Source organism: Streptomyces venetus, assembly GCF_039540295.1.
Classification (GTDB): Bacteria; Actinomycetota; Actinomycetes; order Streptomycetales; family Streptomycetaceae; genus Streptomyces; species Streptomyces venetus.
This window is the reverse complement of the sequence record NZ_BAABET010000004.1, coordinates 634,380-749,722: the sequence shown is the minus strand read 5'-3', so window position 1 is coordinate 749,722 and position 115,343 is coordinate 634,380. Positions and strand designations below refer to the sequence as shown.

The window sequence follows — 115,343 nt, the reverse complement described above, 5'->3', positions numbered from 1 at the left end:
AGGTCGTCAGGCCCAGGGTGATCGGGTATTTACGGTCGTCCGACAGCATGACCAGCGGCAGGAAGTAGTTGTTCCAGATGCCGACGAACTGGAAGAGGAAGACGGTCACGAGCGCGGGTGTCATGGTGCGCAGCACGAGGGTGCCGAAGATCCGCCACTCGCCGGCACCGTCGACGCGGGCCGCCTCCAGCATCTCGGCCGGTACCGCGGCCTCCGCGTAGATCCGGCACAGATACACCCCGAACGGGCTGACGACGCTGGGAATCAGCACCGCCCAGTAGGTGTTGGCCAGGCCCACCTTGCTGAACAGCAGGTACAGCGGCAGAGCGAGCGCGGTACTGGGCAGCAGCACACCGGCGAGTACGACCTTGAAGACCGCCTCCCGACCGCGGAACCGGTACACGGCGAGGGCGTAGCCGGCGGCGCCGGCGAGCAGGGTGGCCAGCACACCGCCCACCCCCGCGTACAGGATGCTGTTGAAGGTCCAGCTCCAGAAGACGCCGTCGGCGTAGGAGAAGACCTTCGAGAGGTTGTCCAGCCACCGCGGGTCGGAGAACCACAGTCCGAAGGTGCCGAAGAGGTCGGCGCTGCTCTTGGTGGAGGCCACCACCAGCCAGTAGACGGGCAGCAGGAAGTAGAGCGCCGCGACGGTCAGCAGGGCGACCAGCAGGATCCGTGAGGGCTTCGGACCACGCCGTCGCGGGCCTCCGGCACGGCGCGCCCCGGCAGCCCAGGGGGCCCGAGCCGAGTCGGCCACCGGCTTCTTGGCGGGGGGAGTGGACACGCTCACCGTGCATCCCTTCTTTCCTTGCGGTTCACCAGGCTGAGGAAGCCGAAGGACAGCACGCTCGCCACCAGGGCGAGGAGCACCGACTCGGCCGCGGCGAGGTAGATGTTGTTGTTGGCGAACGCCTCGTTGTACGCGCTCAGGTTGGGTGTGTACGAGTTGGTGACCGCCGGGGTCAGCGGTTTGATGACCAACGGTTCGGCGAACAACTGCAGCGTTCCGATGATGGAGAACACGCCGGTGAGCACCAGGGCCGGCCGGGCGAGCGGCAGCTTGATCCGCATCGCCGTCTGCCACGCACCGGCCCCGTCGATGCGGGCGGCCTCGTAGAGCTCCTGGGGGATCGCCTTGAGCTGGGCGACGATCACCAGCATGTTGTAGCCGGCGAACTCCCAGATCACGATGTTGGCGATGGACCACAGCGCGGTGTCGTAGCCGAGGAAGTCGGGCGTGAGCCCGACCCTGCCGAGCAGGTCGGTGATCGGGCTCACGCCGGGCACGTACAGGAAGCCCCACAGGATCGAGGCGATGACGCCGGGGACGCCGTACGGCAGGAAGCAGGCGGCACGCAGGATCCCCGCCCAGCGGTGGGAGAGCGTGTCGAGCGCCAGTGCCAGCGCGGTGGACAGCAGCAGCATCACCGGGATCTGCACCACGCCGAAGAGCAGCACCCGCGCGAAGCTCTCCAGGAACGCCGACTGCTGAAGGGCGAGGCCGTAGTTGTCGAGTCCGGCGAAGCCGATCGTGGCCCGGCCCAAGCCCAGCGGACCGGAGCGGACCGGTGTGAGCAGGCTCTGGTAGACCGCGTAGCCGAGGGGGAGGACGAAGGTGAACAGGAAGAGGGCGACGAAGGGAAACAGGAACCCCCAGGCCGCCCGGTCGGGGCGGGCGGAGCGCCGGGTGCCGCCCGGTGCGGACTTCCTCGTCCGGCTGATCGTGGTGCTCATCGCGCGCTCCTTGCCTTCAGGCCCTTCGCCCGCAGGTTGTCCACAGTGCTCTTCTGGGCGTCGGCCAGCGCACCGGCGAGGCTGCCGCCTCCGTCGATGGCGGCGCCGAAGGCGTCCTGGAGCTGGGCGAAGTCGGCGTCCGTGGTGGGGGACCACTTCCAGGAGGTGTCGATCGCCCGGTCGGACACCGTGAACACGTCGTTGTAGCGCTGCCCCCCGAAGAACGGGTCGGGCTTGTCGAGTGCCGATCCGCGGAAGACGCCTGCTGCCGCGGGCCAGCCGTAGCCCACGGAGACGTTCAGGTCGACGGCCCGCCGGTCGGTGTTGATCCAGTGCGCGAAGCGCAGCGCCTCGCGCGGATGCCGGGTGCCCTGGAGGATCGCGGTGGACGATCCGCCCCAGTTGGCGGAGGCCTTCTGTCCCTCCTTCCACTGGGGCAGCAGGGCGACCCGCCACTTTCCCGCGGTGCCCGGCGCGTTGCCGCGCAGCAGGGCGTCGCCCCACTGCGGACCGATCCAGGCGGAGATCTGCCCGGTCTGGATGTGCTTGTACCAGGCGTTGGACATGTCGGGTTCGACGAAGACGAGGTCGTCGCGGACCATCCTCTCCCAGTACTCCGCCACCTCGCGGGAGAGAGCGTCGTCCATGTCGACGGCCCAGGTGTCGCCTTCGGTACGCACCCACCGCGCGCCGCGCTGCCAGCACATCGCGGCGAACCAGCTGGGCTGGTTGGGCGCGAACGCGCACAGCCTCGCCCCGTTGCCGCGGGCCTTGACGACGCGGGCGGCCTGTTCGAACTCGGCCCAGGTCGTGGGCGTTTCGATGCCCCACTTCGCGAACAGGTCGCGGCGGTGGAAGAGTCCCATCGGGCCGGACGCCTGAGGGATGGTGTACACCTTGCCGTCGAAGACGCCCTGCTTCCACTGCCACGGCACATAGCGGTCGCGCAGTTCGTCGGCGCCGTACTCGCTCAGGTTCGTCAGACCGTTGACCAGCATGAACCCGGGAAGCTCGTGGTACTCGACCTGCGCCAGGTCCGGGGGGTTCCCGGCCGTCAGCGAGGCGTGCATCTTCTGATAGCCGCCCGTCACGTTCTGGGGGATGGTCTGCATCTCGACCTGGATGTCGGGGTGCGTGCGGTTCCACAGGTCGACGGTCTTCTGCATCGGCACCCAGGTCCAGAAGACCAGCTTGACCTTCTGGCCGCGGCGCGTGGGTGCCTGCCGGGTGGCGCGGGCGGCTCCGACGGTCTGGCCGCAGGCGGTGAGGGCCGGGACCGAGGCGAGTGCCCCGGCCGCCCCGGCGCCCCATCGCAGCACGGATCTGCGCGAGGGCGGTGAGCTGTTCATGTGCGTCCCTTGTCCGGTGTTCGGTTGTCTACGGCTCGACGAGCACGGCCACTCCGGCTGCTGGCAGCGTGAGGCGGCCGGTGGGACCGGCCTCACGGGCCAGGGCGTCGGTCATCGGCTCGGGCAGTGCGATGTCGGCTTCTTCCCGGCCGTGGTTGAGCAGGAAGACGAACCGTCCGCCGTCGCCCTCGCGCACGGTCGCCTGGACGTGCTCGGGAAGTCCGGGAAGCACGGGCGCGACGGACGCGGTACGGCACACCTCCTCCGTCAGGGCGCGCATGGCCTGCGGTGCGAGACGCGTCGCGACGTACCACGCTTCTCCCGCTCCGAAGGAGTGGCGGGTGACGGCCGGCTGCCCGGTCAGCGGCCCGGAGCCGAACTCGGCCACCGCCCGCGCCCCTTCGGGCAGGACGGTCTCCGACCACAGGTCGGCCCGGCTGACCGTGCCGTCCGCGTGCCGGACGTCCACCGTGTCCTGCTCAGCCAGCGGCCAGAACTCCTCGACGCGCAGGCCCAGCACCTCGCGCAGCGGCGCGGGATAGCCGCCCAGATGCACGCGGTCGCAGTCGTCGACGATGCCGGAGAAGAACGACACCAGCAGACGGCCGCCGCCGCGCACGAACTCGGTGAGGCGCTCGGCGTCCGGCTCCTTCAGCAGGTACAGGTTGGGCACGACGACCAGGCGGTAGCCGGACAGGTCACGGTCCGGCGGTACGACGTCGCACGGGATGCCGGCTTCGAACAGCGGCCGGTAGTGGGCGAGCGCGATGTCCATCTGGTTCAGCGCGGTGGACGGATGCGAGTCCAGCTCCAGCGCCCACCAGCTGTTCCAGTCCAGCACGAGGGCGACATCGGCGGTGGACCGGGTGCCGGCGATCCGGGGCAGCGAGGCGAGCTCGCGGCCCAGCTCGCTCACCTCACGGAAGGTGCGGGTGCCGGTGCCGCCGTGCGGGACCATCGCCGAGTGGTACTTCTCGGCGCCGCCCCGGGACTGGCGCCACTGGAAGTAGAGCACCGCGTCGGCGCCCTGGGCGACCGCCTGCCAGCTCCACAGCCGCATCCGCCCGGGAGGCTTGGGCCCGTTGCGGTCGCGCCAGTTCACCGCGCTGGGCGCCTGCTCCAGCAGCAGCCACGGCTGACCGCCCCGGGCGGACCGGGTGACGTCGAAGATGAAGCCCGCCGAGACGTGCGTGTTCTCGTCGTGCGGGTCCTGGTAGACGTCGACCGAGACGACGTCCTCCTCGGCGGCCCAGCGGAAGGCGTCGACGGGCTTGTGCACGCCGATGAAGTTCGTCGTGACGGGCACGTCCGGGGTGATACGCCGCAGGACCTCCTTCTCCGCCAGATAGCACCGCAGCAGCGCGTCGTCGGAGAACCGGGCGAAGTCCAGCTGCTGGGCGGGGTTGGGGAACGTCGGCGCGAGCCGGGGCGGCAGCACCTCCTCGAAGCTGTCGTAGCGCTGCGCCCAGAAGGCCGTCGACCAGGCGTCGTTGAGGGCCTCGACATCGCCGTACCGCTCGGCCAGCCAGCGCCGGAAGTCGGCCGCCGACTCGTCGCACCAGCACATCGGGGTGTGGCAGCCGTACTCGTTGCCGATGTGCCACATCTCCAGCGCCGGGTGGTCGGCGTACCGGGCGGCCAGCCGCTCGACCAGGCGCACGGCGTGCTCGCGGTAGACGGGGCTGGAGGGGCAGTAGTGCTGGCGTCCGCCGGGCCACAGCCTGCGGCCGTCGGCGGTCTCGGGGAGGATCTCGGGATGCAGCCGGGACAGCCACGGCGGCGGGGACGCCGTCATCGTGGCCAGGCACACGGCCACACCCGCCCCGGCCAGATGGTCCATCACCCGGTCGAACCAGTCGAAGTCGTACTCGCCGGGCCTCGGCTCCACCCTGGCCCAGGAGAAGATCCCGGCCGTCACCAGGGAGACGCCCGCCTCCTTCATCAGCGCGACGTCTTCGGCCCACACCTCCTCGGGCCACTGCTCGGGGTTGTAGTCGCCGCCGAAGGCGATTCCGGCCGGGCGCAGGCGTCGCCGGGAGTCGATCGCTACTGAGTCTGCCTTTCGCATGGCGGTCAGTCTTGGAGTGCCATCGCCGCCTCGTCAAGATATATTCATTATTAATTGAAACAGCTAGGATGGGTGCGGGCGCCACGAAGGTGTGGCAGCAGAAGGATGCAGGCGGCGAAGGAAGAGGCGCGCGATGACGGAATGCCGCAGGTTGGCGGGGCGGGTGGCGGTGATCACCGGCGCGGCGCACGGAATCGGCGCGGCCACGGCCCGCAGACTCGCCGCCGAGGGCGCGACGGTCGTGGTCACGGACGTGGACGACGCGACCGGCAAGGCGCTCGCGGCGGACATCGAGGCCGGGGGAGGACGCGCGGAGTACGTGCGCTGCGACGTGACCTCGGCCGCCGACTGGGAGAACCTGGCCCGGCGTGTCGAGGAGCGCCACGGGCGGCTGGACGTCCTGCACAGCAACGCGTTCGCCCAGCTCAACAAGCCCGCCGACGAACTGAGCGAGGCCGAGTGGGACGGCCAGATGGCCGTGCTGCTCAAGCCGGCCTGGCGGGCCATGAAGACCTTCGCGGCCATGCTGCGCGAGGCCAGGGGGGCCGTGGTCCTCACCTCCTCGGTGCACGCGGTCATCGGTCTGCCCGGCCACGCCGCCTACGCCGCCGCGAAAGGCGCTCTGTGCTCGCTGGGCCGTCAACTGGCCGTCGAGTACGGGCCCGACATCCGCGTCAACACGGTGCTCCCCGGCCCCATCCTCACCGCCGCCTGGGACGGGATCGCGGAGTCCGACCGGGCGCGCAGCGTGGCGGCCACGGCGGCCAGGAGGTTCGGACAGCCGGAGGAGGTGGCCGCCGCCGTCGCCTTCCTGGCATCGCAGGACGCCTCCTACGTGACCGGTGCCAGTCTGGTGGTCGACGGAGGATGGAGCGTCATGAAGGAGTCCTCGTGAGCGGCGCGTACTGTGCCAGGGGCCGTGCGCGGCACCGTCGAACAGGACCGGAGCGGAAGTGGAGAACGTGGTGACCCATCCCGGTAAGGGGCTGCACGGCCAGGCCGTGGAGGAGCTGGGCCGGCGCATCATCCGCGGTGACTACCCCCCGGGTTCCGTGGTGGACCCGGTCAAGTTCGAGACGGAGCTCGGCGTCAGCAAGACCGTGGTCCGCGAGGCGATGCGGGTGCTGGCGTCCAAGGGGCTGCTCGAGTCGAAGCAGAAGCGCGGTACGACCATCCGGCCCCGCGCCGACTGGAACCTCCTGGACAGTGACCTGCTGCGCTGGCAGGGCAGCAGCGCGCCGACCGACGCCTTTCTGGAGGACCTCGCCGAGGTCCGCGCGATAGTCGAGCCCGCCGGGGCCCGGTTCGCCGCGACCCGCCGCACCCCGTCCGACCTGGACGCGATGCGGCAGGCGCTCGACGCGATGGCGGCGGCGGGCACGGACGCGGAGGCGATGGTCGAGGCCGATCTGGCCTTCCACCGCGCCCTGCTGGACGCCGCCCACAACGAACTGCTCAGCCGCATGGAGGTCGTCATCGAGGCCGGTCTGCGCGTGCGCGACCGGATCGTGCACGGCGCCCGGCACCACTCCGACTCGATCCCCGTGCACCAGGAACTGCTGAGAGCGGTCGAAGCGGGTGATCCCGACGCCGCCTCGGCGGCCGTCGAGTCACTGCTGGCCCAGGCTTCCGACGACCTCGCGGCCATACGTGCCCGGGAAGACCCCGACCACGCCGCGAACGACACGCTTCCGGAGGAAGCCCCTTGAAGATAACCGGACTTGAGACGTTCCTGGTGGCTCCGCGCTGGCTGTTCCTGCGCATCGCCACCGACGAGGGCATCACCGGCTGGGGCGAGCCCGTGATCGAGGGCCGCGCCGAGACCGTGCGCGCGGCGGTCCACGAACTGGCCGACTATCTCGTGGGCCGGGACCCGCTGCGCATCGAGGACCACTGGCAGGTGCTCACCAAGGGTGGCTTCTACCGCGGCGGTCCCATCCTCTCCAGCGCCGTCGCCGGTATCGACCAGGCCCTGTGGGACATCGCCGGCAAGACCTACGGAGTCCCGGTGCACCGCCTCCTCGGCGGCCCGGTACGCGACCGGGTCCGCATGTACGCCTGGATCGGCGGCGACCGGCCGAGCGACGTGGCGGAGCTCGCCGAGGAACAGATGAAGGCGGGCTTCACCGCCGTGAAGATGAACGCCTCCGCCGAACTCGCCCCGATCGACACCCCGGCCCGCACCGCCGAGGTCGTCGAACGTGTCGCGGCCGTCCGCGAGGTGCTCGGCGACGAGCGGGACATCGCCGTCGACTTCCACGGCCGGGCCTCCACGGCGATGTCCCGCCGTCTGCTGCCCCTGCTGGAACCCCTGCACCCGCTGTTCGTCGAGGAACCCGTCGCGCCGGAGCACTCGGGCCACCTGCGCAGCCTGGTCCAGTCCACGAGCGTTCCGCTCGCCACCGGCGAACGCCTCTACTCCCGCTGGGACTTCCGCGAGGTACTGGCCGGCGGCATCGCCGTCGCCCAGCCCGACATCTCGCACGCCGGGGGCATCTCCGAGGTCCGCCGCATCTCGGCCATGGCCGAGACGTACGACGTCGCCATGGCCCCGCACTGCCCGCTCGGCCCGATCGCCCTGGCCGCCAGCCTCCAGATCGCCTTCGCCGTGCCGAACTTCCTCATCCAGGAACAGAGCATGGGCATCCACTACAACCAGCAGTGCGACCTGCTGGAGTACGTGATGGACCCCGAGCCCTTCCGCTTCGAGAGCGGCTACGCCGCCCGCGGGTCCCGCCCGGGCCTCGGCGTCGACATCGACGAGAAGGCCGTACGCCGCGCCGCCGAGACCGGCCACCGCTGGCGCAACCCCGTATGGCGGGGCGCCGACGGGGCGTTCACCGAATGGTGACCACCCACCGGACCCCCGCACCCCACGCCCAAGGAGAGCCCGCCCCCATGAACCTGGTGGAATCGCTCCGAGCCCACCGCCTGCTGGCGATCGTACGCGGCAAGGATCCCGCCGCCGCCCTGCGCACCGTACGCACCCTCGCCGAGGAGGGCATCGCGGCCGTCGAGATCTCGCTGACCACCACCGACGCCCTGACCGTGATCACACGGGCCCGGGCGGAACTCGGCCCCGACGCGCTCCTCGGCGCCGGCACCGTGCGCTCGGCCGCCGACGCCGCCCGCGCCGTGGAGGCCGGTGCCTCCTACCTCGTCACCCCCGCGCTCGTCGACGGGCTGGCGCCCTACGGCGTACCCGTGCTGATGGGCGCCCTGACCCCGAGTGAGATCGAAGTCGCCCTCGCGCGGGGCGCCGACGCGATCAAGCTCTTCCCCGGCTCCCTGGGCGGCCCCGGCTATCTGAAGGCCCTGCGCGACCCGTTCCCCGAGGTGCCCTTCGTGCCCGTCGGCGGGGTGGACGCCCAGGCCGCCCGTGACTACCTCGAGCGGGGGGCCGTCGCCGTCGGGGTCGGCTCACCCCTGGTCGGGGACGCGGCCGACGGCGGCGACCTCGACCGGCTCCGGGCCCGCGCGGCCGAGTTCCGCGAGGTGGCAGCGGGGGAGACGCCGTGACGGCAGTGGACCGCCCCGCCCCGCCCGACGTGGTCACCTTCGGCGAGACCATGGCGGCGCTCCGGGCGCAGGGCGCGCTGCGGCTGGGCGGCAGCCTCGGCCTGTCCGTGGCCGGAGCCGAGTCCAACGTCGCCATCGGCCTCGCCCGACTCGGGCACCGGGTGCGCTGGGCGGGCCGGCTCGGCGCGGACGAACTCGGGGCGCTCGTCCTGCGCACGCTGCGCGCCGAGGGCGTCGACACCGGCCACGCGGTCACCGACGACTCCGGCCGCCCCACGGGCCTGCTCCTCACCGAACCCCGCCTGGGCACGCTGACCAGGGTCAGCTACTACCGTGCCGGTTCGGCGGGTTCGGCCCTCTCACCCGCCGACGTGCTGCCCGCCCTGGCCGCCGGAACCCGCGTCCTGCATCTCACCGGCATCACCCCGGCGCTCGGTCCGTCGGCGGCCGAGGCGGTCCTGGCCGCCGCCACCACCGCGCGCGAGGCCGGCATCACCGTCTGCCTCGACGTCAACCACCGCTCCCGGCTGTGGTCCGCCGACCGGGCCCGCACGGTCCTGATCCCGATGCTGGCCCCGGTCGACCTGCTCATAGCGTCCGAGGACGAACTGCCGCTGGTCCAGGAGAGCCCCGATGCGGACGAGCCGGAGGCCGTGGCCGGCCTGCTGGCCGCGGGCGTCGGCGAGGTCGTCGTCAAACGCGGCGCACGCGGCGCGACGAGCCACACCGCCGACGGGGCGATCGACCGTGCCGCCCGGAAGGTCGACGCGGTCGATCTGGTCGGCGCCGGTGACGCCTTCGTGGCCGGTTACCTGTCCGCACTCCTCGACGGCGCGGACGTCCCCGCCCGCCTGGACCGGGCCGTCACCACCGCGGCCTTCGCCGTCGCCACCCGGGGCGACTGGGAGGGGCTTCCGACGCGGGACGAACTCGGCCTGTTCGACCAGCCCGACGGCACCACCATCCGCTGAGCCAGGAGACCGGACATGACAGCAACGGCAGCGCCGGCGGCGACGGTCGTCGTGGACGGCGGCTACGAACTCGCCGAAGGCGGCCGCTGGGCCGACGGCCGCTATGTGTACGTCGACATCCTCAGCGGCCGGCTCTTCGGACTGGATGCCGCCGGACCGGCTCGACTGGCCTGCCTGGATGTGCCCTTGGGTGCCGTCGCGCCGGTGGAGGGCCGGCCGGGCACGTGGATCGCCGCGGCGGGCACGGGGATCGCGCTGCTCTCGGCCGGCGGCACAGTGGAATGGCTGGACCGCCCGGAGGACCGCACCCCGCTCCCCAGCAGGATGAACGACGGCGTCGCGGACCCCGCGGGCCGCTTCTGGGCCGGCAGCATGGCCTACGACGGCACCCACCGCGCGGGCTCGCTCTACCGGACGGACCACGACGGCACGGTGGTACGAGTCCTCGACGGCCTGACCATCGTCAACGGCCCCGCCTTCAGCGCCGACGGCACGATCATGTACTTCGCCGACACGGCCGCGGGCACGATCTTCCGCTGCCGGGTCGACCCCGGCTCGGGCGACCTCTCCGGCGACCCGGAGACCTTCGCCCGCCCCGCCGAGGGCGAGGGCGGCCCGGACGGCATGACCGTCGACGTGGAGGGCTGCCTGTGGGTCGCGATGTGGGGCGCCGGCACCGTCCACCGCTACCACCCCGACGGCCGCCTGCTCCGGGTCACCACCGTGCCCGCCCCGCACCCCACCTCGGTGTGCCTGCACCCCACCGAGAACCGTCTCCTCGTCACCACGGCCAGGTACGGGGTGAAGGACCCGACCCGCACCTCCGGCGCGGTGCTCGGCATCCCCGTACCGGCCCGGGGAACGGCGGCCTGCTCCTGGCACGACCGCTGAGCGCACGGGCGTCACCCTCAGTGACGGAGGGTGCCTGCTCACCGGGTGCGCCGGTCACTCAGCGGCTTCCTCGGCTCGGGTTCGAACCGAGGAAACCTGGCGATGGCAAGCTCCCGGGAACTCACCGCCGCGTGTGCTCCACGTTACCCGTCACCGAAGCCGCCGACCGGGGCGCGGTCCTGCCTCGCCCGGGCCGGCTCCGACCTACCGGCCGGTCCCCTCCTCGGCACGACCCGGCGGCATGTCCTCGGTGATCACGGAGCGGGCCGGGTGCATGCCGCCGCCCGGCTCCCCGCCTGGCCGGAGCATCTGGCTCGCGGCCAGCTCGCGATAGAGGGCACTGCCGGAGAGCAGCTCCTCGTGGCGTCCGCCCGCGACGGTGCGGCCGTCCTGCAGCACCACGATGTGGTCCGCGTGCTGCACCGTGGACAGCCGGTGGGCGATGACCAGCAGGGCGCACTCCTGGGCGATGTCCTTCATGACGGTGGTGAGCGCCGCCTCGTTGATCGCGTCGAGGTGGGAGGTGGGTTCGTCCAGCAGGAGCAACGAGGGGCGGGCCAGCAGCGCCCGGGCCAGGGCGACGCGCTGTCGTTCGCCGCCGGACAGGGTGCTGCCCCGTTCACCGATGACGGCGGACAGGCCGCCGGGGAGCCGGTCGACGACTTCCGCGAGGCCGGCCAGTTCGATGACGCGCCCGATCTCCGCCTCCGAGGCGTCGGGCACGGCGTACGCGATGTTGTCCCGCAGGGTGCCGTGGACGACATGCGTGTTCTGGTCGACGACGGCCACGCCTCGGCGGCATGCCGCACGGGTGAGCTCGGCCGCCGGCCGCCCGTCGAAGAACACGGCGCCCGCGTCCGGCTCGTAGAACCTCGCCACCAGGGCGAACACCGTGCTCTTGCCGGCCCCGGACCGGCCCACCAGCGCCACGAACCGCCGGTGCGGCACAGCGAACGAGACACCGTGGAGGACCGGCTGCCGCGGATCGTAGGCGAAATGGACGTCCCGCAGGGCGAGGGCGGGGTGCTCGTGGAGGGGGGAGGGCGCGGCCGGTCGTGCCGCGGGGGAGGCGCGATCCCCTGGGATCCGGGGTGCCACCGGCTCGACGGGCAGGTGGAGCGCCTCGTCGATGCGCTGGTAGGCGCCCATCCCGCGCTGGACGAGTCCCACGGCACGGAAGACGGAGGACAGGGGCAGGACGAGGTACGAGGCGTACAGCAGGAAGGCCACGAGGTCGCCGAGGGAGCCGGCGTGGCTGCTCACCCGCAGGCCGCCGATGACCAGCACGATGAGGAACGAGCCCTGGACGGCGAGTTCCACGGCGGAGCTCATGACGGAGGCGAGCTTCGCGGTGCGGACCCCCGCGCCGTAGGCGGCGTCGACGCGGGCACCGATGCCGGCCGCCTCGCGTTCCTCGGCGCGGTGCACACGGACCATCGGCAGGGAGACGAGGGCCCGTTCCAGGTCGGCGGCGATGGCACCGACCGAGTTCTGCATGTGCTCGGACGCGCATCTGATACCCGTGAGCAGCGAGGCGACGATGACGGCCGCCGCTGCCACGGTGACGGCGACCAGGAGCAGCAGCAGGGGGTCGAGCCACGCCATGAGGATGATCGCCCCGGCGGCGACGAGGCTTCCCGTCACCAGATCCACCAAGGCCTGCGACACGACCTCCCGGAGCAAGGTGGTGTCGGCCGTCACCCGGGAGATGAGGTCGCCGCCCCGGTGCCGGTCGTACTCCCTCATCTCCAGCCGGAGCAGCCGTCCCACCAGCCCGTGACGCAGTTGCCGCACGACTCCTTCGCCCATCCGCTCCAGCAGGAAGCACCCCACGGCTCCCGCCGCCGCCTCCACGAGGAACAGCGCGCCGAGCAGCACCAGCGGCGGCCAGACGAGCTGGCCGCGGCCGGTCGTGTCCACGACGTGCTTGGCGACGAGGGGCTGGGCCAGGCCCAGCGCGGAGCCCACGAGGGTCAGTCCCGTGGCGACGGCGACGGCGCTCCGGTGCCCGGCGGTGAGCCGGTACATCGTGGCCACCGCCGCCCGGGCGGACCTGTCGCCCTCGGCGATCTCGGCCCGGCCGCCCAGCGGGACGGTCGTGCCGGTCACCGGTCCGTCGGCCGGGGCAGCGGGCCGACGGTCACCAGGCGGGCGAAGTAGCCCTCCGGCACGCCCTCCCCGACGGGGTGGCCTCCGGCCTCGATCCAGGCATGTGCGGTGAAGGGAGGGACGACGCGTACGCCGGTGCACCAGGTCGGCCACGTTCCGCCGAGCCGGCACAGCAGCGCCGCCCCGAGAGAGCGCGGCAGACACCCCTTCGGGCCGGCGCAGTACAGGCTGGCGGCGCACAGGGCGTCGCGTGCCTTTCGGGCCTGCGCCGGTGTCGCGGGCGCGGCACCGCGCCGCAGAACGCCGAGTACGGCGCGGATGCGGCGGGGCGGCAGCAGAGCGAGGAGGAAGGCGGGCAGCAGGACGAGGCGGGCGGCCAGGCGCCGGGACAGGGGCACGTCACGGGGCCGCTCCAGCGCGCTGGGCGTCGTCATGAGGCGAGCCCCGAGCCGCGCAGCTCCCGCACGAGCGCCTCGACGTCCCGCAGGGCCTGTGCCCGGTCGATGTCGAACTCCCTGACCAGTGCGGCGGCGGCGTCCGCCTCCTCGCCCCCGTCCAGCAGCGTCCGCACCACCAGAGTGGCTGTGGGGTTCAACTCCCAGTAGGCACCGGCCCGTTCGTCCAGCAGGACCGTGCCGTAGTCGGTCTCGGCCGTGGAGACGTTCTCGCCGAACCGCAGGGGCATGTGAGGGCCTTTCTGACGTGTCTGACGTATCTGGCGTGTCTGAGTGTCCGACGGTGGATGGCGGTGGAGTCCGGCGGACGGCGGTCAGGGTCGCGGGACGGCAGGGGTACGGCCACGGGTGAGTCCCCGCAGCCACACCTCGGCGGCGATCGTGGAGTAGAGGATGGCGTCGGAGAGCCCACGGGATGCGGGGCGCACGGCCAGGCGGCGGAGTTCGGCGGCGTCCACCAGGCCCAGCTCCGCCAGCCGGGACCCCTCCCACAGGGCCACCAGGTCGGCGCGGTGTTCGCGCAGTCCGTTGGCGGCGTCCATGGAGGCCGTGGCCTTGTTGCTCCGCCGCAGGCATTCCTCGGGCACGATCCCGCCCATGGCCGTGCTCAGGACGGGCTTGTAGCGCCAGGGCGAGACGCGTTCGCTGGGACGTACGGCGAGGCACGCCTCGATGACGCGGTCGTCGAGGAAGGGAGAGGCCATCGGCAGACCGGTCCGGGCCGCCATCCGGTCCCACTGCCGGATGATGCGGGTACAGGAGCGGATCTGCTCCAGGTCCGAGTGCATCCCACGGTCCGGGTGGAGCGGCGAGGCCGTCGCCGCGGCACCGAGCAGCGCCCGGCGGGCCAGCCGTTCCGCCTCCGGGGTCATCCAGTCGAACAGGCGCGGGGCCATGCCCCAGCCGAGACCCGTCGCGACGGTCGTGGGGGAAGGATCACGCAGTCGGCGGGCGGTGTCGGCAAGCCACTTCCCGTACGGACGGGAGTCGGCGAGAGCGCGCACCGTGCCGCCGAGCGGCCACTGCCACAACGCCCGGAACCCTCGCATCTGACGCAGCGCGAACAGCGGACGGGTACGCAGCAGCCGGTGGTAGTACGCCTCGGAGCACCACGCCACGTGATCGCCGCCGATGCCGGTCAGGTGCAACCGGCTGCCGCGTGCGGCGAGGCCGGGCAGGTGGTGCAGCACCCTTGAGCGGTCCATGACGCCGATGGTGGGTTCGTCGAGAAGGTCGTCGATGCCGAGCAGGTCCTCGTAGACCAGCGGCGAGGCGTCGGGGTCCCAGACGACGTGCTCGACGTCCGGGAGGTGCCCGATCGCTCGTTCGGCCCAGTGCAGGTCGGTGTCCGCCGGATCGCGTCCCGGCCAGGTACTGGCCACGACGTGGGCGGCGGAACGGTCGGCCAGGAAACAGACGGAGGTCGAGTCCAGGCCGCCGGACAGGTCGCAGCTCACGACCCCGCCCTGACGGGTGCGCGCGCCGACGGCCTCCTCCAGTGCCTCCCGGATGAGCGGCGCCGCTTCGGCGAGCGGCCGGTCCGGCTCCGGCGGCGTCCACCACCGGGTGTGCCGTACGGTCCGCCCGTCCGCCGCTACGAGCATCGCGTCGTGCGGAGCGACGGCGGTGATGTCGCGCCACATCGACGTCTCGAACAGCGGATACGGGGCCGGCCACAGCAGCCGCACGGCCAGTTCCGCCACGTCCGGTTCGAGGTTCAGGACGGTGGCGAGTGTGTCGGCCCGGCTCGCGGCCACCCGTACGCCGTCGATCTCCGCGTGGAAGACGAGGCGCAGTCCGGAGGCGGTGCCCTGCACCCTGACGCGTCCGTCGAGGGCGCCGACGAGATGGAAGCTGCCGGGCAGGGAGCGGGCCAGTGTGCCGAGTTCGGTGAGATCACGCAGTCGTGCGGTCCGGCGCAGCAGTTCGCCGGCGTCGACCGGGCAGCAGCCGACCAGGGCGACGGAGGCACCGCCGGCGTGCGCCACGAGGACCTCGTCGTCGTGCCAGTGGCCGACCAGCCAGGGGCGGCCCGACGGATGCGCGAGGGTACGGCTTCCGGGGCGGGCGAAGGAGCGGGCCACGGCGGCCGCGTCCGCACGGTCGGTGAAGACCGCGAAGTGCGCGTCGCCGGGGCCCGTCCCCGCACTTTCGTGCAGTTCAGTCATGACGTCGGGTCAAGGACCGTCGGGCGTCAGTTCTTGCTCAGGATCAGCCGGTCGTTGCCGTGGCGCCCGAGGAGCCCGGTCTCCTTCCGGAAGGTGCCGAGCCGGACGAGCGTCGGTGCCTCGTAGGCCTTCTTCATGACTACTCCTCACATGCGGGGTTCCGACCGCTCCCCTTGACGGTCCGGGCTCGTAGGGAGCCCGGGCCGGAAAGCGGCCGCAGCACATAGCTAGCTGCGGACAGTGAGGTTGAGGCAAGGGGGTTAGCGAAGGTCAGATCATGTGCTGAATCCGATTCGCCGGGGCCGTGCGCCCTGCGCGCCCCCGGCGGCTTCCGGTGCCGCACCGGTGCGCGGCCCGGGTATGCGCCTGCTCAAGAAACGTTTCGACGTGCCGCCCGACAGCTGACCGCCACGCCTTCCGGACGCGACTGCCGCCGGCAGCGAGCGGGCGACGCCGGGCGCACTCATCACTCTCGCGTGCTCCCTCGCCGTGGCCGGATCACATGTTGATCATGTGGCCGGCGAGGCCGTGCACGGCCTCCTTCACGGCCTCGCCCAGGGTGGGGTGGGCGTGGACGTTGCGCGCGACCTCGTGGACGGTGAGGTCCCACTGCTGGGCCAGGGTCAGCTCCGGCAGCAGCTCGGTCACATCCGGCCCGATCAGATGACCACCGATCAGCTCGCCGTACCTGGCGTCCGAGATGAGCTTGACGAAGCCGGTGGTGTCGCCGAGGCCGTGGGACTTGCCGTTGGCGGTGAAGGGGAACTTGGCGACCTTGACGTCGTAGCCGAGGTCGCGGGCCTGGGCCTCGGTGTAGCCGAAACTGGCGATCTGCGGCTGGCAGTAGGTGGCGCGCGGGATCATCGCGTAGTCCAGCTCCATGGTCTCCGCGTCGGCGAGGGTCTCGGCGGCGATCACGCCCATGGCCTCCGCGGCGTGCGCGAGCATCAGCTTCGCGGTGACGTCGCCGATGGCGTAGATGTGCGGGACGGAGGTGCGGCAGCGGCCGTCGACGTCGATCGCCCCGCGCTCGGTGACCCGCACGCCCGTGTTCTCCAGGCCGTAGCCGGTGACGTTCGGGGCGAAGCCGATCGCCTGGAGGACCTTGTCGGCCTCCAGGATCTGCTGGGCGCCGTCCTTGCCCGTGACGGTGACGCGGACCTGCGGGCCGGACTCGTCGATGGCGTCGACGCGGGTGGAGGTGAGCACGTCGATGCCGAGCTTGCGGTACTGGCGGGCGAGTTCGGCGGAGACCTCGGCGTCCTCCAGCGGGGCGACGCGGTCCAGGAACTCGACGATCGTGACCTTCACGCCGTAGTTGTGCAGGACGTAGGCGAATTCGATACCGATCGCACCGGCGCCCGCGATGACGACCGACCGCGGGAGGTCCTCGGCGAGGATCTGCTCCTCGTACGTCACCACGCGGGAGGTGCGCTTGGTACCGGGCAGCAGTTTCGGTGTCGCGCCGGTGGCGATGATGCAGTGGTCGAAACCGATGGTGCGGGTCTCGCCGTCGTAGCCGGCCACCTGGAGGGTGTGCGGGTCGAGGAAGGTGCCGCGGCCGTCGTACTCGGTGATCTTGTTCTTCTTCATCAGGTAGTGGACGCCCTTGACGCGGCCGTCCGCGACCTTGCGGCTGCGGCGGAACGCCTCGCCGTAGTCGAAGGAGACCTCGCCGTCGACCTTGATGCCGAAGGTCTTCGCCTCATGCGTGAAGATGTGGGCGAGTTCGGCGTTGCGCAGCAGGGCCTTGGTGGGAATGCAGCCGACGTTCAGGCAGACGCCACCCCAGTACTTCTCCTCGACGACCGCGACGCGTTGGCCCAGCTGGGCGGCGCGGACAGCGGCGACATAGCCACCAGGGCCAGAGCCGAGTACGACAACATCGAATCGCTCGTCCTGCTCGACCACGGGTCGTTCCTCCCATAGGTACAACTGCAACGGGCACGTCAAGTCAGACATTACTCGCCGACCCGGCGGGGGATCTTGCCGCAGGTCCGTTCGACCTGTCGGACATTGTTCGGAACCTCTTGACGCTGCCCCGGGCAGCGGCTGAAACTCTCGCCACACAGTTCACCTGCGTGTAACGGCAGGCCCACGGCAAGGACTTGCCGTCGCCTCGTCGGCTCCTCGTTCTCCTTCCGTCCTGTCCGTCATCAGCCATGCCTCAGCAGGGAATCTCGACATGACGCACGTCGCACGACTTCGCAGCCGCGCGAGACGTTGGGCGGGCCCTCTCGCCGGACTGACCGCCGCGTCGATGCTGCTCACCCTCGCCGGACCCACCGCCTCCGCGCAGGCGGCCCCGGCGGCACCGGCGGCCGAAGCCGCCGACATCACCGACGGCCTGGCCCTGTGGTACAAGCTCGACGCGGGCTCCGGCGGCACCGTGGCCGACGCCTCCGGCAGCGGCCGGAACGGCACGGTCAACGGCACCGCCGACTGGTCGGCAGCCGGTCAGGGGCTGGCCTTCAACGGCTCGGACACCTACATCAAGGTGCCGGACGACGTCATGAAGGGCATGGACGCGATCACCGTCTCCCTGGACGTGCTGATCGACTCCGCCCAGAGCACCCCCTACTTCCTCTACGGCTTCGGCAACACCAGCGCGGGCAGCGGCAACGGCTACCTGTTCACCACCGGCAACTCGTTCCGCACCTCCGTCGCGACGGGCAACTGGTCGACCGAGCAGACCACCAAGCCGTCCGACTCGCACAACCTGACCCGAGGGGTGTGGAAGCACATCACCTACGCCCAGAGCGGCTCCACGGGCGTGCTCTACGAGGACGGCGTCGAGGTCGGCCGCAACACCTCGGTCACCACCACGCCCGGCGCCATCGGCTCCGGCATCACCAAGGCCAACTACATCGGCAAGTCCGTCTATGACGGCGACAAGCTCTTCAAGGGCCGGATCCGCGACTTCCGCGTGTACGACCGGGCCCTGGACGGCTCGGAGGTCGAGCAGCTCTCCCTCCCCGTCGCCACACAGGGCGTCGCCGACGACAAGGAGGCCCTCAGCCTCGGTGACACCGGCGGCGTCACCACCGATCTGGACCTGCCGAAGACCGGCCCGGCGGGCGGCTCCGCCATCAGCTGGAAGAGCGACAACCCGTCCGTGGTGTCCGACACCGGCAAGGTGACCCGCCCCGAGGCCGGCTCGCCGGACGGCCGCGCCACGCTCACGGCGACCCTGAAGAAGGGCACCGTGACCGGCACCAAGACCTTCGACGTCACGGTCCGGCCCGCACTCGACGACGTCGCCGCCACCCGGGAGGCCGCCGAGGCGCTCACGGTCCACAACCTCGACGACGTGCGCGGCAACCTCACCCTGCCCAAGAGCGGCACGTACGCAACGGCCGTCACCTGGTCCTCCGCGAAGCCGGACGTCGTCTCCGCCGACGGCGAGGTACACCGCCCCGCCCACGGCGACGGCGCCACCACCGTCGAGCTGACCGCCACCGTCACCAAGGGCGAGGCGAAGGCGACCCGCGTCCTGACGGCCAAGGTCCCCGAACTCCCCGCCGCAGCGCCCCTCAAGGGCTACATGTTCAGCTACTTCACCGGCGAGGGCACCTCGGACGGCGAACAGCTCTACGCCGCCCTCAGCAAGGGCAACGACCCCCTGCGCTGGCGGGAGTTGAACGACGGCAAGCCGGTCCTCACCTCCACGCTCGGCGAGAAGGGACTGCGCGACCCCTTCATCATCCGCTCCCCGGAGGGCGACAAGTTCTACCAGATCGCCACCGACCTCAGGATCTACGGCAACGGCGACTGGGACGCCTCCCAGCGCACCGGCAGCAAGTCCATCATGATCTGGGAGTCCACCGACCTGGTGCACTGGACGAACCAGCGCCTGGTCAGGGTCTCACCCGACAGCGCCGGCAACACCTGGGCGCCGGAGGCGTTCTACGACGCCGAGCGTGGCGAGTACGTCGTCTTCTGGGCGTCGAAACTGTACGACAACGCCGACCACTCCGGCGACACGTACAACCGCATGATGTACGCCACCACCCGCGACTTCTACACCTTCAGTGAGCCCAAGGTCTGGATCGACCGCGGCTACTCGGTCATCGACTCCACGATGGTCCGCCACGACGGCACCTACTACCGCCTGTCCAAGGACGAGCGGAACAACAGCTCCTCCACCCCCAACAGCAAGTTCATCTTCGAGGAGAAGAGCGACTCCATCCTGAACCCGTCCTGGACCCCCGTCGCCGAGGGCATCGGCAAGGGCGCGATGAACGCCGCCGAGGGACCGCTGGTGTTCAAGTCCAACACCGAGGAGAAGTGGTATGCGTTCCTCGACGAGTTCGGCGGGCGCGGCTACATCCCGTTCGAGACGACCGACCTCGATTCGGGCACCTGGACCCCCTCCACCGGCTACGACCTGCCCGCCAAGCCGCGGCACGGCACCGTGCTCCCGGTCACCCAGGCCGAGTACGACCGGCTGCTGAGCGCGTACCAGCCGGACCAGATCGTGAAGAGCGTCGAGGAGGTGTCGGTGACGACCCGGGTCGGTGACGCCCCGGTGCTGCCGGCCACGGTGATCGCCGAGTACGCCGACGGCGTCAAGCGTCCCGTCGCGGTCACCTGGGAGGACGTGCCGGCGTCGAAGTACGCCCAGGCCGGCACCTTCACCATGACCGGCAGCCTGCCGGGCGGCGCCGCGATCCCGGTCCGCGCCGAGGTCACCGTGTCCGAGGAGGGACCGGACGTTCCCGCCGACCTGCTCCTGCACTACGACTTCGACGAGACGAACGGCAGCATCGCCCGTGACTCCAGCGGGCACGGCCACCACGGCACCTACGTTCGCACACCCGACTTCGGCACCGGTGTCGAGGGCGGCTCGTTCAAGATGTCCGGCGCATCGTCGACCTCGCCGTACGTGAAGATCCCGAACGGGGTGCTGAAGGACGCCGACAGTGTGACGGTGTCGACGTACGCCAAGTGGAAGGGCGGCAGCAGCTTCCAGTGGCTGTTCGGGCTCGGTCCCGACAGCGACACGTACCTGTTCGCCACTCCGTCCAACGGCGGCTCCAGCCTCTACTCGGCCATCACCAAGGCCAGTTGGTCGGCGGAGTCCAAGCTCACGGCCGGCTCGCAGCTCACCCCCGGCCAGTGGCGGCACGTCACGGTGACGCTGGACGGCGCCACCGGCACGATGGTCCTCTACGCCGACGGCATCGAGGCGGCCCGCACCACGACCACCATCAAGCCGTCCGAGCTGTACGACGCGGCCAAGGACTACAGCGGCTACATCGGCCGGTCCCTCTACGCGGCCGACCCGTACTTCGGCGGCGAGGTCGACGACTTCCGCATCTACGACCGTGCCCTCACCGGCACCGAGGTCATGCGCCTCAGCGGCAACACGGCGGGCATCGCCAGGGTGACGCACCCGGCGCTCAAGGTCGACGCGATCGTCGACAACGCCGACGGCACGATCACCCTGCCGATGAAGGCGGGCACCGATCTCACCGCGCTGGCACCGGAGTTCACGCTCGCCGAGGGCGCGACCATCAGCCCCGCCTCCGGCAGCATGCGCGACTTCACCAAGCCCGTGACCTACGAGGTCACCGGGTCGGACGGCAAGAAGCGCACCTGGAAGGTCTCGGCACTGATCACGAGGACCCCGGTCCTGCCGGGTCTGAACGCCGACCCCGACATCGTGCGCTTCGGCGACACCTTCTACATCTATCCGACGACCGACGGCTTCGAGGGCTGGAGCGGCACGCAGTTCAAGGCCTACTCCTCCACGGACCTGGTCCACTGGAAGGACCACGGCGTCATCCTCGACCTCGGGCCGGACGTCAGCTGGGCCGACAGCCGGGCCTGGGCGCCGACAACGACGGAGAAGGACGGGAAGTACTACTTCTACTTCTGCGCCGACGCGAACATCGGCGTCGCGGTGTCCGACTCGCCCACCGGACCGTTCAAGGACGCCCTGGGCAAGCCGCTGCTGAAGGCCGGTGACTTCCGAGGCCAGATGATCGACCCGGCGGTCTTCACCGACGACGACGGCAAGCGGTACCTCTACTGGGGCAACGGCCGCGCCTACGTCGTCCCCCTCGGCGACGACATGACCTCCGTCGACACCTCCAAGGTCACGGACATCACCCCGAGCGGCTACAACGAGGGCACCTTCGTCATCAAGCGCAAGGGCACCTACTACTTCATGTGGTCGGAGAACGACACCCGGGACGAGAACTACCGCGTCGCCTACGCGACCGGCCCCTCGCCCACCGGCCCCTGGACCAAGCAGGGCGTCATCCTGGAGAAGGACCTCTCGCTGGGCATCAAGGGCCCGGGCCACCACTCCGTCGTCCACGTCCCGAACACCGACGACTGGTACATCGCCTACCACCGCTTCGCCATCCCCGGCGGTGACGGCACCCACCGCGAAACCACCGTCGACCAGCTGGAGTTCGACTCCGACGGCCTGATCAAGAAGGTCGTCCCGACCCTCGGCGGCATCGACCCGGTCACCGTCGTCCACGCGGGCCCGGACGCTATTGGTGCCGAGGGCGAGGCGATCCAACTCGCCGGCACCGTCTCCGGCGCCGGTACTCCCCAGTGGACCGTGCGGGACGGCGCCCCGTGCGCCGTCAAGGACCCAGCGGCGGCCCGCACGACCCTCACCTGCACCGACGACGGCACCTTCGAGGTCACCCTGACCGGCGGACGCGGCACCGACACCGCGACGGTCAACGTCTCCAACACCGCCCCGACGATCACCTCCGCCAAGGGCCCCGGCTCACCCCTCCCGGTGGGCAGGGCCGCCGTCGTCACCGCGTCCTTCGACGACCCCGGCACGGCAGACCACCACACCTGCCGGGTCGACTGGAAGGACGGCAGCCGGCCGACGCCCGGCACGGTCACCGAATCGGGATGCCGCGCCACCCACGTCTACGACGACGCGGGCATCCACCGCCCGGTCGTCACGGTCACCGACGACGACGGGGGCACGGACAGCGCCACGCTCGCGGAGCTGATCGTCTACGACCGTGCCGCCGGGTCCGCTGCCGGCGCCGGCACGATCACCTCGCCGGCGGGTGCCTACCCGGCCGGGCCGGGGCTGACCGGCAAGGCGGCGTTCACCCTGGGGGCCCAGTACCGGAAGGGAGCCGCCGTCCCCACCGGCGAGGCCAGGTTCGTCTTCGGCCCCGCCCGGCTCACCTTCCGCTCGACCGGCTCCGACTGGCTCGTGGTGAACGGCTCCCAGGCCGTGTACCAGGGCACCGGCACGATCGGCGGCAAGGGCGGCTACGCCTTCAGAGTCACCGCCACCGACGGCCCGGACACCTTCCGCATCAGGATCTGGAAGAAGTCCACCGGCGACGTCGTCTACGACAACGGGACCGGCGCCAGAACCAAGGGCATCGTCACCATCGGAAACCACCGGCGTCAGGGTCCGGCATCGAGAGCAGCACGCGACTTCGCTCCTCGACGCTTGTCCGGCGTCGGGGAGTCCGTCGATCGCGGGATCAGCTCCGGACCGCGAAGTTGTAGTTGGGGTCCAGGAATTCGGCGCGGAAACCGACGTGGCCGTCGTGGACGAAGCTCTGGTTGGGCGTGAGCAACCCCCAGGGACCCCAGTTGCCGCCGAAGTCCCGCGTGCAGATGGAGGTGCCGAGGGATCCCAGCGGTTTGGTGCCCGAGTAGGCGGGCTGGAAGTTCTCCACGATGGGCCCCCAGTTACCGAAGGTGCTCATCGCTGTCTGCTGGGCCAGCGTCGCCGCGTAGTCGAACCGGTAGACGAGGTCATGGCGGTTCTGGACGGCGTTCCAGAGGTAGACGATGTTGCTCCAGGTCCCGGGGGACAGCTCGACGGTGGTGTTCGTGACACCGATGACCTGTCGCGACAGTCCGTGCGCATTGACCGTCCGGCGGTACTCGACCATGGACGACCAGGGCACGTCCAGCCGCAGTTGGTCGGGAGCGGGCTGTGCCCAGTCCCACACACAGAAGCTCGGCGCGTTCTGCGCGAAGTAGGCGACGAACGCTTCCGGCCCCCGGACCGCGCGGTTCGTGGCCGTCACGTACAGGAAGTTGTTGACGTTGCCTCCCGGGGTGTCGGGGCAGATGATGTCCCAGCCCACCGCGGTGCCTGTCGCGAAGTCCCGTTTGAACGTCGGGTAGTAGAGGAAGCCGTAGCCGAGACGCGTCGGCACCGGCTCTTCCGTGACGCCGAAGTCCTGCTCGAACCGCTCGGCCAGGGCGGACGCCATGCGGTCGCGGTCTTCGAGATCCATGTACGGGTCGGTGCGCGCCATGCGGAGCCTGCTCTGCAGAAACGCCCAACGGAGGGCTTCGGCCTTCTCGTCGGGGTAATCCGTGGTGATGCGCGCGAACTTCTCGCGCTCGTCCGCGGGCTCACCCGGCATGTCCGGTCCGATGATGCGGAACGGGGCGGAGACATCGACGTAGGTGGCGGTCATGGGAGGTTCACCTGCTCTCAGGACATGACACGGACGATGCGACGCGGGGCGACCCGCCCGGCCGCAAGAGTGGGCGATCCCGTCCCACTCACGCACGGTAGGGGCCGTGCGTCACCCCAGCGTCATCACTGCGCAGTCCGTCCCCCTGCGCCAGCATCCGGGTGAAGTGCGGTGAGGGCGCGATTCCCAGCTCCTCGCGCAGCACCCGGCGAAAGGCTCGGTAGTGCCGCACCGCCTCGCCCACATCGCCCCGGGCGAGATGCGCGGCGACCACGGCCCGGTGCGCGCTCTCCCGCAGTGGTGCGCCTCGTACGCTCGTCAGCGCGGTCTCCAGGGCGAGCGCGGGCCGCCCCTCCCCGGCCAGGCGGTAGGCCAACGCCTCGAGTGCGTGCAGGCGCAACTGCCGCAGCCGTTCCCGTTCGAACAACGCCCAGTCGTCGTCCCAGCCCGACAGGAGTTCCCCCTCACCGAACAGAACCGTCGGCACCGGCTCTGCGCCCGGCGCCCCGGACGGACCCACCAGGCGCAGCGCGGTCTCGGCGAGCTCACGGGCGTCGACCGCCACGGAGTCGGCGATCGAGATCGCGTTCCGGTCGCACGTCACCAACGCCCGGTCACCATGCGGCAGCTTGCACAGGGTGCTGCGCAGGCTGCCCCGTGCGTGCTCCTCGGTCGCCTCCGGCCACAGCGTCCCCGCGAGGAATGTCCGGCTGACGCTCGAGCGCAGTCCCACGAGGGCCAGCAGACGTCGCGCGTTCCCGCACAGCTCCACCGCTTCGCCGCCGTACACCAATCCGAACCGGCCGAGCAGCCGGAGGCGGGGAGCGGGGCAAGCTTCCGAGCGTTCCATCGTCTCCTCGTCAGAGCAGTGCGGGAGGGATCGTCCGCGTGAACCAGGGGGACGGCTCAGCCCCGAGTTCCGTGCGCAGCAGGCGCCGGAACGCCTCGTAGTGTCTGAGCGCCTCGATCATGTTTCCCTCGGCGAGATGCGCCGAGACCACCGCCCGATGCGGGTCCTCGCGGAGCGGTTCGATGCGGATGCTCGCCAGCGCGGCCTCCAACGCCAGGGCGGGCATGTCGTGCCGGGCAAGCCGCTCCGACAGGGTGTCGAGTGCTTGCAGGCGTAGTCGGCGCAGCCATTCCCGTTCCAGGACGACCCAGTCGTCGTCCCAGTCGGGCAGCAGATCGCCCCGGTCGAGAAGCCCTGTCAGCAGGGGGTCGGCGGAGAGCGAACCACGGCCCCGGACGATGTCGAGTGCGGTCCGGGCGAGGGCGCCGGCGTCCACTCCGACGCCCTCCCCGAGGGCGAGCGACTCCTTGGCGCAGTGGACGAGTTCGAGTGGATGGCCGTCGCCGCCGAGACGCCACAGCGCTGTCCGAAGGCTCCCGCGGGCGTGGGTCCCGGTCGCGTCCGGCCACAGGGTCCGCGCGACCACACAGCGGCGGACCCGCCGACGGAGCCCGACGAAGGCCAGAAGGCGCTGGGCGTCGCCGCACAGGGGTACGGGCTCGCCGTGGCACTCCAGCCGGAACCGGCCGAGGAGTTGCAGGCCGGCGTGGTGTGGAGGTGGGGGAGAGGGGTTCATTGCCGCCCCCGACGAGATCGTTGGTTGACGGGGCACATACCGCCCGGTCAATTGTCTACTGGCAGGCCCTTGATGGCGATGAAATACTAACAAAAAGGGATGAACTGCCCGATTGGGGTTCCACAGCTACGGGAGCTGGTGCCGATGTGCGCCGCGGTCTCGGGGACGCCCATGGACGGGACCACCGTCACCCTCCTCCGCCGCGAGGACATGCTCGTCCTGGACTTCACCTTCTCCAACATCTCTCGCTCGGGCACGGCGGGCGCCGTCGTCCTCGGCCCCACCACGCCCGGCACCGCGGGAACGATCACCGCCCACTTCCCCCCGCAGTCCGCCCTGGAGGAGGCCACATCCCTGGCGGTGGCGTCCACCTCCACCAAACGGGTGCGGTACTCCGGCGAGAGCACCGTGGCCCTGCGCGTACCCCCGGGGACGTCCGTGCCGTTCACCGCGGACGGGCTGCTGTCCTGGGCCGCGCTCCAGGCCGCCCAGGCGGGCACCGTCCTCGAATGCGTCTGGGGCCTCTTCTTCGGGCCCGCCTCCGCCGATTCGGTGTGGCGCCACGTGACCGCCCCCGTCACGGGCAGCTCCGGGGCCACCGCCATCTGGCACACCCGGATCGCCCCCGCGTCCGCGCCCCTGTGGGAGGACGGCCCGGTGGGCCTCGTGGGGGTCGCGTCCCCCCGAGGCGGGCAACCCTTCACCAGCTCGCTCTCCGCACCCCACCGGCAGCAGATCCACAACGCCACCGGCACCCGGCCGGTGACCGCCAACAGACTCGTGCTGTCCGCGCTCGGCGCCAACGCGGACCTCGCCGGGGACTGGAAGGACCTCCCGGCCCTCGGCATCACCGGTTACCGCCACCGTTCGGCAGGCGGCCGTGACATCGTCGTCCAGGTCGACGAACGGGGCTTCCTGCTGCCGTTCGGATTTCCCGTCCAGGTCACCACCCGCACCGAGCGACGGCTCGACTACGGGCTCGTGCAGTCGATCCGGCTCACCGTCCTGAAGCCCGAGATCACCTACGAAGGCGTCGCCGGCCTCCCCAACGGCGGCCGGGCCTTCCCCTTCGTCCGGATCCGGGTCGACCAGCCGGTCGACACCGAGATCTCCGTCGGGACCCCGCTCGAACGCGTCGGCTACTGGGTGCACCGCGCCGACGCGCCCGCCACGGCGCTGCCCTTCACCCTCAGCGCCGACGACCGCCTCGGCCACCGCGTCCACTTCACCGCCCCCCTGGTCTTCATCCGGGGCGACTTCGCCTACGGCGGTCTGAGCGGCCCCCTCGTTACGTACGAGAACATCACCAAGAACCTCCCGCTGCCCGCCACCGGCCGTCTCGAACTCGCCCCCGACGGCAACACGACCGACGAGAAATCCACGGTCGACATCGCCGAACTGCGGGTCGGAGCCGAACCGTCGCAGGCCACCTCCGCCCAGCTCATGGCCGCCGGACGGCTGGCCGCACACCCCCGGCTGCTCTCCGTCGGCGCCCGGATCCCGGCCCTGGACGCCCTCGCGTCCCCGCCCGCCGGTACCGGGGTCAGCACCGCCGCGCCGGCCGCCGTCACCGGCACCGTCCACCAGCTCAAGCTGTACGACAAGTACGTGACCGGCGGCCTGGCCGCCGCCCGCCAGGTCTACGCGGGCCTGCCGAATGCCCCCGACTTCGCACCACCGCCCGCCGCCTCCGGTGCCGTCGCCGCCCTCGGTCTGAAGGTGAGCGGGCTCTCCGCCACCACCGGTCTCGTCGGCGGGAAGCTGGACACCGTCGCCGCCGGACAGTTCGACCCGGGCGCGTACTTCAAACCGCCCGCGGGCGCCGGCGATCTGCCCACCCGGCTGCTCGGGGTGATCGACCTGACGCAGCTCGTCGAACCCGGCCCCGTCGGCGCGGGCGACGGCACCAGCACTCCGAAGATCGTCACCACCGTCGAACACGCGCAGGGGGCCACCAAGCCGCCCACCGCCGTCCGAACCGAGATGACCTGGCGTCCCAGGATCAAGGTCACCACCTTCGCGCCGCTGACGACCACCCGGCCCGACAGCCTCGACATCAGGTCCACCAGTCTCGCCCGGTTCGACGGCTCCCCGCCCGCCGCCGAGGTCCGCGGCGAACTCCGGGACTTCAGGCTCACCTTCGCGAACATCCTCTCCATCGAGTTCCGGCGCATGGCCTTCACCGGCAAACCGGGCACCAGCCCCGATCTCGACGTCAAGATCGGCGACGTCGGCTTCGACGGAGACCTCCGCTTCCTCGACAAGCTCCGCGAGTACCTGCCGACGCCCGCAGGCGGGCCCCGCGTCGACGTGGACCCCAAGGGAGTCGAGGTCGGCTACGGACTCGCCGTACCGACCGTGGGCGCCGGGGTGTTCCTGCTCCAGAACCTGGTCCTGTCCATCAGGGTTCGGCTTCCGTTCGACGGCACGCCCGTCCGCACCACCTTCGCCATCTCCTCCCGTGACCACCCCTTCCTCGTCACCGTCTCCCTCCTCGGCGGCGGCGGATCCTTCTCCGTCACCGTCGAATCCGGCAAGGTCACCGTCCTGGAGGCCCAACTGGAGTTCGGCGCGGCCGCCGCCCTCGACCTGGGCGTCGCCAGCGGCTCGGTCTCCATCACCGCCGGGGTGTATCTCAAGCTGGACAACGGCGCGAGCCGGCTGAAGGGCTTCCTGCGGGCCGTCGGCGCCCTCGACGTCCTCGGCATCATCAGCGTCTCCGTCGAGTTCTACCTCTCCCTCGAGACGATCGACGTCCCCAAGGACCCGGCGAATCCGGGAGGCCGGAAACGCAAGGAGATCGTCGGCCGTGCCGTGGTGACCGTCCGCGTACGCGTCGCCTTCTTCTCCCAGTCCGTCAGCCTGCCGATGGAGCGCCGGTTCGGCGGCGGGGGAGACCCCTCGTACAGCGATGCCTTCCCCACCCAGAACGCGTGGAGCAGGAGGTGCGCCGCCTTCGCCGCCCTGGAGGACGCGTCATGATCAAGCAGACCCTGGTGTGGACCCTGCTGCCCGACCCGGCGGCCCCCCAGACCCCCGCCGGGACCACCCAGCTGTCCCTCGTCCTCAGCATCCGGCTCTCGAACGACGAGGGCAGTCCACCCGGCACCGCCGTCCTCTCCCTCTCGCGCTACACCCAGATCGCCGCCTTCCCCTCCCTCGGCTTCCAGCCCCTGACGGTGATCGTCAAGAAGGCGAACAACACCTCCATCACCCCCGTCGCCACCCTCGTCGACGATCCGCCGGACCCCGCGCTCTGGCAGGCGCTCTTCCCCGGCTCGCTGCTCGTCGAACCCTTCGTCTTCGCCCAGCACGCGCTGACGGACCGCATCGAGTCCTATCCCGCCGCCAAGGTGGCGGCGGCCCTGTCCGACGTCTACGCCCGCATCCTCGCCGGTGCCCTCGATGCAGCCGTCCGGGACCAGGCCGAGGGCCCCTACGGCTCCGCCGACGGGCCCCGGCACGGTCCGGACTGGGCGACGGCCGAACGGCTCGTCCGGCGCGTCGGCGCCCCCGACTGCTCCGACCCCGACATCGAGGCGCTCCGCCGCGAACTGCTGCGTACCGGAGCCGTCGAGGACGACGACGCACGCGACGCCGAAGGCTGGGCCCGGCTCGCGGAGTTCCACCGCCCCATGGCGCCCACGACCCGCGAGCTCCCCCGCATGGGCCCCGGTACGCCGAGTCCGTACGAATTCCACGCCCTGCTCGCCGCGCTCGCCGACCACCCGACACTGATGGTCCCCCTCGGGCTGGTCCGCCGCCTCACCATCTCACTGCCCACGGACCTGAACGAGCAGGTCACCATCCAGGCCCTTCCGCACCAGCTCCAGTTCATCCAGAACTACCGGCCACGGACCCGGTGCTTCGCCCGCAACGGGAAACTCACCCTCGCCCGCCCCGACGGCACCTCGGGCTCCCTCTTCCTGCCGCTGCACGACAGCAGCGTCTACACCCCGATCGACGTCGACCTCGACGCGGGCGCACTCGCCCTCCAGAACTACGCCCAGGCCCTGAGGTCCCTGCCCCGCGACGAAGCCCCACCCGCGATCGAGCCACCCGCGCTGCGCTCCGCGGGCATCTTCGTCGCCGAGGCGAACCGCCAGGTCACGTTCCAGAACATCCTCGACGTCGTCGCCGGCATCGACGAGGACCTCAGGAACGGCGGTGAGGGCGACGCGAAGACCCTGGACGCCTCCACCGTCCAGCAGGGCATCCGGGTGGACGTCCACGACGCCGGCTCGAACCGCTGGTACCCCCTCTGCCGCCGCGAAGGGAAGTACACCGTCGACGGCTACGGCACCCTGCCCATCAAGGACGAGGGCTGTGTCACCGACGCCCTCACCCATGGCGCCGACGCGGACGGCAACGACAGGGGGCGCCTCACCCAGGCCGTCCTGCGCTGGAACAACTGGAGCCTGGTCGCCGAACCCCGCGGCAGGACCATCGGCGTCGACGGCCAGGTGACCGACCCCGGCCCTCAGACGAACCCCGCCCTGCCCTTCGCCGCCGTCGTCGACTGCCCCGACGGCACCCTGCCTGCCCTCCGCTTCGGCCGCACCTACCGCTTCCGTGCCCGCCTGGTCGATCTCGCGGGCCGCAGCACCCCCTTCACCGCCGCCCCCACGGCGGGCGAACCGGCCACCGTTCCCCTGAGGTTCTCCCGCTACGAGCCGGTGCCCGCGCCCGTCATGGTGCTCCGCCGTCCCGTCACCGCGGGCGAATCCCCGGTCGACCTCGTCGTCCGGACCGACAACGCCGACCCCGCCGCCCCCGTCGCCGGGCCCACCTGCGAGCGTCATCTGCTCGCACCGAAGTCCTCCGTGGAACTGGCGGAACGGCACGGGGTGCTCGACCTCGCGGCCGGACACCGGCCCGACCCGGCCGTCCACGCCCTGCTGACGAGGTACGACGGTGGGCAGATCACCGGCACCCCGGACCCGGGCGCGGGCGGCAGCCCGTACCAGGACACCGACACGATCGAACTGCCGTGGCTGCCCGACCCGCTGTGCCGGGGAGCGGCCCTGCGCGGCGTCCCGGGCACCCCCGAACTGCTCACCCCCTGGCCCGCCGGCGGCTCCGGCTGGCACCAACGGCTGCCGATGCGCCTGGTCGTCGAGCCCGGGCCGATGGGGAGCACCCAGTCCACGGCCGTCGCCGACGCCGCCACCCGGACGATCCGCGTGAAGCTGCGTCCGGCCGCCTCCTTCCCCGCCGTACTCAGCTCGATGCTGGCGCCGGGCGACGAGGACCTGCTGGGTCAGTGGCGTTGGTACACCGAGCGGGTGAGGGCGGCCGAGGAGCCCGGCGGCGACTCCGGCGAGGGTCCGGGCACCGGGAACGGCACCGGTGACGACGCGGCGGCCGGACCGGCCACCAGCACCCGTGGCGAAGGCGCCGAGTCCGATGTCCACGAGCTCCTCGCGGCCGCGGCGAGCACCACACCCGAGCAGTTCGGGCCCCCCGGGAGCAGCGAGCCGGTCGACGACATCGCCGCCCTGTTCGACGTCGACCAGGAAGCCGCCCTCCGGGCCGTCCTCGCGGGCCGGATCGGACAGCTCACCCCGACGACCGGGCTGACGATGGTCCACGCGGTCCGCTGCCCGGTCACCCCGCCGGCCTTCGCGGGCCCGCGCGTCCTGCGGGAACCCGCACAGACCGCGTACGCCCTCGACGAGGCCGCGATGGCCGTCCACGGCGCCTCCACCCTCTCCGTGCACACCCGGGCGTCGTGGACCGAGTACTCCGACCTGACCGGCGACGGACCGGTGACGGGCGCGGCGTCGGCCGTGCTCCGCCCGGAGACCGACGCCCTGGGCGCCCCCGGCGGCCCCGCGCTGACGAACATGCCGTTCCGGAGCCGCCACGACCCCGGGGACACCCGCCACCGGGTCATCACCTACACACCCGTCGGCGCGTCTCGCTTCGTGCCGTACTTCACCCAGCGTCGTACGGTCGTGCTCAACGGCACCACACCGGCGCAGATCGCCCGGGCCTTCGTCCCGGGCACGGCGGTCGTACGGGCCGCCGTCACGGCACTCACCGAGGCCGGCACCCCGGCCGGGCCCGGGGACACGTACCGCGTCGGTACGGATGTGACCGTGAACGACGACAAGGGCGAGGTCGCCCGGATCGCGGGCGGGGCGATCCCGAACGGCGCGTCGGTGGAGGTCTCGTACGTCGTGCCCCCCGTCACCCGCACCGGGCCGTCGGTCACGCTCCACGTCCCGTCGACCGTGCGGCCTCCGGCGCCCGTGGTGCACTCGGTGGTGCCCGCCTTCGCCTGGCAGCGGACCACCGCGGGCAACGCCACCACCAGCATCCGCAACGAGGGCACGGTCCGGGTCCATCTCAAGCGGCCCTGGTATCTCACCGGGGAGGGCGAACTCCTCGGCGTCCGCGTCGTCGACGCCACGACCGCGACGAGCGACCCGGCGGTTCAGAAATGGGCCACCGCCTGGGGGCGTGATCCGATCCGGGACAAGGGGGACGCGCCCACGATGGCGTACCCCACGCCCGCTCACCTGGACGAGCGTGCGGTCGACGTACGCCTCGACCAGGGGCACGCCCTCGGCTTCCCCGTCGACTACGACCAGCAGCGGCACCTGTGGTACGCGGACGTACGGTTCAAGGGCAACACCCTCTACCAGCCCTTCGTCCATCTGATGGTGGTCCGGCTCCAGCCCGACTCGCTGACGGCTCCCGAGGACCTGCGGGCGTCGCCCGTGGTGGACGCCGGCTGGGTCCAGCTCCCCGCCTACCGGCGCACGAAGATCGTCGTCGGCGGGACGGCGGCGGGTTCGCCGGTGAAGGTGTCGGTCGTCGCACCGGAGCCGCCACGCGGACTGGACGGCCTGACGTCCGAGTTCACCGTGGGCGTGCAGTTCCGCAGCCCGCTGCTGCCCGACGACGCCGGCTGGATGGACCTCGACAGCGCGCCGCCTGTGCGGATGAACCGCGAACCGGGGGCCGGGCCGATCGGGGTGTGGACCCGGGACGTCGCGCTTCCGGCGGCCGTGGGATCGAGGTCGATGCGCGTGGTGGTGCGGGAGTACGACGTCCTCCCCGACAGTCCGGAGCCGGGCCGGGAGACGCGCCGGATCTCGTACCTCGACACGATCCCCATCTGATCCTGCTCTTCGAGGGGTTACCCCGGTCACCTCGGTACCGACAGGTCGCGCAGCACGTCGTACGCGTACGCCGCGTCGAGCGGCGGGGGGACCACGGACGTACGGCGCGCCGGGGGCCGGGGCCTGGTGACCGCGTCCCGTACCGCCGCGGCGCGGGCGCCCGGGAAGAGGGACCACAACAGCGCCACGGCCCCGGTGACGACGGGCGCGGCCGCACTGGTACCGGAGAGCCCACGGGGGAGGGCGGGCGCTGTCAGACCGTGGCGGCCGATCGCCCGGCCCAGCGTCGACGTGGTCAGCGGCCGGCCGCCGTCGTCACACGCGACCACCGGGATCACCCAGGGGTGGCGGACGAGCGGAGGGCCGCCGAGTCCGCCGTCGTTGCCCGCCGCGGCGACGACGAGAACCCCGTGACGGCGGGCCAGTTCGACGGCGTCGAGCAGCAGGCCGATACCGTGGTCGGCCGCGAAGTCCGCGACCGGGAGGCGTTCGAGCGCCAGACTCAGGTTGACCACCCGGGCACCGGCGGCGACGACATCCGCCAGCGCGTCGGCCAGGTCGGCGGGGGCGGCGGGCGGGACATCGACCCCGGGGACGGGACGTACGACGAAGGAACAGCCCGGACAGACACCGGGCGTGGGGGCGGTGGGCCGGGCCGCGAGCGATGAGACGACGAGCGTCCCATGGCCCGGAGGAGCGCCCGGGTCCCGTGCGGGGACCGGGGCGCCGACGAACCGTACGGGCTGGAGCGCCAGATCCGGGTGGCCGGGGTCGACGGCTCCGTCGACCACACCGACCACGACATCGGGGTGTCCGGTGGTGCGTGCGGTGAGGGCGGACAGCGGAGCCGGTCGTGAAACGCCGGTCAGTCGCACGTGGGCTTGACCCGCACCGGTTGCGACGTCGTCTCGTTCCCCTCGCAGTCCACGCAGGTCTCGACCTCCACGGTCGTTCCGTAGTCGTCGCAGTACCTCTTCGTGCTGCACTGTGGAGTGCAGAGGCAGTTGTTCATGCAACGGTTCCGGCACTTCTGCCGGCACTGGGGCTTGTTCCACGCGTTCTTGCACGTGTTGGTGCATTCGTGTTCGCACTCGAACGAGCAGGTGGCGTAGTCGACCTGGGCGGGGAAGACGCCGTAGGCACTGCGCACACTCGCTTGGGCGGTGAATCCGGGAATGGTCACCGCGATCACCTCACCTCAGAGGCTTGGCATGAGACGGGTCAGCAGATAGGGATTCATGTACCGGGTGGAGACCAGCACGGAGTACTTCTCCGTCAGGTCGGTGGTGCGGCTGGTGTAGGTCACGGTGAAGTTCATGACGCCCTGGTCGCCGCCGACCGCCGCCGGGCGGACCTCGATCGAGGTCAGCGCGTAGTCGTCCGCGAACGCCTCCAGGGTCTTCAGATACACGGCCTCGTACCGGCAGGCCACGAAGTTCGCGGCTCGGTCCTCGGGCGTGGCGCCCGCGTTCTCCGTGATCTGGAGGATCTTGGTCAGCACTTCGTCGGCGGTCGCCCGGAAGCGTTCGGCCGACATGCCGTCCGGCTTCTCGATCGCGTCGAACAGCGACGGGCGGCTGAAGGAGTAGAGCTGGTGGAACTCCAGGACCGGCAGGGCGAGCCCGGCGCAGGAGTCGGCCGCCGCGTGGGGATCACGCACCCCGACCACCACGTCGAGATCGAGCGGAGTGGGAGCGGGCCGCAACGCCTCGACCAGCTTGTCGTAGTCCTCCGAGTAGCGCGGCACGACGTCGTACGTGTCCACGCCCTGGATCGCGAGGACGTACTGCATCTGCCGGGCCAGATAGCGGTTCTCGGGCCGGGTGAGCACTTCCCGCAGAACCTCGTCCGCCGTCAGCCCCTGGGTGTCCGTCGCCCCCACCACCTGCGCGAACTCCTTCTCGACCCCGGGGTCGCGGAACCGGGCGCGGATCTGCCCGATGGCGAAGACGTAGGGGTGGCGGTGCTCGTGGGGCAGGTCCGCGACCGGTGGCGGAGCCGCCGCCTCCGGCGTGACGGTGTCGTCGCTCATGAGTGGCTCCCGGTGTCCCGTCGGCATGGCGGGTGCGTCAGCGGCGCCGCTTGGAGAGGGTGACCCATTCGTTCATCCGCCGGGCTCGGCGGGCACAGCCGCCGCACGGGTGTACGCCCACGGCGCTCGTCGCCCTGCCCACCAGGTCGCCGAGGCCGATCTCGTCCTCTCGGACGAACCCGGGGAGACGGACGTCGTGACGCGCCGCCCGCCCGTCGCGCTTCTCGTGTTCGTCGCGCTCCCGGCCCATCTCGGGTGCTCCTGACGTCGACCCCCCTCGCCCTTTCCATTGTCCGCCGCGCGACAACGCCCCGCATCCGGAGGGGAGACGGGGCGCTGTCGGAGGATTCGCGGCCGGGGGGACGAGGCGATGGGCGTCACCCATCGGCGGTCCTCACGGAGCGCCTGATGCGACCTGACCCGCGGGTGATGCGGCCAGCAGTCGCTCGGGGCGGTGGGGCGAGATGTCCAGCTTCGCCAGCACCCCGGGGACGGTGATGCTGGGCAGGACGAGAGCGAAGAGCTCCGAGACCTCGGTCACCAGGTCCCCCTGGTGCGGCAGGGAACTGCTCACCAGATGGACACCGGTCCACGCTCCGACGAACAGCCGGGCGATCGTGGCGGGCTCGGCGTGCGGCTGGAGTTCACCCCGCTCCTTCGCGGCGACGAGCAGGTCCAGACTCAGCTGGATCCAGTCGGGCCAGCGGGTACCGAACAGCGACCGGGCCTTGGGATCGACGGAGAGCCGGATCGACGCGCTCAGCAGGGGCTCGCGGGGGAGGCGGTAGGCGAGGAGCAGCGCGAGGTCGATCCAGTCCTGCACCTTGTAGGTCTGAGGGGTGAATCCCTGTGTGGTCACCGCCTCTTCGAGCACGCCCTGTGCGAGCGTCTCCTTCGACGTGAAGTGGAAGTACAGCGCTCCCCGGGTGAGTTGGGTGCGTTCCAGGATCACGGAGATGGAAGCGGCCTCGTAGCCGTACTCGTTGAAGACCTCGGCCGCCGCCTCCAGGAAGATCCGGCGTGTCCGGACGGCCCGGTCCTGCTTCGCCACGTGGCTCCTTGTTCCCCAGGGTCTCCTTCACATCGAAAGGACCAACGGATCGGTATGTAGAGGGGTTCAGCCTAGTGTCCCGCTACCGCCTGTGTGGATCCGGCCACCGCTCGTCGACGCAGGTGTCACATCGAGCCACCGTCGGGTGCCTTGTGACGCCTTCACCGGTCCGTTTGTGCTCGCCCCAGCACGCCAGGACCGCGCACCTCGCCGGTGGACGCGTGCTCCACGGTTAACAAATCGAACGGTTGGTATGGTTGCAGAGGGCGGCAAAGCCCGAACCAGACGTTTTTAGGGGCGAGTTGGCGGTTTGCCTCCCGTGAGGGCAGGTGTCCGTGCATGTCGGGGGCGGAGCAGGGGGCCATCCAGGGCGTTTGAAAAACCGACCGATTGGTTTATTTTGCGTGTGAGCAGAGGGCGCGTCGCCAGGGGGATGTCGATGGAAGCAGGCGTAGGGCAGCGTCAGTTGTCCCAGGGAGGCTCTGTCACGTGCCCTGATGGGCTCGTCCCGGAGGCCGAGTCGGAGCTCTTCGCCTCGCTGCGCCGCAGCGGCCAGCGACAGAAGGCTGAACATTACGTGAAAGGGTTACTCAAGACACCCGGCCGCAAGACGCTGGGGCACATCGCGGCGCACCTCGGCGGGCCCGCGGCACAGCAGAGCATGCACCACTTCATCAGCGAATCCCTGTGGGAGTGGACACCGGTCCGGCACGCGTTGGCCCGGCAGGCGCGGCTGTTGCTCGGACACGACGCCTGGGTCGTCCGGCCCACCACGATCCCCAAGGCCGGAGCCCACTCGATCGGCGTCGACCTCCAGTACGTCCCGCACCTCAAACGTGCCGTCAACGGCCAGCAGGCAGTGGGAGTCTGGCTGGCCTCGGAGCGGGCCGCCGTGCCGGTCGAGTGGCAACTCGTTCTGCCGAGGCGATGGCGGGAGGAGTCCCTCCGCCGCAGGGCTCGCATCCCCGCCGACGTACGGGCTGACTGCCTCGAGGAATGCGTCCGCGAGGCGATGGCCCAGGCGAGCCAGGCCGCCGGGGTGCCGCGCAGGCCGGTGATCGTCGACGCGGAGGGGGCGGACGCCGTGGCGATCGCCCGCCACCTGGGGGAAGGGGGGCACCAGTTCGTCATCCGCACCGACCCGGGAACCCAGCTGAGCGTCGACAGGTCGGTCCTGCCCGCCTACGGCGCGCGTGAGCGCGGCGCGGGAGAGCTGGTCGCCCACCTCGGCAGGATGCGCGCTCCGGTCGGCCCGGAGCCGGACCGGCCCGTGGCCTCGGTGATCCCGGTGGAGGCTCCCGCCTCCCCGCACGGCGGCGCGCTGCGAGGTCTGCGCCTCATCGGGGAGTGGTCCGCGTCGGACCGCGGCGCGGACCGTCTGTGGCTGACCAACACCACCGGCATCTCCGTGTCCGCGCTGCTGCGGCTGACGCGGCTGAGCGACCTCATGGCGCGGGACGCCGTGGACATCGGGGACCGCGTCGGGCTGCGGGACTTCGGCGGGCGCTCCTTCTCCGGCTGGCACCGTCACGTCACGCTCGCCTCGATCGCCTACTTCGCCACCGTGCTCGCCGCCGAGCCGTCCTCCTGTGCCACGGCTGTCTGCACGGCCGCGTGACAGGCGCCCGGCGCACCGCCACGTCCACGAACGTCGCCCACCACGGCACGCCCGACGCGAGCTCGAACGCCCGGAACAGGAGTATGCGCAGTGCGGTTGAACCTGATCGGCCCGCGTCAACTCATCACCGACGACGGCAGGGAACACACCCCCAACGCGCCGAAGACAGGCCGGATGCCGGCGGTCCTCGCGCTCCAGCCGCGCGAGGCCGTGCCCACCACCGTACTCATCCAGGAACTGTGAGGGCAGAACCCTCCTAGAGCCACGGCCGCCGGCCGGAATCTGCTGGTGGCCACCGAGCGCCCGCGGTGACCAGGTCGTCCGCCTTGCCGGGGGGGGCGGTTCCAGACGGTGGTGGGATGGCCCGCCCGTGAGAAGGCGCCGGCCAGGGCACGGCCCATGGGCCCCGGACCGAGCACGGTGACCGGCAGTTTCCGGATGTCCGTTTCCTTCGTCATGGCAGGCAGCATCCGTGCTTCTGCACACCCTCACAAGAGCCCCTGGTCAAAACGCGCTCAAAGCGCTCACAATATCGCACGTCAGGGGCGGGAAAATAGACACGAAGAGAGTGCTCGGTATTTCTCGATTACCGTGGAATGAGTGCACCCGCGAAATGTTTTCGGCCCCCAGGAACGGATCCTGGAGGCCGATGGTATTCGCCTGGCGGGCGGCGGGGTCAGTGACCCCGCACTGTCACTTCTCGTGCTGCTTGAGCAGCTCGATCACGCCGGAGAAGTCGTCGCTCCCGAAGCCGTCGGCGACCCGGCGGTCCATCAGCGACTGGATCGGGTCCAGCAGCTCGGAGCTGACACCCTGGCTCCGGCTGGCCTCGACGATGTTGCGGAAGCCCACCTGCTGCATGCTGAGCGCCGCCGAGATGCCGACGTTGTACTCGTCGTTGTCGATCTGACGCGCCAGGTTCGCGACCACACCGGCGATCGAGGTCACGTACGGGATCAGCAGCTCGTTGGAGAACTGCTGGGCGTTGACGCCCTCGGAGCGCACCATGGCGATGGCCTGCATGGCGCCACCGAGCATGCCGTACATGCCGGCCAGCAGGGACAGGTCGAGCAGGGACGCCAGACCCGGGTCGGTACCCGCGAAACGGGCGTCGCCCATGGCGCTGAGGACCGGCTTGTCGCGCTCGAAGGACTCCGTGCCGGAGCCGCTGTAGAGCACGAAGGCGTGGTCGGTGCCGATGATCTGCGGAACGGCCATGATGCCGCCGTCGATGTAGTCGTAACCGAGGTCCGCCGCCCACTTCGCGGTCTCCCGGGCCTGCTCCGGGGTGCCGTTGGTGAGGTTGTAGACCGTGCGGCCCTTCAGGGCGTCGCCCAGCGGGTCCAGGACCTCGTGGACGGAGTCGTAGTCGAGGAGACAGACGATGACCACGGGGCTCGCCTGCGCGGCCTCGGCGGCCGTGGCGGCACGCTCGGCCCCCTGCTCCACCAGAGCGTCGGCCTTGGAGGCCGTACGGTTCCAGACGGTCGTCGAGTGACCGGCCTTCAGTAACGCGCCGGCGAGCGCCGCCCCCATCTCTCCCAGACCGATGACAGTAACTGCGGTATTGCCCGCCATTTCGTGTTCCCTCTCACTTGAAAACAATCAGGTGCCGGGGATGAGTGTTGCTGGTGAGCCAGCGGAAATCAAGTGCGTACGGTGGCGAGGCACCTGCCTTTGCATGAGAGCGAATTGGTCCCCGTGAGAATGACAAACTATGTGTCTCTTGCTATTCGCTCTAGCCGTTCGGTGTTATAGGCGTGGGGCGCGGCCATAAAAGGAAGCGGCCCCTCCGCCCGCTTGCTGGACGGAGGGGCCGCGGCCCGGGGAACCGGGGGTCAGGCGCGGCGAGGAGGTGTTGGTCGCCAGGATGGCGTCCGGGTCCTCCATGATGGCGTCCAGGGCGGCGAACAGCTCCACCTTGGCCGTCTCGTCCCCGCGGATGGCCTCCACGACGAACTGCCGGTCGGCCGTCGCCTCGACGTGTCGATACCCTGCGGCGAGGGCACTCTCGACGGCGGACGCGGCCATGTCGAACGCCCTTGCTGGAGATGCCGCCGGGTCCGCCGCCGGTCCGGGACGGACGCGCGCGGATGAGTGTGGCCCGCAGGTGGTCCGTCCCGGTGCCGACGATGGTGGAGACCGGGGCAAGGGGGTGACGCGGAAGGAGAGGGTGCGGCGTTCTCACGCCCTCGCGAGCGCGCCGCCGTCGATCACGTAGCCGGAGCCGGTGATCCGGGCGGCCTGATCCGAGGTCAGGAAGGAAACCAGGTCGGCGACGTCGTCCGGCTCGCTGACGCCCTTCATCGGGGCGCCCTCCATCTCGACCATCATCTGGACGACGTCATCGCCGTCCTGCCCGGTGGCTCCCCTGATACTGTCCGCGACCATGTCCATGGCCGGGGTCCTGACCAGCCCCGGAAGTATGCTGTTGACACGAATCCCGTACTCGGCGACCTCGGCTGCCAGTCCCTTCGCGTAGTGGATCAGCGCCGCCTTCGCCGCCCCGTAGTGGAGCAGGGCGCCGACCGGCCGCAGTGCGGTCGTCGACGCCATCTCGATGATCACCCCGCTGCGCTGTTCGATCATCGACGGCAGGATGGCCCGGTCCAGCCGGACCGCGGCGAGGTAGTTCGTTTTCAGTGCCTCCACCCAGTCCTCGTCGGGGATCGCGGAGTATCCACCCAGGTGCGGCATGCCGCCGCTGCTCGCCCCACCCGCGTTGTTGACCAGGATGTCCACACCACCGAGTAATTCGAGTGCCGTGTCGGCCAGCTGCCGAACGCCCTCCAGGCTGCTCGAATCGGCAGTCACCAGGCGTACCGACTCCGGGAGTCCGGGGACCTCCTTTCGTGCCGACGTCACCACGGTCGCCCCCTCGGCGACGAGCTTTTGCACGATCGCCAGGCCGATGCCGCGGGTACCGCCCGTTACCAGCGCGCGTTTCCCCCGCTTGGTCGCCGACGCGCTTGTTTCATGGGTCATGACGTTCTTCCTGTCTTCGATGGTGCTTCAGTGATGCCCTGCAGGAGAGCGCGGCATGAAGGCGCGCGTTCGCCCGCAGGGTGACACGGGGGGCCTGGTGACTGAGCGGTGATCAGCGCTTCTGCTTGTTCGACTGCCGCTCTGCCGCGAGGTCCAGGATGTTCCGGTTCCCCTCCGTCCAGAGAATGGTCATCGCCATCTCGTCGATCTTCCAGCCGGCGTCGGAGCGCACGAGATGGAAACGGTAGGTTCCGCCGATGCGCCACAGCGGGGAGCCCATCGGGTTGTCCAGTCGGTGGGTCGCCTGGAAGGAGGCGGTGCACTCCGCCGTGGCACCCTCGAACGACACCAGGTGATTGGTCATCAAGTGATGGGAGGTGTCGTAGCCACCGAGCACCGCGACCCAGGAATCGACGAGTTCCTTCGAGGTCACCGTGGTCGGTGATCCGCCGAGCAGGCTCGTGTAGTCCAGGAGCACCTTGGGAGTGAACAGGGCGAGGGCCTCGTCCCATTCGCGCCGGTCACTGTGCCAGCCCATGCGGTCACAGATCTCGATGACGGCGGTACGGTCGTCCATGCGTTGTTCCTTACCGGGATCGGCCGGGGAGGGGGCGAAGGGGCGTGGTCACCAGGTGACGGGGAGGTCGTGCAGGCCTTCCAGCGTCATGCCCACCTTCATGGAGACCTCGTCCGTCGGCACCGCGAGCCGCAGCGTGGGAATCCGCTTGAAGAGGGTGCCGAACAAAATCTCCAGTTCGGCCCTCGCCAGGTTCTCTCCCAGGCATCGGTGCGGTCCGTGACCGAACGCCAGATGGCCCTGGGTGTCCCGGAGGATGTCGAACGCATCGGGGTTCTCGAAGACCCGGGTGTCGCGGTTGGCCGCCGCGGTCGACAGGATGACACCGTCCCCTTCCTTGATCATCCGCCCGGCCACCTCCACGTCGGAGGTCGCGACCCGCAGCGTCGTGAGGTCGGCGATGGACAGGAAGCGCATCAGCTCCTCCACCGCGCCGGGAAGGAGGTCCGGGTTCTCGCGCACCATCGCCAGCTGGTCGGGGTGCTGGAGCAGCGTCAGGGTGCCCAGGCCGATCATGCTCGTGGTCGTCTCCTGACCGCCGATCAGCAGGGCGACCATCAGCTTCGACACCTCGATCGATGTCAGCTCACCCGTGTTCAGCCGCTCCGTGATGAGCGTGCTCAGAAGGTCGTCGCCCAGGTTCGTCTGCTTCGCGTCCACCACCTTCACCAGGTAGTCGAGCAGTTCCCGGCCGGCTGTGATGGCCTGCTCCAGATCCGGGGCCTGCATGATCCCCTGCGCGTGCACCTCGAAGAGCTCGTGCTCCTCGTAGGAGATGCCGAGCATCTTGCAGATCACTCGCGACGGCAGCGGCCTGCCCAGCACCGCGATCAGGTCGACGGGCGTCTCGTGCTGCAACAGGTCGTCGATGAGTTCGTCGGCCACCTGCTGGATCATCGGACGCAGCTTCTCCACCTGCTTGGCGGTGAAGCGCGGCAGCAGCATGCGCCGACGGGCCTTGTGGCGCTCCCCGTCCAGGCCGAACAGCTCCTGGGTGAACTCCGGGAAGTTCTTCTCCCGCTCGGCGAGAATGGGGAAGGCGGGGTTGTCGTGGTCGGAGGAGAACAGCTTGGCGTCGGCGAACATCTCCCGCGCCTCCTTGTGCTGGGCCACGAGCCACGCGACCCGGCCGTCGTAGAGCCGCACTTCGGAGAGCGGGCCCTGCTCGCTCAGCTCGGTGTACTCGGCCGGCGGGTGGTACGGGCAGCCCCGCCTCATCGGGTACTCGTGCAGCTCCGTGCCGGTCGCTGTCGGCTGTTCAGTCATCTCGGGACCTCTCTCGTCGCGATTTTGACGCAGTGCGGATTCAAAACGTCCTGTCACATGCCGGGAAGGGAAGATTGAGCGGAGAGCCATTGGTGCACCGCCAGTGCGACCGCTCCGGCGTCGTCCTCCACGATCGTGAAGTGGTCGCCGGGCACCTCCTGGACGGCCATCGGGAACGCCGGGGTCTGCTCCCAGACATCGGCCGGGACATCGGGTGAGCCGTCCACCGGCGGCAGCGGGCTCGTGGCTCGGACCAGGAGGTGGGGCGCGCGGGTCGGCGCCGGGCGGAAGTCGGCGAACATCCGCAGGTACGCGCCCATCGCGGTCCACCGCACATGGTCGATCCTGCCGATCGACTCCTCCCGGCTGAACATGCCCTGGGTCAGCGCCGGCTGGATGAGCGGGAGCCGGCTGTCGGCGAAGTACGTGTCCAGCAGCACCACGCCCGACGGGCCGTGACCGGTCCGCTCCAGATGGCCCGCCACCGCGTTGGCCAGCCAGCCACCGGAGGAGTAGCCGACGAGGACATACGGGTCGCCGGCCGCGTGGCGCAGTACCGCCCGGGCCTGCGTCTCCACCATGGTGTCGAAGCCGGCGGGCAGCGACTCGCCCTCGACGAAGCCCGGCACCGGCATCGCGGACACCTCACGGACGCCTGCGAGAGCGGTGGCGAAGTGAGCGTACTGGAGCGGGCTCGACGAGGCCCCCACCGTGGGGAAGCAGACCAGGGCGGGGCGCTCGGGGCCGCTCGACAACCGGATCGGTTCCGGGACGGCCGCGTCCTCCTGAGCCGTGAACGTCGGCCGCAGCCGGGAGGCGGCCATCAGGAACTCGTTGCCCTCACCGATCCTGCCTTGCGCGCAGGCCTGCCGGTACAGCACGTCGATGGTGTCTTCCGTCTGGCGTGCGCCGCCGTCCTGTCCGGACCGGCTCGCGCCCAGCAACGCGTCGAGCCGCTCGGCGAGCCCGGCCGGTGTGGCGCTGTCGAACACGACCGTGGAGGGAAGACGAAGGCCGGTCGCTTCGCTCAGGGCGTTGCGCAGTTCCACCGCGGTCAGGGAGTCGAACCCCGACTCGAGGAACGGCTTCGAGAGATCCAGGGCCTCGGGCGCGGTGTGGCCCAGCACGCTCGCGGCGCGCGCCCGCACCAGACCCCGAAGCTCCTCGCGGCGCTCTTCCTCACCGAGATCCGCCAGGCTCCGGCGGGCCGGAGCCGGTGCCGCCGGTGCCGCGGGCAGGAGCCCTCCGAGCAGCGCCGGTACCTCCCCGCGGCCCGCCGCTCCACGCAGTGCGGCGGTGTCGACGCGCATCAGCACGACCGCCGCTTCGGTGCCCGCCCGGGCCACGTCGAACAGGGCCAGGCCCTCGTCGCGGGACAGGGCAGCCACCCCGGTGCGCGCGAGCCGGGCGAGATGGTTCGTGCCCACCGCGCCGGTCATGCCTCCGCTGGTCTCCTCCCACGGCCCCCAGGCCAGCGAGACAGCGGGCAGTCCCTGAGCGGCCCGGTGCTGCGCGAGCGCGTCGAGGAAGGCATTCGCCGCCGCGTAGTTGCCCTGGCCTCCGGCGCCCAGGACACCCGCTGCCGAGGAGAACAGGAGGAATCCGGCGAGGTCGGCGTCCCGGGTCAGCTCGTGCAGGTGCCACGCGGAGTCCAGCTTGGCCCGCAGCGCCGTGTCCACCTGCTCCGGTGTCAGGGACGTGAGCACGCCGTCATCGATCACTCCGGCCGCGTGCACCACCAGGGTCAGTGGATGCGCGGTGGGAATGCCCGCGAGGAGCTCCGCCAGCTCCTGCCGGTCGGCGACGTCACAGCGGACCACGGTGGTCTCCGCCCCCAGTTCCGCCAGCTCCGCGGTCAGCTCGGCGGCCCCGTCGGCGGCCCGGCCGCGACGGCTCGCGAGGAGCACGTGCCGGGCACCGTGTTGCTCGACCAGCCAACGGGCGACCTGCCTGCCCAGGCCTCCCGTGCCTCCGGTCACCAGCACGGTGCCCTGCGGGTCGAGCGCGAGTGCCTCGGGCGCGGCTTGCACCGGCACCCTGGCGAGCCGGGGGGCGAGGAGCCTGCCCGAGCGGATCGCCAGCTGGGAGGCGCCCGTGGTGAGAGCATCGGCCAGGGCGCCCAGCGACGTGGCCTCACCGTCCACGTCGATCAGCACGAAGCGGCCCGGATTCTCCGTCTGTGCGGACCGGATCAGGCCCCACACCGGCGCGTGGGCCAGTCCCCGCACGTCCTCTGCACGGTCCGCGGCCACCGTGCCGCTGGTCACGAAGGCAAGACGCGCTTGTGCGAAGCGGGGATCGGCGAGCCACGACCGGGCCGCGGCCAACGCCTCGTGGGCGGCGCCGCGGCCGGCCGCGACGACGGACCCGGTGTGCGGGCCCATGACCATGACGACCACGTCCGGCACCGGCTCGCCGGCGCCGACCGCGTCACCCAGCTCCGTCAGATCGGCGAAGTGGCTCACCCGGACACCACAGGCCGCCAGAGCCGTGGCGTGCCCGTCACCGTTCGGGCCCACGATCACACAACGCCGTGCCGGTACCGACTCGGGTATGCGCGTCTCGGCCCAGTCGAGCCGGAGAACGGCGTCGTGCCGGACACCGTGCGCGGCCCGGATCTGCTCGCGGGAGATGGGACGCAGCGCGAGAGCCCGTACCGAGACCACCGGTCGGCCGTCCATGTCCGAGGCGGCCACCGTGATGCTGCCAGGCCCGGCCGGTGCCAACTTGACGCGCAGGGCGGACGCTCCGATGGCGCGCAGCGCCACGCCGCTCCAGGAGAACGGCACCGTGGCTCCGTCCTGGCTCTCGATCAGACCGCCCAGGCCGGCACCGTGCAGCGCGGCGTCCAGCAGCGCCGGATGCAGGCCGAACCCGCCGGCCCCGTATGTCTGTTCCTCGGGCAGTGACACCTCGGCGAAGATCTCCTCGCCGTGCCGCCACGCCCGCCGCACCCCCCGGAACAAGGGCCCGTAGCCCAGGCCCGCGGCGGCGAGATCGTCGTAGAGGCCGGACGTGTCGAGTTCGAGCGCGCCGGCCGGCGGCCACATCACCGGGTGGTCCGGCTCCTCGTCGCCGACGCCGGCGAGAAGACCGGTGGCGTGCCGTGTCCACGCTTCCGCCGCCGGGGTGTCCTCCGGTCGGGAGTGCACGCTCACCGGACGGCGTCCGGAAGCGTCCGGAGCGCCGACCAGCACCCTGACGTGGACGGCGCCGTCCTCGGGGAGGATCAGCGGCGCCTCCAGGGTGAGTTCCTCGACGTCCGGCAAGCCGGTTTCCCGGCCCGCCACCAGTGCCATGTCCACCAGCGCGGCTCCCGGCAGTACCGGGGCACCGAGTACGGCGTGGTCGGCGAGCCATGGCTGGTCCGACAACGACAGCCTGCCGGTGAAGAGGACCGCCTCTCCCGTCGGCAGTTCAACCGTGGCACCGAGCACCGGGTGCGGTATGCCGCGCTGGCCGGCCAGGTGAGGTCGCCCCGCCACTCCGCCCGCGTCCGGGTCGAGCCAGAAACGTCGGCGCTGGAAGGGATAGGTGGGCAGGTCGACCAGCCGGGGTCCGGTTCCGGACAGGTACGTTCCCCAGTCCACCGGTACGCCGTGCGCGTGCAGCAGGGACACGGCCGTGACGAGCGTCTCCTCCTCCGGCCGGTCGGCCCGCAGCGCCGCGGCCACCACCGGGCTCCCCCCGGTGAGGCAGCTGTCGATCATGGGTGCGAGCGCGGCGTCCGGACCGAGCTCCAGGAAGGCGCCCACCCCCTGGGCTTCGAGAGTGTGGACCGCGTCCAGGAACCGCACCGCGTGGCGGGCGTGCCGAGCCCAGTAGTCGGGGGAGCGCAGTTCCTCCGCCGTGACCACGTCCCCGGTCAGGGTGGAGACCAGCGGGATGCGCGGCGGCCGGTAGTCCAGCCCCCGCGCGACCTCACGGAAGGTGTCCAGCATCCCTTCCATGTGGGGGGAGTGGAACGCGTGGCTCACCCGGAGCCGCCGTGTCTTGCACCCGCGTGCGGCGAACCGGTGGGCGATTCTCTCGACTTCCGCCTCGTCTCCGCTGATGACGACCGAGGAAGGGCCGTTGACCGCCGCGACGGCGACCTTGCCGTGGACGCCCTCGAGGAGCGGCAGCACCTCCCTCTCGCTCGCCTGGACCGCCACCATCGCGCCGCCCGAGGGCATCTGCTGCATCAGCCGGCCGCGCTCGACGACCAGGAGTGCCGCATCCCGCAGGGACAGGACGCCGGCGACATGTGCCGCGGCCAGCTCTCCGATCGAATGACCGGCGACGAAGTCCGGCCGCACACCCCAGTGCTCCAGCAACCGGAACAGCGCCACCTCGAAGGCGAACAGCGCCGGCTGGGCGTAGGCGGTCCGGTCCAGCAAGCCATCGGGTCCGCCGTCGCCCAGGACCACTTCCTTCAGCGGGCGGTCCAGATGAGCGTCCAAGTGCTCGAACACCGTGTCCAGCGCGTCGGCGAACGCCGGGAACGCCGCGTAGAGGGCCTGCCCCATCTCCCGGCGTTGACTTCCCTGACCGGTGAACAGGAAGGCGAGCTTGGACCTGCGGGCCACACCGCGCACCAGTCCGGGCGCGGTGCCCGCGTCCGCCAGAGCGCCCAGCGCCCGGCGTAACTGGTCGCGGTCCCTCGCGACCGCCACCGCGCGATGACCGAGCGCGGCACGGCGGCTCAGCGACCACGATGTGTCGACCAGCGGCACGTCGGCGCGTTCGTCGAGGTGGGTGAGCAGGTTGCGCGCCTGCGCCCGCAGCGCGTCGTCGCTCTTGGCGGACAGCACCCACGGCAGGAGGACACCGGAGTCGAGGCCCTCCGCCGTGTCCACGGGACGGTCGTCCGCCGCGGAGGGCGCCTGTTCGAGGATGACGTGAGCGTTGGTGCCGCTGACCCCGAAGGACGAGACGCCGGCGCGGCGGGGCCTGTCGGCTTCAGGCCAGGCGCGGTTGTCGGTCAGCAGCCGCACGGCGCCGGCCGACCAGTCCACGTGCGGTGTCGGTTCGTCGACGTGCAGGGTCCGGGGCAGGACGCCGTGCCGCATCGCCATCACCATCTTGATCACCCCGGCGACACCGGCGGCGGCCTGGGTGTGGCCGATGTTGGACTTCACCGAGCCCAGCCACAGGGGCCGGTCCGCGGGGCGGTCCTGGCCGTACGTCGCGAGGACCGCCTGCGCCTCGATCGGGTCGCCGAGCCTCGTACCGGTTCCGTGCGCCTCGACGGCGTCCACATCGGAGGGCGACAACCGGGACTGGGCCAACGCCTCACGGATGACCCGCTGTTGCGAAGGTCCGTTCGGCGCGGTCAGCCCGCTGCTCGCGCCGTCCTGGTTGACCGCGGAGCCGCGTATGACCGCCAGTACCGGGTGGCCGTTGCGTCGCGCGTCCGACAGCCTCTCCAGCATCAGGATCCCGGCGCCCTCGCCCCAGCCGGTGCCGTCGGCGGCCGCGGCGAACGACTTGCACCGGCCGTCCGCGGCCAGCCCGCCCTGCCGGCTGAACTCCACGAACACGCCGGGGGTGGACATGATGGTCACCCCGCCCGCCAGCGCCAGGGAACACTCCCCGGAGCGCAGCGCGTTGACCGACAGGTGCAGCGCCACCAGTGAGGAAGAGCAGGCGGTGTCCACCGTCACCGCGGGCCCCTCCAACCCGAACGTGTAGGACAGCCGGCCGGACGCGACGCTGCCGGCGCTGCCGTTGCCGAGATAGCCCTCCAGTTCCTCGGGCGCGTCCCGCAGCCGTCCGCCGTAGTCGCTGTACATCACCCCGAGGAAGACACCGGTGCGGCTGCCCCGCAGGGCGTCGGGGTCGAGGTGCCCCCGCTCGAATGCCTCCCAGGCGAGCTCCAGCAGCAGGCGTTGCTGGGGATCCATCGCGAGCGCCTCGCGTGGGCTGATCCCGAAGAACTCCGGCTCGAACTCGGCGCAGTCGTAGAGGAAGCCGCCGACCCCGGAGTGCGACTTGCCCGGCCGGTCGGTGCCGGTGCCCAGCAGCCGGTCGAGGTCCCAGCCCCGGTCGGTCGGCAGACCGGACAGTGTGTCGCGGCCGTCGGCGACCAACTGCCACAGGTCCTCCGGGCTCTGTGCGCCGCCGGGGAACCGGCAGGCCATGCTGACCACGGCGATCGGTTCCCGTGCTTTCGCCTCGACCTCGTCCAGACGCAACTGTGTCTGCCGGCCGTCCGCGATCGCCCGCTTGAGGTACTCGCGCAGTCTGGTCTCATTCGTCACGCGTTCCGCTCCTTCCCGTCCAGTCGGCCCGACGGCCGGTCACTTCGCATGCAGGAAGCGGTTGTCGACCAGGTCGAAGAGTTCCTCGTCGGTCGCGGTGTCGAGCTCCGGGCCCGAGGCGGGGTCGGGTCGCCCGTTCAGCTCGGCCAGCAGCTCCGACAGGCGTGCCACCGCCTGTTCCCGCTCCTGGTCCTGCAGTGCGCGCAGGTCGTCCGTCAGCCGGTCGAGGTCGGCGATGACGGCGTCCGCCGTGCGGTCCTCGTCGCCGACCAGCAGCGTGCCCAGGTGGCAGGCGACGGCACGCGGTGTGGGGTGGTCGAACACCAGAGTGGTCGGCAGGCGCAGCCCGATGGCCGCGGCGAGCCGGTTGCGCAGCTCGACCGCGGTCAGTGAGTCGAAGCCCATCTCCAGGAAGCCCCGGGTGTCGGAGATGTCGTCCGCGGACCGGTGCCCCAGCACCGTCGCCACCGTGGAGCACACCAGGTTCAGCAGGACCCGCTCGCGCTCGCCCTCGGAAAGGGCGTCCAGCCCTTCGAGCACGGTCGGCTCCCCGGCGCTCGCCCCGGGGAGCCCCGGCGACGCCGACTTGTGCGCGGCCGGCGCGACCAGTGCGCGCAGGACCGGCGGGACGACGCCGGAGGCGGCCTGCGCCCGCAGCGCCGCAGTGTTGATCCGCATGGGCACCAGCACCGCCTCACCGGACGTCAGGGCCAGGTCGAAGAGTTCCAGGCCCTGTTCCGACGACAGCGGCTGCATTCCGGAACGCGCGATCCGGGCCCGGTCCGCCTCCTCGAGGTGCCCGGTCATCGCGCTCTCCTGCTCCCAGAAGCCCCAGGCCAGCGATACCGCCGGCAGACCGCTCGCCCGGCGGCGCTGTGCCAACGCGTCCAGGGCCGCGTTCGCCGCGGCGTACACCCCCTGCCCGGCCGTCCCGAGGGTCCCCGATGCCGACGAGAACAACACGAACGCGGAGAGGTCCGTCCCCTGGGTCAGCGTGTCGAGATGGTCGGCCGCATCGGCCTTCGGTCGGACGACGCGGCTCAGCCGGTCGGGTGTCACGGAGGTCACCACTGCGTCCTCCAGCACCCCGGCGGTGTGGATCACCGCGGTCAGCGGGGCGCTCGCGGGTATGCGCGCCAGCGTCGCCGCCAGGGCGTCCCGGTCGGCCACGTCGCAGGCGGCCACCTCCGCTTCGGCCCCGAGCGCCGACAGCTCCGACACCAACTCCGCAGCACCCGGGGCCGTGGAGCCCTGACGGCTCACCAACAGCAGTCGTGAGGCGCCGTGGTCGGTGACCAGATGACGTGCGACGAGGCTGCCGAGCATTCCGGTGCCACCCGTGATCAGGACGGTTCCGTCGGCGAACGGCCGTTGCGCGTCGCGCTGTTCCACCGGCCCGCCGGACTTGGTGAGCCGGGGCAGCAGGACCTCGTCGGCGTGTATGGCGATCTGCGCCTCTCCGGTGGCCAGCGCTGCGGCCAACCGTCCGGGGGACGCGCGGCCGGTGTCCGTGTCCACCAGGACGAATCGGTCCGGGTGCTCCGTCTGAGCTGTCCGTACCAGGCCCCAGACGGCCGCCTGCGCGCTGTCCGGGACGTCCTGCGCCTGTGTCGCGACCGCGCCGTGGGTCAGCAGGACCAGCCGTGACGAGGCGAGGCGTTCGTCGGCGAGGTAGGACTGGAGCAGGCTCAGGGCCCGCCCCGCCGTCTCGTGGACGGACTCCTTCCCGACGGCAGCGGAGTCCGGGGCACAGGAGGCCACCACGATGTCGGGCGCCGCTGCACCCGAACGGATGTGTTCACCCAGCGCGGCCAGATCGTGGTGCCGGCGCACCTCGGTGTGCCCGTCCGTGGACCGCGTGTCCGCGGGCTCCTCGAAGCCGGGAACGGGACCCACCAGGGCCCACCTCCCGGGCGGTACGGACCGCCCGGCGGGCACGGCAGTCCAGGCGAGCCGGAACAGCCCGTTGTTCCGGGCCGACCGGGCGGAGCCCAGCTGAGCGGGATCGACCGGCCGCAGAGCCAGCGAGCCCACCGAGGCCACCGGGTTCCCGGACGGGTCGGTGAGCGTGAGCGTGACCGCGTCCGTCCCCGCGGGCGACAGCCGTACCCGCAGCGCGGAGGCCCCGAGCGCCCGCAGTGACACGTCGGTCCACGAGAAGGGCAGCCGAGCCGCCGGTCGTTCCGGCCGCCCCGTGCCGTCGTCCGGGCCGATCAGTGCGACGGCCTGCAAGGCCGCGTCCAGCAGTGCGGGGTGCAGACCGAACGACTCGGCGTCGGAGAGGTGCGCCTCGTCCAGAGACACCTCGGCGAAGACGTCCTCCCCGAGCCGCCAGGCCGCTCGCAGTCCCTGGAAGGCCGGCCCGTACTCGTACCCCTGGTCGGCCAGCCGGACGTAGTGATCGCTCACGTCGACCGCGACCGCGCCCTCGGGCGGCCACGTCCCGGTCTCCGGGGCGGTGGCGGGCGCTTCGGCGACGAGGACACCGGTCGCGTGCCGCGTCCAGGGCTCGTCGTCCCGGACCCGGGAATGCACGGAGACCGACCAGTCCTCGCCCTGGCTCTCCGCCACCACCTGAAGGGTTGCCTCGCCCTCCTCGGGCAGGATCAGCGGAGCCTGGACGGTCAGTTCCCGGACCTGCCCGGCGCCCAGCAACCTGCCCGCGTGATGCGCCAGTTCGAGGAACGCGGTGCCGGGCAGCAGGACGGTGTCGTGCACGGCGTGGTCGGCGAGCCACGGTTGGGCACGGGTCGATATCCGCCCGCTGAGCACCAGACCGTTCCCCGTCGCGGTGACGACGACCGCTTTGATCAGCGGATGGTCGTCCGGCGTGAGGCCCGTCGCCGAGAGGTCCGCGCCCGCGTCGCCGTCGTCCAGCCAGTAGCTTCGCCGCTGGAAGGCGTACGTCGGCAGCTCCACCCGACGGGCGCCGGCGCCCGCGAACATCCGGGACCAGTCGAGCGGAACCCCGTGGGCGTACAGCCTGCCCGCCGACCGCAGGAAGCCGTCCAGCCCTCCGTCGTCCCGGCGCAGCGATCCGGTGACGAGCACGTCGTCCGCCCCGGCGTGCTCCACGGTCTCCTGAACCGGGACCGCCAGTACCGGATGAGGACTGATCTCGAGGAAGACGTCGTAACCGCTCTCGGCCAGTTCCCGGGTGACCTCCTCCAGCCGCACGGGCCGGCGAAGGTTGCGGTACCAGTAGTCCGACCGGAGGTCACCGGCCTCCAGGCGGGTGCCCGTGACCGTTGAGAGGAATGCCGTCCGAGGGGAGGCGGACCGGACACCGGTGAGTGCCTCCAGCAGTTCGTCGCGCACCTCTTCGACCTGCGGGGAGTGCGACGCGTAGTCCACCGGGACACGGCGTGCCCGCACGCCGTCCTCGGCACACCGGGCCATGAGGCCCTCCAGTGCCTCCCCGTCGCCGGACACCACCACCGAGGAAGGGCTGTTGACCGCTGCCACCGACAGCCGGTCGCCCCAGGACTCGATGAGGGACGCGGCCTCGGCCTCGCCCAAGGCGACGGTGACCATCCCGCCCCGACCGGCCAGCGACCGCAGTGCCTTGCTGCGTACGGCCACCACGCGGGCCGCGTCCTGAAGGGAGAGGACACCCGCCACGCACGCGGCGGCGATCTCGCCCTGCGAATGGCCCACCACCGCGTCCGGCTCCACACCCACCGAGCGCCACAGGGCCGCCAGCGACACCATCACCGCGAACAGCGCCGGCTGGACGATGTCCACCCGCTCCAGCCAGTCGGCGTCCGACCCGCGCAGCACGTCGATCAGCGACCAGTCCACATGCGGCGCGAGCGCCGCGGCGCACTCCTCCATGGCATCCCGGAAGACGGGGGAGGAGTCCAGCAGACCGGCGGCCATGCCGGCGAACTGCGCACCCTGGCCGGGGAAGACGAACACGGTCTTCCACCGCCGGCCCCCGGCACCGGCGTCCTCCCCGTCGCGCCGCGGTCGGCCCGAGACGACCGCGGCGGACTCCTCACCCCGGGACAACGCCCCCAGCGCCCCTACCAGTTCGCTCCTGCCGGAGCCGACCACGACCGCCCGATACGGGAAGACGGCCCGGGTCGTCGCGAGGGAGTGGCCGATGTCCGCGTCGGTCACCTCCGGATGGGCGTCCGCGTAGGCGGCCAGCCGCTCCGCCTGCGCTCGCAGCGCCTGGTGGCTCGCGCCGGACACCACCCACGGCAGTGCCGGCGCGACGGACGGGGCCGCACCCCTGCCCGTGGCGGACTCGTCGGTGACGGAGCTCTCCTGGGGCGCCTGTTCGAGGATGACGTGTGCGTTGGTGCCGCTGACCCCGAAGGACGAGACGCCGGCGCGGCGCGGCCCGTCGTCGTCGGGCCATGCGCGGTTCTCGGTCAGCAACCGGACGGCGCCGGCCGACCAGTCCACGTGCGGTGTCGGTTCGTCGACGTGCAGGGTCCGCGGCAGGACCCCGTGCCGCATCGCCATCACCATCTTGATCACCCCGGCGACACCGGAGGCCGCCTGGGTGTGGCCGATGTTGGACTTCACCGAGCCCAGCCACAGCGGCCGGTCCTCCGCGCGCCCCTGGCCGTACGTCGCCAGCAGCGCCCGGGCCTCGATCGGATCACCGAGCGTGGTCCCGGTCCCGTGCGCCTCGACCGCGTCGACTTCGGCCGGCGACAGTCGGGCGCTGTCCAGCGCCGCTTCGATCAGCCGCTCCTGGGACGGGCCGTTGGGGGCCGTCAGCCCGTTGCCGGCACCCGCGTGGTTGACCGCGGAGCCGCGGATGACGGCCAGCACCGGGTGATCGTTGCGTCGCGCGTCCGACAGCCGTTCCAGCACCAGGACTCCGGCGCCCTCGCCCCAGCCGGTGCCGTCGGCGGCCGCGGCGAACGGCTTGCACCGGCCGTCCGCGGCCATACCGCGCTGCCGGCTGAACTCCACGAAGGCATTCGGGGTGGACATCACGGTCACTCCGCCCGCCAGCGCCAGGGAACACTCCCCGGAGCGCAGCGCCTGGCACGCCTGATGCAGCGCCACCAGCGACGACGAGCAGGCGGTGTCGACGGTCACCGCGGGACCGGTCAGCCCGAGCACGTAGGAGGCCCGTCCTGCCACCACGGCCGCGGTGCTCCCGGTCAGCCGGTAACCGGCGACCTCGTCGCCCGCGTCCAACCGGGAGGGGAACGCGTACCCCTGGTGCGTCATCCCGACGAAGCCCCCGGTTCGGCTGTCCCGCAAGGACGTCGGATCGATACCGGCCCGCTCCAGCGCCTCCCAGGTGACCTCCAGCCACAACCGCTGCTGCGGATCCATGGCGAGCGCTTCGCGCGGGTTGATTCCGAAGAACTCCGCGTCAAACCCCGACGCGTCGTCGAGGAAGGCGCCGGTACGCACGTAGCTCTTTCCCGGGCGACCCGGTTCCGGGTCGTACAGGCCGTCCAGGTCCCAGTTGCGTCCCTCCGGAAACCCGGAGACGAGGTCGGCCCCGTCGCGGACCACGCGCCACAGTTCTTCCGGAGACTCGACGTGTCCGGGGAACCGGCATCCCATACCCACGATCGCTACGGGTTCGTGCTCTTTCTGCTCGACGTGGTCCAGACGGGCGCGCGTCTGGCGGAGCTCGGCGGTGACGAGCTTCAGATACTGGCGAAGTTTGTCCTCAGGGCTGGTCACGAGATTCCAAGCTCCTTGTTGACGATGTCGAATATCTCGTCGTCGGTCGCCAGCATCAGGGCGTCCCCACCCGTCGCCTCGCTGGTGACGAGGTCGGGCTGGTCCCATTTCCACAGCAGCGTCCGCAACCGTGCGACGACGCGGGCGCGCGCCTCGTCGTCGGCCTCCATCGCGTCGACCGCCGCCTCCAGCAGGTCCACGTCGGCGAGGACCGAGTCGGCCTCCGCACCGTCGGGGAAGACCTCCGTGCGCAGGTGCCGGGCCAGCGCGGCCGGGGTGGCGTGGTCGAAGACCACGGTGGTCGGCAGAGCCAGACCGGTGGCTTCGTTGAGCCGGTTACGCAGCGTCAGCGAAGCCATCGAGTCGAACCCGAGATCCTGGAACGCCGACGCGGCGCGGACGTCCTCCGCCGTGTGGTGCCCGAGGGCGGCGGCCGCGTGGGTGCGCACCAGGTCGAGAAGGAGCCCCTCCTGTTCGTCCACGGGCAAGGACGCCAGACGCTCCCGCAGTGCCCCGGCGCGCCCGGGCCCGTCTTCGCCGTGCAGGGCGCGCTGCGCGTCGGGCAGGTCGTTCAGAAGCGCGCGCGATCGGGACGTGCTGTACGCGGGCGCGAACCGCTCCCAGTCGATGGCGGCGAAGGCCGTGGCGGTCTCGTCGCGGTCGAGCGCCGCCTGCAGACCCGCGAGGGCCGTCTCCGGTGCCATCAGCGGTACGCCGCGCCTGAGCAGCAGATCGCCGGCTCCGTCGGCCATTCCGCCACCGCCCCACGCTCCCCAGGCGACCGAGGTCGCGGCGCGTCCACCGGCACGGCGGAAGCTCGCCAGGGCGTCCAGGAACGCGTTGGCCGCCGCATACGCCGCCTGCCCGGTGTTGCCCCACAGCCCGGCTCCGGAGGAGAACAGGACGAACGTGTCGAGGGACCGCCCGGCGGTCGTTCCGTCGAAGACGGCGTCGAGGGTCCTGGCACCCGCGAGCTTGCCGGACAGCACCTCGGCCATCTCGGTGAGGTCGCACCGCGCCAGCGGCTTCTCCTCATGGATCGCGCCGGCCGCATGCACGACGGTGGTGACCGGATGGTCCGCGGGCAGCGACTCGACGACCCGGCGCAGATCGTCCTGGTCGGTGATGTCGCATGCCGCGATGGTCACCTTGCTGCCCATCCGGGTGAGTTCGGCGTCCAACTCGGCCGCGCCGGGGGCGTCGTACCCCCGGCGGCTGAGCAGGACCAGGTGCGGGACGCCCCGGCCGGCCAGCCACCGGGCCACCTGCGCGCCGAGGCCACCCGTCCCCCCGGTCACCATGACAGCGCCCGTGGCCTGCCAGACGCGCCGTACCGGTGTCTCGGCCAAGGGGGAGCGCACCAGACGGCAGCCGAGAACGCCGTCGGCACGCACGGCCAGCTGGCTTTCGCCGCCCGGCTCGCCGAGGACGGCCACGAGGCGGGACAGCGCGGCCTCGTCCACCGATTCCGGCAGGTCGATCAAGCCGCCCCAACGCTCCGGCCATTCGAGCGCCGCCACCCGTCCCAGCCCCCACACGGCCGCCTGCGCCGGGCGCCGTACCAGGTCGGCGCCGACGGCCACCGCACCCTGGGTGAGACACCACAGCGGGGCGTCGATCTCGGCGTCGCCCAGCGCCTGCCCCAACACCACCGTGGTGGCGAGGCCGTTGGTCAGGGGGGATCCTTCCGGCAACGGCTGTTCGTCCACCGCCAGGAGGGACACCACACCCGCAGGCGGCCGCTCCCCGGCGGCCTCGCGCAGCCGGCGACCGAGAACCGCCCGGTCGGTCCCGGTCCGGGCATCGACGCTCAGAAGGACGACCTCGCTCGCCCCTGCGCGCCGCAATGCCGCCGACAGCTCGTCCCTCGGGCTCTCGGCATCCGCTGGTGAGACGATCAGCCAACGGCCGGACACCTGGGGCGTGGCGGTCGTGGTCAGCGGCGCCCAGTCGACGCGATACCGGTGATCGTCGACCCGGGCCGAGGCCCCGTCGCCGCCCGAGGCCTCGAGCCAGTAGCGGCGGCGCTGGAAGGCGTAGGTCGGCAGCGGCACCCTACGGGCGTCGGTACCGGCGAGCACGCCCGCCCAGTCCACCCCGGCGCCCCGTACATGCAGTTGTCCCAGTGCCGCCAGCAGGGTCCGCTGCTCGTCCTCGTCCCGGTGCGAGGCCGCGGCGAAGACGATGTCGCCGCCGTCGACGCACTCCTGGCCCATCGCCGCGAGCACGGCGTCCGGACCGAGTTCCAGGACCGTGGTGACGCCTTCGGCCTGAAGCGTGCGGACCGCGTCGAGGAACCTGACCGTGTCCCGCGCGTGCCGCGCCCAGTACGCCGGCGTGCACAGCTCCTCGGCCGTCACCAGAGCGCCGGTCAGCGCGGACACCACCGGGATCCGGGGAGCCTTCAGGGACACGCCCCGCACCACGGCGGCGAAGTCCTCGGTCATCGCGTCCATACGGTGCGAATGGAACGCGTGGCTGACCCGCAGCCGCTTCGTCTTCCGTCCCCGGCCGGCGAAGTGCGCCGCCACTTCCGCGACCGCGTCCTCGTCACCGGCGACCACCACCGAGGAGGGACCGTTCACCGCCGCGAGCCCGACGCGGCCGGACCGCTCCGCCAGCAGGGGCGCCACCTCGTCCTCGGCCGCCTGCACCGAGGTCATCGCACCGCCTCGCGGCAGCGCCTGCATCAGCCGGCCCCGGGCCGCGGCCAGGGTGGCCGCGTCCGCGAGCGACAGCACCCCCGCGACGTGCGCCGCGGTGAGCTCGCCGATGGAGTGGCCGGACACGAAATCGGGTCGCACGCCCCACGACTCCACCAGCCGGTACCACGCGACCTCGACCGCGAACAGCGCGGGCTGGGTCCAGGCCGTCTCGTCGAGCAGCCCGTCGGTCCCGGGGCCGCCGAAGACCACGTCCCGGATCGGCCGGCCGAGATGCCGGTCCAGTTCGGCGCACACCGCGTCGAAGGCGTCGGCGAACACCGGGTACCGCGCGTACAGGTCCCGTCCCATGCCCACCCGCTGCGCGCCCTGACCGGTGAACAGGATCGCCAGCTTGCCGTCGGACACCGTGCCGCGCGCGCCCGTGGCGGGCGGCTCACCCTCGGCGAGGCGGCGCAGGCCGTGTGCCAGCTCGGCACGGCCCGCCGCGACGACGACCGCGCGGTGCTCGAACGCCGACCGGGTCGTGGCGAGCGAGTACGCCACGTCGGTGAGGCGAAGGGCACGGCCGCCCTCGACGTACCGGCTCAACCGCTCGGCCTGAGCCCGCAGCGCGCCCTCGCCGCGGGCCGACACGAGCCACGGCAGCGGGACGTCCTCGGCCTCGGGCGGGCGCTCATCGGCGCCACCCCGGTCGGCGGCCGGGGCCTCCTCCACGATCACATGCGCGTTGGTGCCGCTGATACCGAAGGACGACACCCCCGCGCGGCGCGGGCGTCCGAGGTCGGGCCACTGCCGTGTCTCGGTCAGCAGCTCCACCGCTCCGGCCGACCAGTCCACCTGGGTCGAGGGCTCGTCGACGTGCAGGGTCCTGGGCAGCACACCGTGCCGCAGCGCCATCACCATCTTGATGACACCGGCGATGCCCGCGGCCGCCTGGGTGTGGCCGATGTTCGACTTCACCGAGCCGAGCCAGAGCGGGCGTTCACGATCGCGGCCGGCGACCGCCAGGATCGCCTGGGCCTCGATCGGGTCGCCGAGCGGCGTGCCGGTGCCGTGTCCCTCGATCACGTCGATGTCCGCGGCCGACAGGGCCGCGTCGTCGAGCGCCTGCCGGATCACCCGCTGCTGCGACGGCCCGTTCGGCGCCGTCAGCCCACTGCTCGCGCCGTCCTGGTTCACCGCGCTGCCGCGCACCACGGCGAGGATGTGCCGCCCGTTGCGACGGGCGTCCGACAGCCGCTCCAGGAGCAGCACCCCGGCGCCTTCGCTCCACCCGGCTCCGTCCGCGGAGTCGGCGAAGGACTTGCAGCGCCCGTCCGGGGCGAGCCCTCGCTGCCGGCTGAACTCCACGAACGTCGACGGGGTCGACATCACCGTCACGCCGCCGGCGAGGGCCAGCGAGCACTCGCCCCGCCGCAGTGCCTGGGTCGCCAGGTGCAGTGCCACCAGCGACGACGAGCACGCCGTGTCCACCGTCACCGCGGGCCCCTCCAGGCCCAGCGTGAAGGAGATCCGGCCGGAGGCGACGCTGCCCGCGCTTCCCGTGCCGAGGTAGCCCTCCACCTCCTCGGACGCCAGGCCCGGCCGGGAGCCGTAGTCGTGGTACATCACCCCGGCGAAGACACCGGTCCTGCTGCCGCGCAGGGACAGCGGGTCGATGCCGGCTCGTTCGACGGCCTCCCAGGACGTCTCCAGCAACAGTCGCTGCTGCGGGTCCATGGCGAGGGCCTCACGCGGCGAGATGCCGAAGAACCCCGCGTCGAACTCCGCGGCGTCGTAGAGGAATCCGCCTTCCCTCGTGTACGAGGTTCCCGGCTGATCGGGGTCGGCGGCGAAGAGTGACGCCAGCTCCCAGCCGCGGTCGCCCGGAAACCCCGACACCGCGTCCCGGCCGTCCAGGACCAGGTCCCACAGCTCCTCGGGAGAGTCGACACCGGACGGGTACCGGCAGCTCATCCCGACGATCGCCACCGGCTCGACCGCCGCACGCACGGCATTCCTCAGCCGCTCGTTCTCCTTCAACGAAGCCCGTAGGGCCTCGACCACCGCTTCGGACGATGTGGTCATGATCCCTCCCTCCATCGCATCCAAGATCAGGACTTGTCCCCGTCGAAGGCCGCTCGCACGAGGTCGTCGACGTTCATCTCGTCGAACTCCCGAGTCGCACCGCTCGTCGACGGCTCCGCCTCGCCGTCTGCCTCGGCGAGCCCGAGCAGGGCCGTCAGCAGACCGGCCTGGCGCAACCGGGCCATCGGAATCGCGGCAATGACCTCGCGGAGCTTCTTCTCCTCGGCCTCGGGGGCGGTGAGTCCCCGGTCGTCCGGGAAGAGTTGCTCCCGCAGATGGTGGGCGACTCGCTCCGGTGTGGGATGGTCGAAGATCAGCGTCGCCGGCAGCCGCAGCCCGGTGGCCGCGCCGAGCCGGCTGCGCAGTTCGACCGCGGTCAGGGAGTCGAACCCCATCTGGAGGAAGCCCTTGCTGCTCTGTACGGCGTCCGGGGAGGCGAGCCCCAGTACCGTGGCCGCCTGCTGCCGTACGAGGTGCAGGAACGCCCGGTCCATCTCCTCGGCCGGGAGCGCGGCCACCTGCTCGGCGAACGGCAGGACGTCGTCCGTGCCGCCACGACGCCGTTTGACCCGGACCAGCGCGCGCAGCACCGCGGGCACCAGTTCCGGTTCGCCCTCGGCGAGCATCGCCGCCGGCTCGAGCCTCATCGGCACCAGCAACGGGTCCGGGGCGTCGAGCGCCGCGTCGAACAGCGCCAAACCCTCGTCAGTGGGAAGCTGTCCGACCCCGGAGCGAGCCATCCGCCGCACATCCGCGTCCGACAGGCCGCCGGTGAGACCGCTGCGCTGCTCCCACATCCCCCAGGCCAGGGACGACCCCGCCAGCCCCTCGGCCCGCCGGCTGTGCGCGAGCGCGTCCAGGAAGGCGTTCGCCGCGGCGTATCCGCTCTGTCCCGCGGTGCCCAGCACGCCGGCGGCCGAGGAGAAGAGCACGAAGGCCGACAGGGGCGCGTCCCGGGTCAGTTCGTGCAGGTTCAGCGCGCCGTCCACCTTCGGCCGCAGCACCCCGTCGACCCGCTCAGGCGTCAGCGAGGTGAGCACGCTGTCGTCCAGTACGCCGGCGGCATGGACCACCGCCGTCAGCGGATGGTCCGCGGGGATGCGGCCGAGGACCGATGCCAGGGCCTCCCGGTCGGCCACGTCACAGGCCGCTACCGTGACCCGTGCTCCCTGAGCGGCGAGCTCCGCCTCCAGCTCGGCCGCGCCCGCCGCCGCACTACCACTGCGGCTGGTGAGCAGCAGGTCGGTCACACCGTGCCGGGCCACCAGATGACGGGCGACCAGCGCGCCCAGCCCGCTCGTCCCACCGGTGATCAGCACGGTGCCGCCGGGCGTGAACCGCGGCACGTCGCCCGGCTCCACGGCGGCCGCCGGAACGCGGGCGAGACGCAGCGCGCGCACCACCCCTGCGCGCACGACCAGTTGGGGCTCGCCCGACGACAGCGCCGCCGGCAGCACCCGGAGTGACGCGGCGTCGTCGTCGACGTCCACCAGGCCGAACCGGCCGGGGTGCTCCGACTGCGCCGACCGCACCAGGCCCCACAGCGGGGCGTGCCGGAGGTCGTGCGGCGCGTCGTCGTCCGCCGCCACGGCCTGACGGGTGACGAAGACCAGCCGCGACGCGGCGAACCGGTCGTCGGCGAGCCAGCTCTGCGTCAGCGCGAGAGCACGGTGTACGGCCGCCCGTGCGGCCTCGGCCCGGTCGGTGTCCTGCCGAGGACCGTCCCAGCACGGCACCAGGACCACGTCGGGCAGCGAGGCCCCGGAGGCGACGGCGCCGGCCAGCGCGTCCAGACTGTCGTACTCGTCCCACCGGGTGCCGGACGGCTCGTCGGCAGCAAACGGCCGCAGGCCGTCCGGTGCCAGAACGGCCCGGGTGCCCGCCGCAGGGGCCGGAGCCGTCGGCAGGACGAGCTGTTCGCCGGTGATCCGGAACAGCGAACGGCGTTGCCCGCCACGGGCGTTCTCGATGCGTCCCGGCGGCACGGGCCGCACCCTCAGCGAATCCACCGAGAGCACCGGTGTGCCGGACGCGTCGGTCGCCGTCAGGGACACGGTGTCGGTGCCCGTCGGCGAGAGCCGGACCCGCAGCGACGCCGCGCCCGTGGAATACAGGGAGACCCCCTCCCAGGCGTACGGCAGCACAGGCTCACCGGAGTGCGCCACCAGGCCGCCCAGCACGACCGCGTGCAGCGCGGCGTCGAAGAGGGCGGGATGCACTCCGTAGTGCCGGGCCTGGTCCTGATCCGGGAGGCTCACCTCGGCGAAGAGGTCCTGGCCGCGCCGCCGGACCGTACGCAACCCCTGGAAGGCAGGCCCGTAGCCGAGTCCGGCCGCGGCGAGCACCGCGTACCCGTCGTCCAGCGGCACCGGTTCCGTGTCCGCAGGTGGCCACTCGGGCATCGGGGCCGCGGGCGCGTCGCCGCGGACGCCGAGCACACCGACGGCGTGACGCAGCCACGGTGTGTCCTCGTCGGCGTCCTCCGGCCGTGAGTGGACCTCCACGGAGCGGCGGCCCGCCCCGTCCGGTTCCTCGACCATCACCCGGAGCTGGACGCCGCCGTCCCTGTCGACGATCAGGGGCTCCAGGAGGGTGAGTTCCTCGACCGTGTCGCAGTCGGTCTCCTCGGCGGCGCGCAGGACCAGTTCGGCCAGCCCGGTGCCCGGGAAGAGGACCGTGTCCAGCACCGTGTGGTCCGCGAGCCAGGGCTGGGTCCGCGTGGACAGTCGTCCGGCCAGAACCGTGCCGGCCGAGCCGGGCAGCGAGACCACGGCGCTGAGCAGCGGATGAGAGCTCCGCCCCAGACCGGCCGAGGTGACGTCTCCGGGCCCGCTGGAACGCTGCAGCCAGTACCGCTCGCCCCCGAACGGATAGGTCGGCAGCTCGGTCGGCTCGGAGCGCTGTCCCGGGAAGGCACCCGACCAGTCCACCGGGACGCCGCCGACGTGCAGTTCCGCAGCCGAGGTGAGGAAGCGCCGCAGTCCTCCGTCGCCGCGGCGCAGCGAACCCACCGCCAGCGCGTGGGTGACGTGCGCGGCGTCCACGGTCTCCTGGAGCGCCATGGTCAGTACGGGGTGCGGACTCGCCTCGACGAAGACATCGAACCCGTGCTCGAGGAGGAGGCGGGTCACTCGTTCCAGATGGACGGTCTGCCGGAGATTGCGGTACCAGTACGCGGCGTCCAGTTCGGTGGTGTCCAGCTCCGTGCCGGTGACCGTGGAGTAGAAGGGGATCTCCGCGGGCCTCGGGGTGACGGGCGCCAGTTCCCGGAGCAGCCGCTCGCGGACCTGCTCGACCTGCGGGGAGTGCGAGGCGTAGTCCACCGGGAGCGTCCTCGTCCGTATCCCGTCGGCCTTGCAGCGCATCACCAGTTCCTCCAACGCGTCCGGGGCGCCGGAGACGACTGTGGACGACGCGCCGTTGACCGAGGCGACGGACAGTCGGTTCTCCCACCGGGCCACCAGCGCGGACACGTCGTCCTCGCCCAGCGCGACCGACACCATGCCGCCCTGGCCGGACATCGCGGCCAGTGCCTTGCTGCGAAGCGCCACCGCGCGGGCCGCGTCCTGAAGTGACAGCGCCCCGGCGACGCAGGCGGCGGCGATCTCCCCCTGGCTGTGGCCGATCACCGCGTGCGGCCGGACGCCGAAGGACTGCCACAGAGCGGCCAGCGACACCATGACCGAGAACAGCGCGGGCTGGACGACGTCCACCCGGTCCAGGGACGGCGCGTCCTCGGCGCCGCGCAGGAGACCCGTCAAGGACCAGTCCACGAAGGGAGCCAGGGCGGCCTCGCACTCCTGGATCCGGGTGGCGAACACCTCGGAGTCGTCGAGCAGTTGCGCGGCCATGCCCGGCCATTGCGAACCCTGACCGGAGAAGACGAACACGGTCTTCCCACGGCTCCGTGCCTCGCCCCGGACGACCGAGTCCGCGTCGCGGCCCTCGGCGAGCGCGGCCAGTCCGGCCAGCATGCTCTGCCGCCCGTCCCCGACCACGACGGCGCGCTGGTCGAGAGCGGCGCGTGTCGTGGCCAGCGACCGGCCGACGCCCGCCAGATCGAAGCCGGACTCGTCGCCGAGGTGGGAGAGCAGCCGGCGGGCCTGCGCGCGAAGCGCCTCGGTGGTCTTCCCCGCCAGGATCCAGGGCAGGGCCGGAGGTGAGGCCGGCGCGGCCGGCGCCGGGGCGTCGGCCCGGGGCTCGTCGGCCACGGACGGGGGCTGCTCGATGATCACGTGGGCGTTGGTCCCGCTGATCCCGAAGGAGGAGACCGCGGCCCGCCGTGGCCGGCCGGTCTCGGGCCACGGCTCGGCCTCGGTCAGCAGCGACAGCCCGCTCCCCGACCACTCGATCTCCGGCGTGGGCCGGTCGACGTGCAGTGTCCGGGGAAGCACCCCGTGCTTCATCGCCGTCACCATCTTGATGACGCCGGCGATCCCCGCGGCGGCCTGCGTGTGCCCGATGTTGGACTTCACCGAGCCCAGGCGCAGCGGACGGTCCTTGTCCCGCGCCCGCCCGTACGTCGCCGCCAGGGCCTGTGCCTCGATCGGGTCGCCCAGCTTGGTGCCCGTCCCGTGCGCCTCCACGACGTCGATGTCCGCGGCCGGCACGCGGGCGTCGGCCAGTGCCTGCCGGATCACCCGTTGCTGGGAGGGGCCGTTCGGCGCGGTCAGGCCGTTGCTGGCTCCGTCGGAGTTGATCGCGGTGCCGCGGACGACCGCCAGGACCGGGTGGCCGTTGCGCTGTGCGTCCGACAGCCGCTCCAGCAGGAGCATGCCGACGCCCTCACCCCAGCCGGTGCCGTCGGCGGACTCCGCGAACGCCTTGCAACGGCCGTCCGGGGCCAGCCCCCGCTGACGGCTGAACTCCAGGAAGATGTCGGGGGTCGCCATGACGGCGGCCCCGCCGGCCATGGCGAGAGAGCACTCGTTCCGCCGCAGGGCCTGCACCGCCATGTGCAGCGCCACGAGCGAGGAGGAGCAGGCGGTGTCGATGGTCAGGGCGGGCCCCTCGACGCCGAAGGCGTAGGCGATACGACCCGACATGACACTCGCCGTGCTTCCGGTCAGCAGATAGCCGCCCAGGTCCTCGGGAGCCTGGCGCGGATCCGAGGGGTAACCCTGGGACGCCGCCCCGACGAAGACACCTACCGGACTTCCCTTGAGGGACGTCGGGTCGACGCCGGCCCGCTCCAGCGCCTCCCAGGAGGTCTCCAGCAGCAGCCGCTGCTGGGGGTCCATGGCCAGAGCCTCACGCGGGCTGATCCCGAACAACTCGGCGTCGAACCGGGCGGCGTCGTCGAGGAACCCGCCCACGCGCACGTACGTCGTTCCCGGCCGACGGCCCTCGGGGTCGAACAGGCTCTCCACGTCCCACCCGCGGTCGGAGGGGAACGGGTTGACCACGTCGGCCTCGTCCATGACGAGTCGCCACAGGTCCTCCGGTGTCGCGATGCCGCCGGGGTAGCGGCAGCTCATCGACACGATCGCGATCAGGTCGTCGTCCACGGGCGCGGGCGCCGGCGAGACGACGGGCGCTGCCCGGTCCGCCTCGGCGCCGTGCAGTTCGGTTCGCAGATGCCGTGCCAGCAGGACGGGCGTCGGGTGGTCGAAGATCAGGGTCGACGACAGCTGCTTTCCGGTGGCACCGCTGAGACGGTTGCGCAGTTCGACGGCGGTCAGCGAGTCGAAGCCCACCTCCTTGAAGGCGATGTCGGGGGAGACCCGCGCGTGGTCGGTGTGCCCCAGCACCGTCGCCGCGTGGGTACGCACCAGGTCGAGCAGGAGCTGGTCCCGCTCCGCCTCGGACACGGCGGCCAGCCGGTCCCGCAGCGCCACGGCCGCGGCGGACCCCGCTGCCGCACGGGCGGCCCGCCGACGCGGCTTCCCGGCGAGGGCCCGGAGCATGTACGGGACCTCGTCGGCCGACGCCCGGCGCAGCACCGAGCCGTCCACCCGGGCCGGGACGACGGCTGCCTCGCCCGTCGCGACGGCGGCGTCGAAGAGATCCAGTCCCTCGTCGTCGGACAGGGGCACCAGGCCGGTGCGGCCGAGCCGGACCAGGTCCACCTCGCCGAGCCCGCCGAGCATGCTGCCGGAGTCCTCCCACGGTCCCCAGGCCAGGGAGACGGCAGGCAGACCCGCGGCCCTGCGCCGACTCGCCAGGGAGTCCAGGACGACGTTGGCCGCCGCGTAGTTCGCCTGCCCCGCCCCGCCGAGCACACCGGCCGTCGAGGAGAACAGGACGAACGCGGCGAGATCCGCGTCGCGGGTGAGCTCGTCGAGGAGCAGCGCCGCGTCCGCCTTGGGGCGGAGCACGGTGTCCAGCCGCTCGGGGGTCAAGGACGCCAGCACGCCATCGTCCAGCACCCCGGCCGTGTGCACGACGCCGGTCAGCGGGTGATCCGCGGGCACGGAGTCGAGCAGCCGCCGTACCGCGGCACGGTCGGTGAGGTCACAGGCCACCACGGTCACCTCGGCCCCCTGCGCGGTGAGTTCGGCCACCAGGCCGTCCGCGCCGGGAGCCGCGGCACCCCGGCGGCCGGCCAGCGTCAGGTGCCGCACACCGTGCCGTTCCACCAGCCGGCGGGCCACCGCCGAGCCGAGCGCGCCGGTTCCGCCGGTGATCAGCACCGTCCCCGCCGGGTCGAAACCCGACGGCACCGTCACGACCACCTTGCCGATGTGCCGTGCCTGGCTGATGAACCGGAAGGCCTCGGCCGCATGGCGCACGTCCCAGACGGTCACCGGCGGCAGGCGCAGCACACCACGTTCGAACAGTCCGAGCAGCTCCGACAGCATCGTCCGGATGCTGTCCGGCCCCGCGTCGACGAGGTCGAACGCCTGGTAGAACGCCCCGGCGTACTCGTCCGAGACCTTCTCGGGGTCACGCACATCGGTCTTGCCCATCTCCAGGAACCGGCCCCCCGGAGCCAGCAGCCGCAAGGACGCGTCGACGAACTCGCCCGCCAGGGAGTCCAGGACGACATCCACGCCTCTGCCGCCGCTGGTCCGCCGGAACTTCTCCTCGAACTCCACCGTCCGGGTGGAGGCGATGTGCGCGTCGTCCAGCCCCATCGCCCGCAGCGCGTCCCACTTCGCCGGGGCGGCGGTCGCGTACACCTCGGCGCCCAGATGCCTGGCCAGCTGTACGGCGGCCGTGCCGACGCCACCGGTTCCGGCATGCACCAGCACCGACTCGCCGGGGCGCAGGTCAGCAAGGGCGGACAGCGCGTAATACGCGGTCAGGAAGACGGCCGGCACGGATGCCGCCTCCGCGAAGGACCAGCCGCCCGGGATCTTCGCGACCATGCGCTCGTCGGTCACGGCCACCGGGCCGATCCCGCCGAAGATCAGGCCCAGGACCCGGTCGCCGGGCGCCACCGTCGTGACGCCGGGGCCCACTTCCGTGACCACTCCGGCGCCTTCCACACCGAGCGGGCCGGCCTCTCCGGGATACATGCCCAGAGCGTTCAGCGCGTCACGGAAGTTCAGCCCGGCCGCTCGGACCGACACCCGCACCTGACCGGCGGCCAGCCGCTTCGCGGCCTCCGGATGGGGGACCAGGGTGAGGTCGTCCAGGGTCCCGCCGGCCTCGACGTCCAGCCGCCAGGTCGGCGTCGCCGGCACGGACAGCGCCTTGTCCGAACGCAGCCGCTCCACCCGGGGGGTCTTGAGTTCGCCGTTCCGCAAGGCCAGTTGAGGCTCACCGGACGCGACGGCCTCGGCCAGCACGCCGTACGAGGCCTCCCGCCCGTCCACGTCGACCAGGACGAAGCGGCCGGGGCTCTCCGACTGGGCCGTGCGCACCAGGCCCCAGACGGCGCTGTGCGCCAGATCGGGCACGTCCTGCGCACCCGCGGCGACGGCCCGCTGCGTCACGATCACCAGCCGGCTGTCGGCGAACCGCTCGTCAGCCAGCCATGACTGCACGAGTTCGAGCGCCCGGTGGGCAGCCGACCGCACCGCGTCGGCACGGCCGGACTCGGGCCCGCTCTCCGCGAGCCAGGGCACCAGCACCGCATCGGGGACCGGCTGCCGTGCTTCGCTCGCCCGGGCCAGCGCGTCCAGGTCCGAAAAGACACCGGCGGACACACCGGCGAGACGCGAGGCCAGCTCCTGCGCGCCGGTGCCCGCGACAGCCAAGGTCAAGGCCGCACTCCGGGCAGCCGAAGGGGGAAGCGTCTCCCAACTCAGCTGGAACAGCCGGTCGTGAGTGGCGGTGCCGGGCGCGCCGATCCGGTCCGGGGACGCCGGGCGCAGCACCAGCGCGTCGGCCGACAGCACGAGTTCGCCCGTCTCGTCCGCGGCCAGCACGGAGACCGCGTCCTCGCCCGCCGGTGCCAGCCGCACGCGCAGGCCCGCGGCGCCCACGGCGTACCGGGTGACACCACGCCAGACGAACGGCAGCAGGGCCCGGTCCCATCCGGGTGCCACGACACCCAGGGCGACCCCGTGCAGGGCCGAGTCCAGCAGTGCGGGGTGCGCACCGAAATCCTGGGCCCCGGCGTCGTCCGGCAGGCCGGCCTCCACGAACAGCTCGTCACCTCGCCGCCAGGCCGCCCTGAGCCCCCGGAACACCGGCCCGTAGTCCAGGCCGGTCTCCGCCATCGAGGAGTAGAGCCCGGTGACATCCACGGCCTCCGCGCCGTGCGGGGGCCACACGGTCAGGTCCTCGGCCGTGGGGGCGCCGGTTCGTGCGAGCATCCCGGTGGCGTGCAACGTCCACGGCTCGTCGTCCGCCGACCCGTCCGGCCGGGAACGCACGTCCAGCGATCGCCGCCCGGACTCGTCCACGGCGGCCACCCGCACCTGCAAGGTGATCGCATGCCGTTCGGGGAGGACGAGAGGTGTGTGGAACGTCAGTTCGTCCACACGGTCGAGGCCGACGCGTTCACCCGCGTGCAGGGCCAGTTCGAGGAAGGCGGTGCCGGGAAGCAGTGCCTGGCCGAACACCCGGTGATCGGCGATCCAGCCGTGGGTGCCCGTCGAAAGCCGTCCGGTGAAGACCAGTTCGTCGTCGGCCGGCGACACCACCGCGCCGAGCAACGGGTGGTCGGCCGCGGCCAGCCCCGCGGACGTCACCACGGCCGACGACGACGGGGTGGCCATCCAGTAGCGGAGGCGCTCGAAGGGGTAGGTGGGCAGTTCGCACCACCGCGCGCCGGAGGTGGCGTAGAACGCCTCCCAGTCGACCTCGACACCACGGGTGTGCAGCCGGGCCAGCGCGGTGGTGACGGCGAGTTCCTCGCCCCGGTCCGAGCGCAGCACCGGGGTCAGGTCGACGTCCGCCGCGGTGAGCGTGTCCCGGCCCATGGCCGACAGCACACCCTCGGGGCCCAGTTCCAGGAAGGTGCGGACGCCGTCGGTTTCCATGACGCGTATCGCGTCCGCGAACCGTACGGTCCCGCGGGCGTGGCGTACCCAGTACTCCGGCTCGCGGATCTCCTCCGCCGTGATCTCCTCGCCGGTCAGCGTCGAGACGATCGGGATGGTGGGGGAGTGGAAGGACAGCCCGCCGACGACGCGCCGGAACTCCGGCAGCATGGCGTCGATGAGCGGCGAATGGAAGGCGTGGCTGACCACCAGCTCCTTCGTCTTCCGCCCCTCGGCGGCGAAGTGGGCGGCGACCTGGCGCACGGCCTCGGTCTCACCGGAGACCACCACGGAGGACGGGCCGTTCACCGCGGCCAGCCCGATCCGGTCGGCGTGCTCGGCCACCAGCGGCAGCACCTCTTCCTCGGTGGCCTGTACGGCGGTCATGGCGCCGCCCTCCGGCAGGGCCTGCATGAGCCGGCCCCGCGCCGCCACCAGTGCCGCCGCGTCCTGCAGTGAGAGCGCCCCGGCCACATGGGCGGCGGACACCTCACCGATGGAGTGGCCCGCCACCTGGTCCGGGTGGACACCCCAGTGCGTGAGCAGCTTGAAGAGGGCGACTTCCAGCGCGAACAGAGCCGGCTGGGTGTACTCGGTCCGGTCCAGCAGCCCCTCGGTGTCCGCCGCGCCGAAGACCACGTCACGCAGCGGCTGGTCCAGATGCGGGTCCAGCGCCTCGCACACCGCGTCGAACGCCTCGGCGAACACCGGTGAGGACGCGTGGAGTTCGCGTCCCATGCCCACGCGCTGGCTGCCCTGGCCGGTGAAGAGGAACCCGAGCTTTCCGGGGGTCGCCGTGCCGAGGACGACCCGCGGATCGGGACGGTCCTCGGCCAGCGCCGCCAGTCCCTGGGCCAGCTCATCGCCGCTTCCCGCGACAACGGCGGCTCGGTGGGAGAAGGCCGGCCGGGTGGTGGCGAGCGCGTGCCCGACATCGGCCGGGCCGAGCGGGCCGCGGTCCTCCAGCCAGGCCAGCAGATTGCGCGCCTGGTCCACCAGGACGTGCCGGCTCCGCGCGGACAGCACCCACGGCACGGTCTGCAGCGGTGTGGCGGCGGGTTCGGCAGGGGCGGAGTCGTCCGTGGGCGCCTGCTCCAGGATCACATGGGCGTTGGTGCCGCTGATACCGAAGGACGACACCCCGGCGCGCCGGGGCCGTCCGGTGTCCGGCCAGTCGGTCGCGCGGGTCAGCAGTTCCAGGTGTCCCGACGACCAGTCCACGTGCGGCGTCGGCTCGTCGATGTGCAGGGTCTGCGGCAGTACGCCGTGCTGCATCGCCAGCACCATCTTGATGACGCCGACGACTCCGGCGGCCGCCTGCGTGTGCCCGACGTTGGACTTCACCGAGCCCAGCCACAGGGGTTCGCTGCGGTCCTGGCCGTACGTGGCCAGCAGCGCCTGTGCCTCGATCGGGTCGCCCAGGGTGGTCGCGGTGCCGTGGGCCTCCACCGCGTCGATGTCCTGCGGGGACAGCCGTGCGTCAGAGAGCGCCTGACGGATCACCCGCTGCTGGGAGGGGCCGTTCGGCGCGGCCAGGCCGTTGCTCGCGCCGTCCTGGTTCGTCGCGCTCCCGCGGACCACGGCCAGAACCCGGTGGCCGAGCCGCTGGGCGTCGGACAGCCGCTCCAGCAGCAGGACACCGACGCCCTCGGACAGTCCCGTGCCGTCCGCGGCCGCCGCGAAGGACCGGCACCGCCCGTCCGCGGACAGTCCGCGCTGCCGGCTGAAACCCTGCAACTGGGCGGGCGTGGTCATCACGGTGACCCCACCGGCCAGCGCGAGGGAGCACTCGTCCCGGCGGAGCGCCTGGCACGCCGCGTGGATCGCCACCAGCGAGGCCGAACAGGCGGTGTCGACGGTGACCGCGGGGCCTTCCAGGCCGAGCGTGTACGAGATGCGGCCGGACAGCACGCTCGCCGCCCCCGCGGTCAGGAAATACCCCTCGTATTCCCCGAGATCGGCCGGCCGGACGCGCGTCGCGTAGTCCTGGAACGCCGTTCCCATGTACACACCCGTACGGCTGCCGTGCAGCGTCGTCGGATCGATTCCGGCTCGCTCCAGCGTTTCCCACGAGGTCTGTAACAGCAGTCGCTGCTGCGGGTCCATGGCCACCGCCTCGCGGGGACTGATCCCGAAGAACTCCGCGTCGAATCCGGCCACATCGGTGAGGAAACCGCCGTGGCGCGTGTACACGGTGCCGGAGCGGTGGGGGTCAGGGTCGAACAGCGCGTCGAGGTCCCAGCCCCGGTCCGTCGGGAACTCGGACACGGCGTCGCCGCCCGAGGCGATGAGCTGCCAGAACTGCTCGGGGCTTCGTACGTCGCCCGGGAGATGACAGCCCATTCCGACAATGGCGATCGGCTCGTGCCTGGTGGCGGCCAGGTCCTGGTTCTCCCGCCGGAGCCGTTCCGTCTCCTTCATGGACGCGCGCAGGGCATCGACGATCTTGTCCGGCGAAGTGGCCATGACCCCTCACTGATCGGTTTCCTTGGAAAAGCGGTCGTTTCACGGGCTTCTACTCTTCGCCGAGCATGAGCCGCACCAGGTCGTCGACGTCCATTTCGTTTATCCGCTCTTCCGCTTCCTGTGCTTCCCTCGCACGCTCCTGGTCCCTTTCACCGACCGGGTCGGTGGTGTCCGCACGTTCGTCCGCGTCCTCCGGAAACGCCGTGGCCAGAAGGAAATCCACCAGCTTCTCCAGCGACGGGTGGTCGAACATCACGGTGATCGGCAGGCTCAGACCGGTGTGGTCCTGGAGCCGGTTGCGCAGTTCCACCGCGATCACCGAGTCGACGCCCAGCTCCTTGAACGGAGAGCGGTCGCCGACCTGGTTCTCGTCGGCGTGTCCGAGGACGGTCGCCACCTGGGTGCGGGCGAGCGCGGTGGTGGCCTCCCTGCGCTTGCCCGGACTCAGCCCGGCGAGCCGTTGCGCCAGCGTCCCGGCGGTCCCGACGGCGTCGGCCTGCGGCTGCGCCGCCCGGAGCGTGTCGCGTACCTCGGGCACTTCGGCGAGCAGCCGGCTCGGCGTCGTCGAGGAGTACGCCGCGAAGAACGTCTCCCAGGCGACGTCGGTGACCACCGGTGACGTCTCGTCGAGCGCGCAGTGCCGCAGGGTCTCGATCGCCTGTTCCGGCGCCATGAGCCTGATTCCCTGCCGGGCCAGCGCCTTGTCCAAGCCGTCGCGGGACGTCATTCCGCCGCCGTCCCACGGGCCCCAGACCACCGACGTGGCCACCAGCCCCTGCGCCCTGCGGTACGCCGCCAGGCCGTCCAGGAAAGCGTTCGCCGCCGCGTACGCACCATGGCCCGCGCTGCCCCACAACGCCGAGACGGAGGAGAACAGCACGAACGCGTCCAGGTGCCGGTCGCGCGTGAGGTCGTGCAGGTGCTGCGCGGCGTCGGCCTTCGCCCGTACCACGCCCGAGAAGGCGTGCGGGGCCAGCGAGCCGAGCGGGACGCTCTCGATCGCCCCGGCCGCGTGGACGACCGCCCGGACGGGGGTGCCGTCCGCGTCCAGCGCCGTCAGCAGCCCGGCGAGCGTCTCACGGTCGGCGACGTCGCCGGCCACGATGTCGACCCGCACCCCGAGGCCGGCCAGCTCCGCCTCCAGTTCGACGGCGCCCGCCGCCTCCCGGCCGCTGCGGCTGACCAGCACGACGTGCTCCGCCCCGTTGCGGGCCAGCCAGCGCGCGGCATGCCCGCCGAGGGCACCGGTGCCGCCGGTGACGAGCACGGTGCCGCTGGGCGCCCACTGCCCCGCACCGGAGGTGTCCCGCGGCGGCGCGGGCAGCAGTCTGCAGGCGAACACCCCCGACGAGCGCAGCGCCAGTTGATTCTCGCCGTCCGGACCGGCCAGCACGGCGGGCAGTCGCCCGGCGACCCTGCTGTCCGTCGTCGGGGGCAGGTCGACGAGGCCGCCCCACCGCTGCGGGAATTCCACCGCCGCGACCCGGCCGAGCCCCCAGATCAGCGCCTGCTCGGGCCTGGTCACCTGGTCACCGGCGCCGACCGTCACCGCACCCTGGGTCACGCACCACAGCCGGGCGGACATCTCGGCATCCCCGAGGGCCTGGATCAGCGTCAGGACGGCGTCCCGGTGCGCGGACGCCGAGGGGACCACCGGCCCGGTGTCCGGCCCCGGCAGGGCCAGCACACCGGCCGGTTCCGGACCTTCGGAGGCCATGGACCGCAGCCGTTGCGCCAGCTCCCGCCGATCGATTCCCGGCGGCACGGCCAGCGGCACCGCCTGCGCGCCGCTCCTGCCCAGGGCTTCCACAACGGTTGCCGTCAGCTGCTCATGCTCGATGCCTTCGGGCACGACCACGATCCACCGGCCGGACAGGACGCCCGCCGGCACCTGCGGCAACGGCTGCCAGGCGACCCGGTACGACCAGGAGTCGGCGGCGGCTCGCTCACGCTGTCGTCGGCGCCACGCGCTGAGCGCCGGCAGCACGACCCGCAGCGAGTCCGCTTCTCCGAGGCCGACTTCGGCGGCCAGCTCCCGCGCGTCGCCGCGTTCCACCACGTCCCAGAACCGCTGCTCCGCGTCGTCCCTCCGCACGGCCGCGGCCTCGGGTCCAGGCGTCGTCAGCCAGTACCGCTGGTGCTGGAAGGCATAGGTCGGCAGATCGACCCGCGCCGCGCCGGACCCGGCGAAGACGGTCCGCCAGTCCACCGGAGCCCCCAGGACGTACGCCTGCGCGAGCGAGGTGAGGAACCGCTCGGGACCGCCGTCCCCGCGCCGCAGTGACCCCACGACCGCGCCGGACCCGCCGAACGTCTCGATGGCCTCCTGGGCGCCGGCAGCCAGTACGGGGTGCGGGCTCGTCTCGACCAGGAGCGTGTGCCCCTTCTTCAGGACCGTCCCCATGGTCCGCTCGAACTGGACGGGTTCCCGCAGGTTGCGGTACCAGTACTCGGCGTCGAGTTCGCGGGTGTCGAGCAGTTCCCCGCTCACCGTCGAGTAGAAGGGGACCTCGCCGCGCCGGGGCTCGATCTCGCGCAACGCCTCCAGCAACCGCTCGCGGATCGCCTCGACCTGTGCGGAGTGCGCCGCGTAGCTCACCGGGATCTGCTTGGCCCGCGCACCCTCGGCGGCGCAGGCGGCCAGCAGTTCCTCCAGCGCCCGCTGCTCCCCGGAGACGACCACCGACGACGGCCCGTTGATCACCGCGATGTCCAGCCGTTCGTCCCAGCACGGCAGCCGCCGTACCCGCTCGGCCGACAGCGACACCGACACCATGCCGCCCAGGCCGGAGATCTCGGTCAGTGCCTGGCTGCGCAGGGCGACGATCTTCGCGGCGTCCTCGAGCGAGAGCCCGCCCGCCACGCAGGCCGCGGCGATCTCGCCCTGGCTGTGCCCGATCACCGCGGAGGGGCGCACGCCATGGGACTCCCAGAGCCGGGCGAGCGACACCATCACCGCGAACAGCACCGGTTGCACCACGTCGACCCGTTCCAGGGTCGGCGCTCCGGGGGCGCCCCGCAGGACGTCCAGGAGCGACCAGTCCACGACAGCCCCGAGCGCCGCGTCACACGCGTGGATCCACTCGCGGAACACCGGGGAGGAGTCGACGAGTTCCACCGCCATGCCCGCCCACTGCGCTCCCTGGCCGGGAAAGACGAACACGGTCTCGGCGCCGCTCACCGCTGTGCCACGCACCACCTTGTCCGAGGGAGTGTCCCGCACCAGCGCGTCTAGGGCGGACCGCAGTTCGCGCCCCTCCCCGCCGATCAGCACGGCGCGGTGCTCGAACGCGGTCCGAGTGGTGGCCAGTGACAGCCCGACGTCGGCAGGGGCGAGGTCCTCACGGTCGTCGAGGCAGGTCCGCAAGGCGGCAGCCTGGCCGCGCAGGGCCTCGGGAGTCTTCGCCGAGAGCGGCCACGGCAGCACTCCCGCCGGCTCCGCGGTGTTCTCGCCGTGGCCGGCCGCGCCCGGGGCTTCGTCGGGAGCCTGTTCGAGGATGGTGTGGACGTTCGTGCCGCTGATGCCGAACGAGGAGATGCCCGCCCTGCGCACCCGGCCGCCCTCCGGCCACGGCGCCGAGTCGGTCAGCAGGGCCACCGAGCCCGAGGACCAGTCCACATGGGGGGTCGGCTCGTCGATGTGCAGGCTGGCGGGCAGCCGGCCGTTCCGCAGCGCCATCACCATCTTGATCACTGCGGCGACTCCGGCGGCCGCCTGGGTGTGCCCGATGTTCGACTTCACCGAGCCGAGCCACAAGGGCCGGTCGTCCGAACGCCCCTGGCCGTACGTGGACACGAGGGCTTGCGCCTCGATCGGATCACCCAGCTTCGTACCGGTGCCGTGCGCCTCCACCACGTCGATGTCCTGCGGGGACAGCCGGGCGTCGGCCAGCGCCTGCCGGATCACCCGCTCCTGCGACGGCCCGTTCGGAGCCGTGAGGCCGTTGCTCGCGCCGTCCTGGTTGACTGCCGAGCCGCGGACGAGCGCGAGGACCCGGTGGCCGTGGCGCCGGGCGTCCGACAGACGCTCGAGCACCAGCATGCCCACGCCCTCGCTCCAGCTGGTGCCGTCAGCCGACCGGGCGAACGGTTTGCAGCGGCCGTCGGGCGCCAGGCCGCGTTGCTGGGCGAACTCCACGAACATGCCCGGTGTCGCCATCACCGTCACCCCGCCGGCCAGCGCCAGCGTGCACTCACCGTGCTGCAGGGACCGGCGTGCCATGTGCAGTGCCGCGAGTGAGGAGGAGCAGGCGGTGTCCACGGTGACCGCGGGGCCCTCCAGGCCGAGGGTGTACGCCACCCGGCCCGAGATGACGCTTGCCGTGTTGCCGGTCAGCACAAAGCCCTGGGCACCCTCGGCCGGAGTGCCCAGCTGGGGCCCGTAGTCCTGCGCCATCGCCCCCGCGAACACGCCGACCTGGCTGCCCCGCAGCGACAGCGGGTCGATCCCCGCCCGCTCCAGTGCCTCCCAGGAGGTCTCCAGCACCAGTCGCTGCTGCGGGTCCATCGCCAGCGCCTCGCGCGGGCTGATCCCGAAGAACCCCGCGTCGAACGCCGCGGCGTCGTAGAGGAAACCCCCCTCCCGCGCGTAGCGGACCTCCGGGTTCTCCGGGTCGCGCAGCTCACCGGTGTTCCAGCCACGGTCGGTGGGGAAGGCGGATATGGCGTCCCGGCCCTCCGACACGAGACGCCACAGGTCCTCCGGCGAGCGGACGTCACCGGGGAACCTGCATCCCATGCCCACGATGGCGATCGGTTCGTCGTGACCGGCCTCCACCGACGGCACGCTGTCGGGCGTCGGCTTCTCGCCCGACAACTCGGACCGCAGGAACCGCACGAGTCCGTCCGGGGTGGGGTAGTTGTAGATCAGGGTGGGTGGCAGATGCGCCAGCCCGGTCGCCTCGGCGACGCGGTCGCGGAACTCGACCGCGGTGAGCGAGTCGAACCCCAGCTCCTTGAACGTCCTGCCGCTGTCGACGGTGTCGGACGAGAGGTGCCCGAGCACCGCCGCCACGCTCGCCCGCACCAGCTCCGGTACGTCCGCCACGGCGTCCACGATCGGCTCCGTGGCCGGGGTGGCGGCGGTCGCCGCATGGATCACCGTGTCGCCCGGCTGCGCCCCCACCGGCCCGTCCTGCGCGTCGAGCCAGAAGGAGCGGCGCTGGAAGGCGTACGTGGGCAGGTCCAGCCGTTCACCGGCCCATCCGGTGAACGGCTCCCAGTCCACTCGCGTTCCGCGCACGAACGTCTCGGCCAGCGCGGTGGCGACCGTACGGTCCTCCGGCCGACCCTGGCGCAGCAGCGGGACGACCGCGGCGCCGGACGGCGCGCCCTCGACGGAAAGGCTCTCCCGGGTCATCGCGGTCAGGCCCCCGGGGCCCAGCTCCAGGTAGCTCGTGACGCCTTCCGCCCGCAGGAGACGGACGCCGTCGAAGAAGCGTACGGACGCCCGGATGTGACGGGTCCAGTAGTCCGGCGATCGGAGTTCGTCCGCTGTGGCAAGGCGCCCCGTGACGTTGGAGACGACCGGGATCTCCGGGGTGCCGTAGGTCAACTGCGCGGCCACAGCGCGGAATTCGTCCAGTACACCGTCCATGTGCGGGGAGTGGAACGCGTGGCTGACCTGGAGCCGCTTGGTCTTGCGGCCCCTTGCCTCGAATGCGGCGGCGACGTCGGCGACGGCCCTCAGGTCACCGGAGATCACTGTGGCCTGAGGGCCGTTGACCGCGGCGACCGAGACCTCTCGGTCCAGCCCGGACAGCGCCGCGCGGACCTCCGGTTCGTCGGCCTGGAGCGCGATCATGGCGCCGCCCTCGACGGCCTGCTGCATCAGCCGTCCGCGTGCCGTGACGAGGGTGCAGGCGTCCTCCAGGGAGAACACGCCGGCGACATGGGCCGCGGCGACCTCCCCGACGGAGTGGCCGAGCAGAAAGTCCGGGCGCACCCCGCACCGTTGCAGCAGACGAAAGAGCGCGACCTCCAGCGCGAACAGCGCGACCTGGGCGAAGCTCGTCCGATCGAGCAGCTCCGCCTCGGGCGTACCGGGTTCCGCGAAGAGCACATCCTTGAGCCGGTGGGGCAGCCGGGTGTCCAGCCGGTCGATCACCTCGTCCAGCGCCTCGGAGAACGCCGGTACCGTCGCGTAGAGCTGACGGCCCATCCCAGGACGCTGGCTGCCCTGGCCCGTGAAGAGGAACGCCGTTTTGCCCGCACCTCTCGCGGAGCCCCGTACCACGTTCGCAGCCGGTGCCCCGCGTACCAGCGCGTCCAGACCGCTCACGAAGTCGTCGCGGTCGCCGCCCAGGACGACCGCGCGTTCCTCGAACGCCGTGCGGTGCGCGGCGAGCGAGCCACCGACGCTCGCCGGATCCAGTTCGGGATGCTTGGCGATGTGCTCGCGGAGCCGCTCTGCCTGGGAGCGGAGCGCGGCGCGGGACCTCCCCGAGACCACCCAGGGCAGGAGCGAGAGGGCCTCGCCGCGCCGATCGCCGACTGTCTCTTTGTGGCCGGCCGCGGGGGACGCGGGCACCGTATGACGGTCCGAGAGCACCACATGACAGTTCGTGCCGCCCATGCCGAACGAGCTGACGCCCGCCAGGAACGGGCTGTCGGTACGGGGCCGCCGGCTCAGCGCGGTCTGCACGCGCAGGTTCCACGCCTCGAAGGGGATCCGAGGATTGGGTGTGCGGAAGTTCAGACTCGGCGGAATCTCCTGGTGTCTGATGCACAGGGCCGTCTTGATGAGTCCGGCGACACCGGCTGCGGCTTCCAGATGTCCGATGTTCGTCTTCACCGACCCCACCAGCAGTGGCGTGTCGTCCGTCCGGCCCGAGCCGAGCACCGAACCGAGCGCGGCTGCCTCGATCGGATCGCCCTTCTTCGTGCCGGTGCCGTGCAGTTCCACGTAGTGCACGTCGGCCGGGGTGACGCCCGCCTTCTGGTACGCCGCGCGCAGCACCTCCTCCTGCGCGCGGGCCGTGGGCACGGTGAGCCCCTCACCCGCGCCGTCGTTGTTCGTCGCGGTGCCTTCGATGACGCAGTACACGCGGTCGCCGTCGGCGAGCGCGCGGGAGAGGGGCTTGAGCACGACCAAACCAGCGCCCTCGCCGCGGACGTAGCCGTTGGCGCGGGCATCGAACGTGAAGCACCGGCCGTCCGGGGACAGCCCGCCGAACTTCTCGGAGTACACGGTGCTCTCCGACGCGAGACCGAGATTCACCCCGCCCGCCAGCGCGAGCGTCGCCTCGCCCCGTCTCAGGCTCTCCACGGCCATGTGCACGGCCACCAGGGAGGAAGACTGCCCGGTGTCGAGCACCATGCTGGGCCCGCGCAGATCAAGCGTGTACGACACCCGGTTGGCGATGATGCTGCGATGAACGCCGGTCATGCTGTGCTGGGTGGCCGATCCCGGGCCGAGCCGGTGCAGCACGGTGGCGTAGTCGTCCCACATGGCTCCCACGAAGACGCCTGCGTCACGGCCCTTCAGGTCGGCCGGCACGATCCCGGCGTCCTCGAACGCCTCCCAGCTCAGCTCGAGAACGAGTCGCTGCTGCGGATCCATGGCGGCCGCTTCGCGAGGAGAGATGTCGAAGAAGTCCGGATCGAACTGATCGACCTGGTCCAGGAAGCCGCCCGCGCCGGAACCCCTTCGGCCCTCCCTCGGTTCTTCGGAAACCGCGCTCACACCGTCGCGGAGCAGGTTCCAATAGGCGGCAGGGCTCGCGGCACCAGGAAATCTGCAGGCCAGTCCCACGATTGCGATCGGATCGTCGTGTGCGGGGGCGTCTTCGTGCGGGAACGCCTGGCCGGTACGCATAGAACTCCCAACAGCCGACATCGGGCGAATGCCAAGTGCTATACCTCAGGTCTTGATTTTTGCTCCCCCGGCTCGGGGCCGGGTCCGTTTGGTGTGAAGTAACTCACAACGCGTGAAGTGCCATCTGCTCGTCGACCGCCTGAATGCTCTGTCCGGCGTGCCTGTCTATTCCGTTTGACGGGCTGCTGTCATATACGGGGGCTCTGATGGGTTCACATGACAGCCAGTAGACCCGACATGATCCTGTGCTGTCCAATAACTGGATTCATGAGGCTGATAAGTTCAGCTATGAGGAATCCCCCGGACTTTGTCTGAGTCCGGGGCGTCGCTCGTTCCGAGCATCTCCGGAGAATGGCGGACGATGAGCATGCGGAGAAGCGGAAGTATCCCGTTGACAAAGGCGCGCGCCGCTTTGTAGCGTCCCGTTCGGCCAAGGGTTGAAGCGCCAGGAGCCAAACGGGAAGGGGCGCCTCAGAAATGACCGAGCAGTACGCACCCACTGCGGCGGACGTGGGAAGAATGTACGACCAGTCGACCGGCCTGCTCTCTGAAGTGATGGGGGGAAATATCCACCTGGGGTACTGGCGTGACGGCGATGACGACGCCTCGGTCGAACAGGCCACCGACACCTTGACCGATATGGTGGCCGAACGGCTCGCGCTCTCACCCGGCGCCCGGGTTCTGGATATCGGCTGCGGAAGCGGCAAGCCCGCTGTACGTATCGCGGGCACATGGGACGTGCATGTCACGGGGATCACCATCAGCGCTCAGCAGGCGCAAACGGCCGGAGCGCGGCCGGAAGTCGGGGAAGGTAACGGGCAGGTTTCGTTCCTGCAAGCCGACGGCATGGACCTCCCCTTCCCCGACGCCCACTTCGATCGCGTATACGCAATCGAATCGTTCTTGCACATGTCCGACCGTGCCACCGCCGTCGCCGAAGCGGCGCGAGTCTTGCGTCCGGGTGGCGTTCTGGTGGCCGCGAATCCCTATCAGCAAGGCGAACTGACCCCCCATGAGGCCGAGATAGTCGCGGACAATCGGAAGCTGTTCGAGATTCCCCCGATCGGCGACGCCGACGAGTACGCCGGACACATGGCCAAGGCCGGCCTGGAAATCGTCGAGATGCTGGACATCGGTGAGAACGTCCGGCGCAGTCACACGGTGGCCGCGGCCCTCATCCGCCAGGCACAGGGGGCGGGTGGCAGTGCGTTCAGCGAGGAACTGTCCAGAGCGGCCGACATCATCGAGCGTTTCGGTGAACTTCCGCAGATCGGCTACGGACTGATCGTCGCCCGTCGGCCCTGAGCCCTCCGAGTGAGAACGGCTCCGGCTGACGCGCCGGCCGAAAGGTGGGGCAGCCGGAGCCGGGGCCGAGGACCGTCCGGATGGGCCGCGGGCGGGCCTCCGCCCGTCCGGAAGACGTGGTGTGCCTCTCATCCGAGCCCTGCGCTCAGTTCAGCATCCGGTACAGCCCGGCGTGCAGCGCCGCACAGTCCTCCGGGGGCAGTGTGGTCAGACGCGTGCGCGTGAAGTCCGTCGAGGCGCGCACCTGATCACCGATCAGACGGCCTGCTTCGGTGACGGCGGCCAGTTTGACGCGGCGGTCCGCGGGATCGGGTTGGCGCCGGACCAGCCCGCGGGCTTCGAGGCGGTCCACGATGCCGGTGACGTTGGACGGTTCGCACTTGAGCCGCTCTGCGAGTCTGCGCATGGCGAGCGGCTGGTGTGACAGCAGTTCGAGCACGCGGACCTGGCTGCCGGTGAGCTGGTGTCTGGCGGCGGCCGCTTCATAGCTCTCCTGGTAACGGGCCACCAGAGTGTCGATGAGGTCGAGGACCTCCAGCGCCAGAGGGGAAAGCGATAAGTTCATAATAGTGGCGAGCTTAAATTATTACAGCTCGAAGTGTCTAGTGTGTGGGTGGGCCACGACGGTGACTCTCGCGCGGTCAGGTCCAGTTACGGCCGTGCTCAAGGAGCCTGCTGTGAGCGGCGGACATCTGGGAGCGTGCGACGTCGCCCTCCCGCGTGGCGAGATACGTGGTGGTGATCGGCGGTACTTCGGGCCTGAGGAGGGGCACCAGCGTGCCCTGGGCGACGTCGTCGGCACAGAGGTAGCTGGGAAGCACGGCGATGCCGACGGAGGCCTTGACGGCGGCGAGTACGGCTCGTTGGTCGGGAACCACCACGTCGGGTGCCGCGGACGCGGCGGTGTGGAAGACGGACCACCAGTAGTGGTCGATGAGCGGCAATGACTCGGCGCAGGCGATGAGGGGATGGCCGCCGAGGACCTGCGGAGCCTCGCGGGCGAGGTGCTTGTCGGGGATCGTGCGCGCGACGTCGGGATGGGCGACCAGGCTGTATTCCTCGTCGTAGAGGGGCAGTGCGCTGATTCCCGTCAGACGGGGGCGCGTCCGGACGACGACGATGTCGAGTTCGCCCGCGGCCAGTTGGGAGAGCAGCGCGTCGGACAGTGCGGGAGTGGTGCGCAACTGCACGCTGTCCATGAGCAGGTCGGCGAGCACCGGCAGGATCCGGTCGCTGATCAGGTCACTGGGGGCGCCGATCCGGAGCCGACGGGCCGGGGCGCCGCTTCTGGAGTAGCGCTGTAACACGAAGTTGAGGGCATCGACCGGGCCCTCGGCATCCCGTGCGAGCGAGTCGGCGGCCGGTGTGGGCTTGGATCCGGTGGCGTGGCGCACGAACAGACGCGTCCCGACCCTCTCCTCCAGGAGGCGGATCTGGTGGGTGACGGCCGGCTGTGAGATGTGCAGTCTTCGGGCCGCTCCCCCGAAGGACCCCGTCCGGTAGACCTCGATGAAGGTGCGGAGCCAGCCCGGGTTGAGTGGCTCCGTCTCCTCCCGGTGCGCCCGCGCCTGCGCCCGCGGACGTCGCGGCGCGTGTGATGTCGTCTCTGTTCCGGATAAGCGTGGAGAAGGCATGAGGAGAGGACTCCATGAGGTCAGCCGGCCGGTCGTGGCGCGGGGCGGAACGGGTACCGGCACCGGCGACGTGACGCACGAGGCTCGGGGGAGCGGGGTGCCGGACCTGGCGGCACTGCCGGAACGTGCCGACCGCGCCGCCGACGAGGTGAGGTGTCAGGTCTTCGCCAGGTGAGGCATCAGCTCCTCGAAAGTGCGGCGCTGCCCCAGCGCGGTGTCGAGGAGCAGGCCGCCGTTGCTCAGCGCCAGTTGACGGAAGGCGTCCACCCGGTGCTCGTAGACGTCCAGCGTGAGCGGGTCGTCGCGCTCCGCGGGCCGACTGCGCACCCGGGCGCTGGCCTCCTGCGCCGACACGGTGGTGAAGACCGAGAGGTCCGGCGCCGGGAAGCAGGCGATCAGCGGTTCCACCACCGCGCGCGTCTCGGCCGGAACCCGGTGTATGAGCAGTTCGCCGAGGGGCGTGAACAGGTAGCGGTCGACCACGACGACGCGCCCTGCCCGCAGCGCGGGCAGGATGCGCGTCCGTACGGTCATCAGCCGGTCCCCGAGTACGGCGCAGCACATGGCCAGCGGGTCCACCTCGCCGGCATGTACGGAACCGAAGGGGTCCGCGTTGTACGTCCTGAACCAGCGGCTGGCCTTCAGCTCGCGTGACGGCAGTTTGAAGCCGCGTACGGTCCGCCCGCACGCCCGCAGATAGGCCCGGGTCATCCGGGTGGTCGTGGTCTTGCCGCTGCCGTCGACACCGTCGAAGGAGATGAGGGTGCCGGGGAGCCCGTGTGGCCGGAACGGCAGCCGCCACTCCGGGCTCAACGCGCCCGTCCGGCATACCGGGCGGTCGCACGGTGAACCAGGCGGCGCAGGCCGGCCGGCGCGCGGCTCTCGCCCTGGAATTGGGGTCCGTACAGCGCTTGGACGACTTCCCTCGCCTGCGTGTCGTCCTCCGGTGTGTCGAGCGTGGCGCCTAGCACCTCGACACCGAAAGATCCGTTCAGGGGTCTGCACGTGAGCATCCGCAGGGCTCCTCGCCGCCAATGTCGCCGTCATCGGTACCGTGTCGGCGAGTTGCGCGGCACAGGAGGCGGTGTGCGGCTCCCTCGGTCGGAGTCGTGAGCCGTCCCACGAACCCGCCAAGGATGTGCCCACCGCGGAGCCCCCTCCCGCCGAACCTCGGCTGCCGAAGCATTACACCGCAGACTCCGCCGGATTTCACCGGGGCACCGGTGGGACCTTGGTCCTATTGAACCGACAATGACCACCCTGACACGCTGTCCTGCCATGACCTCAGCGAAGCCGGAAACACTGTCCAGCCGACAGGATCCGACAAAGGTCCACGTCCTTTCTCCTCCCGGACTCCCGGCGCGCCCGTGAATACCGTCGGGACGCGAAGTGGGCGGAACTCAGGGGTGGCCGAAATAGCCCCATGATGAGGCGACTTTTGCACCTCAGAATCCTGGAATACCTGGGCGAAGCGACGTGGTAGGCCATGGCCGCGGGCGGCGGGGACTCACGGACTCATCGTGAAGAACGAGGGCCGACCTGCCGGAGGACGCCGTCCGGCGCCGGCTCGCTTCCCGGACGTTCCGCCGCACGACCGCGTCGTATCACCGCCGTGGAAACCAGCACCGTCCGACGGGGCCGCGTTCTCGTGGAGTTCCGCGGCGGCTCCACCTGTTCGACCCGACAAGCGACTTCCAAGGAGTGAGCGGTGACAATCGCCGAGGAGCGGGCCACAGCGAACCGGTTCGTGCTGTCCGAGGACGAGGTGCCTCAGCGCTGGTACAACCTCGTCGTCGATCTGCCGTACGAGATCGAGCCTCCTCTGCACTCGACGGAGGAGCGGCTCGCGCTCGAGGAGGACTACGACTGGCTGTGGCCCAGCGAGTGCCTGCGGATCGAGTTCCTCAAGGGCCGCTACGCGACGGACCCGTGGATCGAGGTGCCCGAGCCGGTGCTTCGCACCTATACGCGTTACCGGCCCTCGACGCTGGTGCGGGCCAAGGGGCTCGAGGAGTACCTCGACAGCCCGCACCGGATCTTCTACAAGCGCGAGGATCTGAACCCCGGCGGCAGCCACAAGTTCAACACGGCGCTGGCTCAGGCGTATTACGCCGCGCAGGACGGCGTCGAGACGCTGGTCACGGACACCGGGGCCGGCCAGTGGGGCACCGCCCTGGCTCTGGCCTGCGCCGCCTTCGGTCTCAAGCTGAAGGTGTTCATGGTCCGCAAGAGCTTCGACGAGAAGCCCTACCGGCGCAATCTCATGCGGATGCTGGGGGCCGAGGTCATCTCCTCTCCGAGCCGGACCACCGGCACGGGCCGTGACGTCCTGGACAAGGACCCGGACAGTCCCGGCAGCCTGGGTATCGGCATGGCCGAGGCCATCGAGCTGGTCCGGTCGGAGCCGTCCCACCGGCTGGCGCTGGGGTGCATGTCGTACTACGCGGCCATGCACCAGACGGTCATCGGTCTGGAGACGCAGGCGCAGCTCGCGCAGGCCGGTGTCGGTGCCGACGTGCTGGTCGGCTGTGTCGGCGGCGGCAGCAACTTCACGGGCTTCGTGGCCCCCTTCGTCACCGGCTCCGACCGGCCGCTGTGCATCGCGGCCGAACCCGCCTCGGTGCCCACTCTCACCCAGGGCGAGTTCCGTTACGACTGGGCGGACTACGAGCGGCAGACCCCGCGGATCCCGATGTACACCCTCGGCAGCGACTTCGTGCCGCCGCCCATCCACTCCGGCGGTCTGCGCTACCACGGCAAGACCCCCATCCTCTCCAGCCTCGTCAAGAACGGCCTGATCACCCCGCGAGCCTTCGAGCAGCAGAAGGTCTTCGAGGCCGGGCAGCTGTTCCTGCGCACGGAGGGCGTGCTGCCCGCGCCCGAGAGCTCCCACGCCATCCTCGCCGCCATCGAGGAAGCGCGGCGTGGCGGCAAGCCGCGCACCATCGTCATCTGCCTCAGCGGCCACGGCTACCTGGACCTTCAGGGATACGCGGATGTCCTCGATCTCGGCTGACGACGCCGGTCTCCTGCCCCGCGGCCGGGTGGCGTTGCTTCCCGGCGCGGTGGAGGTCCGGACGTCGTCCCGGGTGCACATCACGCTGATCGACATGAACGGGTCGACCGGTCGCCGAGACGGCAGTGTCGGCTTCGCGGTGGCCGACCCCGGACTGCGGCTCGTGCTGACCCGCGGCGGACCGCCGCGCTGCGACGGTGCCGCGGACCCGGCCGAGGCCGACCGCATCACGGCGGCGGTACGGCACGCCGCCACGGCCCTCGGCGTCCCGGACACGGTGCGGGTACGGCTGCACACCTCCGTCCCCGCCCACAGCGGCCTCGGCTCGGGCACCCAGTTGCGGCTCGCCGTGCTGCGGGGCCTGGCCGAACTCACGGGCCGGCGGCTCGCCGACCGGGAGCTCGCGGCGCTGTCGGGACGCGGCGGAACTTCCGGCATCGGCGTGCACGCCTTCACACGCGGCGGTTTCCTCGTCGACGGCGGCCACCGCACCCGCGACAAGGACGCGTTCGCGCCGAGCCGCTTCGCCGAGGGCGTGCCGGTACCGCCCCTGGTGTACGCGCGGACGCCACCCGAGCACTGGGGGATCGTCCTGGCCCTTCCGGAGGGCGTGCGAGGGCTGGAAGGCACGGCGGAACGGGACTTCATGTCCGCACACACGCCGCTGCCGCTGCCTGCCGTCCGGGCGGTCGCGCACACCGTCCTCATGGGGCTGCTGCCCGCCCTGGAGGAGGGCGACCTCGCCGCCTTCGGCGAGTGCCTGACACGGCTTCAGGACATCGGCTGGAAACGGGCGCACTGGGAGCGGCCCGAACTGCGCCCGTGGCGGCCCCTCGTCGACCTGATGTGCGCCCAGGGCGCCGCCGGGGGCGGCCTCAGCTCGACCGGGCCCCTCGTGTACGCCGTCTACGACCGGTCCGCGTGTGACGGAGCGGAGCTCGCCGGGCGGATCCGCGCTGCCGCGGGCCGGGCGGGCCTGCCCCTGGCCTCATTGATCACCACGACATTCGGCGGCCCCGCGGCCACCGTTCTTCCCGAGGAGTGACGGCGACCCCATGAACGTGTCGGAGCTGGAGGAGATCGAGCGCGACTACGTGCGCTGGTATCCCGCCCGGATCACCGCGATGGACCCCGCGGCCGCCTGGTCGCGCCCCACCATGGGGTTGTACGCCCACATCCCCTACTGCGCCCATCGCTGCCACTTCTGCAAGTACAAGGTGAAGGTCGGCGACGACCTGCACGACGAGATGGACGTCTTCCTCGACTCCCTGGAGAACGAGATCCGCACGGTGCGGCAGCGCGGCCAGGTGGCGGGGCGCCCGCTGGACGTGGTGTTCATCGGCGGCGGGACACCCTCCCTGCTGGCACCCCGGCAGCTCCGGCGGCTCCTGGACGGCATCACCTCGTCGTTCGAGCTCACGGACGACTGCGAGTTCAGCATGGAGTGGAGCCCGGCCTCGCTCAGCAGTGAGAAACTGCGGCTGTTCCGCGCCGCGGGCGGCAACCGGCTGAGCATCGGCGTGCAGTCCTTCAACGACGAGGTGCTGAAGGAGATCGGGCGCGACCACACCGCCGCGGAGGCCCGTGAGGCGCTGCGCCTGGCGCACGAGGCCGGCTTCGACAACATCAACCTCGACCTGATCTACCGGCTGCCCGGACAGTCCGTCGAGGACGTCCGCCGCTCCGTCCGCGACGCACTCGCCTGCGACCCCGCGCACGTCAGCTTCTACCCGCTGTGGATCCGCGAGCACACCGTGCTCTGGTCCCGGTTGCAGAAGGGAGAGCTGGAGATCCCTGGTGAGGACGTCGAACAGGAGATGTTCGAGGCCGCCCGGGAGATCTTCACGGAGCACGGCTACGAGCACTACAACGTCTTCGACTTCGTCCGCCGCACCACGCCGCGCTGCCGGTACACCGAACTCCAGTGGGAGGACGGTGAATGGGTCGGGGTCGGCCCGAGCGCGGTGACCTACATCGACGGCCGGCACACCATCAACGCCTACTCGATCGGCGACTACATCGAGCGGGCACGCACCACCGGCGCCGCCACGGCGGCCGGCTCCGTCCTCGACCTGCCCGCCCGGATGCGCCGCACCATGATGTTCGGTCTGCGGATGAACCCCTTCGACACGGACCGGTTCCGCCGCCAGTACGGCGTGGACGTCGACACCGTCTTCGGGCCGGAGCTGACGCTGCTGGCCGAGAGCGGGCTCATCACCCGCGAGGGCCGGCTGCTGCGCCTCACCGCCGAGGGCATCCGCAAGGTGAACAACATCGGCAAGCTGTTCTACGAGGCACCGGAGGACCGGCAGTCACTGGGCTTGTCGCGGCGTGGCCTGCCCATCCTGGAAGTGGACCGGTGACCGCGCCACCGGGCCGCCGCCCCCGTGTCGTGGGCCTCGGTCTGGTGATGGCGGACGTCCGGGTGGTCTGCCCGGTCCCGCTCCACGAGGAGAGCGATCCCAGTGTGCGGGCGATGGACCTGCGCCTGGGCGGAGCCACCACGAACACGCTGGTGGCGCTGCGGCGGCTCGGTCTCGCCACCAGCCTGGCGAGCGGGGTGGGCGACGACTGGATCGGGCGCTTCCTGCTGGACCGTCTGGACGCGTACGGCGTCGAGCGACGGCACGTCGCGGCGGTGCCCGGCCCCAGCGCCTCCTGCCTGGTCCTGGAAGCGCCACCGGCGCGGACACTGCTGTGGCACCTGCCGAAGCCGCTGGAGCGAGCGGCGGAAGCGGTCCTGCGCACGCGCCTGCCCGAACTTGTCGCGGACGCCGACGCGGTCCATGTCAATGGCCGCTTCCCCCAGGCCGCGACCGAGCTGTGCGCCCTGGCGAGCGACCGCGGCGTGACCGTCTCGCTGAACGCCGGCCGCGGCGACGTGTCCGAGGGGGTGCCCGAGCTGCTGCGGTACGCCGACGTGCTCGTCGCGGCCGAGTCCTGGGCTGTCGCGCACACGGGCGCGGACACCGCCCGCGAGGCGTGCGCCCGACTGTCCCGGCAGGCCCCGGGACGCCCCCGGCTGGTATCCGTGACCTGCGGGGAACACGGCAGCTGGACCACGGGCCCCGGTCTGGGCGAGGCCGTCCACACGGCGGCGCCCGTCGTGGCACCGGGACTGCCGACCGCGGGGGCCGGAGACGCGTACCACGCGGGCTTCCTCGCCGCCGCACTGGCGGGAGCCACACCCGGACAGTGCGCGCGCGCCGGAGCCGCGGAGGCCGGCCGCCACCTGTCCGAGGCCGCGGCTGTCCCCGCCGCCTGAGCACACCGGAGACACCGTCCGGTGACGTCCGATATGTCGGAAAGGAGGTGCAGGGACATGAAGTTCGACATCAAGAAGGCCGGCACGTGCAGCGGCAACAAGGCGCTGTAACGACTGTGCATGACCGCTGAACAACGCTTGCCGGCGTGGCGGGCACCCGTCGATGCCCTTGTCAGGGTGCCCGCCACGCCGATCCGGCCCGGACACGGAGAACGGGACGTGGGCATCCGGACCAGGAGCTCGGGTCGAGGAGAACGATTCAGGACATCGGGTTGAGGAGACCTGGGTTGAGCGAGCAGTACGCCATCGACGACATGTTCTTCACCTCTCAGGACGTCTCCGAGGCCGTCGACCTCGTCGCGCGGACCTACCCCGACGGCTGCGCCGGCGCGTTCATCGCGGGGAGCCTCTCCGTCGGCCTCGGCCACGCCGAGTCGGACCTCGACATCGTCGTGGTCCACGACACCGCCGAATCAGCGCGCCAGCACGTGGCGAACGGCCGCCGCCTCGATCTCACCACCGTCTCCCTCGCGTCCTGGAAGGCCCGGGCGGAGTCCATGGCCCGGTACGCGATCACCCGGACCGACCGGTCCCAGGGCGACCTCGACCGCGAGGAGATGACCAGGACCGTCCGCTACGCCATGGCCGGCCGGCTCCCCCTCGGAGGCGATCTGCCGGGCCCCGACCGGGACGTCGTCGCCCAGGTCGTGATCTACCGCAACGCCTTCCAGGTCGCGGGACTGGCCGAAGACGCTCAAGGCGCCCTCGCCGTCGGCGACCCCTACACGGCCCTGCTCGCCGCGCGGGGTGCGCTCGAGGCCGGACTCGACGCGCTGCTGTCCGCCGAACGAGACCTGTACATCGGTCCGAAGTTCCTGCTCCGCCGCGTCGCCCGTTCCCCGCTGCTCGGCCCGCACCTGCCGGCCGTGTGGGAGCTGTTGCACGAGCCCGTGCCCCTGGACGGCCTGGCCGGGCACGCGGAGGGCGTCGTGCGCCGCAGGCTCGCCCTCGCCGTCGCCCTGGTGGGCGTGGCCACCACCCAGGGCTGGGACGGCACCGAGGGCATCGCGGAACTGCGGCTGCCCCGCCCACCCGGCATGGGCCCCGTGCAGAGCCCGTACCACAGCCTGCTCCGCTTCACCGACGGATTCGTCCTGGCCGGCCCCAACGTCGCCTACGACCTCACCGACCCCATGGCGTACCTGTGGAGCCTGTGCACGGGAGCCGATGCCGCCGCCCTCCACGAGGAGTTCACCCGCGGCGTCGACGGCGACGTGACCCGCGAGGAGATCGCGGACGCGCTGGCCGCGCTCGCCGGACTGGGCGTCGTCGAGACACCGGAGGGGCGGTCGTGACCGCGGTCGAAGTGCTGGGCATCGGGCGCGACTTCGTCTCGTCCGGCCGCCGCGTCACCGCCCTGGAACAGGTCGACTTCACCGTCGACGAGGGCGAGATCGTGGCGCTGCTCGGGGAGAACGGCGCCGGCAAGACGACTCTGACCAAGATCCTCGCCACCCTCCTGCTGCCCAGCCGCGGCACCGCCCGCGTCTTCGGCGTGGACGTCGTCGCACGGCCGCAGGAGGTCCGCCGTCACCAGTCCGTCGTCTTCGGCGGCGAACGCGGCTTCTACCAGCGGCTCTCCGCCCGGGAGAACCTCCGCTTCTTCGCCATGCTCAACGGTGCCTCACCCCGTGGCCTGCGCGAGCTGGTCGAGCGGTCACTGGAGCGTGCGGGCCTCGCGGACGCCGCCGGCCGTGCCGTCGAGACGTACTCCCGCGGCATGCGCCAGCGGCTCCACCTCGCCGTCGGCTTCGCCACCAGCCCCCGGCTCATGCTGCTCGACGAGCCCACCATCGGGCTCGACCCGGTGGAGGCGGCCCGCTTGCGCGCGGAGATCTCCGGGCTGCGCGACCAGGGGGTCACCATCCTGCTGACCAGTCATCATCTGCTGGACGTCGAGGAACTCGCCGACCGGGTCGTCGCCCTCCACAAAGGACGGGTCGTGGAGGACATGCCCCTCGCCGACTTCACCCGCCGGGCGGGATTCGCCGCCGTCCTCAGGGTTGCCGGTCGCGGCGCCCCGCCGGCCCCCCGCGTCTGCAAGGGGATCCGTGTACGCGGCCGGAACCAGGCCGAAGGGACGGGGGAGCGGCAGGGGACCTGGACGCTGGAGATCGAGATCGAGGAGTGGGGCACCGTGTCGCTGGGCGAGATCAGCGCCCTGCTCGACGGATGCGCCGTGACCGACTTCGACGTGACACCGGCCCGCCTGGAGGACTCCTTCCGGCGCCTGTACGAGACCCCGCGGCCATGACGGCACCCCTTTCCCGTCCTCCGGCACGCGGATTCGACCGGCTGCGCACCCACCTGGCGGTGTTCTGGGAATCCGCCCGTATCCAGGCCGTCCTGACCGGCAGAAGCCCCGCCGTGGTGGTCCTCGCCGGAGTCCAGCCGGCCGCCTTGCTCCTGCTCACGCTGCCCCGCGACGCCGGCGAGCGCGACACGGCCACTCGTGTCCTGATCTCCGTGCTCGTCACCTGCCTGTGGGGCGGACTGGTGTGGATGGCCGGCGGCATCATCCGCCGTGACCTCGTACAGGGCACCATGTCCCGCAGCGTGGTCGGCGTCCGCGATCCCCGGCTCGTCCTGATCGGCAAGTGCGCGGGCGCGGTGGTCTTCACCTGCGGTGTGCTCGTGGTCGTCGGGACGGCGGTGTCCCTGCTTCTCGGGTTGCGCCCCCGGCTCGCCGACCCCGTACTGCTGATGGTCGGTCTCGTGGCGGTGACCGCCTCCGCGGTCGCGATGGGCCTGCTGCTCAGCTGTGTGTTCGTCCTGACGCGGCACGGCGTGCACGTGGGCAACGCCCTGCTGTACCCCGTCTACATCCTCGGCGGCATGCTCATCCCGGGTGAGCTGATTCCGGCGGAGCTGCGCTGGGTCTCCTGGCTGGTGCCGTTGCGCTGGGCGAAGGAGTACATGGTCGACGTGTCGCTCGGGAGGACACCGGGCGCGTCGCTGTGGGCCGTGACCGCGTTGGCCGCCGTCCACCTCCTCGCCGGGCTCGTCCTGTTCCGGAAGGTGGTGGACCGTGCCAGGCACCGCGGCACCCTCGAATTCACCTGAGGGGGCCTTTGCGGGCCGTCTTCCCGTCGTACGCGAACTGCTCAGGTTCTCCTGGCGGTTGTACCTGGTCGAGGACACTCCCCGGGTCCTGCTGCTCTCCAAGGCCCCGAGGGCCGTCCTCCAGGCCGTGTTCTACACCCTCCTGGCGGGACTGCTGCCCGCGGGGGGCGACTCCGGAGCGACAGCGGGGAGAGAGGCGGCGTTCGTCGGAGTGTCCGCCTTCGTCATGTGCCTGTCCACCGTGATCGGTGCGAGCGGGGTGCCGCCGCTGGACCGCGACGAACGCACCCTTGTTCCGCAGCTCGCGGGACGCGTCCCACCGCTGCGGATCCTGCTCGCCAGATGCCTGCCCTACGCCGCCGAGGGCCTGTTGCTCTCGCTCGTCACGGTCGTTCTCGCCGGCCTCGTCCTGACCGGGCCGGCGACGGTGGCGGACCTGCTGGCGCGCGCTGGCATGTACGCCGTCATGGCGCTCACCACGGTAAGTCTGGGCGCCGCCATGGGCGTTCTGGCCCTCCTCGGCCGGTCGGAGCTGCTGCTCGGCAACACGGCGCTGTACCTGGTCCTCGTGCTCAGCGGAGCACTGCCGGCACCGGCCCTTCCCGAGTGGACCCAGGCGGTGGCCGGCCTGCTGCCGCTCACCCACGGTGTCGCGGCGCTGCACCACTCCCTGGCCGGACAGCCCTTCGCCGGGCAGCTGCTTGCCGAACTCGGCGTCGGAGTGCTGTGGCTGGCCGCCGCCGCGGCGCTCGTGCGCCTGTGGGCTCACAGGACCCGGACCCGGGGTCACGCGGACGGCGGCTGAGAAGCCCACGGGAAATCCTGAACGGCGCCGTGAAATGCATCGTGCCGTGTTCTGCAATGGTGAAATTCAACCGTCCACGAAATCAATAGGCCAAACGTCCTGGTGATCCCTTCCTTGACATTCCGTGATTGCAGGCCGTTTGATGAAATACCATCTGGATGTGCTGATCCACGATTGGATTGATGACGTCGATGGTCACTGGAATTCGATCTACGTCCAGCCGCTTCGCCCGCCTTCTCGGGGTGGGTTCGTATCGCCCCGGGCGCGTGGTTGGCAATGAAGAGATCTGCAGATTCATAGATTCCGACCCCGAATGGATCGAGGTGCGGTCGGGGATTGTGACCCGGCATTTCGCCGACGACGACGAGACAATTCCCGGCATGGGAGCACGGGCCGCCGAGAAGGCGTTGAGCGCGGCCGGTCTGACTCCCTCGGACGTCTCCTGCGTCATCCTCTCCACCATGTCGTACCTGCATCAGGCGCCGCCCGCGGCGGCGGCCTGCGCCGCTGAGCTCGGCGCTCGCGGGGCGGCCGCCTTCGACCTCGGCGCGGCCTGCGCCGGTTTCTCCCACGGACTGGCCGTCGCCGGCGATCTGGTGGCCAGCGGGCAGGCGGAGCACGTCCTGGTCGTCGGGGCGGAGCGGATGAGCGACATCGTCGACCCTCATGACCGTACGACGGCCTTCATCTTCGGCGACGGCGCCGGGGCGGCCGTGGTCGGACCCGCGGACGAGCCCGGCATCGGGCGCGCGGTGTGGGGGACCGACACGGACCATCTGCGGGCCATCGAGCAGAGCCGTTCCTTCGCCGAGTTGCGGCGCGACTCGATGGCGCGCTGGCCCTTCCTGGAGATGGCCGGTCCCGAGGTTTTCCGCTGGGCCATCGGCGCGGTCGCCGACGTGTGCGAACAGGCCCTGCGGGCGGCCGGTGTGACGGTGCGGGACATCGAGGCGTTCGTGCCGCACCAGGCCAACGTGCGCATCATCGACGCGGTGGTGAAGGCGATGGGCCTGTCGTCGTCGGTCGAGGTGGCGCGAACGGTCAGGGAGGACGGAAACGTCTCCGGCGCCTCGATCCCGCTCGCCCTCGACACCCTGCTCGCCTCCGGACGGGTCAGACCCGGTGCGCTCGTGCTGACAGCCGGCTTCGGCTCGGGTCTCAGCTACTCGGCACAGGTCGTCGTCGCCCCCTGACCTCGGGGACGGGCAGGGGGGCCAGAAACGGTCCCCGGCTCCCGTCGGGGGACACACTCCGGCCGACGACGGTCCACCGTGGACGGGGTCTCTCCCCATGACCCGGTGGCTGATGGTCCTCGGCGCATGCCGGTACCGGCGGAACAGGGAGATGCTGATGCCACACCGGCCCTACGTGATCGACCCCTCGGGAAGCGACCTTGTCGGCGAGGCCGAGGCGTTGCGCCGTCTCGGACCGGCGACTTTGGTGGAGTTGCCGGGTGGTGTGCCGGCCTGGTCGGTGACCCGGCACGACACGATCAAAAGGCTTCTGACCGATCCGCGGGTGTCCAAGGACCCGCGGCAGCACTGGCCGGCCTTCCGTGACGGGGAGATCACCGGCGACTGGCCGCTGTACCCATGGGTCGCCGTGGAGAACATGCTGACGGCCTACGGCACCGATCACGCACGACTGCGGCGCCTGGTGGCAGGCGCCTTCACGGTCCGCCGGAGCAGATCCATGGAACCCGTGGTGCAGAGGGTGACGCGCGAACTGCTCGACGAGATCGCCGCGGTGCGGCCCGGTGAGACGGTAGACCTGCGGGCCGCCCTGACCCACCCGCTGCCGTTCCGGGTCATCTGCGCGTGCTTCGGCGTCCCGGACGACATCGCGGCGTCGCTGCGCGAGATGACGGACGACTTCCTTCGCCCTCCGGGTACCGCCGAGGACGCCCAGGCCAGAGGACGGGCCGTCCACGAGGCACTCGCCGGCCTGGTGACCTACAAGCGGTCCCACCCGGGCGAGGACCTCGCGTCGGAGCTCATCTCGCTGCGGGACGCGGACGGCGAGCGGTTCGACGAGCAGGAGCTGGTCGACACCCTGATGCTGATGATCGGGGCCGGCCACGAGACGACCGCACACCTGCTGGGCAGCGCCATCCTCGAACTGCTGTCCCGGCCCCACCATCTGGCCCTCCTGGGCGAGGGGCGCGCGACCTGGGACGACGTCGTCGAGGAGACGCTGCGGGTGCACGGACCGGTGGCTCACATGCCGTTGCGCTACGCGACGGAGGACATCGATCTGGATGGCGTGACCCTCCGCCGCGGCGACGCCATCCTCGTCTCGTACGCGGCCGCGGGCCACGACCCGGAGCAGCACGGGCCCGCGGCACACGACTTCGACCTGCTGCGTGAACGACGGGAGCATCTCGCCTTCGGCCACGGCGTCCATCACTGTCTGGGCGCGCCCTTGGCCCGCCTGGAGGCCGGGATCGCCCTTCCCCGGCTCTTCGAACGATTCCCCGACATGCGACTGACCGTGCGCGGCGCCGATGTGCCGGCATCGGGCTCGTTCATCACCAGCGGCCCCCGCGAACTGCCGGTGCTGCTCCGCCCGGTGGCCGGCTGACGAAGGGCCGGTCGGGCGACTCGGCTTGACGGGCAGCCCGACCGTACCGGCGCGACCCGGCCGAACGGCCGGGCGGCCTCGGCCGCTCGGGAACCGTCCGGGCCGCGGAACCGCACACCGCTCTCGGCCGAACCGTGGACCGAACGGAACGTCCTCACGGACACGCGGTGGCACAGGCGGCCGATCCCCAACTCTCGGAGGCGCTATGACAGCACACACACTGACCACTTCGGCACACGGCACGGAACGCGACCCCGGCACAGGCACTGAGGTCGTCGTCGACGAGGAGAATCCCTTCTTCTTCGACCATCCCCTCGATCACGTGCCCGCGATGCTGCTCCTGGACAGCGCGTTGCACGCGGCGGAGCGGCTGACCGAGTCACCGTCGGACGAGCTGGGGGTGACACACCTGTGGATGCGGTTCGACCGCTTCTGCGAGAAGGACCCCCCGGCACGGCTCCTGCTGGACGACGAGGCAGCCGCGGGCCCCGACCGCTCGGTGTCCGTGCGCCTGGTGCAGGACGGGACGCAGGTCTGCCGGGGCGGACTGGTCACCACAGCGGACGCTTCGAGCGGCCCGCTCCTTACGGAGCCGCGTGCCGGGGCCCGGGGCCCGTGCGCCGACGCCAAGCTGGTGCACAAGCGGGCGGGGGCACGGGTGCTGGTCGGCCCGCCGCACCGGATCGACCGGGACACGCTGGACACGCGGATGCTGGAGCCGGAACCCAGCGCGGCGGCCGCCGCGGTGCACCCCGTCACCCTGCTCGTCGAAGCGGGCCGGCAGGCGTCGACGATGATCGACCACACCGTGTGGAACACGCCGCTCGACCACCAGTTCATCGTGGGCAGGCTGGACGTCTCCCTGCCGACGGGCCTCGCCTGGACGGACCTGCCCGTGCTGCGCTGCCGCCCCCGGCGGGCCGGTGCACGCAACCGCGTCGTGACGTGCGAGCTGATGGTCGGGGACGAGGCACGAGGAACGGTCACCTTCACCGGCAGGACGGTTCCGCCCGCCGCCTACCGCAGGCTGCGCGCGGGCACACGGAACAGGTCGGCGGCCACCGGAGCCGGCCCGCGGGAGACGGCCCGATGAGCCGGGCCGCCAGCTCCGGGACCGGGGCCGAACGCGCCCGCACCGGGCGGTTCCCTGCGGTTCTGCTCGTCGTCGGCACTCTGGCCGTCGCGGGCGGACTCGTGCACGTCCTGTCCGTGGGCCCGCCGAGCGTGCGCGGCACGGCCGCAGCGCTGATCCTCGTCTATCTGGCGTGGGTCGCCCTCGAGACGCGCATCAGTCTGCGCACCGCCGGCGAACCGGCTTCCGAGCAGGACCGGGGCAGCGAGAAGCTGTACGGCGCCGCACGACTGGCCACGGTCGTCGCCGCGCTCTACGGGCCATTGCCGCAAGGCCCCTGGCAGACCTGGATGTTGGTCCCGTTCGCGCTCCTGACATCGGGCGCCGCGCTGCGCCTGGCAGCGATCCGCGCGCTCGGGCGTTTCTACTCGCACCGGGTCCGCACGGTAAACGACCACCGGATCGCGGACACGGGCCCGTACCGGGTGCTGCGGCATCCGGCGTACACCGGGATGCTCCTCGCGCACACCGGACTGGTGTCGTTCTTCCTCAACCCGGTGAGCGTCCTTCTGCTGCTGGGCGCGTTCGTGCCCGCCATCGTGTACCGCATCCGGATCGAGGAGACGGCGCTGGCCGACATCGCCGGATACCGCGAGTTCGCACGGGGCCGCAAGCGCCTCGTGCCGTTCCTCTGGTGACCGTGAGCACGGGCCGGTACGCAGCGCCGCACATCGTTCTGCTCGGAGCCACCGGATACACGGGCGGTGCCTTCCTGCGGCGGCTGGCGGAGACGGGCACGCCGTGGCGGGTGACCGCGCTGGTACGCACCCCGCCCCGGCACCGCCTGCCGTTCGTGACCTACGTCCTCGGCGCGCTCCCGGATGCCTTGCCGGCCGGCTTCCCGCCGCCCGACGCCACCGTGCTGGTGCACCTGGCGACCGAGCACCACGGCGACGTCTCACGGCTGCGCACGGTGAACGTCGACGGCACCCGGGAGGTGCTGAGCCGCCTGCCGCCGTCGGTGCGCGGCGTCGTCCACGGCAGTTCGATGTCCGTGTACGGGCAAGGTGCCCAGGAAGGTGTGGCCGAGACGGCCGGGACGGCGCCCGGCACCGCGCTCGCCCACACGCGCCTGGCCGCCGAGCGCGTCGTCCTGGAGGAGATGCGGCGGCGTGACGGCACCGCCTACGTACTGCGCCCGCGGTTCCTGCCCGGAGCGGACGACCGCTCGTTCCTGCCCATGGCGGCGCGTCTTCGCCCCCTGCCGTTGCGGCTGGACCCGGACCAGGTACGGCTCGGCCTCATGGACGTCGACGACTACGCGGAAGTGGTCGTGCGCCTGGTCGAGCGGGCACACGAGCGCCACCTGCGCAGGGCGCCGGTCCAGCGGGCGCTGAACGTGGCGTACCGCGAGCCGGTCACACTGCGGCAGCTGTTCGACATCGCCGCACCGCCCGGGGCCGGGACGCCCGTACGGCTGGTGCCGCCGGAAACACTGATCCGATGGGCCCGGCGGATTCCGGGACGCCGGGGCGCACAGCTGACCACGTTGCTGGAGTTGGCCACTCGCTCCCACTGGCCCGACGTGCGGGCGCTGGAGGCCGAGATCGGCTCGGACATCACTGACAAGTCCCCGATGCGAGTGCTGCGCGCACGCCGGTCCGGGGCGGACGACGAGGTGACGACACATGATTGAGACACTCGACGACCCGATGGCGCCCGAGCGCGTGGGGTGGAAGTTCGCCCGGCTGAAGCTCCTGCACGCCGCGGGGGTGCGGGTACCACCCCTGTTCTGCCTCACGGACCAGGCGTTCCGCCTGGCCGTCACGCCCGTGGCGGACCGGATCACGGCCTTGCTGGCCGACGTGGACCACGCCGACTGGCACGAGGTCCGCGACGTCAGTGCGCGCATACGGGAGTTGGTCGAAGAGGTGACCCTCACGCCCCGCGTCATGGAGGCGCTGGGACACGCCGTGGACCGTCTGCTGCCCGGGGACGGCCTCGTCGCGGTGCGTTCCTCGGTGCTGGCCGCGCGGCCGGACGAGGCGGAGGACTCGGGCGACCACGCGTTCGCCGGCATGAGCGACAGTTTCCTGTACGTGCCGAAGGCCGGCATCTCGGCCGCGGTGTCACGATGCTGGTCGTCGGCCTTCTCCCCCGAGGGACTGTTGTACCGGCACCGTCTGGGGCTGACGGCACAGGGGCTGGCCGTGGCCGTCGGCGTCCAGCAGATGGTGCTGGGCGAGCGGTCACTGGTGATGTTCACCTGTGATCCGGCGACGTACGCCCGCCGCACCGTGATCAGCGCCGGCTGGGGCATCGGCGAAGGCGTGGTGCAGGAGAAGACGGCCACGGACCACTTCTTCGTCGGCCCCGGCGGGGACGTGGACCGCGTCGTCTCCGGCAAGTCGACGATGGTCACACTGGACGAGCAGCGAGGGTACGGCACGCGGACGGTGGACGTGCCCGAGCGTCTTCGGCACGTGCCGGTGCTCGCCGACGACGAGGTCGTGTCGCTCGCCGGACTCGGGCGCCGTATCGAGGAGTTGCTCGGAACGGCGCAGGACATCGAGGCCACGCTCACGCCCGACGGCCAGGTGCATGTGGTGCAGTCACGGCCGGTCGTCCTCGAACAGAGCCGGCACCGGGTGTGGAGCAGCGCCAACGTCTCGGAGAGCTTCCCGGGCACGACCACGCCGATGACGTACTCGGTGGCACGCCGGTTCTACGGGCTGCTGAACCACGACTACCTGCGCCGGTGCGGGGTGGGTGAGCGCGAGCTGTACGACCTGCGCGAGACCACCAGCCGGCTGCTGGGCTACGTGGACGGGCGGATCTACCACAGCATCACGTCCTTCACCACCATGCTGACCGCGCTGCCGCTGTTCGAGGGGCTCCGGCGGGACTGGGAGCGACTGGTGGCGGAGCTGGACACCGCCTACGCCGAGCCCGCACCGCCGCCCGCGACACGCCTTGAGCGTGCACGGCGATTCGGCCGTTTGGCCCGCAGTTGGGCACGCGCGGGCCGCAACCACATGACCCTGCCACGGGACTTCACCGCCTTCGAGAGGCAGTGGCGGCAACTGTTGCGGGAGCGGCGCAGTACGGTGCTCCAGGACCGGCATCCGCTCTCCCTGGTGAGCGACTTCCGCGAGGTCTGGCGGCGCGCGGGCGACCTGTGGGGCGTCACGCTCGTCAACTACCAGTTCATGGTGCTGTGTCACAAGATGATCGAGCAGGTCCTCGAACGCAGCGGCGTGACGGATCACGCGACGCTGTTCAGTCAGCTGCTGTGCGGGGGCCGCCAGCTCAAGGGCGCCGAGATCGCCCTGGAGGCCGTACGGCTCGCCGAGCAGGTGCGCCACGACCCCGAGCTGACGGCACGGTTCGCCACCGGCGATGCCCGGCGAACCTGGGAGGAACTGGACGCGGGACTGCTGCCGGCGGAGTTCACCGCGGCGTTCCGCTCCCATCTGAGCCGCTACGGCGACCGCGGCATCGAAGAGCTGAAACTGGAGCAGCCCAATCTGCGGGACACCCCCTGGCATCTGGTCGAACTGGTGCGGCAGTACGTGGCGTCGGGCATGACCGTGGCGGAGCTGGAGGAGGCCGAGCGGCGCAACCGGGCGGAGGGCGAGGACGAACTGCGGCGCCTGCTGCCGGACCGGCCGGCCGTGCGCGCCCTGGTGCTGTGGCTCTTCGACCGGCTGCGGACGCACCTGTACTACCGCGAGGCCGGACGATATATGCGCAGCGAGTTGTTCGGCTACAGCAAGCAGGTCCTCCTGGCGCTCGGCACACAGCTGCACCACCGCGGAGTACTGGGCGACGCTCAGGACGTGTTCCTGCTGGATCTCGACGAGCTGTTCGGTTTTGTGGACGGCTCCGGCTCGACGCACGATCTGGCGGGCCTGGTCGAGGTCCGCCGACGGGACATGAAGCGGGCGAACAGCCTGGAGCCGCACCGTGAGTTCGCCACCGCCGACGTGGTGGCGCTGTCGGTGCCCCACCATGAGCGGGCCGATGGTGTCGACGAGGCCCCCACGGCGCACGTGCTGAAGGGCCTGGGGTCGTGTCCCGGCCGGGTCCGTGGCCGGGCCCGGGTCGTCATGAGCCCGTCGCTCGGTACCGCACTGGAGCCGGACAGCATCCTGATCACCCGGGAGACGGACCCGGGCTGGCTGTACCTGATGCTGGCGGCCCGGGGGATCGTGGTGGAGCGCGGCAGCATGCTGTCCCACACGGCGATCACCGGCCGCAAGTTCGGCATCCCCACGATCGTGGGAGTACCCGGTGCGACGGCCAGGATCGCGGACGGCAGTCTGATCGAGATCGACGGCGCCACGGGCCGCGTCACCGTCCTGGAGGGCGAGGCGTGAAGGAGGAGCTGAGGGTCTTCGGGCGGTTCTTCCTGACGCGGTTCCCCCTGGGCCAGTACAGCGTGTACGTGGTGCTGTTGCCGGCGGCGGTGTTCGGCACCCTCGCCTCGGCGGGCTGGTCCGGTCCGCCGTCGGCACTCGGCGCTGGGGGAGTCGCGGCGGGACTCCTGGCGCTGCTGTGCGTGCTGTTCTTCATGCGTGTCGTCGACGAGGTGAAGGACCTCGCGTACGACCGTGAGTTCAACCCCTCGCGCCCGCTCGTCACCGGTGAGGTCGGTACCCGGCAGGTGCGCTGGTACCTGGTGGGCGCGGCTGTGTGCGCCGTCACCCTCGCGGCTCGCGTGGGCGGTGCGGCGGTGGCGACGGCGGCCCTGATCATGGCGTACAGCCTGTTCCTGCTGTGGCTCGAGCGCATCTCGCCGTGGTTCCGCGACAGCGTGCACGTGAACATCGCGATCACCATCCAGCTGAAGACCGGTGTGGTCGTGTACGCCGTGACGCTCGCGCATGCGGCCGGGGTCCATGCCCCACCGGCGGTCGTGGCCTGCGCGGTGCCGGCGTTCGTGCTCGCCTATCTGTCCTGGGAGGTGGCGCGCAAGACAGTGCGGCCGGAGTTCGCCCGGCCGGGGGAGAAGCTGTACTCCACCGCTGTCGGAGCGTTCGGCAGCCTGGCCCTGGCCGGGTTCCTGCTGGCGGCGGCGTGCCTGTTGCTTGTGACCGCGGCGGCTTTGTGGCAGTCGTGGGACGTACTCTGGCTGGCCGCGTTCGCCGCTCCGGCGGTCTGCGCGACCTGGGGCTGGCTTCGCTGGCACAGCCGGCGCACGGTCCGTTACTCGCCGGGTGGACCGGCCTTGCTGGCCTATGTGGTCTTCCTGGCGGTGCCGGTGCTCCACTGGGCGTCAGCCGGTCGGATGTCGTGAACGGCGTGCGTCACCCGTCGGCCCGGACACCACGAGTTCGGGCGACGGCCCGCGATGCCTTCAACGGAAAATATTCACACTTGAAACATCCAGCGTTATCCTCGGGCCTATGGAATCATCCGGCTCCATCAAGGAGATCCGCGGGCTGGTGCTGGAGCTGGGGCGGCGCCTCGATGCTCACATGCGCGAGTGTCTCGGCGCGCTGAACCTGACGCCCTCCCAGGCGACCGCACTCTGGGAGCTCGGCACACCGGTCACGATGCGTCAGTTGGCCGACGCCATGACCTGCGAACCCTCGAATGTCACGTTCGTCATCGACCGACTGGAGGGTCAGGGGCTGGTGGAGCGCCGGCCCCATCCGACCGACCGGCGCGCCAAGCAACTGGTACTCACCCCGGAGGGGAAGGACTTCCGCGAGCGGCTGATCCACACCCTCTCGGCCGACTCACCGCTCAGCCACCTGAGCGCGGTGGAGCAGGAGAGACTGCGTGAAGGGCTGCTGCGAGCGGTCGAACGCTCCCAGCAGCCCATCGCACCCTAGTAGGCGATACCTCCGTCGCTGTGCACGACGGTCGCGTTGATGTTGTCGGCCCCCGGGCCTGCCAGGAACGCGACCGTCTCGGCGACGGATTCCGCCGACCCCATCCCCAGCAACGAGCGGTCCGCCTTGGCACGGGCCACCGAGTCCGGCAGCGCGTGGGCGAGTCCCGTGTCGAGGAGGCCGGGCGCGACCACGACGGTGCGGATTCCGTAGCGGGCGTACTCCTGGGCGGTCGCCTGGGACAGCCCGTGCAGCCCGGCCTTGCTCGCGGCGTACGCGGTCTGACCGGCGTTGCCGACGACGGCCGACAACGAGGACACGTACACCAGCCGGCCGTAACGCTTGCGCATCATCATCCGGACGGCGTGCTTGGTGACGAGGAACGCGCTGCGCAGATTGACGCGGATCACCTCGTCCCAGTCCTCCACGGGCATCCGCACGAGCGGCTGGTCCTTGGCGATGCCCGCGTTGTGGACGACCGCGTGCAGCCGGCCGAGCGCGTGTGCCCGTTCGGTCACGGCCTGTGCGGTGGTCTCCTCGGTCAGGTCGCCGCGTACCGGGTGCAGCCGCTCGCCGAACTTCTCACGCAGTGCGTCGAGTTCCGGCGAGTCGGTCCGGTGGTGGGCGATCACCTCGTCCCCGCGCTCCAGCAGCGCTCGGACGGTCAGCAGGCCGAGCCCCCGGTTGGCGCCGGTGACCGCGACGACTCTGCGGGTCTGGGCATCCATGTCAGTACCGCATGGCGTAGGCGACGCGCTGGCGCAGCGACTTCTGGCGCCGTGCGTCGTGGTAGCGGGAATCCTTCTTGAGCACGTCGATCGCGTCGGCGACCTTCTTCTGCGCCAGAGGGATCGCCTCCTCGAGGGGCATGACGAGCGGCAGGTCGTGCAACTCCACGATCTTCGCCAGCCTTTCCTCAATCGTGCCGCCGACGACGTGGTACGGGATACCCATCTCCTCAAGGGATTCGATGAGGAGTTCGTCGGAGAGTCTGCGGAACTCCTCGGAGACCGGCCGGTGTCCGTCCCTCTCCATCTCGAACTCCACGGGCAGATGGACGTACGCGTCGTACAGTCGCCGGGCGCGCGCCTTGGTGATCTCGCCGTACATGTCCATGTACTGCTGGTGGAACTTCTTCACCTGCCATCCGGCGACCGACTTGATGGTGCGTAACCACCAGGTGGCGCCCGGATTGATACCGACCCGCATCCGGGCCTCGCCGTACACCCACTCGTGCACCACCGAGCCGTCGGAAATGAACGACCCCGGGAGTGCCTCGTTGTGGATGCGCTCTTCCAGCCGGCGCAGTCCGAGCTTCATCAGCTCGAAGGCGTTCAGCTCCTGCACCTGCTTGCCGGGAATGAGGTCCATGAGGATCTCGCGGGAGGTCATGGCGTGGGTGCGGGGAATGCCGGTGGCGACGGAGAGGGCTTCGGTGGTGGTGCTCTTGCCGGTGCCGTACGTGCCGGATATCGCCAGGTGAATGATGCGTTCGTCGCTCACGGCGACCACTCCTTCGATAGCTCGATCAGGACACGGTGACCCGGTGCAGGTAGGGGCAGGAGGAGTGATCGGCCTCCTCCTCGTCGCCGAAGGCCTTGTCGGCGAGCGCGGCCAGATCGGAGGCCGAGAGCGCGAGGGGCACCGCCAGCCGGACGAACCGGACATGCGGCACGGTTTCGTCACGGCTCTCCAGCAGTACCCGCGGCCGCAAGCGGCTCGGCCCGGACAGCACCCTCTCCGTGCCCGCCGCGAACCGGATGCCGCGTTCGCGCAGGTCGCTGGGCAGCCAGTCGAGGAAGGGCAGCGTGATCTCGCCGAGGTCGTCGCCCGGGGCGTCGGAGAACTCTGTGCACGCCCGCAGGGCCGGCCGGGCCAGCAGCATCTCCTCGGCGAGCACCGGCACGACGGTGTGCCGCCGCTCGAAGATCACCAGGAGGGGGTCCCGGCGGGCCATGTGGGCGCCCAGGTCGGCCTCGTCCTCGGGCCGGGGCCACAGGCTCTCGGCGCGCCAGCTGTGGGTTCCGGCGCGCCGCCAGATGACGCGCTCGCTCCCTTCACGGACGGCCAGGACGTTTCCCAGCCGTTGTACCGGTCCTTCCCCCGTAGTCCTCACGTCAGGTCCTCTCCCCGGCCGGCGGGTAGCTGATGGGCCAGGTTGTAGCGGTAGCGGAAGCCCTGGAAGGTGCCGGCCCAGTCGGACGTGCGCCAGACACCGCCCGCGTGGTTGAGCAGGCGGGTGGCGGTGATGGTGGTGACGGCGTCGAGCCGGGCGAGCAGCGGGACACGGGGAGTGTCCGTCTCGATGGTGACCCTGCGCATCCAGAGCGTGTTGGACTCACCGCGGTCGATGCCGTCCAGCTTGTAGAGCAGCGACTGCGACAGCTGCGGTACGACGACCATGGCGTCGACGGCCGACAAGGACGGCTCGAAGGCGCCGGCGAACCCTCCGGTCGGCAGCGGCCCTTCGGACTCGCAGGTGATGTGCGCGGCACATCGCATGAGTCCCAGATCGAGCTGGACATCACGGATGACATGACCTCGGCGGCGGTAACCCGCACCGAAGAATCGTTCCTCGGGATCCCCGAGGTATCCCTCCGGCAGGTCGGCGAGCCCCGCGGCGACGGGCGGCTCCTGGCCGGGGTGGACGATCTCGCACTTCACCCGCATGCTGCCGAGATGGCAGGTGAACAGGGACAGGGCCCCGTCGGGCAGACGCCGCGTCTCGGTGCAGACGGCGCGCAGGTCGATCCGGTCCAGCTGCTCCAGTGGGGTGGAGCTGGCCTTCAGTTCCATCCGGCGCAGCCACATCAGCCGCCGCTGCGCCGGCCCCATGGCGTACACCTGGCTGAGATACGCCTCGCACAACTGCACGCTGAGCACGGCGGCGTCCACGGTGGACAGGTGGGGACGGAGGTCGGAGGCCCGCGACTTGGTCGACCAGTCACTGGGGTAGTCGATGGAGGCGGTGGATTCGGCGAAACCCGTCGCCGCCGACGTGTCGGCGGCCACCTTGATCCGGCCCAGGCGCTGCCTTATCCGCCGGTACCCGTCGCCGAAGAACCGCATACGACCGGCGCCCAGGTGGTCATCGATGGATTCGAAGTGGACGGTCCCTTCTGGCATTCTCTGTCTCACTCCCCCGTGAGGTGTGGCTGGGTAACGGCTCCGGCTGGATGCGCCTCGTCCCGTGGGCCTGGATCACCAGGCCGTCGCGCAGGACCAGGAACTCACCGATCTCGAGACCTCTTTCATTGCGGTAGTGGATGAGGACGGCTTCGTGCCCCGCGTACACGGACGTGCAGGTGAACCGGGTGTCGGGGAACTGCTCCAGGGCGGCCTGCCAGTAGTCGCGCAATGCCTCCCTTCCGCGCAGTACGCCTCCGGACCCGGGAACGAGACGGCCGATTCCGTCCGAGGCGATGACGGCGTCGTGGGCGTACAGCTCCAGTGCCGCGTCCAGGTCACGGCGGTTGAGGGCGTCGATCCAGGCCGCGGCCAGCCGCCCGGCGGATGTCTCGTCGACGGAGCCCATCGGGTCAGTCACCTGTGGCCGGTACGGACTGCCGGGTGCCGGTCGCGGCGGAGTTCCGTACGGCGTCGAGCAGTCGGTGCAGCCGCACACCCTCGCCGAATCCGGGAACGGTATGCGTGCCGTCGGCGAGGTCGGCGGCCAGCCGGGCGTAGTTCTGGGCCACTCCGAGTGCCGCGACACCGGGAACACCCGCCGGCACCACCCTGTGGTGTGCGGGGGTTTCCAGTTCGGCGTGCCCGGTGTCCGCACCCCGTGCGCCGAGCAGCCGCAGTTCCGAGATCTGGACGCCCGACGGCGCTCCCTGCCCCTGGGAGGCGATGGTCAGGCTGCCTTCCGTTCCGGCTATGTCGATGAGCGTTCCGGCGTCGTGGATGCGCCCGTCGTGGAGGTGAACGGACACGGCGGCGCCACCGGTGGCCGTGGCGGCGATCTGCACGACGTCGGGAGAGGTGGCGCGGACGGGCTCGCCGGTCTCGGCGAGTGTGTACTCCTCACGCTGGAGCGAGAGGGCCGAGGACACCTGGGTGAGCGGTCCGACGAGCGCCTCGACCACGTCCAGGGTGTGTCCGCCGGCGACTTCCAGGGTGCCCGCGCCGTTGGCGCGGTCCAGGGTGTACGCGGCGAAGGACGGCAGCACGCCGGTGCCGCGGAACCGGGACGCGTGGACGTGCACGGAGGTGACCCTGCCGACGTACCCGTCGGCGATCAGCTCGGCGGCATGGCTCACGACCGGCGACTGACGCGCCTGGAGGCCCACCCAGTGACGTACGTCCGCGGCCTGCGCCGCTTTGAGCAGTCGCTCGGCCTCGGCTGTGGTCCGGGCGAGCGGCCATTCGCAGTAGACGTGCTTCCCGGCGGCCAGAGCGGTCTCCACCAGCTCCAGATGGTGCGGGACCTTGACCGCGACGGTCACGAGGTCCACGTCGGGGTGTTCGGCGAGTTGCCGCGCGTCGGCGAAGGCGTGCGGCACGGACCATTGCTCGGCGGCCAGGGCGGCCGACTCGGGTCTGCTGGTGCCCACGGCGACCAGCTCGAACCGGTCGCTGAGGGCCTGGAGCGCGGGAACGTGCGAGCGGGCTGCCCAGCTGCGCTCGGGCCCCGCTCCGATGATGCCCACGCGGATCTTGGGATGCGTCATCTCGTGTGCCCTCTCAGACCAGCGCCATCAGCGCGGACGGGTCGAAGGCCTGAAGCTCGGAGGTCCGGCCGTCGCGTATCTTGGCGGGCCACTCGGGGTCGGATATCAGCATCCGTCCGACGGCCAGCAGGTCGATGTCGCCGTTCTCGACGAGCTCCTCCGCCCGGTCGACGGGCGCGAACTCCATCGGCTGCCCCGCGAAGGCGGTCTCGAAGTCGCTCGGAGCAAGGCCCACGGACCCGACGGCGATCACGGGCACGCCGGTGAGCTTCTTCGTCCACGAGGCGAGGGTGCGCTCGGAGCCCTCGAACTCGGGGAGCCAGAACCGACGTGTGGAGAGATGGAAGACGTCGACGCCCGCATCGGCGAGCGGCAGCAGCAGCTCCTCCAAGTCCTGTGGCGTCTCGGCGAGTCGTGCGGTGAAGTCGGTCATCTTCCACTGCGACAGGCGCAGACTGATGGGGAAGTCGGGGCCGGTGGCGGCCCGTACGGCGGCGACCACCTCGGCGGCGAACCGCACTCGTCCGGCGGACGTACCGCCGTACCCGTCGGTGCGCCGGTTGGTGTGCGGCCACAGGAACTGGTCGATCAGGAAGCCGTGGGCTCCGTGGAGTTCGACGCCGTCGAAGCCGAGGCGGCGCGCATCGGCCGCGGCCCGCCCGTACTCCTCGACCGTACGGTCGATGTCGGCCGTGGTCATGGGCTCGGCGATGGTCTCTCCGAGCCCGTCGAGCCCCGAGGGGCCGGCGGCGCTGGTGGGCAGTGAGACCTCCTTGCCCGGCTCGCGGAAGGCTCCCACGTGCCACAACTGCGGGAAGATCCGGCCGCCTTCGGCGTGCACGGCCCGCACGACCGCGGCCCAGCCCTCGAGGGCGGCGCCGTGGAAGTGGGGCGCGCCTTCCGGACCGGCCGAGGAGGCGAGTGTGGTGCCCTCGGTGATGACGAGGCCGGCGCCGCCCCGTGCCCGGCGGGCGTAGTACGTGGCCGAGTCGGGGCCCGGGACGCCGTTCGGGGAGAGCTGGCGCGTCATGGGGGCCATGACGATCCGGTTGGGCAGGGTGAGGGTGCCGATGGTCACCGGGCTGAACAGCGGTGACGTGGTGGTCACGTGAACTCCTTCTGCTTCAGCGGGACGCCCCTTCACCGGGGCGTTCCCTCAGGGACTGGTGCGGATGAAGCGCGCGACGAGCAACAGGCCGAGGAGGTAGGCGAGGCCGGCGACCGAGAAGGTGACGCGGGCCCCGTCGTACCAGTCCGAGGCGGAGGCGAGTGCGGCGCCCGCGGCGGCGACGCCGACGAGGGTGCCGATCTGACGGTTGGCGTTGAAGGCCGCGCTGCCGATACCCGCGTCGGCCGGCCCGGCGGCCTCCATCAGAGCGGCTGTCATGGCGGGTGCCGTGAAGCCGATGCCGAGGTTGGCGACCGAGAGGGCGATGGCGAGAACCCAGTACGGGGTGTCGGAACTGGACAGCGCGGCCATGACGAGGCTGAGCACGGAGGCGGCGGAGAGGCCGGCCAGGGTGGGCAACCGGACGCCTACGGTAGGGGCGATCCGGGCGAAGGTGAGATTGCCGACGACGAAGACGATCATCATCGGCAGCATTTGTGCCCCGGCCTGGAGCGGCGAGGAGCCGTACTCACGCTGGAGCAGCAGCCCGATCATGAACAGTACGCCGTACAGACCGAAGTTGATGAGGAAGCCGACCGCGTTGGCGGTGGCGAAGCGCGCGTCCGCGAAGAGCCGTACCGGAAAGACGGGGACCTTCGAGCGGCGCTCGCGCACCACGAACAGGACACACGCGGCGAGTGCCACGACCGCGCCCACCAGGATCGGCGGGGAGCCCCAGCCCTGTTCCGGCCCTTCGATGAGGGTGTAGGAGGCGGCCACCAGCGCGAGTCCACCGCATGCGTGCCCGCCGAGGCTGACCTTCTCACCGGCTCGTCCGGGTACAGGCCGGATGACTCGCGCGGTGAGAGCGAGACCGAGGAGCCCGACCGGGAGGTTGAGCCAGAAAATGCTGCGCCAGCCGAGCGAATTGACCAGCAGTCCGCCGACGACCGGGCCGATGCCGGAGGCGGTGGCTCCGGCGGCGGACCAGAGCGCGACGATACGGGCCCGGCGGCCCGGGTCCGTGAAGGTGCTCATCAGCAGGACGAGGGAGGCGGGAAGGAACAGCGCGGCCGCCGCTCCCTGCACCATTCGGGCGGTCACCAGGGCAGCTCCGCCAGGTGCCAGTGCGCATCCCACCGAGGCGGCGACGAAGAGGGCGAGGCCCGCCATGTAGAAGGACTTGGCGCCGTATCGGCCGGCGAGCGCCCCGGTGAGCAGCAGCAGCGCCGCGAAGGGGAGCATGTAGCCGTCAACGGCCCAGGTCAGTGAAGACAGGGATAAGTCGAGGTCGTCCGCGAGGCGGGCGCCTGCCACGTTGACGACCGTGGCGTCGAGTGCGGCGAGGAAGAACCCCAGGGCCACGGCGAGGAACGCAACCGTGCCAGGTGACCGTACCGACTGTCCCTCACTTGTCGCGTCCGCTGTCTCATCGGCGACCGAAGCCATACCTTGACCTGCACCTTCATCGTGTCGCGAGTCGGTTGTGACGGGGAGTGACCAACCATCGCTCCGTCAGTAGCGAGCAGAAACATACAGCTTAAATGATCCAATAATCAAGCTAACTTAAACCAAATTGAAGGCGTGCCAGGTCGTGCTCCCGCTGGGTACACAGGGGGCGTCATATCGACTCGGCGGCTTGAACTCCCCGTATGGAACGCTGTGTTGATGCGGTGTCTGGCCCGGACGTCTCAGCGGCTGGGCGCCATGGAACATGCGCAGTCGTGGAGCGACGGCAGCAGTCGCGGGTCCGCCGACACCCGTGCGTACGCCTGCGCCACCTGCCGTAGCCAGGCCAGTTCGTCCGCGAACTCACTGCCCGAGTGGCGTGATCCGGAGCCGGTCGGCTGACCGGAGGGCTGGAAGCCCGCTTTCTTGCGCCGTACCGCCAGGGCGAGGAGTGCCGCCTCCAGGAGGAGGTCTGCGTTGTCGCCCCGTATCAGGCCCGACTTCCGGAGTGTCTGCCGCAGTCGCTCCTCGCACGTGTCGCACACATAGGGGCGCAGCAGGCGCTGCCCGTCCCTGATCTCGATGACGATCCGGTACAACCATGTCTGAAGGTCCCTGCGGCACAGAGCCAGGTAAGGCGAGCGGGGTTTGTGCAGGGCGATACCCGGGGCGGCTCCGCAGAGCGCGGACCACAGGGGGTGGAGCGTGTAGCACGACCTCCATTGCCCGAGCCGGCAGGAGAGAGCAGCCCCCCAGCCCGGCAAGGTGTAGCCGGCGACGAGCAGGACGGAGCCGGCGATGCCCATCAGGGGGCTCCACAGGATGGAGGTCTGATCCCACCAGGTCACCCCGCACCAGCGCCCCACGACCCCGAGCAGCTTCCCCAGGATGAAACCCACGACGAAGAAGGACCCCACGGTGGTCAGGAGCAGTGACTGCGACAGCCAGGGCAGGCCCACGGCACGCGAGGAGGGCCAGGTGTGCCGAGCCGTGTTGGCGAGGTTGAGGCCGTATGTGACGACGAAGACGACGACATAGGCGCCCGCCGTCGGATGGGTGGCGAAGTGGACCTCGAAGTCGACGGGGTGCGAACCGGGCAGGGGACTGGCGAAGAAGAGGACGGACATGACAACGATGGCGAGGAGATACGGGAGTGTCACCTGCGGCAGACGGCGACGTGCCTCCGTGGGTGAGCGGAACCATCCGGTCACCATCACGTGCGCGGCCAGGGCCGCCAGCACGATGAAGGAGTGGCCCAGCAGCGTGCCGAGGTTGGGAACCCCGGACAACTTCCCGATCCACACGTACGTCACTGGCGCGAGGAGCAGGTAGGCGAGCCCGTTGAAGAAGCGTGTGGCGCACAGTGCGCCGAGCGCGAGGTTCTTCGGATCCCGCCTGAAGTCACGCCACTTGTAGCGGAAGGCGGCCAGGCAGATGAGGCCGGTCAGGATGTGGGTGCAACTGAAGACGTATAAGAGTGGCGTGGTCACCTCTGGTGAGCACCGCCGTGCTGGAGGGAGCGCCCGAGCCGGGTGTCGAGAGCGCTCACGCCGGGCGGCGCGGCGGCCGTGTCGAAGGGCGGACCGCTGACCAGCCGAAGGACCTGGGTGGCGAAGTACTCGGCCGCGTACTCCTCGGGTCGGCTGTACTGGGTTCGTCCCAGCATGTGTTCGATGAGGACGGGGTCGATGTCCTTCGGTAACAAGGAGCCTCCCTCGTATGAGCCGCCACCCTCACCAGGGCCGGCGTGGGCGTGGTTCCACACAAGATGCCCCAACTCGTGGACGATGACGTGCGTCTGATGGGTGACCGTGGTGTGTGCCTCGTAGAACACGTAGTCCACGGAGGCGGTGGAGACGAGGAGTCCGGCGGGGCCGCTGGCGGGAAATGCCAGGGGCGCCAGACGGATCGTGCGCTGTCGCCGCTCGGCGATCTGCCGACAGAGGTCCTCCACGGAGAAGGGGGCCGTGAGCTCGAGGCTCTGTATCAGGTCGCCGCATTTTCTGCGTATGTGACGGCGCTTCATTACTCCCCGTTTCCCTCGCCATGGCACTGCCCCTCACGTCCATCATGTGGCAGGGATGCCCTTCACGGAAGATCCTCGTCTCGGCCACATGGCCGATCGAATCCCGTAAGCCGGCGCAGTCCGATCAGTCGGCGAGACCTACGAGCTGGGCGTAGAGGGCGGCCTGGGTTCTGTCGGTCGCCCCGATTTTGGGGTAGATGCCGCTGAGGTGGTTCTTCACGGTCTTCTCGGATATGTCGAGCCTGCGAGCGATGAGTCGATTGCTCAAACCTCTGGCCAGCAGGCGCAGAACCACGTTCTCCCGTGCCGTGAGGGTGGGGCTGGCGGATGGTGTCGCGTCACGCTGCTCTGTCAGGCCCAAGCGCTGGGCGTAGAGGGCGGCCTGGGTTCTGTCGGTCGCACCGATTTTGGGGTAGATGCCGCTGAGGTGGTTCTTCACGGTCTTCTCGGATATGTCGAGCCTGCGAGCGATGAGTCGATTGCTCAATCCGTCGGTCAGTAAGCGCAGAACTCCCATTTCCCGGGTGGTGAGATTCACGTCCGGTGCTTCGTTCACGTTGCTGCTTCCCCCTTGGTTCTGCCAAAAGAAATGAGAAGACAGGCGCTCATCGAATGCAATGCGCGAGATGGCCCTCCCGGGCGACAGGATGAGCGTCGTTTTAAAACTGCACCGTTCCTCAGGGGAGTGGCCGGTCGAACCACTCCGGCGGGAGTCCCAGGGCGAACTCAACTGCGAGTGCCGACACGGACATTGAGGCACTAGACGGCATGCAGTAGCCTTCGTGCGCAGCGCCTTGAAGGCCCTGTGTGTGAACGCTCATAGACGTTACGTTGCCACCTTGGCCCCGTCAACTGGCATGGTCGTCACCCCTCTCGAGCATGCCTCCAGTTGTCAGTCCAGAGATCAGAGGAGTAGGGATAAATGGGGACACACCCGCCTGGATTGCTGGCTCGGAGACTGAATCGTCTGTTCGAGACCGTCCACCCACGTGGTCGCGGCCCCTTCAGCAACGAGGAGGTCGCGCGGGCCGTCCGGGCTCAGGGCGGCGATATTTCCAAGCAGTACATCGCCTACCTTCGCAATGGTGAGCGAGGGAATCCGCGCATACATCACCTTGAGGCTCTGGCGAAGTTTTTCGGCGTATCGGTCTCGTATTTCTTGGATGAAGATTCCGGAAGTTTCACCGAGAGGAAGCTCGAAGAGCTGGCGGCGTGGCGTGACGCCGGTCTGACGCAGGAGGATCTGCGATCCCTCGAGCGCGCGGGAGTCACTGGGGTGGCCATGCGTGCGGTGGGTCTCTCGCCCAAGGGCCTCGAGTTCGCGAAAGCCATACTCGACCAGCTCCGCCAGATGGAGGGCCTGGCACCCGGGCAGGACAGCCTCGGGCAGGATGGCGGGCAGGACAGCCCTCGACCAGCCGGCTGAGGTCGTGCACATCCCTGGGCGTCGCGGCGGAACGGGGGGGATCGTCGGGGGCGGCTGGGGAGGGGGCCCATAGCGGTGCCGGGCGAAGCATTCCGCTTCCCTGCCGAGGCGCCGGCCGGTGACCGGGCCGGGTTGCCGACCGACGCACAGGTGCCCATGCCGCGGGCTCGGTGCGAACGGATCCGGTTCGCGAGCGTGAGCGTGCACCCCACCGGGCTGGAGGCCTGTCGTGACGACGCCGGACTCATGAGAACGATGATCGTGGTGGAAGAGGCTGGTTATGCGTGCCATGCGGTACGAGCGGTTCGGCCGCCCCGAGGTCCTCGTGGAGGCCGATGTGCCGGCCCCTGTGGCGGGGCCGGGCGAGACTCTGGTCCGGGTGGAGGCCGCGGGTGTCAATTTCGGCGACATCAAGCAGATCGCGGGTGAGCACACCGACGGTCCGTACGCTCCCCGAGGCCCGCTGCCGCGTGTTCCGGGCATGGAGGTGGTGGGCCGGACGGCCGCTGGACGACGAGTCCTCGGCTATGTTCGCCAGGGCGGTTACGCCGAGCAGACGGTGGTCGCCGACCGCGACCTGGTCGCCTTGCCGGAGGGCGTGAGCGCGGGCGAAGCGCTGGCCGTTCTCGTGCAAGGGCTGACGGCGTGGCATCTGCTGCGGTCGGTGGCGCGCATCCGGCCCGGGGAGAGCGTGGTGGTCCATGCTGCCGCGGGTGGGACGGGCAGTCTCGTCGTCCAGCTGGCCCGGGAGTTCGGGGCAGGACGCGTCATCGCCACGGCGTCGTCCGACGACAAGCGTGCCTTCGCCCTCGAAGCCGGCGCGGACGCGGCGGTCGACGGCGCCGCGGAGGGCTACCGGGAGCGGATCCTCGACGCCAATCACGGACGCCCGGTGGACATCATCCTGGACGCCGTCGGTGGCCCCGTCCTCGACGGCGCTCTGGACGCACTCGGATACCTCGGCCGACTGGTGACCTACGGCGCCTCGTCCCGGCAGCCGGCCTCCGCGATCGCGCCGGGTCGGCTCGCGGTGGACAGCATCTCCGTCGCAGGCTTCTGGGTCGTCCCGCTCATCGCCAGGGACGGAGCCGGTGGTGCGGCGCTGGCGGAGCTGCTCGACCTCACGGCGCGACGTCGCCTGCGGCCTCTGGTCGGCGCGGAGTACGACCTGGCGCGGGCCCGCGACGCGCACGAGGACCTGCTCGGCCGCCGGACGAAGGGGAAGCTCGTTCTCCGCCCTTGAGGGCGATGACGCCGTACAGGGTGTGGGTGCCGTCGAGAGACGTACTCGAAAGCGCGATCACCTCGGGTGACCGCCGCTGTGCTGCAGTGAGCGTTCGAGCCGGTTCACGAGATCACTCATGCCGGGCGGCACCGCGGCAGGAGGGGAGAGCGGGCCGCTCACCAGCTTGAGGACCTGCGTGGCGAAGTACTCGGCCGCGTACTCCTCGGGCTGGCTGTAGTGGGTACGCCCCAGTATGCGTTCGATGAGAGCAGGGTCGATGTCCTTCGGTAACAAGGACCTGCTCTCGTGGGGCTCGCCGTCCTCACCGGGACCCGTGTGGGCGTGGTTCCACAAGAGGTGGCCCAACTCGTGGACGATGACGTGCGTCTGATGGGTGACCGTGGTGTGTGCCTCGTAGAACACGTAGTCCACGGAGGCGGTGGAGACGAGGAGTCCGGCGGGGCCTTCGACGGGGAACGCCAGCGGCGCCAGCCGGATCGTGCGCTGCAGACGCTCGGCGACCTGTTCGCGGAGGCGTTCCACAGAGAAGGGGGCCGTGAGGTCGAGGCTCTGTATCAAGTCGCCGCATTTCCTGCGTATGTGCCGGCGTTTCATCGCTCCCCGTCTCCCTCGTCACTGTGGTCCCCAGCCTGTCCATCATGTGACAGGGATCCTGCCGGCGAAAGGTCTCGGTCTCGGCCACGCGCATGACCGAATTCCGCTCCCGGCGCGGCCTGTGCGGGCAGCGTGAGCAATCCGTCGGGTGCGGGGCGCCTGGAGCCGGAGGGACACGGTGATTTCGGGACGCGGAGACGACTCGTCACGCCTGTCCTGGACGAGCTGATGGTTGACCAATCAATCACCAGAATGCGAGAAAGTGGCGCGCTCGGCGGAGGGGGAAGTGCGAGGTGTGAGAATTCCCCCCGCCACGGCCGGGTTTGGCCGCCCTCGGTCCCGGCGCGGACGCGGCGCCCTGAATTCCCACGAGGCATCCCGACGAGAGGCTAGCCGATAGGCGCGCCCCTCGGTATAGGACGAATGGCCCAGGGGGCGACTGTCTTGACGACAACCTCCAAAAGAGTGGTTGAATAGCCTGGGGGCGTCCGGGAGTCGAGACGCTACATGGTTTCATGTTGGCGAGAACTGCTACTGAGACGAGGAGTGGAAGTGCAGTTCGCAATCCTTGGGTCAGTTACGGTGCATTTTGCGAACGGCGAACCCTTGGCAATCATGAGACCCCGCCAGCGGAGCATCTTGTGCATCCTCTTGCTCAATAGCGAGCGTCGCGTCAGTAAGGAGTATCTCGCCGGCGCGTTGTGGGGCACTGACCTGCCCAGCGATCCAGGTGGCGCCCTTCGCAGCAACCTCTACGGCCTGCGCAAGGCGACTCCGATCAAGCAGCGGCTGCAGACGGGCCGTGACGGCTATGGCCTCGCGCTGCACGAGGACGACGTGCTGGACCTGCACCGCTTCCAGAGCCTGGCCCAGCAGGCGCGCGCGGCCCAGCTGTTGGGCGACGTCGACGCCGCCGCCCGGTTCTTCCAGCGTGCCCTGGACACCTGGGGCGACCCGCCGCTGGCCGACATCCCGAACACGCCGATCATGCAGCCGGTCATCTCGGAACTGCTCGAGCACCGCCACGCCGTCCAGGAGTCGCTGGTGGACGCGCAGCTGGCCCTTGGCCAGCACCGTGAACTGCTGCCGTTCCTCATGTCACTCACCACCGCGCAGCCACTGCGGGAGCGACGGTGGGAGCAGCTCATACTCGCCTTGTACCGGTGTGGCAGGCGGGCGGAGGCGCTGGACACGTTCACCCGCGCGCGCCGGCTCCTCGTCGAGGACTACGGCATCGATCCCGGTGGTCCGCTGCAGCACCTCCAGCAGCTCATCCTGGCAGGCGACCCGATGCAGTCCCTGGCACCGCCCGTCCCACGTGAGCGGGTCGACGCCGACGCCGCGCGCGAGCCGCGCCCGCACCAGCACGAGGTCCCGCGGCCGCCGGCCGGCGTTCCCCACCAACTCCCCGCCGAGCCTCGGCACTTCATCGGGCGCGAGGCCGAGCTCAAGGTGCTCACCGACGTGGCGAACGAGATGTCGCCGGTCGGCTCTTCCCCGGTGGTTTCCGTGCTGTGCGGCCCCCCGGGAATCGGCAAGACGGCTCTCGCCCTCCATTTCGCCCATAAGATCGCTGACCGTTTCCCCGATGGGCAGCTGTACATAGACCTGAGTGCTTTTGGCCCAGCGACCGACTCGGTGAGTATTCAGCAAGCGATCCGGTCCGTCCTGGCCCCGCTGATCTCTTTGCCGGAGCCGGACACGATGACCCCGGCGGCCTATGCCAATCTGTACCGGACCACCATGGCGCAGCGTCAGATACTCATCCTGATCGACAACGCGTATGACAGCGCGCAGGTGCAGCCCCTGATCCCGGCTGCCCCGCAATGCATGGTCGTCATCACCAGCCGCCGCAAGCTCACCGGCCTGGTGACCTCCCACGGCGCCCACCTGACCACCCTGGACGTGCCCTCCCGGGACGAGGCGGAGGCCCTGCTCGCGA

General features: G+C 71.1%; 73 protein-coding genes and 3 pseudogenes (2 of these 76 cut by a window edge). 32 read left to right on the top strand and 44 right to left on the bottom strand.

Annotation, left to right across the window (positions count from 1 at the left end):
• The 4 genes in view from ABEA82_RS16965 to ABEA82_RS16950 are tightly spaced (at most 28 nt apart) and all read right to left on the bottom strand, a layout consistent with a single transcriptional unit that may run on beyond the window.
• A protein-coding gene (locus ABEA82_RS16965; protein WP_345662319.1) for a carbohydrate ABC transporter permease crosses the window boundary here: on the bottom strand, positions 1-784 show its 5' portion. 146 nt of this gene lie to the left of the window's left edge; 784 of the gene's 930 nt are visible here — the first part of the coding sequence; the start codon lies at positions 782-784; the stop codon falls past the left edge of the window.
• Between the two features lie 2 nt (positions 785-786).
• Positions 787-1,734, bottom strand: a complete 948-nt coding sequence (locus ABEA82_RS16960) for a carbohydrate ABC transporter permease (RefSeq protein ID WP_345662318.1) — start codon at positions 1,732-1,734, stop codon at positions 787-789.
• Positions 1,731-3,083, bottom strand: coding sequence for an ABC transporter substrate-binding protein (locus ABEA82_RS16955; RefSeq protein ID WP_345662317.1), 1,353 nt, complete (start codon positions 3,081-3,083; stop codon positions 1,731-1,733). Before ABEA82_RS16955 ends, ABEA82_RS16960 begins: the two co-directional genes overlap by 4 nt.
• A gap of 28 nt (positions 3,084-3,111) precedes the next feature.
• The gene (locus ABEA82_RS16950) at positions 3,112-5,151 is read right to left on the bottom strand and encodes a beta-galactosidase (protein WP_345662316.1); all 2,040 of its coding nucleotides are present in this window, start codon (positions 5,149-5,151) and stop codon (positions 3,112-3,114) included.
• Between the two features lie 133 nt (positions 5,152-5,284).
• Between ABEA82_RS16950 and ABEA82_RS16945 the strand changes: the two genes are divergently transcribed.
• The 6 genes from ABEA82_RS16945 (at position 5,285) to ABEA82_RS16920 (ending at position 10,532) form a co-directional block, all read left to right on the top strand.
• A complete protein-coding gene (locus tag ABEA82_RS16945) occupies positions 5,285-6,046 on the top strand; it encodes an SDR family NAD(P)-dependent oxidoreductase (protein WP_345662315.1) in 762 nt (253 codons plus the stop codon).
• Between the two features lie 67 nt (positions 6,047-6,113).
• Entirely contained in the window at positions 6,114-6,860 is a 747-nt protein-coding gene (locus tag ABEA82_RS16940; RefSeq protein ID WP_345662373.1) for a FadR/GntR family transcriptional regulator, read from the top strand.
• Positions 6,857-8,002, top strand: coding sequence for a galactonate dehydratase (dgoD, locus tag ABEA82_RS16935; protein WP_345662314.1), 1,146 nt, complete (start codon positions 6,857-6,859; stop codon positions 8,000-8,002). The genes ABEA82_RS16940 and dgoD overlap by 4 nt, the downstream gene beginning before the upstream one ends.
• 47 nt (positions 8,003-8,049) lie before the next feature.
• Positions 8,050-8,670 carry a bifunctional 4-hydroxy-2-oxoglutarate aldolase/2-dehydro-3-deoxy-phosphogluconate aldolase gene (locus ABEA82_RS16930; protein WP_345662313.1) on the top strand — a complete coding sequence of 207 codons (621 nt, stop codon included), beginning with the start codon at positions 8,050-8,052 and terminating at the stop codon, positions 8,668-8,670.
• Between the two features lie 50 nt (positions 8,671-8,720).
• The gene (locus tag ABEA82_RS16925) at positions 8,721-9,641 is read left to right on the top strand and encodes a sugar kinase (RefSeq protein ID WP_345662372.1); all 921 of its coding nucleotides are present in this window, start codon (positions 8,721-8,723) and stop codon (positions 9,639-9,641) included.
• A gap of 15 nt (positions 9,642-9,656) precedes the next feature.
• Complete coding sequence (locus tag ABEA82_RS16920) at positions 9,657-10,532, top strand: SMP-30/gluconolactonase/LRE family protein (RefSeq protein ID WP_345662312.1); 876 nt, start codon at positions 9,657-9,659, stop codon at positions 10,530-10,532.
• A 204-nt stretch (positions 10,533-10,736) separates the two neighbouring features.
• Here ABEA82_RS16920 and ABEA82_RS16915 read toward each other — a convergent pair whose 3' ends face one another.
• The 6 genes from ABEA82_RS16915 to lpdA form a co-directional block, all read right to left on the bottom strand.
• On the bottom strand, positions 10,737-12,560 hold the full coding sequence (locus ABEA82_RS16915; protein WP_345662371.1) for an ABC transporter ATP-binding protein: 1,824 nt from the start codon (positions 12,558-12,560) through the stop codon (positions 10,737-10,739).
• 77 nt (positions 12,561-12,637) lie between these two features.
• Positions 12,638-13,075, bottom strand: coding sequence for a lasso peptide biosynthesis B2 protein (locus tag ABEA82_RS16910; protein WP_345662311.1), 438 nt, complete (start codon positions 13,073-13,075; stop codon positions 12,638-12,640).
• Positions 13,072-13,326, bottom strand: coding sequence for a lasso peptide biosynthesis PqqD family chaperone (locus tag ABEA82_RS16905; RefSeq protein WP_345662310.1), 255 nt, complete (start codon positions 13,324-13,326; stop codon positions 13,072-13,074). Before ABEA82_RS16905 ends, ABEA82_RS16910 begins: the two co-directional genes overlap by 4 nt.
• 84 nt (positions 13,327-13,410) lie before the next feature.
• A complete protein-coding gene (locus tag ABEA82_RS16900) occupies positions 13,411-15,264 on the bottom strand; it encodes a lasso peptide isopeptide bond-forming cyclase (protein ID WP_345662308.1) in 1,854 nt (617 codons plus the stop codon).
• Between the two features lie 26 nt (positions 15,265-15,290).
• Positions 15,291-15,401, bottom strand: coding sequence for a keywimysin-related RiPP (locus ABEA82_RS16895; RefSeq protein ID WP_106434143.1), 111 nt, complete (start codon positions 15,399-15,401; stop codon positions 15,291-15,293).
• 361 nt (positions 15,402-15,762) lie between these two features.
• Positions 15,763-17,175 carry a dihydrolipoyl dehydrogenase gene (gene lpdA, locus ABEA82_RS16890; RefSeq protein WP_345662307.1) on the bottom strand — a complete coding sequence of 471 codons (1,413 nt, stop codon included), beginning with the start codon at positions 17,173-17,175 and terminating at the stop codon, positions 15,763-15,765.
• 274 nt (positions 17,176-17,449) lie between these two features.
• On the opposite strand from lpdA, the gene ABEA82_RS16885 reads away from it, so the two are divergent.
• Positions 17,450-22,837: a family 43 glycosylhydrolase gene (locus ABEA82_RS16885; RefSeq protein ID WP_345662306.1), complete on the top strand. Its 5,388-nt coding sequence runs from the start codon at positions 17,450-17,452 to the stop codon at positions 22,835-22,837.
• Here the strand turns inward: ABEA82_RS16885 and ABEA82_RS16880 are convergent.
• From ABEA82_RS16880 to ABEA82_RS16870, 3 genes are all read right to left on the bottom strand, one after another.
• Positions 22,746-23,699: a hypothetical protein gene (locus ABEA82_RS16880; RefSeq protein WP_345662305.1), complete on the bottom strand. Its 954-nt coding sequence runs from the start codon at positions 23,697-23,699 to the stop codon at positions 22,746-22,748. The genes ABEA82_RS16885 and ABEA82_RS16880 overlap by 92 nt on opposite strands.
• An 88-nt stretch (positions 23,700-23,787) precedes the next feature.
• The gene (locus ABEA82_RS16875; protein WP_345662304.1) at positions 23,788-24,549 is read right to left on the bottom strand and encodes an AfsR/SARP family transcriptional regulator; all 762 of its coding nucleotides are present in this window, start codon (positions 24,547-24,549) and stop codon (positions 23,788-23,790) included.
• Between the two features lie 10 nt (positions 24,550-24,559).
• The gene (locus ABEA82_RS16870) at positions 24,560-25,285 is read right to left on the bottom strand and encodes an AfsR/SARP family transcriptional regulator (RefSeq protein ID WP_345662303.1); all 726 of its coding nucleotides are present in this window, start codon (positions 25,283-25,285) and stop codon (positions 24,560-24,562) included.
• Positions 25,286-25,456: 171 nt separating this feature from the next.
• On the opposite strand from ABEA82_RS16870, the gene ABEA82_RS16865 reads away from it, so the two are divergent.
• Positions 25,457-28,267 (top strand): hypothetical protein, encoded by a 2,811-nt coding sequence (locus tag ABEA82_RS16865; protein ID WP_345662302.1) that lies wholly within the window; start codon positions 25,457-25,459, stop codon positions 28,265-28,267.
• Positions 28,264-32,415, top strand: a complete 4,152-nt coding sequence (locus tag ABEA82_RS16860) for a hypothetical protein (protein WP_345662301.1) — start codon at positions 28,264-28,266, stop codon at positions 32,413-32,415. The genes ABEA82_RS16865 and ABEA82_RS16860 overlap by 4 nt, the downstream gene beginning before the upstream one ends.
• Positions 32,416-32,441: 26 nt before the next feature.
• Here ABEA82_RS16860 and ABEA82_RS16855 read toward each other — a convergent pair whose 3' ends face one another.
• The 5 genes from ABEA82_RS16855 to ABEA82_RS16835 form a co-directional block, all read right to left on the bottom strand.
• Positions 32,442-33,290 (bottom strand): S8 family serine peptidase, encoded by an 849-nt coding sequence (locus tag ABEA82_RS16855; RefSeq protein WP_345662300.1) that lies wholly within the window; start codon positions 33,288-33,290, stop codon positions 32,442-32,444.
• A complete protein-coding gene (locus ABEA82_RS16850) occupies positions 33,281-33,598 on the bottom strand; it encodes a hypothetical protein (protein ID WP_345662299.1) in 318 nt (105 codons plus the stop codon). The genes ABEA82_RS16855 and ABEA82_RS16850 overlap by 10 nt, the downstream gene beginning before the upstream one ends.
• A gap of 15 nt (positions 33,599-33,613) precedes the next feature.
• Complete coding sequence (locus tag ABEA82_RS16845; protein WP_345662298.1) at positions 33,614-34,447, bottom strand: cyanobactin maturation protease PatG family protein; 834 nt, start codon at positions 34,445-34,447, stop codon at positions 33,614-33,616.
• Positions 34,448-34,484: 37 nt separating this feature from the next.
• Positions 34,485-34,697, bottom strand: coding sequence for a hypothetical protein (locus ABEA82_RS16840; RefSeq protein WP_345662297.1), 213 nt, complete (start codon positions 34,695-34,697; stop codon positions 34,485-34,487).
• A 144-nt stretch (positions 34,698-34,841) separates the two neighbouring features.
• Positions 34,842-35,498 (bottom strand): ScbR family autoregulator-binding transcription factor, encoded by a 657-nt coding sequence (locus tag ABEA82_RS16835; RefSeq protein WP_345662296.1) that lies wholly within the window; start codon positions 35,496-35,498, stop codon positions 34,842-34,844.
• 439 nt (positions 35,499-35,937) lie between these two features.
• On the opposite strand from ABEA82_RS16835, the gene ABEA82_RS16830 reads away from it, so the two are divergent.
• Together ABEA82_RS16830 and ABEA82_RS16825 are read left to right on the top strand one after the other, a co-directional pair.
• Positions 35,938-37,116 carry an IS701 family transposase gene (locus tag ABEA82_RS16830; protein ID WP_425588525.1) on the top strand — a complete coding sequence of 393 codons (1,179 nt, stop codon included), beginning with the start codon at positions 35,938-35,940 and terminating at the stop codon, positions 37,114-37,116.
• Positions 37,117-37,206: 90 nt separating this feature from the next.
• Complete coding sequence (locus ABEA82_RS16825) at positions 37,207-37,359, top strand: hypothetical protein (RefSeq protein ID WP_345662375.1); 153 nt, start codon at positions 37,207-37,209, stop codon at positions 37,357-37,359.
• 49 nt (positions 37,360-37,408) lie between these two features.
• Here the strand turns inward: ABEA82_RS16825 and ABEA82_RS38840 are convergent.
• The 11 genes and pseudogenes from ABEA82_RS38840 to ABEA82_RS16770 form a co-directional block, all read right to left on the bottom strand.
• Positions 37,409-37,586 (bottom strand): annotated as a pseudogene (locus tag ABEA82_RS38840) (NAD(P)-binding domain-containing protein); the annotation flags it as partial.
• A 223-nt stretch (positions 37,587-37,809) separates the two neighbouring features.
• On the bottom strand, positions 37,810-38,694 hold the full coding sequence (locus ABEA82_RS16815; RefSeq protein ID WP_345662294.1) for an NAD(P)-dependent oxidoreductase: 885 nt from the start codon (positions 38,692-38,694) through the stop codon (positions 37,810-37,812).
• Positions 38,695-38,868: 174 nt separating this feature from the next.
• Positions 38,869-39,147 carry a 3-hydroxyacyl-CoA dehydrogenase NAD-binding domain-containing protein gene (locus ABEA82_RS16810; protein WP_345662293.1) on the bottom strand — a complete coding sequence of 93 codons (279 nt, stop codon included), beginning with the start codon at positions 39,145-39,147 and terminating at the stop codon, positions 38,869-38,871.
• A 153-nt stretch (positions 39,148-39,300) separates the two neighbouring features.
• A complete protein-coding gene (locus ABEA82_RS16805; RefSeq protein ID WP_345662292.1) occupies positions 39,301-40,101 on the bottom strand; it encodes an oxidoreductase in 801 nt (266 codons plus the stop codon).
• A 112-nt stretch (positions 40,102-40,213) separates the two neighbouring features.
• Positions 40,214-40,678 carry a nuclear transport factor 2 family protein gene (locus ABEA82_RS16800; protein ID WP_345662291.1) on the bottom strand — a complete coding sequence of 155 codons (465 nt, stop codon included), beginning with the start codon at positions 40,676-40,678 and terminating at the stop codon, positions 40,214-40,216.
• Positions 40,679-40,726: 48 nt separating this feature from the next.
• Positions 40,727-41,944 (bottom strand): cytochrome P450, encoded by a 1,218-nt coding sequence (locus ABEA82_RS16795; protein ID WP_345662290.1) that lies wholly within the window; start codon positions 41,942-41,944, stop codon positions 40,727-40,729.
• 53 nt (positions 41,945-41,997) lie between these two features.
• Positions 41,998-48,180: pseudogene (locus ABEA82_RS16790) on the bottom strand (type I polyketide synthase); the annotation flags it as partial.
• Between the two features lie 45 nt (positions 48,181-48,225).
• Positions 48,226-53,850, bottom strand: coding sequence for a type I polyketide synthase (locus ABEA82_RS16785; RefSeq protein WP_345662288.1), 5,625 nt, complete (start codon positions 53,848-53,850; stop codon positions 48,226-48,228).
• A pseudogene (locus ABEA82_RS16780) lies at positions 53,847-58,559 on the bottom strand (type I polyketide synthase); the annotation flags it as partial. The pseudogene ABEA82_RS16780 and the gene ABEA82_RS16785, both read right to left, overlap by 4 nt.
• A 50-nt stretch (positions 58,560-58,609) precedes the next feature.
• Positions 58,610-70,390 (bottom strand): SDR family NAD(P)-dependent oxidoreductase, encoded by an 11,781-nt coding sequence (locus ABEA82_RS16775; protein ID WP_425588528.1) that lies wholly within the window; start codon positions 70,388-70,390, stop codon positions 58,610-58,612.
• An 82-nt stretch (positions 70,391-70,472) separates the two neighbouring features.
• The gene (locus ABEA82_RS16770; protein ID WP_345662285.1) at positions 70,473-78,239 is read right to left on the bottom strand and encodes a type I polyketide synthase; all 7,767 of its coding nucleotides are present in this window, start codon (positions 78,237-78,239) and stop codon (positions 70,473-70,475) included.
• A gap of 477 nt (positions 78,240-78,716) precedes the next feature.
• Between ABEA82_RS16770 and ABEA82_RS16765 the strand changes: the two genes are divergently transcribed.
• A complete protein-coding gene (locus tag ABEA82_RS16765) occupies positions 78,717-79,544 on the top strand; it encodes an SAM-dependent methyltransferase (protein ID WP_345662283.1) in 828 nt (275 codons plus the stop codon).
• Positions 79,545-79,689: 145 nt separating this feature from the next.
• Here ABEA82_RS16765 and ABEA82_RS16760 read toward each other — a convergent pair whose 3' ends face one another.
• On the bottom strand, positions 79,690-80,109 hold the full coding sequence (locus ABEA82_RS16760; RefSeq protein WP_345662282.1) for a MarR family winged helix-turn-helix transcriptional regulator: 420 nt from the start codon (positions 80,107-80,109) through the stop codon (positions 79,690-79,692).
• Between the two features lie 76 nt (positions 80,110-80,185).
• Positions 80,186-81,178: a LysR family transcriptional regulator gene (locus ABEA82_RS16755; protein WP_345662281.1), complete on the bottom strand. Its 993-nt coding sequence runs from the start codon at positions 81,176-81,178 to the stop codon at positions 80,186-80,188.
• Between ABEA82_RS16755 and ABEA82_RS16750 the strand changes: the two genes are divergently transcribed.
• Entirely contained in the window at positions 81,177-81,353 is a 177-nt protein-coding gene (locus ABEA82_RS16750) for a hypothetical protein (RefSeq protein WP_345662280.1), read from the top strand. The genes ABEA82_RS16755 and ABEA82_RS16750 overlap by 2 nt on opposite strands.
• On the opposite strand, the gene ABEA82_RS16745 is transcribed toward ABEA82_RS16750, so the two are convergent.
• Positions 81,335-81,991, bottom strand: a complete 657-nt coding sequence (locus ABEA82_RS16745) for a dTMP kinase (RefSeq protein ID WP_345662279.1) — start codon at positions 81,989-81,991, stop codon at positions 81,335-81,337. The genes ABEA82_RS16750 and ABEA82_RS16745 overlap by 19 nt on opposite strands.
• Before the next feature lie 895 nt (positions 81,992-82,886).
• Here ABEA82_RS16745 and ABEA82_RS16740 point away from each other — a divergent pair.
• The 16 genes from ABEA82_RS16740 (at position 82,887) to ABEA82_RS16665 (ending at position 100,879) form a co-directional block, all read left to right on the top strand.
• Positions 82,887-84,194, top strand: coding sequence for a TrpB-like pyridoxal phosphate-dependent enzyme (locus ABEA82_RS16740; RefSeq protein WP_345662278.1), 1,308 nt, complete (start codon positions 82,887-82,889; stop codon positions 84,192-84,194).
• The gene (locus ABEA82_RS16735; protein ID WP_345662277.1) at positions 84,175-85,239 is read left to right on the top strand and encodes a beta-ribofuranosylaminobenzene 5'-phosphate synthase family protein; all 1,065 of its coding nucleotides are present in this window, start codon (positions 84,175-84,177) and stop codon (positions 85,237-85,239) included. The genes ABEA82_RS16740 and ABEA82_RS16735 overlap by 20 nt, the downstream gene beginning before the upstream one ends.
• Before the next feature lie 10 nt (positions 85,240-85,249).
• Positions 85,250-86,557 (top strand): radical SAM family heme chaperone HemW, encoded by a 1,308-nt coding sequence (gene hemW, locus ABEA82_RS16730; RefSeq protein ID WP_345662276.1) that lies wholly within the window; start codon positions 85,250-85,252, stop codon positions 86,555-86,557.
• Entirely contained in the window at positions 86,554-87,459 is a 906-nt protein-coding gene (locus ABEA82_RS16725) for a carbohydrate kinase family protein (protein ID WP_345662275.1), read from the top strand. The genes hemW and ABEA82_RS16725 overlap by 4 nt, the downstream gene beginning before the upstream one ends.
• Positions 87,460-87,746: 287 nt before the next feature.
• On the top strand, positions 87,747-88,814 hold the full coding sequence (locus ABEA82_RS16720; protein WP_345662274.1) for a hypothetical protein: 1,068 nt from the start codon (positions 87,747-87,749) through the stop codon (positions 88,812-88,814).
• Positions 88,811-89,773, top strand: coding sequence for an ABC transporter ATP-binding protein (locus tag ABEA82_RS16715; protein WP_345662273.1), 963 nt, complete (start codon positions 88,811-88,813; stop codon positions 89,771-89,773). Before ABEA82_RS16720 ends, ABEA82_RS16715 begins: the two co-directional genes overlap by 4 nt.
• The gene (locus ABEA82_RS16710) at positions 89,770-90,582 is read left to right on the top strand and encodes an ABC transporter permease (protein WP_345662272.1); all 813 of its coding nucleotides are present in this window, start codon (positions 89,770-89,772) and stop codon (positions 90,580-90,582) included. Before ABEA82_RS16715 ends, ABEA82_RS16710 begins: the two co-directional genes overlap by 4 nt.
• Positions 90,548-91,387 (top strand): ABC transporter permease, encoded by an 840-nt coding sequence (locus ABEA82_RS16705; RefSeq protein ID WP_345662271.1) that lies wholly within the window; start codon positions 90,548-90,550, stop codon positions 91,385-91,387. Before ABEA82_RS16710 ends, ABEA82_RS16705 begins: the two co-directional genes overlap by 35 nt.
• Before the next feature lie 182 nt (positions 91,388-91,569).
• The gene (locus tag ABEA82_RS16700) at positions 91,570-92,580 is read left to right on the top strand and encodes a beta-ketoacyl-ACP synthase III (RefSeq protein ID WP_345662270.1); all 1,011 of its coding nucleotides are present in this window, start codon (positions 91,570-91,572) and stop codon (positions 92,578-92,580) included.
• A gap of 157 nt (positions 92,581-92,737) precedes the next feature.
• Positions 92,738-93,967 carry a cytochrome P450 family protein gene (locus ABEA82_RS16695; RefSeq protein WP_345662269.1) on the top strand — a complete coding sequence of 410 codons (1,230 nt, stop codon included), beginning with the start codon at positions 92,738-92,740 and terminating at the stop codon, positions 93,965-93,967.
• 205 nt (positions 93,968-94,172) lie between these two features.
• On the top strand, positions 94,173-95,060 hold the full coding sequence (locus ABEA82_RS16690; RefSeq protein ID WP_345662268.1) for an AfsA-related hotdog domain-containing protein: 888 nt from the start codon (positions 94,173-94,175) through the stop codon (positions 95,058-95,060).
• Positions 95,057-95,737 (top strand): methyltransferase family protein, encoded by a 681-nt coding sequence (locus ABEA82_RS16685; protein ID WP_345662267.1) that lies wholly within the window; start codon positions 95,057-95,059, stop codon positions 95,735-95,737. Before ABEA82_RS16690 ends, ABEA82_RS16685 begins: the two co-directional genes overlap by 4 nt.
• Positions 95,734-96,735 (top strand): NAD-dependent epimerase/dehydratase family protein, encoded by a 1,002-nt coding sequence (locus ABEA82_RS16680; RefSeq protein WP_345662266.1) that lies wholly within the window; start codon positions 95,734-95,736, stop codon positions 96,733-96,735. The genes ABEA82_RS16685 and ABEA82_RS16680 overlap by 4 nt, the downstream gene beginning before the upstream one ends.
• Positions 96,728-99,418, top strand: a complete 2,691-nt coding sequence (locus tag ABEA82_RS16675; RefSeq protein WP_345662265.1) for a PEP/pyruvate-binding domain-containing protein — start codon at positions 96,728-96,730, stop codon at positions 99,416-99,418. Before ABEA82_RS16680 ends, ABEA82_RS16675 begins: the two co-directional genes overlap by 8 nt.
• Positions 99,415-100,338 carry a UbiA family prenyltransferase gene (locus ABEA82_RS16670; protein ID WP_345662264.1) on the top strand — a complete coding sequence of 308 codons (924 nt, stop codon included), beginning with the start codon at positions 99,415-99,417 and terminating at the stop codon, positions 100,336-100,338. Before ABEA82_RS16675 ends, ABEA82_RS16670 begins: the two co-directional genes overlap by 4 nt.
• A 109-nt stretch (positions 100,339-100,447) precedes the next feature.
• The gene (locus tag ABEA82_RS16665; protein ID WP_345662263.1) at positions 100,448-100,879 is read left to right on the top strand and encodes a MarR family winged helix-turn-helix transcriptional regulator; all 432 of its coding nucleotides are present in this window, start codon (positions 100,448-100,450) and stop codon (positions 100,877-100,879) included.
• Here ABEA82_RS16665 and ABEA82_RS16660 read toward each other — a convergent pair.
• The 11 genes from ABEA82_RS16660 to ABEA82_RS38685 all read right to left on the bottom strand — a co-directional run bounded on the left by ABEA82_RS16660 (position 100,876) and on the right by ABEA82_RS38685 (position 110,691).
• Positions 100,876-101,607, bottom strand: a complete 732-nt coding sequence (locus ABEA82_RS16660; RefSeq protein ID WP_345662262.1) for an SDR family NAD(P)-dependent oxidoreductase — start codon at positions 101,605-101,607, stop codon at positions 100,876-100,878. The two genes, ABEA82_RS16665 and ABEA82_RS16660, sit on opposite strands and share 4 nt — an antisense overlap.
• Position 101,608: 1 nt before the next feature.
• Entirely contained in the window at positions 101,609-102,382 is a 774-nt protein-coding gene (locus ABEA82_RS16655) for an ATP/GTP-binding protein (protein WP_345662261.1), read from the bottom strand.
• A gap of 25 nt (positions 102,383-102,407) precedes the next feature.
• A complete protein-coding gene (locus tag ABEA82_RS16650; protein ID WP_345662260.1) occupies positions 102,408-102,995 on the bottom strand; it encodes a hypothetical protein in 588 nt (195 codons plus the stop codon).
• A complete protein-coding gene (locus ABEA82_RS16645) occupies positions 102,992-104,005 on the bottom strand; it encodes an AvrD family protein (RefSeq protein WP_345662259.1) in 1,014 nt (337 codons plus the stop codon). Before ABEA82_RS16645 ends, ABEA82_RS16650 begins: the two co-directional genes overlap by 4 nt.
• Entirely contained in the window at positions 103,968-104,426 is a 459-nt protein-coding gene (locus ABEA82_RS16640) for a nuclear transport factor 2 family protein (protein WP_345662258.1), read from the bottom strand. The genes ABEA82_RS16645 and ABEA82_RS16640 overlap by 38 nt, the downstream gene beginning before the upstream one ends.
• Positions 104,419-105,552, bottom strand: a complete 1,134-nt coding sequence (locus tag ABEA82_RS16635; protein ID WP_345662257.1) for a Gfo/Idh/MocA family protein — start codon at positions 105,550-105,552, stop codon at positions 104,419-104,421. The genes ABEA82_RS16640 and ABEA82_RS16635 overlap by 8 nt, the downstream gene beginning before the upstream one ends.
• A 13-nt stretch (positions 105,553-105,565) precedes the next feature.
• Positions 105,566-106,660: an NADH:flavin oxidoreductase gene (locus ABEA82_RS16630; RefSeq protein ID WP_345662256.1), complete on the bottom strand. Its 1,095-nt coding sequence runs from the start codon at positions 106,658-106,660 to the stop codon at positions 105,566-105,568.
• 48 nt (positions 106,661-106,708) lie between these two features.
• Complete coding sequence (locus ABEA82_RS16625) at positions 106,709-108,109, bottom strand: MFS transporter (protein ID WP_345662255.1); 1,401 nt, start codon at positions 108,107-108,109, stop codon at positions 106,709-106,711.
• A gap of 242 nt (positions 108,110-108,351) precedes the next feature.
• Complete coding sequence (locus ABEA82_RS16620; RefSeq protein ID WP_345662254.1) at positions 108,352-109,599, bottom strand: MAB_1171c family putative transporter; 1,248 nt, start codon at positions 109,597-109,599, stop codon at positions 108,352-108,354.
• Positions 109,596-110,063, bottom strand: coding sequence for a hypothetical protein (locus ABEA82_RS16615; protein ID WP_345662253.1), 468 nt, complete (start codon positions 110,061-110,063; stop codon positions 109,596-109,598). Before ABEA82_RS16615 ends, ABEA82_RS16620 begins: the two co-directional genes overlap by 4 nt.
• A 196-nt stretch (positions 110,064-110,259) precedes the next feature.
• Positions 110,260-110,691 (bottom strand): LuxR C-terminal-related transcriptional regulator, encoded by a 432-nt coding sequence (locus ABEA82_RS38685; protein ID WP_423654877.1) that lies wholly within the window; start codon positions 110,689-110,691, stop codon positions 110,260-110,262.
• 366 nt (positions 110,692-111,057) lie between these two features.
• Here ABEA82_RS38685 and ABEA82_RS16600 point away from each other — a divergent pair, with 366 nt between their 5' ends.
• Both ABEA82_RS16600 and ABEA82_RS16595 read left to right on the top strand, forming a co-directional pair.
• A complete protein-coding gene (locus tag ABEA82_RS16600) occupies positions 111,058-111,561 on the top strand; it encodes a helix-turn-helix domain-containing protein (RefSeq protein WP_345662252.1) in 504 nt (167 codons plus the stop codon).
• A gap of 280 nt (positions 111,562-111,841) precedes the next feature.
• Positions 111,842-112,804 carry a quinone oxidoreductase family protein gene (locus ABEA82_RS16595; protein WP_345662251.1) on the top strand — a complete coding sequence of 321 codons (963 nt, stop codon included), beginning with the start codon at positions 111,842-111,844 and terminating at the stop codon, positions 112,802-112,804.
• Positions 112,805-112,861: 57 nt separating this feature from the next.
• On the opposite strand, the gene ABEA82_RS16590 is transcribed toward ABEA82_RS16595, so the two are convergent.
• Complete coding sequence (locus ABEA82_RS16590) at positions 112,862-113,365, bottom strand: hypothetical protein (protein ID WP_345662250.1); 504 nt, start codon at positions 113,363-113,365, stop codon at positions 112,862-112,864.
• Between the two features lie 588 nt (positions 113,366-113,953).
• Between ABEA82_RS16590 and ABEA82_RS16585 the strand changes: the two genes are divergently transcribed.
• Positions 113,954-115,343 carry the 5' portion of an AfsR/SARP family transcriptional regulator gene (locus ABEA82_RS16585; RefSeq protein WP_345662249.1) on the top strand. It continues 494 nt past the right edge of the window, so 1,390 of the gene's 1,884 nt are visible here — the first part of the coding sequence; the start codon lies at positions 113,954-113,956; the stop codon falls past the right edge of the window.

What these genes read in the sequence shown, in the direction of transcription:
- ABEA82_RS16875 (WP_345662304.1), bottom strand. Translation starts at nt 24,549, where the DNA reads ATGGAACGCTCGGAAGCTTGCCCCGCTCCCCGCCTCCGGCTGCTCGGC.
- ABEA82_RS16685 (WP_345662267.1), top strand. Translation starts at nt 95,057, where the DNA reads ATGAGCCGGGCCGCCAGCTCCGGGACCGGGGCCGAACGCGCCCGCACC.
- ABEA82_RS16900 (WP_345662308.1), bottom strand. Translation starts at nt 15,264, where the DNA reads ATGACTGAACTGCACGAAAGTGCGGGGACGGGCCCCGGCGACGCGCAC.
- ABEA82_RS16915 (WP_345662371.1), bottom strand. Translation starts at nt 12,560, where the DNA reads ATGTACCGGCTCACCGCCGGGCACCGGAGCGCCGTCGCCGTCGCCACG.
- ABEA82_RS16865 (WP_345662302.1), top strand. Translation starts at nt 25,457, where the DNA reads ATGGACGGGACCACCGTCACCCTCCTCCGCCGCGAGGACATGCTCGTC.
- ABEA82_RS16845 (WP_345662298.1), bottom strand. Translation starts at nt 34,447, where the DNA reads ATGAGCGACGACACCGTCACGCCGGAGGCGGCGGCTCCGCCACCGGTC.
- ABEA82_RS16830 (WP_425588525.1), top strand. Translation starts at nt 35,938, where the DNA reads ATGGAAGCAGGCGTAGGGCAGCGTCAGTTGTCCCAGGGAGGCTCTGTC.
- ABEA82_RS16770 (WP_345662285.1), bottom strand. Translation starts at nt 78,239, where the DNA reads ATGCGTACCGGCCAGGCGTTCCCGCACGAAGACGCCCCCGCACACGAC.
- ABEA82_RS16905 (WP_345662310.1), bottom strand. Translation starts at nt 13,326, where the DNA reads ATGCCCCTGCGGTTCGGCGAGAACGTCTCCACGGCCGAGACCGACTAC.
- ABEA82_RS16920 (WP_345662312.1), top strand. Translation starts at nt 9,657, where the DNA reads ATGACAGCAACGGCAGCGCCGGCGGCGACGGTCGTCGTGGACGGCGGC.
- ABEA82_RS16960 (WP_345662318.1), bottom strand. Translation starts at nt 1,734, where the DNA reads ATGAGCACCACGATCAGCCGGACGAGGAAGTCCGCACCGGGCGGCACC.
- ABEA82_RS16750 (WP_345662280.1), top strand. Translation starts at nt 81,177, where the DNA reads ATGAGGAGAGGACTCCATGAGGTCAGCCGGCCGGTCGTGGCGCGGGGC.
- ABEA82_RS16950 (WP_345662316.1), bottom strand. Translation starts at nt 5,151, where the DNA reads ATGCGAAAGGCAGACTCAGTAGCGATCGACTCCCGGCGACGCCTGCGC.
- ABEA82_RS16815 (WP_345662294.1), bottom strand. Translation starts at nt 38,694, where the DNA reads ATGGCGGGCAATACCGCAGTTACTGTCATCGGTCTGGGAGAGATGGGG.
- ABEA82_RS16795 (WP_345662290.1), bottom strand. Translation starts at nt 41,944, where the DNA reads ATGACTGAACAGCCGACAGCGACCGGCACGGAGCTGCACGAGTACCCG.
- ABEA82_RS16885 (WP_345662306.1), top strand. Translation starts at nt 17,450, where the DNA reads ATGACGCACGTCGCACGACTTCGCAGCCGCGCGAGACGTTGGGCGGGC.
- ABEA82_RS16870 (WP_345662303.1), bottom strand. Translation starts at nt 25,285, where the DNA reads ATGAACCCCTCTCCCCCACCTCCACACCACGCCGGCCTGCAACTCCTC.
- ABEA82_RS16700 (WP_345662270.1), top strand. Translation starts at nt 91,570, where the DNA reads ATGACGTCGATGGTCACTGGAATTCGATCTACGTCCAGCCGCTTCGCC.
- ABEA82_RS16930 (WP_345662313.1), top strand. Translation starts at nt 8,050, where the DNA reads ATGAACCTGGTGGAATCGCTCCGAGCCCACCGCCTGCTGGCGATCGTA.
- ABEA82_RS16925 (WP_345662372.1), top strand. Translation starts at nt 8,721, where the DNA reads ATGGCGGCGCTCCGGGCGCAGGGCGCGCTGCGGCTGGGCGGCAGCCTC.
- ABEA82_RS16755 (WP_345662281.1), bottom strand. Translation starts at nt 81,178, where the DNA reads ATGCCTTCTCCACGCTTATCCGGAACAGAGACGACATCACACGCGCCG.
- ABEA82_RS16710 (WP_345662272.1), top strand. Translation starts at nt 89,770, where the DNA reads ATGACGGCACCCCTTTCCCGTCCTCCGGCACGCGGATTCGACCGGCTG.
- ABEA82_RS16735 (WP_345662277.1), top strand. Translation starts at nt 84,175, where the DNA reads ATGTCCTCGATCTCGGCTGACGACGCCGGTCTCCTGCCCCGCGGCCGG.
- ABEA82_RS16880 (WP_345662305.1), bottom strand. Translation starts at nt 23,699, where the DNA reads ATGACCGCCACCTACGTCGATGTCTCCGCCCCGTTCCGCATCATCGGA.
- ABEA82_RS16595 (WP_345662251.1), top strand. Translation starts at nt 111,842, where the DNA reads ATGCGTGCCATGCGGTACGAGCGGTTCGGCCGCCCCGAGGTCCTCGTG.
- ABEA82_RS16800 (WP_345662291.1), bottom strand. Translation starts at nt 40,678, where the DNA reads ATGGACGACCGTACCGCCGTCATCGAGATCTGTGACCGCATGGGCTGG.
- ABEA82_RS16805 (WP_345662292.1), bottom strand. Translation starts at nt 40,101, where the DNA reads ATGACCCATGAAACAAGCGCGTCGGCGACCAAGCGGGGGAAACGCGCG.
- ABEA82_RS16675 (WP_345662265.1), top strand. Translation starts at nt 96,728, where the DNA reads ATGATTGAGACACTCGACGACCCGATGGCGCCCGAGCGCGTGGGGTGG.
- ABEA82_RS16895 (WP_106434143.1), bottom strand. Translation starts at nt 15,401, where the DNA reads ATGAAGAAGGCCTACGAGGCACCGACGCTCGTCCGGCTCGGCACCTTC.
- ABEA82_RS16810 (WP_345662293.1), bottom strand. Translation starts at nt 39,147, where the DNA reads ATGGCCGCGTCCGCCGTCGAGAGTGCCCTCGCCGCAGGGTATCGACAC.
- ABEA82_RS16945 (WP_345662315.1), top strand. Translation starts at nt 5,285, where the DNA reads ATGACGGAATGCCGCAGGTTGGCGGGGCGGGTGGCGGTGATCACCGGC.
- ABEA82_RS16840 (WP_345662297.1), bottom strand. Translation starts at nt 34,697, where the DNA reads ATGGGCCGGGAGCGCGACGAACACGAGAAGCGCGACGGGCGGGCGGCG.
- ABEA82_RS16600 (WP_345662252.1), top strand. Translation starts at nt 111,058, where the DNA reads ATGGGGACACACCCGCCTGGATTGCTGGCTCGGAGACTGAATCGTCTG.
- ABEA82_RS16760 (WP_345662282.1), bottom strand. Translation starts at nt 80,109, where the DNA reads ATGAACTTATCGCTTTCCCCTCTGGCGCTGGAGGTCCTCGACCTCATC.
- ABEA82_RS16765 (WP_345662283.1), top strand. Translation starts at nt 78,717, where the DNA reads ATGACCGAGCAGTACGCACCCACTGCGGCGGACGTGGGAAGAATGTAC.
- hemW (WP_345662276.1), top strand. Translation starts at nt 85,250, where the DNA reads ATGAACGTGTCGGAGCTGGAGGAGATCGAGCGCGACTACGTGCGCTGG.
- ABEA82_RS16665 (WP_345662263.1), top strand. Translation starts at nt 100,448, where the DNA reads ATGGAATCATCCGGCTCCATCAAGGAGATCCGCGGGCTGGTGCTGGAG.
- ABEA82_RS16645 (WP_345662259.1), bottom strand. Translation starts at nt 104,005, where the DNA reads ATGCCAGAAGGGACCGTCCACTTCGAATCCATCGATGACCACCTGGGC.
- ABEA82_RS16860 (WP_345662301.1), top strand. Translation starts at nt 28,264, where the DNA reads ATGATCAAGCAGACCCTGGTGTGGACCCTGCTGCCCGACCCGGCGGCC.
- ABEA82_RS16635 (WP_345662257.1), bottom strand. Translation starts at nt 105,552, where the DNA reads ATGACGCATCCCAAGATCCGCGTGGGCATCATCGGAGCGGGGCCCGAG.
- ABEA82_RS16695 (WP_345662269.1), top strand. Translation starts at nt 92,738, where the DNA reads ATGCCACACCGGCCCTACGTGATCGACCCCTCGGGAAGCGACCTTGTC.
- ABEA82_RS16625 (WP_345662255.1), bottom strand. Translation starts at nt 108,109, where the DNA reads ATGGCTTCGGTCGCCGATGAGACAGCGGACGCGACAAGTGAGGGACAG.
- ABEA82_RS16660 (WP_345662262.1), bottom strand. Translation starts at nt 101,607, where the DNA reads ATGGATGCCCAGACCCGCAGAGTCGTCGCGGTCACCGGCGCCAACCGG.
- ABEA82_RS16690 (WP_345662268.1), top strand. Translation starts at nt 94,173, where the DNA reads ATGACAGCACACACACTGACCACTTCGGCACACGGCACGGAACGCGAC.
- ABEA82_RS16910 (WP_345662311.1), bottom strand. Translation starts at nt 13,075, where the DNA reads ATGACGACGCCCAGCGCGCTGGAGCGGCCCCGTGACGTGCCCCTGTCC.
- ABEA82_RS16955 (WP_345662317.1), bottom strand. Translation starts at nt 3,083, where the DNA reads ATGAACAGCTCACCGCCCTCGCGCAGATCCGTGCTGCGATGGGGCGCC.